This window comes from Brevibacillus borstelensis (assembly GCF_037834415.1).
GTDB lineage: Bacteria > Bacillota > Bacilli > Brevibacillales > Brevibacillaceae > Brevibacillus > Brevibacillus borstelensis_A.
Genome location: NZ_JAUMSJ010000019.1, coordinates 1 through 90,245, shown reverse-complemented (window position 1 = coordinate 90,245; position 90,245 = coordinate 1). Strand labels below are relative to the sequence as shown.

The 90,245-nt window shown below is 54.0% G+C and carries 93 protein-coding genes, 12 tRNA genes and 1 pseudogene; 78 read left to right on the top strand and 28 right to left on the bottom strand.

Annotated features, from left to right (window positions below):
• Nucleotides 1-81: 81 nt before the first annotated feature.
• From Q3F21_RS16280 to Q3F21_RS16225, 12 genes are all read left to right on the top strand, one after another.
• A tRNA-Val gene (locus Q3F21_RS16280) sits at nucleotides 82-157 on the top strand.
• A gap of 166 nt (nucleotides 158-323) precedes the next feature.
• A tRNA-Met gene (locus Q3F21_RS16275) sits at nucleotides 324-400 on the top strand.
• 75 nt (nucleotides 401-475) lie between these two features.
• Nucleotides 476-552 (top strand) — tRNA-Asp (locus tag Q3F21_RS16270).
• Nucleotides 553-728: 176 nt separating this feature from the next.
• Nucleotides 729-804 (top strand) — tRNA-Thr (locus Q3F21_RS16265).
• 6 nt (nucleotides 805-810) lie between these two features.
• A tRNA-Tyr gene (locus Q3F21_RS16260) sits at nucleotides 811-895 on the top strand.
• A 9-nt stretch (nucleotides 896-904) separates the two neighbouring features.
• Nucleotides 905-980: transfer RNA gene (locus Q3F21_RS16255), tRNA-Lys, on the top strand.
• 17 nt (nucleotides 981-997) lie between these two features.
• A tRNA-Leu gene (locus Q3F21_RS16250) sits at nucleotides 998-1,084 on the top strand.
• Nucleotides 1,085-1,094: 10 nt separating this feature from the next.
• Nucleotides 1,095-1,170 (top strand) — tRNA-Gly (locus tag Q3F21_RS16245).
• Nucleotides 1,171-1,327: 157 nt separating this feature from the next.
• A tRNA-Arg gene (locus tag Q3F21_RS16240) sits at nucleotides 1,328-1,401 on the top strand.
• Nucleotides 1,402-1,468: 67 nt separating this feature from the next.
• A tRNA-Pro gene (locus Q3F21_RS16235) sits at nucleotides 1,469-1,545 on the top strand.
• 6 nt (nucleotides 1,546-1,551) lie between these two features.
• A tRNA-Leu gene (locus Q3F21_RS16230) sits at nucleotides 1,552-1,639 on the top strand.
• Nucleotides 1,640-1,649: 10 nt separating this feature from the next.
• Nucleotides 1,650-1,723 (top strand) — tRNA-Gly (locus Q3F21_RS16225).
• A gap of 461 nt (nucleotides 1,724-2,184) precedes the next feature.
• On the opposite strand, the gene Q3F21_RS16220 is transcribed toward Q3F21_RS16225, so the two are convergent.
• The gene (locus Q3F21_RS16220; protein WP_340255024.1) at nucleotides 2,185-3,315 is read right to left on the bottom strand and encodes a sensor histidine kinase; all 1,131 of its coding nucleotides are present in this window, start codon (nucleotides 3,313-3,315) and stop codon (nucleotides 2,185-2,187) included.
• Between the two features lie 248 nt (nucleotides 3,316-3,563).
• Here Q3F21_RS16220 and Q3F21_RS16215 point away from each other — a divergent pair, with 248 nt between their 5' ends.
• The 14 genes from Q3F21_RS16215 to ytfJ all read left to right on the top strand — a co-directional run bounded on the left by Q3F21_RS16215 (nucleotide 3,564) and on the right by ytfJ (nucleotide 13,400).
• Nucleotides 3,564-4,220: a TerC family protein gene (locus Q3F21_RS16215; protein WP_340255021.1), complete on the top strand. Its 657-nt coding sequence runs from the start codon at nucleotides 3,564-3,566 to the stop codon at nucleotides 4,218-4,220.
• Between the two features lie 98 nt (nucleotides 4,221-4,318).
• The gene (locus Q3F21_RS16210) at nucleotides 4,319-4,906 is read left to right on the top strand and encodes a YkoP family protein (protein WP_340255018.1); all 588 of its coding nucleotides are present in this window, start codon (nucleotides 4,319-4,321) and stop codon (nucleotides 4,904-4,906) included.
• Complete coding sequence (locus tag Q3F21_RS16205) at nucleotides 4,903-6,033, top strand: MGDG synthase family glycosyltransferase (protein ID WP_340255015.1); 1,131 nt, start codon at nucleotides 4,903-4,905, stop codon at nucleotides 6,031-6,033. The genes Q3F21_RS16210 and Q3F21_RS16205 overlap by 4 nt, the downstream gene beginning before the upstream one ends.
• A 97-nt stretch (nucleotides 6,034-6,130) precedes the next feature.
• Nucleotides 6,131-6,334: a small, acid-soluble spore protein, alpha/beta type gene (locus Q3F21_RS16200; protein WP_340255012.1), complete on the top strand. Its 204-nt coding sequence runs from the start codon at nucleotides 6,131-6,133 to the stop codon at nucleotides 6,332-6,334.
• Between the two features lie 147 nt (nucleotides 6,335-6,481).
• A complete protein-coding gene (locus Q3F21_RS16195; protein WP_003386720.1) occupies nucleotides 6,482-6,688 on the top strand; it encodes a DUF1657 domain-containing protein in 207 nt (68 codons plus the stop codon).
• A gap of 72 nt (nucleotides 6,689-6,760) precedes the next feature.
• Entirely contained in the window at nucleotides 6,761-7,621 is an 861-nt protein-coding gene (locus Q3F21_RS16190) for a DUF421 domain-containing protein (RefSeq protein ID WP_340255008.1), read from the top strand.
• Between the two features lie 16 nt (nucleotides 7,622-7,637).
• Nucleotides 7,638-8,111: a stage V sporulation protein AC gene (gene spoVAC / locus Q3F21_RS16185; RefSeq protein WP_340255005.1), complete on the top strand. Its 474-nt coding sequence runs from the start codon at nucleotides 7,638-7,640 to the stop codon at nucleotides 8,109-8,111.
• 3 nt (nucleotides 8,112-8,114) lie between these two features.
• Nucleotides 8,115-9,134: a stage V sporulation protein AD gene (gene spoVAD / locus Q3F21_RS16180; protein ID WP_340255002.1), complete on the top strand. Its 1,020-nt coding sequence runs from the start codon at nucleotides 8,115-8,117 to the stop codon at nucleotides 9,132-9,134.
• A gap of 1 nt (nucleotide 9,135) precedes the next feature.
• Nucleotides 9,136-9,486, top strand: a complete 351-nt coding sequence (gene spoVAE, locus Q3F21_RS16175) for a stage V sporulation protein AE (protein ID WP_340254999.1) — start codon at nucleotides 9,136-9,138, stop codon at nucleotides 9,484-9,486.
• A 201-nt stretch (nucleotides 9,487-9,687) separates the two neighbouring features.
• Complete coding sequence (gene sleB / locus Q3F21_RS16170) at nucleotides 9,688-10,245, top strand: spore cortex-lytic enzyme (RefSeq protein ID WP_425341268.1); 558 nt, start codon at nucleotides 9,688-9,690, stop codon at nucleotides 10,243-10,245.
• Between the two features lie 74 nt (nucleotides 10,246-10,319).
• The gene (locus Q3F21_RS16165; RefSeq protein ID WP_340254996.1) at nucleotides 10,320-10,973 is read left to right on the top strand and encodes a L,D-transpeptidase family protein; all 654 of its coding nucleotides are present in this window, start codon (nucleotides 10,320-10,322) and stop codon (nucleotides 10,971-10,973) included.
• A gap of 169 nt (nucleotides 10,974-11,142) precedes the next feature.
• On the top strand, nucleotides 11,143-12,111 hold the full coding sequence (locus Q3F21_RS16160) for an S-layer homology domain-containing protein (protein ID WP_340254993.1): 969 nt from the start codon (nucleotides 11,143-11,145) through the stop codon (nucleotides 12,109-12,111).
• Nucleotides 12,112-12,180: 69 nt separating this feature from the next.
• A complete protein-coding gene (locus Q3F21_RS16155) occupies nucleotides 12,181-12,846 on the top strand; it encodes a DUF2953 domain-containing protein (protein ID WP_340254990.1) in 666 nt (221 codons plus the stop codon).
• Nucleotides 12,847-12,941: 95 nt separating this feature from the next.
• Complete coding sequence (ytfJ, locus tag Q3F21_RS16150; RefSeq protein WP_340254987.1) at nucleotides 12,942-13,400, top strand: GerW family sporulation protein; 459 nt, start codon at nucleotides 12,942-12,944, stop codon at nucleotides 13,398-13,400.
• Between the two features lie 109 nt (nucleotides 13,401-13,509).
• Here the strand turns inward: ytfJ and Q3F21_RS16145 are convergent, their stop codons facing one another.
• A complete protein-coding gene (locus Q3F21_RS16145) occupies nucleotides 13,510-14,751 on the bottom strand; it encodes a flagellar cap protein FliD N-terminal domain-containing protein (protein WP_340254984.1) in 1,242 nt (413 codons plus the stop codon).
• A 54-nt stretch (nucleotides 14,752-14,805) separates the two neighbouring features.
• Nucleotides 14,806-18,252, bottom strand: a complete 3,447-nt coding sequence (pyc, locus tag Q3F21_RS16140; protein ID WP_340254981.1) for a pyruvate carboxylase — start codon at nucleotides 18,250-18,252, stop codon at nucleotides 14,806-14,808.
• A gap of 127 nt (nucleotides 18,253-18,379) precedes the next feature.
• Between pyc and Q3F21_RS16135 the strand changes: the two genes are divergently transcribed.
• The 9 genes and pseudogenes from Q3F21_RS16135 to Q3F21_RS16095 all read left to right on the top strand — a co-directional run bounded on the left by Q3F21_RS16135 (nucleotide 18,380) and on the right by Q3F21_RS16095 (nucleotide 25,733).
• Complete coding sequence (locus Q3F21_RS16135) at nucleotides 18,380-18,808, top strand: gamma-glutamylcyclotransferase family protein (RefSeq protein WP_340254978.1); 429 nt, start codon at nucleotides 18,380-18,382, stop codon at nucleotides 18,806-18,808.
• Between the two features lie 51 nt (nucleotides 18,809-18,859).
• The gene (locus Q3F21_RS16130; protein ID WP_340254975.1) at nucleotides 18,860-19,393 is read left to right on the top strand and encodes a hypothetical protein; all 534 of its coding nucleotides are present in this window, start codon (nucleotides 18,860-18,862) and stop codon (nucleotides 19,391-19,393) included.
• Nucleotides 19,394-19,484: 91 nt separating this feature from the next.
• Nucleotides 19,485-20,006, top strand: coding sequence for a thiol peroxidase (tpx, locus tag Q3F21_RS16125; RefSeq protein ID WP_340254972.1), 522 nt, complete (start codon nucleotides 19,485-19,487; stop codon nucleotides 20,004-20,006).
• Between the two features lie 158 nt (nucleotides 20,007-20,164).
• Nucleotides 20,165-20,987 (top strand): annotated as a pseudogene (locus tag Q3F21_RS16120) (S66 family peptidase).
• 239 nt (nucleotides 20,988-21,226) lie between these two features.
• Nucleotides 21,227-22,135 carry an RluA family pseudouridine synthase gene (locus Q3F21_RS16115; protein WP_340254969.1) on the top strand — a complete coding sequence of 303 codons (909 nt, stop codon included), beginning with the start codon at nucleotides 21,227-21,229 and terminating at the stop codon, nucleotides 22,133-22,135.
• A gap of 299 nt (nucleotides 22,136-22,434) precedes the next feature.
• Entirely contained in the window at nucleotides 22,435-23,370 is a 936-nt protein-coding gene (locus tag Q3F21_RS16110; RefSeq protein ID WP_340254967.1) for a fumarylacetoacetate hydrolase family protein, read from the top strand.
• Between the two features lie 11 nt (nucleotides 23,371-23,381).
• Nucleotides 23,382-24,545, top strand: coding sequence for a homogentisate 1,2-dioxygenase (locus Q3F21_RS16105; protein WP_340254964.1), 1,164 nt, complete (start codon nucleotides 23,382-23,384; stop codon nucleotides 24,543-24,545).
• A 16-nt stretch (nucleotides 24,546-24,561) separates the two neighbouring features.
• Nucleotides 24,562-25,182, top strand: a complete 621-nt coding sequence (locus Q3F21_RS16100; protein WP_340254961.1) for a flavin reductase family protein — start codon at nucleotides 24,562-24,564, stop codon at nucleotides 25,180-25,182.
• A gap of 119 nt (nucleotides 25,183-25,301) precedes the next feature.
• On the top strand, nucleotides 25,302-25,733 hold the full coding sequence (locus Q3F21_RS16095; protein ID WP_340254958.1) for a DUF2935 domain-containing protein: 432 nt from the start codon (nucleotides 25,302-25,304) through the stop codon (nucleotides 25,731-25,733).
• A gap of 12 nt (nucleotides 25,734-25,745) precedes the next feature.
• Here Q3F21_RS16095 and Q3F21_RS16090 read toward each other — a convergent pair whose 3' ends face one another.
• The gene (locus Q3F21_RS16090) at nucleotides 25,746-26,000 is read right to left on the bottom strand and encodes a hypothetical protein (protein WP_340254955.1); all 255 of its coding nucleotides are present in this window, start codon (nucleotides 25,998-26,000) and stop codon (nucleotides 25,746-25,748) included.
• Nucleotides 26,001-26,181: 181 nt separating this feature from the next.
• Between Q3F21_RS16090 and Q3F21_RS16085 the strand changes: the two genes are divergently transcribed.
• Nucleotides 26,182-26,523, top strand: a complete 342-nt coding sequence (locus Q3F21_RS16085) for a PspC domain-containing protein (protein ID WP_340254951.1) — start codon at nucleotides 26,182-26,184, stop codon at nucleotides 26,521-26,523.
• A 71-nt stretch (nucleotides 26,524-26,594) separates the two neighbouring features.
• Complete coding sequence (locus Q3F21_RS16080; RefSeq protein WP_340254948.1) at nucleotides 26,595-26,765, top strand: hypothetical protein; 171 nt, start codon at nucleotides 26,595-26,597, stop codon at nucleotides 26,763-26,765.
• Between the two features lie 54 nt (nucleotides 26,766-26,819).
• Here Q3F21_RS16080 and map read toward each other — a convergent pair whose 3' ends face one another.
• Nucleotides 26,820-27,566, bottom strand: coding sequence for a type I methionyl aminopeptidase (gene map, locus Q3F21_RS16075; protein WP_340254945.1), 747 nt, complete (start codon nucleotides 27,564-27,566; stop codon nucleotides 26,820-26,822).
• Between the two features lie 123 nt (nucleotides 27,567-27,689).
• On the opposite strand from map, the gene nadE reads away from it, so the two are divergent.
• Nucleotides 27,690-28,442 (top strand): NAD(+) synthase, encoded by a 753-nt coding sequence (gene nadE / locus Q3F21_RS16070; protein ID WP_340254942.1) that lies wholly within the window; start codon nucleotides 27,690-27,692, stop codon nucleotides 28,440-28,442.
• 73 nt (nucleotides 28,443-28,515) lie between these two features.
• Entirely contained in the window at nucleotides 28,516-28,740 is a 225-nt protein-coding gene (locus Q3F21_RS16065) for a hypothetical protein (protein ID WP_340254939.1), read from the top strand.
• 104 nt (nucleotides 28,741-28,844) lie between these two features.
• Here the strand turns inward: Q3F21_RS16065 and Q3F21_RS16060 are convergent, their stop codons facing one another.
• Nucleotides 28,845-29,333, bottom strand: a complete 489-nt coding sequence (locus tag Q3F21_RS16060; RefSeq protein ID WP_340254936.1) for a DUF2062 domain-containing protein — start codon at nucleotides 29,331-29,333, stop codon at nucleotides 28,845-28,847.
• 209 nt (nucleotides 29,334-29,542) lie between these two features.
• On the opposite strand from Q3F21_RS16060, the gene Q3F21_RS16055 reads away from it, so the two are divergent.
• From Q3F21_RS16055 to Q3F21_RS16030, 6 genes are all read left to right on the top strand, one after another.
• A complete protein-coding gene (locus Q3F21_RS16055; RefSeq protein WP_340254933.1) occupies nucleotides 29,543-30,169 on the top strand; it encodes a DedA family protein in 627 nt (208 codons plus the stop codon).
• Nucleotides 30,166-30,696, top strand: coding sequence for a YkvA family protein (locus Q3F21_RS16050; RefSeq protein ID WP_340254930.1), 531 nt, complete (start codon nucleotides 30,166-30,168; stop codon nucleotides 30,694-30,696). The genes Q3F21_RS16055 and Q3F21_RS16050 overlap by 4 nt, the downstream gene beginning before the upstream one ends.
• Before the next feature lie 17 nt (nucleotides 30,697-30,713).
• Nucleotides 30,714-31,661, top strand: coding sequence for a 3'-5' exoribonuclease YhaM family protein (locus tag Q3F21_RS16045; RefSeq protein ID WP_340254927.1), 948 nt, complete (start codon nucleotides 30,714-30,716; stop codon nucleotides 31,659-31,661).
• A 369-nt stretch (nucleotides 31,662-32,030) separates the two neighbouring features.
• Nucleotides 32,031-33,143, top strand: a complete 1,113-nt coding sequence (locus Q3F21_RS16040) for a hypothetical protein (RefSeq protein ID WP_340254924.1) — start codon at nucleotides 32,031-32,033, stop codon at nucleotides 33,141-33,143.
• The gene (locus tag Q3F21_RS16035; protein WP_340254921.1) at nucleotides 33,140-33,412 is read left to right on the top strand and encodes a hypothetical protein; all 273 of its coding nucleotides are present in this window, start codon (nucleotides 33,140-33,142) and stop codon (nucleotides 33,410-33,412) included. The genes Q3F21_RS16040 and Q3F21_RS16035 overlap by 4 nt, the downstream gene beginning before the upstream one ends.
• A gap of 79 nt (nucleotides 33,413-33,491) precedes the next feature.
• Nucleotides 33,492-35,552, top strand: coding sequence for a YecA family protein (locus tag Q3F21_RS16030; RefSeq protein ID WP_425341265.1), 2,061 nt, complete (start codon nucleotides 33,492-33,494; stop codon nucleotides 35,550-35,552).
• 84 nt (nucleotides 35,553-35,636) lie between these two features.
• Here Q3F21_RS16030 and Q3F21_RS16025 read toward each other — a convergent pair whose 3' ends face one another.
• On the bottom strand, nucleotides 35,637-36,860 hold the full coding sequence (locus Q3F21_RS16025) for an MFS transporter (RefSeq protein WP_340254918.1): 1,224 nt from the start codon (nucleotides 36,858-36,860) through the stop codon (nucleotides 35,637-35,639).
• 153 nt (nucleotides 36,861-37,013) lie between these two features.
• Here Q3F21_RS16025 and Q3F21_RS16020 point away from each other — a divergent pair, with 153 nt between their 5' ends.
• The 8 genes from Q3F21_RS16020 (at nucleotide 37,014) to Q3F21_RS15985 (ending at nucleotide 44,742) form a co-directional block, all read left to right on the top strand.
• Nucleotides 37,014-37,151: a hypothetical protein gene (locus Q3F21_RS16020; RefSeq protein WP_340254915.1), complete on the top strand. Its 138-nt coding sequence runs from the start codon at nucleotides 37,014-37,016 to the stop codon at nucleotides 37,149-37,151.
• A gap of 209 nt (nucleotides 37,152-37,360) precedes the next feature.
• Entirely contained in the window at nucleotides 37,361-38,782 is a 1,422-nt protein-coding gene (locus Q3F21_RS16015) for an LCP family protein (protein WP_340254912.1), read from the top strand.
• 198 nt (nucleotides 38,783-38,980) lie between these two features.
• Nucleotides 38,981-39,295, top strand: coding sequence for a hypothetical protein (locus Q3F21_RS16010; protein ID WP_340254909.1), 315 nt, complete (start codon nucleotides 38,981-38,983; stop codon nucleotides 39,293-39,295).
• Nucleotides 39,296-39,377: 82 nt separating this feature from the next.
• The gene (locus Q3F21_RS16005) at nucleotides 39,378-39,839 is read left to right on the top strand and encodes a hypothetical protein (RefSeq protein WP_340254906.1); all 462 of its coding nucleotides are present in this window, start codon (nucleotides 39,378-39,380) and stop codon (nucleotides 39,837-39,839) included.
• A gap of 139 nt (nucleotides 39,840-39,978) precedes the next feature.
• Nucleotides 39,979-41,940, top strand: coding sequence for an FAD-dependent oxidoreductase (locus Q3F21_RS16000; RefSeq protein WP_425341267.1), 1,962 nt, complete (start codon nucleotides 39,979-39,981; stop codon nucleotides 41,938-41,940).
• A gap of 129 nt (nucleotides 41,941-42,069) precedes the next feature.
• Nucleotides 42,070-42,366 (top strand): hypothetical protein, encoded by a 297-nt coding sequence (locus Q3F21_RS15995; RefSeq protein ID WP_340255039.1) that lies wholly within the window; start codon nucleotides 42,070-42,072, stop codon nucleotides 42,364-42,366.
• Nucleotides 42,367-42,427: 61 nt separating this feature from the next.
• Nucleotides 42,428-43,276: a YtnP family quorum-quenching lactonase gene (locus Q3F21_RS15990; protein ID WP_340254900.1), complete on the top strand. Its 849-nt coding sequence runs from the start codon at nucleotides 42,428-42,430 to the stop codon at nucleotides 43,274-43,276.
• 233 nt (nucleotides 43,277-43,509) lie between these two features.
• On the top strand, nucleotides 43,510-44,742 hold the full coding sequence (locus Q3F21_RS15985; protein WP_340254897.1) for an MDR family MFS transporter: 1,233 nt from the start codon (nucleotides 43,510-43,512) through the stop codon (nucleotides 44,740-44,742).
• Nucleotides 44,743-44,759: 17 nt separating this feature from the next.
• On the opposite strand, the gene Q3F21_RS15980 is transcribed toward Q3F21_RS15985, so the two are convergent.
• Nucleotides 44,760-45,548, bottom strand: a complete 789-nt coding sequence (locus Q3F21_RS15980) for an SGNH/GDSL hydrolase family protein (RefSeq protein WP_340254894.1) — start codon at nucleotides 45,546-45,548, stop codon at nucleotides 44,760-44,762.
• A 174-nt stretch (nucleotides 45,549-45,722) separates the two neighbouring features.
• Here Q3F21_RS15980 and Q3F21_RS15975 point away from each other — a divergent pair, with 174 nt between their 5' ends.
• Nucleotides 45,723-46,625 carry an ABC transporter ATP-binding protein gene (locus Q3F21_RS15975; RefSeq protein WP_425341266.1) on the top strand — a complete coding sequence of 301 codons (903 nt, stop codon included), beginning with the start codon at nucleotides 45,723-45,725 and terminating at the stop codon, nucleotides 46,623-46,625.
• Nucleotides 46,618-47,601: an ABC transporter permease gene (locus Q3F21_RS15970; protein ID WP_340255036.1), complete on the top strand. Its 984-nt coding sequence runs from the start codon at nucleotides 46,618-46,620 to the stop codon at nucleotides 47,599-47,601. Before Q3F21_RS15975 ends, Q3F21_RS15970 begins: the two co-directional genes overlap by 8 nt.
• A 671-nt stretch (nucleotides 47,602-48,272) precedes the next feature.
• Here the strand turns inward: Q3F21_RS15970 and Q3F21_RS15965 are convergent.
• The 4 genes from Q3F21_RS15965 to Q3F21_RS15950 all read right to left on the bottom strand — a co-directional run bounded on the left by Q3F21_RS15965 (nucleotide 48,273) and on the right by Q3F21_RS15950 (nucleotide 52,247).
• The gene (locus Q3F21_RS15965; protein WP_340254888.1) at nucleotides 48,273-48,404 is read right to left on the bottom strand and encodes a hypothetical protein; all 132 of its coding nucleotides are present in this window, start codon (nucleotides 48,402-48,404) and stop codon (nucleotides 48,273-48,275) included.
• 97 nt (nucleotides 48,405-48,501) lie between these two features.
• On the bottom strand, nucleotides 48,502-49,926 hold the full coding sequence (locus Q3F21_RS15960) for a hypothetical protein (RefSeq protein ID WP_340254886.1): 1,425 nt from the start codon (nucleotides 49,924-49,926) through the stop codon (nucleotides 48,502-48,504).
• Nucleotides 49,907-50,476, bottom strand: a complete 570-nt coding sequence (locus tag Q3F21_RS15955) for an RNA polymerase sigma factor (RefSeq protein ID WP_340254883.1) — start codon at nucleotides 50,474-50,476, stop codon at nucleotides 49,907-49,909. Before Q3F21_RS15955 ends, Q3F21_RS15960 begins: the two co-directional genes overlap by 20 nt.
• A gap of 52 nt (nucleotides 50,477-50,528) precedes the next feature.
• Complete coding sequence (locus tag Q3F21_RS15950; protein ID WP_340254880.1) at nucleotides 50,529-52,247, bottom strand: DNA repair helicase XPB; 1,719 nt, start codon at nucleotides 52,245-52,247, stop codon at nucleotides 50,529-50,531.
• 146 nt (nucleotides 52,248-52,393) lie between these two features.
• Between Q3F21_RS15950 and Q3F21_RS15945 the strand changes: the two genes are divergently transcribed.
• From Q3F21_RS15945 to Q3F21_RS15925, 5 genes are all read left to right on the top strand, one after another.
• Nucleotides 52,394-53,737: a hemolysin family protein gene (locus Q3F21_RS15945; protein WP_340254877.1), complete on the top strand. Its 1,344-nt coding sequence runs from the start codon at nucleotides 52,394-52,396 to the stop codon at nucleotides 53,735-53,737.
• Nucleotides 53,738-53,845: 108 nt separating this feature from the next.
• Nucleotides 53,846-54,856, top strand: coding sequence for an ABC transporter substrate binding protein (locus Q3F21_RS15940; RefSeq protein ID WP_340254874.1), 1,011 nt, complete (start codon nucleotides 53,846-53,848; stop codon nucleotides 54,854-54,856).
• Between the two features lie 144 nt (nucleotides 54,857-55,000).
• A complete protein-coding gene (locus tag Q3F21_RS15935) occupies nucleotides 55,001-56,059 on the top strand; it encodes an ABC transporter substrate-binding protein (RefSeq protein WP_425341264.1) in 1,059 nt (352 codons plus the stop codon).
• 15 nt (nucleotides 56,060-56,074) lie between these two features.
• The gene (locus Q3F21_RS15930) at nucleotides 56,075-57,007 is read left to right on the top strand and encodes an ABC transporter permease (RefSeq protein ID WP_340254871.1); all 933 of its coding nucleotides are present in this window, start codon (nucleotides 56,075-56,077) and stop codon (nucleotides 57,005-57,007) included.
• The gene (locus tag Q3F21_RS15925) at nucleotides 57,000-57,797 is read left to right on the top strand and encodes an ABC transporter ATP-binding protein (RefSeq protein ID WP_340254868.1); all 798 of its coding nucleotides are present in this window, start codon (nucleotides 57,000-57,002) and stop codon (nucleotides 57,795-57,797) included. The genes Q3F21_RS15930 and Q3F21_RS15925 overlap by 8 nt, the downstream gene beginning before the upstream one ends.
• 100 nt (nucleotides 57,798-57,897) lie before the next feature.
• Here Q3F21_RS15925 and Q3F21_RS15920 read toward each other — a convergent pair whose 3' ends face one another.
• Entirely contained in the window at nucleotides 57,898-59,124 is a 1,227-nt protein-coding gene (locus Q3F21_RS15920; RefSeq protein ID WP_340254865.1) for an MDR family MFS transporter, read from the bottom strand.
• A 116-nt stretch (nucleotides 59,125-59,240) separates the two neighbouring features.
• Here Q3F21_RS15920 and Q3F21_RS15915 point away from each other — a divergent pair, with 116 nt between their 5' ends.
• From Q3F21_RS15915 to Q3F21_RS15885, 7 genes are all read left to right on the top strand, one after another.
• Nucleotides 59,241-61,061, top strand: a complete 1,821-nt coding sequence (locus Q3F21_RS15915) for an SgrR family transcriptional regulator (protein WP_340254862.1) — start codon at nucleotides 59,241-59,243, stop codon at nucleotides 61,059-61,061.
• A gap of 101 nt (nucleotides 61,062-61,162) precedes the next feature.
• Complete coding sequence (locus Q3F21_RS15910) at nucleotides 61,163-61,594, top strand: TerB family tellurite resistance protein (protein WP_340255030.1); 432 nt, start codon at nucleotides 61,163-61,165, stop codon at nucleotides 61,592-61,594.
• A 322-nt stretch (nucleotides 61,595-61,916) separates the two neighbouring features.
• Nucleotides 61,917-62,717: a 5'/3'-nucleotidase SurE gene (gene surE, locus Q3F21_RS15905; RefSeq protein ID WP_340254859.1), complete on the top strand. Its 801-nt coding sequence runs from the start codon at nucleotides 61,917-61,919 to the stop codon at nucleotides 62,715-62,717.
• Nucleotides 62,714-63,775: a hypothetical protein gene (locus tag Q3F21_RS15900; RefSeq protein WP_340254856.1), complete on the top strand. Its 1,062-nt coding sequence runs from the start codon at nucleotides 62,714-62,716 to the stop codon at nucleotides 63,773-63,775. The genes surE and Q3F21_RS15900 overlap by 4 nt, the downstream gene beginning before the upstream one ends.
• A gap of 150 nt (nucleotides 63,776-63,925) precedes the next feature.
• Nucleotides 63,926-64,414, top strand: a complete 489-nt coding sequence (locus Q3F21_RS15895) for a hypothetical protein (protein ID WP_340254853.1) — start codon at nucleotides 63,926-63,928, stop codon at nucleotides 64,412-64,414.
• A 66-nt stretch (nucleotides 64,415-64,480) separates the two neighbouring features.
• Nucleotides 64,481-65,059, top strand: coding sequence for an RNA 2',3'-cyclic phosphodiesterase (gene thpR, locus Q3F21_RS15890; protein WP_340254849.1), 579 nt, complete (start codon nucleotides 64,481-64,483; stop codon nucleotides 65,057-65,059).
• A 92-nt stretch (nucleotides 65,060-65,151) separates the two neighbouring features.
• Nucleotides 65,152-65,820 (top strand): hypothetical protein, encoded by a 669-nt coding sequence (locus tag Q3F21_RS15885; protein ID WP_340254846.1) that lies wholly within the window; start codon nucleotides 65,152-65,154, stop codon nucleotides 65,818-65,820.
• Between the two features lie 66 nt (nucleotides 65,821-65,886).
• Here Q3F21_RS15885 and Q3F21_RS15880 read toward each other — a convergent pair whose 3' ends face one another.
• The 6 genes from Q3F21_RS15880 to Q3F21_RS15855 all read right to left on the bottom strand — a co-directional run bounded on the left by Q3F21_RS15880 (nucleotide 65,887) and on the right by Q3F21_RS15855 (nucleotide 70,509).
• A complete protein-coding gene (locus Q3F21_RS15880; RefSeq protein WP_340254843.1) occupies nucleotides 65,887-66,783 on the bottom strand; it encodes a M23 family metallopeptidase in 897 nt (298 codons plus the stop codon).
• A gap of 1 nt (nucleotide 66,784) precedes the next feature.
• The gene (locus Q3F21_RS15875; RefSeq protein WP_340254840.1) at nucleotides 66,785-67,261 is read right to left on the bottom strand and encodes a chemotaxis protein CheW; all 477 of its coding nucleotides are present in this window, start codon (nucleotides 67,259-67,261) and stop codon (nucleotides 66,785-66,787) included.
• A gap of 94 nt (nucleotides 67,262-67,355) precedes the next feature.
• Entirely contained in the window at nucleotides 67,356-67,676 is a 321-nt protein-coding gene (locus Q3F21_RS15870) for an AzlD domain-containing protein (RefSeq protein WP_340254837.1), read from the bottom strand.
• Nucleotides 67,673-68,413, bottom strand: coding sequence for an AzlC family ABC transporter permease (locus Q3F21_RS15865; RefSeq protein WP_340254835.1), 741 nt, complete (start codon nucleotides 68,411-68,413; stop codon nucleotides 67,673-67,675). The genes Q3F21_RS15870 and Q3F21_RS15865 overlap by 4 nt, the downstream gene beginning before the upstream one ends.
• A complete protein-coding gene (locus Q3F21_RS15860; RefSeq protein ID WP_340254833.1) occupies nucleotides 68,410-69,834 on the bottom strand; it encodes a PLP-dependent aminotransferase family protein in 1,425 nt (474 codons plus the stop codon). The genes Q3F21_RS15865 and Q3F21_RS15860 overlap by 4 nt, the downstream gene beginning before the upstream one ends.
• 153 nt (nucleotides 69,835-69,987) lie before the next feature.
• Complete coding sequence (locus Q3F21_RS15855; protein ID WP_340254831.1) at nucleotides 69,988-70,509, bottom strand: ADP-heptose synthase; 522 nt, start codon at nucleotides 70,507-70,509, stop codon at nucleotides 69,988-69,990.
• 131 nt (nucleotides 70,510-70,640) lie between these two features.
• On the opposite strand from Q3F21_RS15855, the gene Q3F21_RS15850 reads away from it, so the two are divergent.
• Nucleotides 70,641-71,324, top strand: coding sequence for a TerC family protein (locus Q3F21_RS15850; RefSeq protein WP_340254828.1), 684 nt, complete (start codon nucleotides 70,641-70,643; stop codon nucleotides 71,322-71,324).
• 121 nt (nucleotides 71,325-71,445) lie between these two features.
• Here the strand turns inward: Q3F21_RS15850 and Q3F21_RS15845 are convergent, their stop codons facing one another.
• Together Q3F21_RS15845 and Q3F21_RS15840 are read right to left on the bottom strand one after the other, a co-directional pair.
• Nucleotides 71,446-72,534: an HD-GYP domain-containing protein gene (locus Q3F21_RS15845; protein ID WP_340254825.1), complete on the bottom strand. Its 1,089-nt coding sequence runs from the start codon at nucleotides 72,532-72,534 to the stop codon at nucleotides 71,446-71,448.
• Between the two features lie 151 nt (nucleotides 72,535-72,685).
• Complete coding sequence (locus Q3F21_RS15840; RefSeq protein ID WP_340254822.1) at nucleotides 72,686-73,309, bottom strand: MerR family transcriptional regulator; 624 nt, start codon at nucleotides 73,307-73,309, stop codon at nucleotides 72,686-72,688.
• A gap of 212 nt (nucleotides 73,310-73,521) precedes the next feature.
• Between Q3F21_RS15840 and Q3F21_RS15835 the strand changes: the two genes are divergently transcribed.
• From Q3F21_RS15835 to fabI, 3 genes are all read left to right on the top strand, one after another.
• On the top strand, nucleotides 73,522-74,256 hold the full coding sequence (locus tag Q3F21_RS15835) for a ZIP family metal transporter (protein WP_340254819.1): 735 nt from the start codon (nucleotides 73,522-73,524) through the stop codon (nucleotides 74,254-74,256).
• 76 nt (nucleotides 74,257-74,332) lie between these two features.
• Complete coding sequence (locus Q3F21_RS15830; RefSeq protein ID WP_340254816.1) at nucleotides 74,333-74,500, top strand: hypothetical protein; 168 nt, start codon at nucleotides 74,333-74,335, stop codon at nucleotides 74,498-74,500.
• Nucleotides 74,501-74,605: 105 nt separating this feature from the next.
• On the top strand, nucleotides 74,606-75,379 hold the full coding sequence (gene fabI / locus Q3F21_RS15825; protein WP_340254813.1) for an enoyl-ACP reductase FabI: 774 nt from the start codon (nucleotides 74,606-74,608) through the stop codon (nucleotides 75,377-75,379).
• A 153-nt stretch (nucleotides 75,380-75,532) separates the two neighbouring features.
• Here the strand turns inward: fabI and Q3F21_RS15820 are convergent, their stop codons facing one another.
• A complete protein-coding gene (locus Q3F21_RS15820; RefSeq protein ID WP_340254810.1) occupies nucleotides 75,533-76,435 on the bottom strand; it encodes a LysR family transcriptional regulator in 903 nt (300 codons plus the stop codon).
• Nucleotides 76,436-76,558: 123 nt separating this feature from the next.
• Here Q3F21_RS15820 and Q3F21_RS15815 point away from each other — a divergent pair, with 123 nt between their 5' ends.
• The 3 genes from Q3F21_RS15815 (at nucleotide 76,559) to Q3F21_RS15805 (ending at nucleotide 79,964) form a co-directional block, all read left to right on the top strand.
• The gene (locus Q3F21_RS15815; protein ID WP_340254807.1) at nucleotides 76,559-77,824 is read left to right on the top strand and encodes an FAD-dependent oxidoreductase; all 1,266 of its coding nucleotides are present in this window, start codon (nucleotides 76,559-76,561) and stop codon (nucleotides 77,822-77,824) included.
• A 90-nt stretch (nucleotides 77,825-77,914) separates the two neighbouring features.
• The gene (locus tag Q3F21_RS15810; RefSeq protein ID WP_340254804.1) at nucleotides 77,915-79,150 is read left to right on the top strand and encodes an MFS transporter; all 1,236 of its coding nucleotides are present in this window, start codon (nucleotides 77,915-77,917) and stop codon (nucleotides 79,148-79,150) included.
• Nucleotides 79,110-79,964 carry a methyl-accepting chemotaxis protein gene (locus Q3F21_RS15805; protein ID WP_340254801.1) on the top strand — a complete coding sequence of 285 codons (855 nt, stop codon included), beginning with the start codon at nucleotides 79,110-79,112 and terminating at the stop codon, nucleotides 79,962-79,964. The genes Q3F21_RS15810 and Q3F21_RS15805 overlap by 41 nt, the downstream gene beginning before the upstream one ends.
• 143 nt (nucleotides 79,965-80,107) lie before the next feature.
• On the opposite strand, the gene Q3F21_RS15800 is transcribed toward Q3F21_RS15805, so the two are convergent.
• Together Q3F21_RS15800 and Q3F21_RS15795 are read right to left on the bottom strand one after the other, a co-directional pair.
• Nucleotides 80,108-82,786, bottom strand: a complete 2,679-nt coding sequence (locus Q3F21_RS15800; RefSeq protein WP_340254798.1) for a UvrD-helicase domain-containing protein — start codon at nucleotides 82,784-82,786, stop codon at nucleotides 80,108-80,110.
• 106 nt (nucleotides 82,787-82,892) lie between these two features.
• A complete protein-coding gene (locus tag Q3F21_RS15795; RefSeq protein ID WP_340254795.1) occupies nucleotides 82,893-84,305 on the bottom strand; it encodes a hemolysin family protein in 1,413 nt (470 codons plus the stop codon).
• 209 nt (nucleotides 84,306-84,514) lie between these two features.
• Here Q3F21_RS15795 and Q3F21_RS15790 point away from each other — a divergent pair, with 209 nt between their 5' ends.
• Both Q3F21_RS15790 and Q3F21_RS15785 read left to right on the top strand, forming a co-directional pair.
• On the top strand, nucleotides 84,515-85,150 hold the full coding sequence (locus Q3F21_RS15790) for a YitT family protein (protein WP_340254792.1): 636 nt from the start codon (nucleotides 84,515-84,517) through the stop codon (nucleotides 85,148-85,150).
• Between the two features lie 30 nt (nucleotides 85,151-85,180).
• A complete protein-coding gene (locus Q3F21_RS15785) occupies nucleotides 85,181-86,098 on the top strand; it encodes an MBL fold metallo-hydrolase (RefSeq protein ID WP_340254789.1) in 918 nt (305 codons plus the stop codon).
• On the opposite strand, the gene Q3F21_RS15780 is transcribed toward Q3F21_RS15785, so the two are convergent.
• Nucleotides 86,059-86,427, bottom strand: a complete 369-nt coding sequence (locus Q3F21_RS15780) for a hypothetical protein (RefSeq protein WP_340254786.1) — start codon at nucleotides 86,425-86,427, stop codon at nucleotides 86,059-86,061. The two genes, Q3F21_RS15785 and Q3F21_RS15780, sit on opposite strands and share 40 nt — an antisense overlap.
• A gap of 105 nt (nucleotides 86,428-86,532) precedes the next feature.
• Here Q3F21_RS15780 and Q3F21_RS15775 point away from each other — a divergent pair, with 105 nt between their 5' ends.
• Entirely contained in the window at nucleotides 86,533-87,384 is an 852-nt protein-coding gene (locus Q3F21_RS15775) for a PHP domain-containing protein (protein WP_340254783.1), read from the top strand.
• Between the two features lie 356 nt (nucleotides 87,385-87,740).
• Here the strand turns inward: Q3F21_RS15775 and Q3F21_RS15770 are convergent, their stop codons facing one another.
• Nucleotides 87,741-88,142 carry a GNAT family N-acetyltransferase gene (locus Q3F21_RS15770; RefSeq protein WP_340255027.1) on the bottom strand — a complete coding sequence of 134 codons (402 nt, stop codon included), beginning with the start codon at nucleotides 88,140-88,142 and terminating at the stop codon, nucleotides 87,741-87,743.
• Between the two features lie 351 nt (nucleotides 88,143-88,493).
• Nucleotides 88,494-89,003 carry a 2'-5' RNA ligase family protein gene (locus tag Q3F21_RS15765; RefSeq protein ID WP_340254780.1) on the bottom strand — a complete coding sequence of 170 codons (510 nt, stop codon included), beginning with the start codon at nucleotides 89,001-89,003 and terminating at the stop codon, nucleotides 88,494-88,496.
• Between the two features lie 159 nt (nucleotides 89,004-89,162).
• Here Q3F21_RS15765 and Q3F21_RS15760 point away from each other — a divergent pair, with 159 nt between their 5' ends.
• Entirely contained in the window at nucleotides 89,163-89,321 is a 159-nt protein-coding gene (locus Q3F21_RS15760; RefSeq protein WP_340254777.1) for a hypothetical protein, read from the top strand.
• Between the two features lie 2 nt (nucleotides 89,322-89,323).
• Here Q3F21_RS15760 and Q3F21_RS15755 read toward each other — a convergent pair whose 3' ends face one another.
• Nucleotides 89,324-90,028, bottom strand: a complete 705-nt coding sequence (locus Q3F21_RS15755) for an alpha/beta hydrolase (RefSeq protein ID WP_340254774.1) — start codon at nucleotides 90,026-90,028, stop codon at nucleotides 89,324-89,326.
• Nucleotides 90,029-90,245: the final 217 nt, after the last annotated feature.

Sequence of the window (90,245 nt, the reverse complement as noted above, 5' to 3'; positions counted from 1 at the left end):
TAAAAACCCAACTAGTTGTTGGGGCCCCGCAAAGTACTCGGAATATGCTGCGAAGCATACCCGTCACTTTGTGGGGATGACGGAGGCTTAGCTCAGCTGGGAGAGCATCTGCCTTACAAGCAGAGGGTCGGCGGTTCGATCCCGTCAGCCTCCACCATATGCTTCTTTCGCAGGTATCGGTTACGGGATCTCACCGTTCCGGTTCACCCTCGAAGAAGTTCAAAGGAGTATTGCTCGGGCACTTCAGATCTTGCTCGCTTGCGGAGAATAATCGACGCAGTGTCGCAAGTGGAAGCGATCCCGTCAGCCTCCACCATAATCGTCGCGGGATGGAGCAGTCTGGCAGCTCGTCGGGCTCATAACCCGAAGGTCGCAGGTTCAAATCCTGCTCCCGCAACCAATTTTTCTACTTGAACTACCTCGATGTACTCTCAGTTTAAGTAGGAGCGGAGTGCCCTTGGGTGCAACCAAATATGGAGCTGTGGTGAAGTTGGAGTTCACGCCGGTCTGTCACACCGGAGGTCGCGGGTTCGAGTCCCGTCAGCTCCGCCAGTTTATTCAAGAAGAAACGGGCCTCTCACCCGTAAACGGGTTCACCCTTGTAGCGTGAACAGGGAGGAGTGCTCGGGTGCTTCAGATCTGGCTCTCAGGAAGCTTTTCGAGGTCGAGTCGCCAGTGGAAGCGAGCCCCGTCAGCTCCGCCATTTTTCAAGAAGTGAATAGTGAAATGCCGGTGTAGCTCAATTGGTAGAGCACCTGACTTGTAATCAGGGGGTTGTGGGTTCAAGTCCTATCGCCGGCACCATTTTTTGGGGAGATAGCGAAGAGGCTAAACGCGGCAGACTGTAAATCTGCTCCCTATGGGTTCGGCGGTTCGAATCCGTCTCTCCCCACCATTTTAGTGGGAGCCATTAGCTCAGTTGGTAGAGCATCTGACTTTTAATCAGAGGGTCGAAGGTTCGAGTCCTTCATGGCTCACCAGTTTTTAAAATGAATATGCGGTCGTGGCGGAATTGGCAGACGCGCTAGATTCAGGTTCTAGTGGTGGCAACACCGTGGAGGTTCAAGTCCTCTCGACCGCACCATTACAAAAATGCGGACGTAGCTCAATTGGTAGAGCGTCGCCTTGCCAAGGCGAAGGTCGCGGGTTCGAGCCCCGTCGTCCGCTCCATGATGCGTTTGCAGGTCTCTCACCCGTGCCGGGTTTACCCTCGTGGTTATTCTCGAAGAATTGCTCGGGCACTTCAGATCTAGCTGCGCAAAGCGGAAATGTTCGACGAGGTATTGCCAGTGGAAGCGAGCCCCGTCGTCCGCTCCATATACATCATGTGCCCTTAGCTCAGCTGGATAGAGCGTTTGACTACGAATCAAAAGGTCGGGAGTTCGAATCTCTCAGGGCACGCTTTATTTTTCTCAAATGTAACCGATGCGTCATCTTTTGCTTTTGAGACGATAACACAATAATCAATCGGGAAGTAGCTCAGCTTGGTAGAGTACTTGGCTTGGGACCAAGGGGTCGCAGGTTCGAATCCTGTCTTCCCGACCATGTTTTGCCGGGGTGGCGGAATTGGCAGACGCAACAGACTTAAAATCTGTCGGGAGTATCTCCCGTACCGGTTCGAGCCCGGTCCTCGGTACCATCGCTGTCATGCGGGTGTAGTTCAATGGTAGAACCCCAGCCTTCCAAGCTGGTCGCGTGGGTTCGATTCCCATCACCCGCTCCATCTAGATGAAAAAGCAGGCACCTGTCAAACGGTGGCCTGCTTTTGTGTTTGTGTCCTCTCGCCTTGTGAACAAATGCCACATTCCTGCGATTCATGTGAATGTTTAAGGCCGCTCACATACCCCGCCCCCATTCTACCGTAAGTAAGCCTTTAGTCCTGCTTTTAGCGTTTCTCGACAAGTTGCGATAAGATCCACAAAGCTAAACAGGGATTGTCGAAAAATGTCATAAAGTTCTGGGTAGTAGAAACATATGTTTTCGTGTAGAGTAAGGTCTAGATCGCTTACTCGAAAGGTAAACGGATCTCTTGCCTCGCCCTCTGATTTCAGAGGGCATTTTTTTGTCCGGGCAGGCAATTGACGGAAGTTGTTCCTAAAGAACTCACAGTTGACCTAAGGGACTGGTCAGCAAGCAGTTTAGTATGAAAAAGGCTTCATTCGAGTTAAACCCGAATGAAGCTTTTTAGGCCAAGGGCAGAGTCACGACAAATCGAGTGAACTCTCGCGTTGATTCACAGGAGATCGTTCCAGTGTGTTTCTCGATGATATTTTTGCAGATGGAAAGGCCAATTCCGGTCCCATTTTGTTTCGTGGTAAAGAAGGGCTGAAACAAGCTTTCCAGAATGTCTGGCGGAATCATTTCCCCGTTGTTTTCGACCGACAGCTGTACCATGCCGTTCTGACAGGTGGATCGCACCCGTATCATCTTTTCCGGTCTTCCTTGCACAGCGTCTATGGCATTGGTCAAAAGATTGACAAGGACCTGCTTTAATCCTTCCTCGTAGCAATTCAGCAAACAAGGCTTGATTTGCTTTTCAAACCCGATATTTTCAGCCAGGAGCCGCGGAGTGATCAGGAGCTCTACCTCGTAAAGCAAATGCTCCATATTAACCGTCTTGAAGATTTCATCCAGGATAGGTTTCTTGGAAAAGCTCAAAAAGCCGGTTATTTGCCGATGGAGGTTTTCAAATTCATGCATAACTACCTGGATATAGGACTGGAGCTTGTCCTGATCGCGAGTCGATTCGGCGATCAGCTTTAGAAACCCTTCGATTGCACACAAGGGGTTTCGTAGCTCGTGCGCCATATTCGCAGCAATCTTACCCAGCATGGTCAATTTGTCGTTATGCAAGAAGGAGATGGTTTCTTCCTTTTTTACGAGTTCTCTATTAATCAGTTGTTCAAAATGGTACACAGCCCAAAAGATGCTTTCATCCATGGCCTTCCCTAGCTGTGTTTCCAGGTAAATCAAATGTTCAGTTTTCAACGACCAATTGAGCAGCTCAGGCTTGATGACACGCCAAAAAACATTTCGGTACAGCTGATAGGTGCGTAAGATGGACGAAAACGGGTACTCCTGAGAGCGCAGCCATTCTCCCATTTCCATACACCATGTTTGCATATCCTCTTCGACATTTTCTACCAGATAGCGGGCTAACAGCACGGTACGCTTCTCGGCAAAATCGCGAGGAATCGTCAGCGGGGTTTCCATGCTCAAAACGATCTCCTGCAACCACAGCGTAGTAATGGTTGGCCCCATATCCAGAATTTTTTGAGAAACATTTTGAAGGTTCAGAGAGACTGTTTCCACCATAGCTTATCCCACCCCTTTCATATCGTACGGAAGGATCTCCCGAAAAACAAGGTATATATCTCCTAGATTGCGTTGAAAATTGTTTTTTTATGGAATTTTCGTTCAACAAAATCCGAGTATTCTCGTCTTTTTTCGAATAACAAAAGAGTTCATGAGGGTAATTCTGTGTGCATAGAGTTAAGAAGGACAACCGTAAAAAGGAGCGCAATCGGAGGAAGGACAAATAGAAGTGAGTAAGGAGAAAAGCGATGGAGGGGCAATTTTGGATTGGCTTGCTGCAAATTTTTCTCATCGATCTGGTTCTCAGTGGTGACAATGCAGTCGTTATCGGTATGGCTTGCCGGGGGTTGCCCGCACTAGAGCGAAAAAGAGCGATTTACATTGGTACAATAGGAGCCATATTGCTTCGTGTTCTGCTAACGGGCTTGACGACCTGGATGCTGGACATCCCCTTGGTAAAAGCGATGGGAGGAATCCTGCTGTTGTGGATCGCCTGGAAGCTAACGTTTGGCGATCAGGAGGAAACGACAGAGGTGTCTTATAGCGGGAGTGTAGGGCAGGCAGTCAAGACGATTATCCTGGCTGACTTTGTCATGAGTCTGGATAATGTGTTGGCGGTGGGAGGCGCTGCTGACGGAGATCTGCTCTTAATCATGATCGGACTGGGTATGAGCATACCCCTGTTGATGTGGGGGAGCTCGCTGGTCGCTCGTTTGATCAACAGGTTTCCCAGTCTGTCGCTTTTAGGCGGCGGATTGCTGGCGTATACGGCGGCAGAGATGTGCCTGGAGGACCCTTACATCTGGAAACTTCTCAATCCGTTGATTTTCAATCATGCGTGGGTTCCGTTTTTTGTTGCAGTCGGAATTGTCGCATTCGGACGCTTCCGGAGAACGGCTGGCTGAACAACTCTGTCTTCAGCAACATCCTCGTGTTTTCTTCAAGCAGGATCGGGCATACTACGAGTAGTGGAATACACAGCAAGAAAGGAACCGATTTGAGGATGAACACGGGTATCTTGATCTTGTGGGGGATTTGGGACGAGCTATACCAACGCTGTACCAGGCTGCAATATATTGAAAAGGGGAACAATATTTTTCGCATTGTCCGTATGCGGTACCATGGCGAGCCGCTCGTGACTTCAGATCATCGAGTGATTTCAAAAGGCGATTTGATTTTAAAGCTGCACATACACAATTACTATTTTGCGACGCTTTGCAGCGGTGTAAAAGACGATCTGCGGGTTTCCTTGCTGCTCAGGCAGCAAATCATGCGCTCCCTGCCGCAATTGGCCAGCTATCTCAACGCAATGGAAGAGCGGGACGAAATCAAGGGAATTGTCGGGACTACCACCCTGAGCAAAGGGGTGACGCCGCTCGGTTTTTCCATTTCCGATGTGCCGATGAGCTGGTTTTTCCGATACAAACGCTGGTACCTGAAACTGATGGTCCGGTTCATTCATCCGGACGGAAAAAGAAGGATGAAAACCTGGAATCAGGATGAGCCGCTTAAGCGGGTGTACATGTCCAAAGAAGAGCTGTTGCGAAGGTATCTCGTGCAGCAACCGGAACCCGCAGGTGATACGGTATGACCGGAAGACGAATTTTGCTCGTTACCGAAGAATGGGCGGGAAGCGGTCACCGTATGGCCGCGGAAGCACTTGCCGAAGCTTTGAACGAGATGCGGCCCACAGCTTATATTAAGGTAGTGTCCGGCCTTAAGACAGCAAGTCCGGCTTTGCGGGAAATCTCCCGTTTTTTTTATCTGCAAATGCTGCGCTACAATCCCGGTTTATGGCAAAAAATGCATGACAACGACAAAAAGTGGGCGGCCTTGCTAAAAAAACCGCTTGCAGTCTGGCTGTCCAAGAGAATCATCCGCGAATTGATTGACAGGGAAAGGCCTGATATTGTCGTCGCCACGCATGCATACTGTTTTTCTGCGCTTGCTGAGGCAAAGCGGAAGGGGCCCAAAAAATTCCGGCTTATTGGCGTTCCTACCGATTTTTGTGTCCATCGTTTTTGGATGCATCCGGAAACGGACGCTTACGTCGTTGCCCATGAACAATTGACCGATGCGATACGAGCGGATCGAAGGCTGGAGCGAGCAGAGGTGCTGGAGTACGGCATTCCGATTCGCCGGACCTTTTATTCGTCCGCCCTCCAGGACAAGGTTTACTGGAAAGAACAGCTGGGCCTGGACCCCCGGCTGTTTACTGTGCTGATAAGCGGCGGTGAGGGAGGATATGGGTCAATGGAAGAGGTCATTCGCGTCTTGCTGCGCGAAGAAGAGCCGCTTCAAGTCATCGCGGTTACAGGAAAAAATCACGAGCTTCAGGAGAAACTGGACAGGCTGACATCTTTATGTTCGCCTGTTCATACTGTCATCGTAAGAGGGTATGAGCATGAGATATGGAAGTGGATGTCGGCTGCCGATGTGTTTATTACCAAGCCGGGCGGAATCAGCATTGCCGAGGCCCTCGCAGTGAAAACCCCGCTGGTCTTGTTTCGCCCTCTTCCAGGACAAGAACAGCGGAATTTGACCTTTTTACTGGGCAACAAAGCAGCATTTCATGCGCGCCATGCCGATGAAATCGGCAAGATAGTACGCCAGCTTCGAGACTCTCCGGAAGACAGAAAAGAAATGCTCCAGCGGATGGCTTCTTTGGGCAAACCTGATTCGACAGAGCAAATTGCGAGATATCTGCTCCAGCTATAACGCTATAAATTGCCAGTGAAAATCAAAGTGACAGAATGAATGAAAGAAGGGGTCAACAGACATATTAAGCTTACAACCAACGAGGAGGTGATTACAGATGGCAAACAACGGTGGTTCCCGTAACAATCTTCTGGTACCGCAAGCCAACCAAGCTCTGGACCAACTGAAATACGAAATTGCTGCTGAGTTCGGTGTTCAACTGGGAGCAGACACCACTTCCCGTCAAAACGGATCGGTTGGAGGAGAGATCACCAAGCGTCTCGTTTCCTTCGCTGAACAACAATTGGCTGGTCGTGCATAACCAAATAGGTTGAATGTGGGAAAGGCACCAGAAAGGTGTCTTTCCTTTTTGTTACCAATTGTAAAAAATTTACATCTGCTATTTTAAAAAGCGTGGGATTAAATGCCTGCTATTGGTTGACTCTATAGGTGCTAGGAGGTGAATCAGATGACAGTTGCATCCCAAGTGAAACAGACGCTGGCAAGCTTGAAGGGCGCGCAAGCGAATCTGGAACAATTTGCTCTCAGCACTCAAAACCAGCAAGCGAAACAGTTGTACACGCAAGCGGCACAGCAGACTGAGTCAATCGTGACCAATCTGCAGCAGCGCGTTACCGAGCTTGAAAACGAGGAGCCGCAATACAAAGGCTTCTAGGCAATTTCCAGAAAACGGGAGAGGGGGCTTCTCTCTCCTCTTCTCTAGTACATGAGCGGGAGGGTTTTTTTCGTGCCCGATTGGTTAAATATCGCACTGCGCTCACTCGGAGCTGTGGTCTATCTGTTTATCCTGACAAAAATAATCGGCAAACGTCAAATCAGGCAATTAACGTACATTGAGTACATTGTCGGCATTACGATCGGCTCTATCGCTGCCTTCATGGCGACAGAGATGGACGGCCCCATTTACCACAGTTTGATCGCTCTGACGGTTGTAGCAATCTTTCCCGTCTTGTTTGAATGGCTGTCCTTAAAGAGCAAGAAGCTTCGAGATTTTTTTGAGGGAAAGGCGACCATCCTGGTCAAGGACGGCAAGGTGTTGGAAGACAACCTGAAAAAAGAGCGGTGGACTGCCGAAGACTTGATGGAGCAGCTGCGAATCAAAAATGTGTTTCGCGTGGCCGACGTCGAGTTTGCGGTGATGGAGACCAGCGGAGAGTTGAGCGTTCTTTTAAAATCCCAGCATCAGCCAGTGACCCCGCAGCACCTTGAGCTTGAGGTGTCGCCGGCAGAGGAGCCGCAAACGGTCATCATGGATGGGATGATCATGGATGAGCCACTGTCGAACATGGGCTTAAACCGCTCCTGGGTACGGTCCGAGCTGCAGAAAGCCGGAGTCGCCCTGGAAAACGTCTTTATCGGGCAGGTTGACAAAGGCGGTCAGCTATACCTTGATTTGTATGACGACAAAATCAAAGTGGCTGAACCGCAGGCGTTGAAATTAACCTATGCGCAGTTGAAAAAGTGTCAGGCGGATCTGGAGGTGTTTGCGCTGTCTACGAAAAATCAGCGGCAAAAACAGGTGTACCAAAAAGACGCCGAGGAATTGCAAAAGATTATGGATGAAGTCAAGCCGCTGCTTACAAGATAGGGAAGAAGGGAAAAACATGGCGGATCAAAAAAAGAAAAAGCTTACTCCCATCCAGCAGGAGTATCAGCAGTTAGCCAAGCGCCACGAACCTCCGCGCCCTTTGGTGCGCAATTTTACGCGCGCCTTTTTGACAGGGGGAGTGATTTGTCTGATCGGACAAGGACTGCAGGAGATGTTTATCCGTTACTTTGACTTTACGGAAAAAACAGCTGGAAATCCGACAGTCGCGGTGCTCATCTTTGCGTCCGCTCTTTTGACCGGCTTGGGCGTATACGACCGGATTGCACAGTGGGCAGGGGCCGGGACGAGTGTTCCGGTGACCGGTTTTGCCAATTCGATTGCATCGGCGGCCATTGAGCATCGGAGTGAAGGCTTCGTGCTGGGAGTTGGCGGAAACATGTTCAAACTGGCGGGGTCAGTGATTGTTTTTGGAGTTTTTTCCGCATTCGTGATCGGGATCGTGAAAACGTTGATCAAAATGGGAGGATAAGCCATGCGACAAGGGCATCAAACATGGGTGTTCCCTTCGAGGCCGGTCATTCTCAGTTCGGCTGCTATCGGCGGTCCTTTCGAAGCAAAAGGACCTTTGGGAGAGGATTTTGATATTACGCACGGGGATCTCATGATGGGACAAGACAGCTGGGAAAAAGCCGAAAAAGTTCTGTTGGAGGAAGCCTGCGACAAAGCAGTGGAAAAGGCGGGACTGCAGAAAGAGCAAATCCACTTTTTGCTTGCCGGCGATCTGATGAACCAGATTATCTCTGCCAGCTTCTCCGCCCGCACATTGGGAATCCCTTATCTCGGCCTTTTTGGAGCATGCTCGACGGCCATGGAAAGCTTGGCGCTGGGAGCCCTATTGGTAGACAGCCAGTCAGCCGATTACGTCCTGGCCGCTACAGGAAGCCACAACGGCGCGGCGGAGAAACAGTACCGCTACCCGACCGAGTACGGCTCGCAAAAGCCGCCCACCGCTCAGTGGACCGTCACTGGTGCGGGCGCTGCAGTTGTGGGGAGCAAGGGGCCCGGGCTGCGGGTTCAAGCCGCTACGATCGGCCGCATTGTCGACATGGGGCTGAGCGACCCGTTTAACATGGGCGCGGCGATGGCACCTGCTGCGCTCTCGACGATTGAGACTCATTTCCGCGATATGCGGCTTCCGCACGATCACTATGATCTCGTCGTAACGGGAGATTTGGGGAAGGTTGGCCACAAGATCCTCTCAGAGCTTTTGCCCAAGCATAATGTCGATATTCCGCTGGATCGATACATCGATTGCGGCATGCTCATATACGGGGATAATCCGACTGTGTGGTCGGGAGGGAGCGGCTGCGGCTGTGTCGCAACAGTTACATACGGACATCTCTTGCGGAGGATGAGAGAAGGCGAATGGAAACGAATACTGGTCGTCGCTACAGGAGCTCTCTTGTCTCCCATCTCCTATCAGCAAGGAGAAAGCATCCCCTGCATCGCTCATGCGGTAGCAATTGAAGCAGAGCATCCGGAGGAGGGATAGCATGACGTTCCTTTGGGCATTTTTAGTGGGAGGAACCATCTGTCTGATTGGACAGTTTCTGCTCGATGTTGTCAAATTGACGCCCGCTCACACAATGTCCGCTCTGGTCGTAGCAGGGGCTTTGCTCGATGGATTTGGCCTGTACGAGCCGCTGATCAAATTCGCCGGAGCCGGGGCGACGGTACCGATCACCAGCTTTGGCAACGCGTTGGTCCACGGAGCCATGCAGGAGGCGGAAAAGCACGGGATCGTGGGTGTAATTACCGGCATATTCGAAGTGACGAGCGCAGGAATATCGGCTGCAATTGTGTTTGGATTTTTTGCGGCGGTACTGTTTAAACCAAAGGGCTAAACGATCGGGAATGTCCTTCGGAAAATGGGCGGCATGTATTGGCAAGCGTGCCAAAAACCTAGAATTGAACCTGATCTTCTCTCCCGATAGAATGGGGGCTTGAGGAGGGGGATATAGGTGTTTCAGAAAAAAAGAGGGATTTCCCTGTTTTTGTCTATCCTGGTCGTTTTCTTGCTAGCCGTTCCGGCATCCGCGGCGCCCATGCTCAAAAAGGGGAGTCGCAGCGGCGACGTCTGGGATTTGCAATATCGCCTTCAGGTAATGGGTCTCTATCAAGGTCCTTTGGATGGCATATACGGACGAAAGACTACCCAGGCAGTTCGTCAGTTTCAAAAGAAGTACGGGATGCCTGCAGATGGGATCACTGGCAGATTCACATGGAAAAAACTGAAAAAAGTTACCGTAAATCGATCCGAGATGCAGATGCTGGCTCAATTGGTATACTCCGAGGCCCGGGGAGAGCCGTACGTCGGTCAGGTGGCTGTTGCGGCAGTCGTGATGAACCGCTTGCAATCGAAAAATTTCCCCAACACGATCAAAGACATTATTTTTCAACCCTATGCCTTTACAGCCATTGATGACGGACAATACTGGCTTACTCCGGGAAAGACAGCCTATCAGGCCGCTTATGAAGCTGTGCGAGGGTGGGACCCTTCGGGGAATGCCCTTTATTACTTCAATCCCGAAACAGCCACGTCCAAATGGATTTGGTCAAGGCCGCAGATTAAAAAAATCGGCAGCCATATCTTTGCCAGATAACCGGCGTTGATTTGTTTCGTGCACCGCCTTTCATCTGGGGTATTCAGATCTAGTAATGGAGCGATCACACCTGTATGAGAGTCTTTCTAACTGTCTTGTCCATGCTCCTCTTGCTCCCGCTTGTTCCGGTTCACGCCGAGCAGGCTGACCCGTCCGTCTACATTTATATCAACTTGTGGCAGAACAAACTGTACCTGCGGTCCGGCTCAGGCGAAGAGCTTGCTTCTTATCGCATAGCACCCGGAGCTGTCGATACACCCTCGCCGGTTGGATTATTCAAGATCACGCAAAAATCGTTGAATTGGGGCGGGGGATTTGGTTCCCGCTGGCTCGGTATCAATGTAGAGTGGGGCACGTACGGAATTCACGGGACAAACCGTCCTGAGCATATAGGAAGGTATGTCAGCCATGGATGCTTTCGGATGAAAAACAAGGACGTCGAGAAGCTCTACCCGCTGGTCAAGGTGGGAACGCCGGTCCTGATTGACGGTCCGATCATGGGACACGAAAGACTGACCTACCGAGTGCTGGTACCGGGTTCGCGAGGGGCGTTGGTCAAGCTTGTACAGAATCGACTAAAGGCGGCAGGCTACTACACGGGTCGCTTGCACGGTCATTTTGATAAAAATTTTGAAAGAGCAGTTTTTCGCTTTCAAAAGAAAGAAGGTCTTGCTGTGACAGGACAGATCGGCCTGGAAGACCTGGTCTATTTGGGGATCGTAGAGTAAGGGAGTTGTCCGGCAGAAGAATCATCTACTGCGGCAGCTCCCTTTTTCATGCATTGGTCACGATTTTGGAAGCAAATGGGGCTGGCAATGATTGAGGGGTTGTTTTCTGAATATTTTCCTTTACAATAGTACAAAGAGATTTCCAGCAATCGACTACAGGAGGTTGATGATGAAAAAGATGCTGATTCTAGCCTCGCTGGCAGCAGTCATCTTCACGGGGACGCCAAAGGCTGAGGCAGAGACAACACGGGAAAACACACCATTTACCGATGTAGCCGGACATTGGGCAGAGAAGGACATTCAACAGTTATACATAACGGACGTAATTGGTGATTCCAAGACTTTCCGCCCTGATGATCCGATCACCCGGGCAGAATTAGTCACAATGTTTTTAAAAGCAAAAGGAGTGCAGCCAGCGACTCAGGAGGCGTCTCCCTTTGCGGATATTCCTTCAGGCGACTGGCTGGCTGCATACGCCGTAACCGCTTATCGACTGGGGATCGTTCACGGAGAATTTTCTGATGAGGGAAAACTCGTCTTCAAGCCGGACGAGCCGGTCAGGCGGGAAGAGATGGTTTCCATGCTGATACGGGCGATGGGCGACAGCGGCAAGGTGTATCAATTGCCTTGGTTGTCAGCGGCCCAAACCTTGCAGCAATTTCCGGATGGTCGGGGTGTAGAAAAGGCTTATCAGAAACCATTTGCTTTTGCACTGCAAAACCGGTTGGTGAATGCGTATCAGGATGGAAATCTGCAGCCGCATCATCAGGTAACAAGGGCGGAAGCAGCGACCTATACGGTTGCCAATCTTCTTGCCAAAGGAGAGGAACAAAAGTCTCCTGCGGGAGCTCCTTTCATAAAGAAGCTGGAGGTTGAGACGACAGCCTACACGTATCCGGTGGACAAAGCGGAGGCGCTCTCCTATTTGGAGTTTCCATTGCGGGTAGGGATTGTAGCCGTTGATCCCGAGGTAATACCGCTTGGCAGTCATTTGTACATTGAAGGCTACGGTTATGCTGTTGCGGCCGATATCGGCAGCGCGGTGAAAAATAACCGTGTGGACCTGTTTTTCTCGTCGCAGGTCGAAGCTGTAAACCATGGGATAAAGGGTGGCGTCACCGTTTATATCCTCGACTGATAGATTTTCCTCTTGCAACATATTTTCCCATCCATTCACTCATACTAACGGTGAAAGGATGGGGTTTTTTTGTTGGGCTGGATACTTATTGGACTCTTTGTTCTTATCGTTTTTCTTGCCGTAACTCCCGTACGTATATCGCTTTACTACGGCAGGGTCGGAGAGAACGATCATCTCGTGGTGGAAATTTCGGCATGGTTTCGCCTGATCCGACGCAAATTCGAGCTGCCGATCGTGATGATAAAACAGACCGAAAACGGCCCGGAATTAAAGGCAAAAATGGAAACGGTTAAACAGGAAGAGAAGACAGCCGAATCCATGCGAGGAGTCGGACGGCGCCAACTGCAGAAGTGGAGGAACAATTACCAAGTCATTCTGGAGCGGTTCCATGATTTTAAACCGATCATTCAGCAGTTTGCCAAGCATATTCGTTGCGAGCGTCTGGAATGGCACACTGTTCTTGGAACCGGTGAAGCAGCGGAGACCGGTGCGATTCTCGGTGCGGTGTGGGGAGTAAAGAGCATGCTGATCGCTCTTTTCTCCCATGCCATTTCATTGCGGAGCATGCCAAAGCTTAGCGTGCAGCCTGCCTGGGATCAAGCAATCATCCGAACCCAGGCGAGGTGCATCCTTCGCTTTTTCCTCGGTCATGTCATGGTGACCGGTATTCGGCTGCTTTTTCGCTTGAGAAAGAGGCGTGTCCATAAATGGGAGACCAATCCGTCCGGGGCGTAGAAAAAGCGTACATGGCCTGTTCGTGTTTGGGGTAAGCTACTACTTGTAAACGGTTGAAGCAAACTGGCTTTTCACCCAGGTAAGGAGGAAATCATATGGCAGACCATCCCATTCAGGGTTTAATGAGAACCGCTATGGAAAATCTCAAGCAAATGGTCGATGTGAATACAATCATTGGCGATCCGGTTGAGACGCCGGACGGAAGTGTGATCCTGCCGATCTCAAAGGTAGGCTTCGGCTTTGCGGCCGGGGGCAGTGAGTTTCAATACGAGCGCGATCATCCGGGCGTGATCGGGCATCCTTTTGGCGGAGGTAGCGGCGGCGGCGTATCGATTACCCCTGTTGCGTTTCTCGTCGTGGGCAAGCAAGGCATCCGTTCCATTCCCCTTGAAAATACCACGCATCTGTATGACCGCATCCTGGACAGCGTGCCTCAGTTTGTGGAAAAAATGCAGGGGATGTTTGGCAAAAAGGAAGAGGCGCCCATCTCTTCGACCACCATCGTAACCAATGTCGACGAGCATGATCTGGAAGAATTGATTGAACGAAGCTGACCGAAGGCATAAATACGAAAAAAGACAGGTAAGCCGCTTGGGGGCAAACCTGTCTTTTCTTGTCAGCACATTGGTATCGAACCGAAAGCCTTTTCGTGGAGGTCAGTGTTCACCACAATTGATTGATAATCAAGCCCGTGCAAACTGCTTGCCGGTAGAAGTGATGGGGCAAGAGAAACGAGGAAAAAGCCCGGACTGACGATCCTTTATCAAGAAAGCCGGTTAACACCGCAGGGGAAGTAGTCCGCCATGCAGCGGTCTCTTTTTCGATCAGCCCGGATACTTTGGATACGTCTTTGACAAACGCGGAAAAATCGCGTTCCAAGGAGCGGAGCAGCGTCTCTTCGTCCAATTCCAGACGGCCATCCGAGGTCAAGTGCAGTCCGTAATCAGCAAGCCCGGCATGAATGGCGAGGGATATCTGCTGCAGCGATTCAGGGAGATTGGCTGTGAAAATGCTCGGCCGTCCCTCCACAAATGTATGCAGGCGATTGTAGCGATTCACCAGTTCACGGGTTTTTTGCAGCAAGAGTTCGCTGTCCGGCTGGATCGAGAGGGACGCCTTGCCTGGCTGCAGCAGGGTCGCGGTCACCTTTTCCGCTATATCCACGTGGTTGGAGGGGGAGCTGCGACGCGTCCCGTCCAGCACGTACTCTGCATCGCCAGCTTTCACATCGACCTTTCCCAGTCCGAGCAAACGGACGAGGCTTCCGTTTATATCGCTTAGCTGAAAAGCGTGCTCCAGGCCGGTTTGGCTGGAGCGGAGAATCAGCCTGCTCAGCTCCCCCGAATATTCGATGGAGGCGGTTACCCCGAGGTCTGATTGATGGATGACACCCGTCAAACGCTTCAGCAATTGTTCGTGGGTTTCACCATCCCTGGCTTCGACGAAAAGCGTTTTTTCCTGTTGTCCGACTGTCACGGAAAACGTATACTGCCCGGGCGGCAGCAGGGAAGGGCCGCTGCTTTCAACCATGTCTCCCCGATTCGTTTGCTGCGCAGCCAAACGGATGACATCCAGCTGATGATTGCCCGGCTTTGCTTTTGGGCCAGCTTTTGCCTGAACGCGTTCGGCATTCGAACTAACGGCAATCCGCGCGTACAGGACACTGTTTTTTCGAGCCGGATCAAATTGTTTGGCCGCCTGGTTCAATTCGGCCGTAAACCGATATAGCTGGGAGAGGGAGTCAGCCATATCCGTCATCCACTGCTGCTGTCGTGTATAAAAAGGCTGCAAGCTGTATCCGACAATCGGCTGAACAGGGCCGCTCAATCTGGCCTGAATCATCTGAAAGTGGTACGGTCCTACCCGCTGGCTGTACGGAACATGGCTGACCTGTGCGAGGCGCACGCCCATCTCCTCCTTTCGCTTGCAATGGCTTCTTCCTACCATTATAAGCCAATCCTACTCCATTTCAACAAGCAAGTCTCCCGTTTCGATCGCATCTCCCGCTTTTACATGAACGGCTTTGATTTTTCCGTCCACCGGCGCTTGAATCGTGGTCTCCATTTTCATTGCTTCGCTAACCAGGATGTGCTCTCCTTTGCGTACTTTGTCGCCCGCAGCCACAAGCACTTTTAAGACTTTGCCGGGCATGGACGCGCCGAGATGGCTTGTATTTTGCGGATCGGCTTTGCGCCGAGCAAGCTCGGAGACCTTGGCGGCGTGATCGCGAATGAAAATTTCCCGCGGTTGGCCATTCAATTCAAAGTACATGATGCGCCGTCCATCCGGATGCAGCTCACCCACGGCGACCAGCTTGATGATCAGCGTTTTTCCGCGCTCGATCGTAATCGCCGTCTCTTCGCCCGGACGAAGGCCGTAGAAGAAGGTAGGGGTATTGAGTACGGACAGGTCGCCGTATTCCTTCAGGCCTTGGTCGTATTGCAGGAAAACCTGCGGGTACATGATGTAGGAGAGCACATCCAGCTCTGTCGCTTCCCGCCCGATCTTCTGCGTCAGTTCCAATGCGGCCTTGTCAAAGTCTACGGGTGCCAGGAGCTCGCCCGGACGAGTCGTAAAAGAGTCGCGGCCCTTCAGGACGAGCGCCTGCAGTTCTTTCGGGAATCCGCCCGGCGGCTGCCCCAGGTATCCCTGGAAAAACTGGATGACGGAGTCAGGGAAATCGAGCCGCTGGCCTTTTTCCCAGATGTTTTCTTCGTTCAGCCCGTTTTGTACCATAAACAGCGCCATATCTCCGACGACCTTGGAGGAGGGGGTCACCTTGACGATGTCGCCGAACATCTGGTTGACGATGGCGTACATCTGTTTGACCTCGTCCCAGCGGCCTTCCAGTCCCACTGCTTTCGCCTGCTGCTCAAGGTTGGTGTACTGGCCCCCCGGCATTTCATGCACGTAGACCTCGGTATTGCTCGCCTTCATTCCGCTCTCGAAGCCTTGGTAATACGGACGGACGTCCTCCCAGTAATCGGAAAGCTTGTTGAATGCGTCGATGGAGAGACCCGTATCCCGTTCGGTGTGCTCAAGGGACGCGATCAAGCCGTTCAGGCTGGGCTGGGAAGTGAGTCCCGACATCGAGCTGACGCACGCATCGACGATATCGACGCCGGCTTCGATCGCTTTTAGGAGCATGGCGCCGCCGTTTCCTGATGTGTCATGCGTATGCAGATGGATCGGAATGCCGATCTCCTGCTTCAGCGCACGAATCAGCTCGAAGGCTGCGTATGGCTTCAACAGTCCGGCCATGTCTTTGATTGCGAGAATATGGGCCCCGGCCTTTTCCAGCTCCTTTGCGAGATCGACGTAATAGCCCAGCGTGTATTTGGTCTTTGCTGGATCGAGAATATCGCCAGTGTAGCAGATCGCCGCTTCCGCCACCTTGCCGGAGTTGCGGACGGCTTCGATCGCTGTCTGCATGCCCGGCAGCCAGTTGAGGCTGTCGAAGATGCGGAAGACGTCAATGCCGTTCTCGGCGGAGGCTTTCACGAAAGCGTGGATCACGTTGTCCGGATAATTGGTGTAGCCGACGGCGTTTGCCCCGCGAAGCAGCATCTGGAACAAAATGTTGGGGATTCGCTGACGCAGTATTTGCAGGCGCTCCCACGGCGATTCCCTGAGGAAACGCATTGAAGTGTCGAACGTGGCGCCGCCCCACATCTCCAGTGAAAAGAGACCCGCTCCCAGCTTCCCGGCCGCCTCCGCCACGGCGGCCAAATCGTACGTGCGGACACGGGTCGCAAACAGCGACTGATGAGCGTCGCGGAAGGTGGTATCGGTCACGAGCACGCGTTTCTGCTCCTGAATCCACTTTACGAGGCCTTCCGCGCCTTCGCGCTCGAGGATTTGCCGGGTTCCGTCCGGATACGGCTGGGCAAAAGGCGTGCGCGGGATGCGCGGCGTGTCAAAGTGCGGCTTTTTGTCCTGTTTGGACAGTCCCGGATAGCCGTTGACAATCGTGTTGCCGATATAGCTCAAAAGCTTGGTGCCCCGGTCTTGACGGCCCGGGAAAATGAACAGCTCCTGTTTGGTGTCGATAAAAGATGTGTCGTATTGCCCGCTGAGGAAATCGGGATGGGTCACCACGTTTTCCAGAAACGGGAGATTTGTTTTGACGCCGCGAATGCGGAACTCGCGCAGCGTTCTGAGCATTTTGCGGGCAGCCTGGTCAAAAGACGTGCCGTACGTGGAGATTTTCACCAGCAGCGAGTCGTAGTACGGCGTAATGATCGCTCCCGGATAGCCGTTTCCGCCGTCGAGACGCACTCCGAAGCCTCCGCCTGAACGCCATGCCAGTAGACGTCCGGCGTCGGGCAGGAAGTTGTTTTCCGGGTCTTCCGTCGTCACCCGGCACTGAATGGCATAGCCGCTCATTTGAACAGCTTCCTGGGAAGGGATGCCGATTTCCGGATCAGACAAGCTGTGCCCTTCGGCAATGCGGATTTGCGCCTGCACAATATCAATGCCTGTGATCAGCTCGGTAATCGTATGTTCCACTTGAATGCGCGGATTTACTTCGATAAAGTAAAATTGACCGTCAGGCGTGAGCAAAAACTCGACGGTACCCGCGTTGGAGTATCCGGCTTCCTTCATCAATTTCAACGCAGACTGGCAGATCGCTTCGCGCAGCTCGTCATTCAGGGAAAGACTTGGCGCGACCTCGACCACCTTTTGATGACGCCGCTGCACAGAGCAGTCCCGTTCGAACAAGTGGACGATATTGCCGTGTGTATCACCGAGTATCTGCACTTCGATGTGCTTGGGATTTTCCAAATACCGCTCCAGATACACCTTGGCGTTGCCAAAGGCAGAGCGAGCTTCGGAACGGGCCCGGTCCAAGGCGTCCTGGAGCTCATCCCGGCTCCGTACGATCCGCATGCCGCGGCCGCCTCCGCCGGATACGCCCTTGATGATGATCGGATAGCCGTGATCCTTGGCGAACAAAAGGGCTTCCTGAAGCGTCTCGATCGGTTCGGGCGTACCCGGTATGACGGGAATGCCCGCCTGGACGGCCATTCGGCGAGCCTCGACCTTGTCTCCGAACTTGTCGATCAGAGTGAACGAAGGTCCGATAAAAATGATGCCTTCCTCCAGACAGCGCTGCGCAAATTCCGCGTTTTCCGCGAGAAATCCATAACCCGGGTGGATCGCATCGATGTCGTTGCGCTTGGCGATCTCAATGATGCTCTCGATGTCCAGATAGGCTTCGATGGGGCCTTTTCCGGCTCCCACCAGATACGACTCGTCCGCCTTGAAGCGATGAATCGACACGTTGTCCTGCTCGGAATAGATGGCTACGGTTCGAATGCCCAGTTCCGTTGCCGCTCGGAAAATCCGAATGGCGATTTCGCCGCGGTTGGCGACCAGCAGCCGGTTGATTTTTCTCTTTGTCATGTTTCTCCCCCTTTGTCCTCTCAATCACTTTTTAAAGTGAAAATTATATATAGAGTAAATATACAAAATTGTTGATACAGAAACACCCCTTTTTTTCTGAAAAATCTTGAGATAGGTGGAAATATTCATGACGAGAATCCTGCCCGTGTTTGTATACGGTTCGCTGCTTCCCGGTTTCGGCAACCATAATATGTATGTTAAGCCTTATTCTCATACGCTTCAGCCTGCAGTGGTAAGGGGACATTTGTACCATTTTTCCGCTGGTTATCCCGGCTTGCTGCGGAGCGAATCCGGGACTGTCAAAGGAGCGCTCCTCACTTTTTCAAGCGACGTCTATGAAGAGGCGTTAGCCGGACTGGACGAGCTTGAAGACTATTTTGGACCGGGCGACCCCCGCAACGAGTATGAACGGATCGTGGCAAGCGCCATGACGATCGCCGAGGGTGAAGAGGTGCAAGCATTTCTGTACAGGTATGCAAAGGAAGACTGGGCCAGACGGGAGGGGATTTACATTCCGTCCGGGGATTGGCGGCGGTATATGCAATACCGGGGGTGAATAGCGGCAACCGGATTTGCCCAAAATGGTAGGGAAAGGAGGGGCCCTGCCATGGACTTTTTGCAAAAGACCCCTGTCGAGATCTGGCGCATGCTGATACCGCCTGCGAACTGGATGTTTTGCGACGAGATGCCGGAGGATGAGCTGATCTTCCACTATCGGGATTCAATTTACTTCATCAATGACGACGGATCGGTGCTTGCTCTGCCGAAGCCAGCCTGTTTCGAGCAGCTGGATCTGGAAACGCTCCTGGAATGGCTGGCGACGTCGGAGGAGACTGTCGATTTCGACGATAACGGGGAGTTTGATTACGGCTTCGTGCTAAAGCGGATGGGGTTCGTCGTTCCGACCCGCAGGCCCCGGGAAACGAGCTCATATCGGATTGAAATCGTCAACACCGTTCTCCCGCAATCCATGTGCACCCGTTATGAGCTGAAAAAAGTGAGCTTTTTATTTGCCTTGTATCACGCTCTCATGCGCTGCCATGAGCTGAACAGAAAAAGCGGCTGGGAGTATGAACACGAAATCAAAAGCATTACCAAGCTTGAACAAAACCAGGTCGGCGGATTGCGTCTGAATCTGTAATTCTCCTGTTTCCATAGTGAAAATCATAGAAAAATAAGGTATGATTGAGAAGGTACATAACCCACTATCATTTTGTGAGGAGGAAGATTAGATGACATCTGCAGTAGAACGTCAAGGCGCTTTTACCTTCAAAGGCAACCCGGTTACATTGCTCGGACCTGAAATAAAGGTAGGGGACACTGCTCCTAGCTTCACCGTATTGGCGAACAACCTCACCCCGGTTACTCTGGAAGACTCCAAAGGCACCGTGCGTGTAATCTCTGTTGTTCCGTCTCTGGACACAGGCGTGTGCGACGCGCAAACCCGTCGTTTTAACGAAGAAGCTGCAAAGCTGGACGGCGTGACCATCCTGACCATTTCTGTCGACCTGCCGTTCGCGCAAGGCCGCTGGTGCGGTGCTGCCGGCATCGACAAGGTGCAAACGCTGTCCGACCACCGCGATCTTTCCTTCGGTCTGGCGTACGGCGTAGCGATTAAAGAACTGCGTCTTCTGTCCCGTGCCGTGTTTGTCGTGGATGCAAACGACAAAGTCGTCTATGCCGAATACGTTCCGGTTGTCGGCGAGCATCCAAACTACGAAGCTGCGATCGAAGCGGCCAAAGCGGCGAAGTAATCCATTCCCGCCATTTTACGCGTCCACTGTCAAAGCGTAAACCTCCTTCCTTGCGAAGGAGGTTTTTTTGCTGGAACATGCTGTTTTTCCCTGTATAATGGATGAAATTACGCAAATAGAAATCTGCAACGAAAAGAAGCAGGCAGGGAGTGAAGTACATGAGACCGCAAAAATTGCAGCCGGGCGATGAAGTCCGAATCATCGCGCCGAGCAAAAGCATGGCCCTGCTGTCCGAGGACGTAAGAGAACGGGCGCAAGCAAGACTGGAAGCGATGGGCCTGCGGGTGACGTTCGGCAGGCATGTGGAGGCTTGCGACGAATTTGTGTCCAGCTCGGTAAAAGAGCAGCTTGAAGACCTTCACGAGGCGTTTGCCGACAAGCAGGTAAAAGGAATTTTGACAGTGATCGGAGTACACGCAGCATTACTTTCAGCGCTGCTTGCTGGAAGGGGATCCGGCAGAGGAACAAGAAGGCAATGCAGGGCCATTCGTCGTCGCACCCGCTGCCGAATGGAGCGACGACGAATGGTATCTCGATCAGGAAAACCGCAGCTTTATCCGCAATGAAGGCTACCTGACGATCCAGGAAGGAGAAGCGGAAGGGACAATCATCGGCGGAAACCTCTGCACACTTAACTTGCTGCAAGGCACAGAGTACATGCCGAGCTTGGAGGGAGCGATCCTGTTTATCGAGGACGACCTGGAGGTGTCGCCTGCGACATTTGACCGGGATCTGCAATCATTGATCCATCAGCCGGCTTTTGCCGGCGTCCGGGGGATCGTCGTCGGACGTTTTCAAAAAGCCTCGCAAATGACAGAAGAGAAGCTCATCCGCATCATTCGCAGCAAACCGGAACTGGCGGGCATGCCAGTCGTCGCCAATGCAGACTTCGGGCACACCAGCCCGATCATCACGTTTCCGATCGGTGGCAAAGCCAGGGTGGCAGTTGGTGGCAAGCGCGTGTCCATTTGCATCGAGTAGGGCGCTCGGCAAAAATGGCATCAGGAGCGGTAAGCGCGTCGTCCCGACAGCTGCCGATGCGCATCCTCCAGCCACGGAAGGACCACTTTCGCCCACAAATAATCGATGTAAACGAAGGCAGCGTCGGCCAGCGATGATCGAAGCGCCCGCATTTCTCTCTAGTGCTTGTTCGGCGACAGGACGCACACAGCTGTTTTTGATATACTGGCAGGAGTTGAAGCGACAGAAGGTGTGACTGCATGTTTGAAGAGCTTTTGCAAATAACTGCCGCCAAACGGCATGAGGGCATGACCATACGGGACGTTCTGCAAAAAGACTTTGGCGTATCCCGGCGCTTGCTGGTCAGAGCGAAGTATCAGGGGGATATTACGCGAAACGGGGTTTCTGTCTATGTGACTGAGCGATTGACGGAGGGAGACGTGGTCCGCGTTCTCGTCCCGGCCGAAGAGGACATGCTCGCCCCCGAGCCGATGGACTTGCATATTCGCTATGAGGACGAGGACATTCTGGTGATCGTCAAACCGGCAGGGCTGGTCGTCCATCCGACCGGAAACCACAGCGGCCATACCCTGGCAAACGGCGTGGCCTATTATTGGCAGGAGCGGGGAGAGAAGCGCAAATTCCGTCCGGTAAACCGGTTGGACAAGGACACGTCCGGCCTGATGATCGTAGCCAAAAACCAGTGGGCGCACGAGCAATTCAGCCGTCTGCAGAAGGAGCGCCAGCTGCACCGCTATTATATCGCCATCGTCGAAGGGGTGTGCGAAGACACAGAGGGGGTCATTGATGAGCCGATCGGTCTTCGGAACGACTCCATCATCACAAGGGAGGTTCGCCCGGATGGACAGCAAGCGGTAACCCGTTTCCGGGTTCGGCGGCGGGGAAACGGCATGAGCCTAGTAGAGCTGAAGTTGGAAACGGGCCGTACGCATCAGATCAGGGTCCATATGAGCTTTTTGGGATATCCGTTGGCGGGTGATGACATGTATGGGGGGAGCAGAGCTTACATTGGTCGGCAAGCGCTGCATGCGGCCAGGCTTTGTTTTGCCCATCCGCGAACAGGGCAGGAGATGGAGTGGAACGAGCCGCTGCCGGAGGATATGGCTTTGCTGTGCAAAAAGTTTTTTGAAGGTGACGGGCTGGAGTGAAGAAGCCGAAACTTATTTGCCTCTGGCAACTTGCAACCGTTTCCGGTATGATAATCATACATATGAAAAAACAGTGAGCAATGGAATTTGCTGGTCGTCTGCGGGGGAATTCCCGCAAGGTCTTCTCCGAGAGCAGACTGAGCCCAGCGTACGTAAATGAGCTTGATCGGGTGCCTTGTGAAAATGGATTTGTTCTGTTTTCCAGCTCCTTTCTTCGGCTTGCGCGTATGCTGGGCTTTTTGGGTTCCATTTGATTGACAGTTTGTGGGTATGAATACTCAGGAAAGGAGTGAGAGCATTTGAAGCTGGTTTCGTATCGAGTGCAGAACAAGGATGCGTGGCGAACCGGAATCTTTCGACAGGGCCGCATTGCGGACATCGCTTCCATCCTGCCCGGCGCGCCCTCCGGGATGCTGGAGCTGCTGGACGAGTGGGAGAGATGGAGAGAGCCCTTGCAGGTTTTGTCTGGGCAGGAAGCTATCGCAAGCGGGGAGCAATCATTCCCCGCAGAAGCGGTCACACTGGGGTCGCCGTTGCCTCGTCCCCGGAGCTTTCGGGATTTTTACTCCTTTGAGGCGCATGTCAAGACGGCGCGAGCCCGCCGCGGATTGGACATGGTGCCGGAATGGTATCGGTTCCCCGTTTTCTATTTTTCCAATGCGGCCGCATTTGTCGGTCCAAACGCCCGGGTGAAAAAGCCGGCGTCGACCAAATGGCTCGATTACGAATTGGAGATCGCGTGTGTAATCGGGAAGGCAGGCGTTGACATACCAGTGGAGCAGGCGGATCGCCACATCGCCGGTTACTGCATTCTGAACGATTGGAGCGCGCGCGACCTTCAGCGGGAGGAAGTAAAGGTAGGGCTTGGCCCGGCAAAAGGCAAAGACTTCGCCACTTCCATGGGACCGTGGCTGGTTACTCCCGATGAGCTGGCCGATGTCTGCATGACCGGCGAAGAAGGGGCACGCTACGCGCTGAAGATGGTGGCGAGGGTCAACGGGATCGAGCTGTCCCGCGGCTGCTTCCAGGACATTCACTACACGTTTGCCCAGATGATTGCCCGCGCGTCCGCGGATTGCCCGCTCTATCCCGGCGATGTCATCGGTTCGGGCACAGTCGGCACAGGGTGCATTCTTGAGCTGGGAGAGGAGCGTCACCGCTGGCTTGAAGCCGGTGACGTGGTGGAGCTTGAAGTCGAGAGACTCGGCGTGTTAACAAATACCATTTCTGAATAGGAGGGTTCGCGATGGCGTTTTACCACCGCATGGGTGAGATACCGAAGAAGCGGCATACGATGTTTCACAAGCCAAACGGGGAGCTGTACAGGGAACAGGTCATGGGAACAAAAGGCTTTTCCGGCATTCAATCGATTTTGTATCACCATCATCCGCCGACCCAGGTCCGATCGACGAGAAGAGTCGCCGACGTAAAGCCGGAATATGTCCAGCAAGCCGATCTCAAGCATCAGCATTTCAAGACATTCGATGCTCCCGCGGGAGGAGACCCGGTTTCAGGCAGAACGTATTTGCTGGGCAATAGCGATGTCGTGCTCGGCATTTGTGTACCCACTGACGAGATGAACTACTTTTACCGGAATGCGGACGGGGATGAATTGCTGTTCGTCCACCAGGGAGAAGGCGAGCTGCAGACGATTTTCGGAACGATTCCGTACTACCCGGGCGATTATCTGGTGATCCCGATCGGCACGACCTACCGGATTGAGACGAAGACGCCGAGCAGATTCCTTGTGATCGAGTCCCAGAACGAAATCGTCCCGCCCAAGCGCTACCGCAACGAGCACGGGCAATTGTTGGAACATTCGCCGTTTTGCGAAAGGGATATTCGCGGGCCGGAGCGGCTGGATACGCATGTCGAAGAGGGCTCCTTCGAGGTTCGGGTCAAGCGTCAGTCTACCCTCTACAGCTACATGTTTGATTTTCACCCTTTTGACGTGGTCGGATGGGACGGCTACCTCTACCCGTACGCGCTCAGCATTCACGATTTTGAGCCGATTACAGGCAGGATTCACCAGCCGCCGCCGGTTCACCAGACCTTTGCCGGGCAAAACTTTGTCGTCTGCTCATTCGTGCCGAGACTGTACGACTATCATCCGCAGGCGATCCCGGCGCCTTACTTCCACAGCAATGTAGAGAGTGACGAGGTGCTGTATTACGTCGACGGCAATTTTATGAGCCGCAAAGGCATTTATGAAGGGTCCGTCACGCTCCACCCGATGGGCATTCCGCACGGTCCCCACCCGGGGAAGGTGGAAGCGAGCATCGGCAAAAAGGAGACCAAGGAGCTGGCGGTCATGCTGGATACCTTTAAACCGCTGTATGTGACCAAGCAGGCTTTGGAAATTGAGGACCCGGATTACATGAGCAGCTGGCTGCCGCCTGCACCAGAGTGAAAAGGGGTGTCTGTTAGTGGAAATCAACATCAGCACGATTGAAAGACAAGACAAATACAAGCTGCTGATCGGCTGCATCGTGCCGCGGCCGATCGCCTGGGTGACCTCGATCGGCCGGGACGGTGTCCTGAATGCAGCTCCGTTTAGCTATTTCAATGTCGCGAGCATAGAGCCGATGATGGTTTCCATTGCGGTCATGCGAAAACCCGGCAGCGTCAGGAAAGATACTGCCCGCAACATAGCGGAGACGAAAGAATTTGTCGTCAATATGGTGGACGTCTACAATGTGGATGTCGCCAATCAAACCTCTGCCGATTTTCCTCCAGAGGTAGGGGAAGTAGATGCCCTGGGGCTGGGCACGACTCCAAGTGCGGCCGTCCGCCCGCCGCGGCTGGCCGATTCGCGCATTCAATTTGAGTGCAGGCTCCATCAAATCGTTACACTGGGCGACCCCGTCACTTCCGATCTGATCATTGGCGAAGTCGTACACGTCCATGTGGATGACCGTCTGTACCAAAACGGGAAAATAGACATTGGGGCTTTTGCGCCGGTCAGCCGTCTGGCAGGCCAATCCTACGCCAAACTCGGCGAGCCCTTCGAGCGCCCGCGGCCTGTGTACCAACTGAATAAACCGTAAAGACCGTCCGAACCGACGGTCTTTTAATTATTTGGGGAAGCAAGCACAACCTTGGGCTGCCGACACATAAACTGTGGTGGACCCAACCAGGGCAAAGAGAAACAGAGGAGGAGTTGTTTGTGCAATTTTACTACGACGACAAGATGCCGCTCAGAATCCTAGACGAAGGCGATTTCTGGAAGCAGCAAGAAAGCGAGCACACCGTAGTCCTTCGCGAGCTTGCGCCTAACCTGGAAACGCCATTTGTCGAGGCGCTGATGGCCTGGGAGCAGGCGTTTGCCCAAACGCAAGGCTTGTTTGTTCGGTACATCGAAGCTGTTGTGAGATCCGGCAATCAGGTAAGTCCCGAGGTGCTGCATCAAATCAGGGAACTGGTTATGTTTGCGATGCAGCAGAGCGAGCAGTTTATCCGGCTGCTCAATCAAATAGGCGAGTCCAGTGCGCCGTTTCGCAACAACCCGGTAGCGACGACTGTGCTGAATCATATTCGGCGGGAATCGGAATACTTTATCGGCATTACGCAGGCCCTGCTCGCCAATCAGGTTATTTGATAAACGGGTCGTCTAGTCCCAGCCTGGGTAATGCGACACAGCGTCCCTGCGGAGGGTTCGGCCGTACTCTCCGGCTGTTCCGGAATTCGCCGGCGTTCCGTACGGTGTGGCGTTCGGCTCCATTCCTGGAGGGAGAATGACGTTTTGCTGGTAATACATGCTTCTGTCGCTTTGCAAGACAGCGTTTGTACGGAGCTGCTCCGGCGAGTTATTCGCTAGCGTGCATCCAGTCAGCATGGCAGACAAAAAAATGATCAGAAATGGCATCGGATTCACCTCAATTGTAGAGTTGGCGTCGCCATGCCATTTCATACGCGAAACAGGGTCCGACCGCGACCTCCGTCCCGGGACGGAGGACAAATCCCCCCAGGGCCAGTTTTGATCGGCGTTCCTTTCAGGTATCTTGGAGGTACAAACGGAAACGGATACAAAGAGAGGAAGGAATGTCATGATGGAACGACGCTTATATCGATCTCGTTACGACAAGCGCCTGTTTGGCGTCTGCGGGGGAGTGGCCCGTTTTCTCGGAGTGGACGCCACCTTGGTGAGGATCGGTGTGGTGATCCTGACGCTGTTCACGGGTTTGCCGCTTCTGATTTATTTTCTGCTGGCTTTGCTGATGCCAAAGGAGCCGGTTTGGTCCTATGGCCATGAAAGCTCGGATCCGTATGATCCGATGTTCGGACGCGGCTGTGATCTGGACAGTGAAATCGAACGGCTGGAAAAACGCGCCCTTGTCCAAGAGGTGCACCGCCTTCGCGCCGAATTGGCCAAATGGCGAGGTGTTTAGGCGGCAACTTTTCTGTCTTCCCGCATATGATGTAAGGTGGAATGAAGCACTTACATAGGGAGGGAAAGGCAGTGTATCTCGGCGTGTTCGACATGAACCAGCGTCTGGAGCAGACCCGCAAAGTACTGCGGGAAAAACAGCACCTGAAGAAGCTGATTGAAGAAGATATCCGCGAACTGGAGAAAGACGTCAAGAAGCTGGAAGAGTTTGCCAGCGCAGCTGCGAACAGCGTTCGCGCATAACGAAAAAGTGGCTCAGCCTGATTGCCAGGGGGCCACTTTTTTCATTCCTTATTGTTATTGTTTGGTCAAAATCAACGGACCGTCAGCCGTGATGGCGATGGTGTGCTCATATTGGGCAGACAGCTTGCCGTCGCGTGTACGCGCTGTCCAGCCGTCCTCGTCGATCTTCACATGATACGTTCCCACATTGAGCATCGGTTCGATCGTAATCACCATGCCTTCTTTCAAGCGCGGCCCGCGCCCTGGCGGCCCGTAGTGGGGAACATACGGCTCCTCGTGCATTTTTTGCCCGATGCCGTGGCCGGTAAAGTCACGGACGACCGAGTATCCTTGCGCTTGGGCATAGGTCTGGATCGCGTGAGAAATGTCGCCGATGCGATTGCCTACAACGGCCTGCTCAATCCCCAGGTAAAGCGATTTTTCCGTTACCTCCAACAGCCTCCTCGCTTCGTCAGAAATGTTTCCGACAGCGTAGGACCAGGCGGAGTCGGCAAGCCATCCGTTCCGGTTTACGACCATGTCGATCGTGACGATATCGCCATCCTTGAGGGGCTCCTTTGTCGGAAAGCCGTGGCAGATGACATCGTTGACTGATGCGCATGTCGCGTATGGATAGCCGGAATATCCCTTTTGTTCGGGGGTTACGTTATGTTTTTTCAGAAATCCCTCGACGAATTGATCGATTTCCCAGGTAGTGACGCCAGGGCGGATCAATTTGGCCAACTCCCGATGGCAGGCAGCCAGAATCTCGCCTGCTGCTCTCATCTGTTCAATTTCTTCTTGGTTTTTGAGAATGATCATCGGTTCGCTCCTTCATTTAGTAAGTCTTTCTCTCTATAGTGTAGACCTGTTTGCCCTCGATTGCCACAGTCAATTCCGCGTGGTAGGATGAGGAGGAAATGTAGGAGACGGGGGGTTCTTGAGATGGACAAGTTTGAAGCGCATTTAGAGAATTACCAGGCTCATGTGAAAGAAGACATCGAGAAGAGAGTGGCCTTCATCCGCCAGCAGGTGGACGGACCGGGACTGGGCGGTGTCGTCGTCGGAATTTCCGGAGGGATCGACAGCGCGGTGACCGCAGCGCTTTGCGTCCGTGCGCTAGGTAGGGATCGGGTCATCGGCGTATGGATGCCTGCTTATTCCCTGCCAGTCCATGAAGAGGATTCCCGCAAGCTTACGGAGGCCATCCAGCTGGATTTGCATACAGTGGATATTGGTCCGGCCTACGATGCGATCCTGCGGGCGATTGAAGGGGTATTGAAGCTGGATGATAAAACCCGAGGTAATACCAAAGCCCGTTTGCGCATGACGACGCTTTATGCGATCGCCAATCAAAAGGGGTACCTGGTGGCGGACACCTGCAACCGGAGCGAGGTACATGTCGGATACATGACCAAAGGCGGCGACGGACTAGCCGACTTTAACCCGGTTGCCAGTCTGACCAAGCACGAAATGCGCATTCTCGCCCGTGAGCTGGGGGTTCCCGAATCCATTATCGTCAAGCCGCCTTCTGCCGACCTGTGGGAAGGACAGACGGACGAACAGGAAATGGGCTTTACCTACGAGGAACTGGATCGGCTTTTGATTACAGGGGAAACGAATCCGGAGGCCAAGAAGCGCATCGATTACTTACACCGGATTTCGGAGCACAAACGCCGCCTGATGCCGGAGATCTAGACATTGATTCTTTTCCGGGTTTGTACGATAATGAAAGGTACGCGCAAATTTTTCTAGTAAAGAGGTGGAACAGATGTCGACAACCGAACTGATGCTGAAAACGTCAATGGAAGGACGCGTTCTTCGGACATTGCAAACGCACTTCCGCCGTCCGAACATCGTCCTTGTCCGAGAAAGCCTTGGTGCTAACGGACTTTCCCCTGAACAGGTAGAGGAAACTCTTCGCTTGATTCAAGAAGGCAACCTGACCGTTGCTGAAATCATGAGCCAATTGCGGGAAAAGGGCTTTTTTGGATAATGCAAGCTTTCACGCGAAAAAGACCGGTCTGACGAGGAGTCAGTACCGGTCTTTTTCGCATAGATGTCCGAACGCATTTTCTGTCTTTGGCCTGCTGGCTATTGCTATGGGGTGGACGGCCCCCGTGCAGGAACCCGGCGCGCACGCTTGCGGCGGTACCATTGCAAGGCCGAGTAAACCAGGAAGTAACTGCCGATGGCGACGATCAGTCCCATGACAGCGCTCCCGGTAAAGTAAGCCAGGCCCTTTTCCTTCATCCAGACCAACCAGCCTCCGATCGACTCATTGTTGTGCTCCAGATGCTCTTGGAGAGGCTTGCCCACAATCGAGTAGCCCAAGCGATAGTTCAATACCATGAAAATAGGCAAGACCATCTTGCCGATAACGAAGCCGATCAATCCGGCAGGAAGACTGCAGCGGAATAGCTTGACCAGCGGGAAAAGCAGGAGAAATGCCAAACCAAAGGTAGGCAAAGTAATAAACTCGACGAAGATGCCAACCGAGAATCCGCGAGCCACAAAGGATGGGGCCCCCTTCATCCGGATGAGCTTGTAATACTCGTACTTCATTTTTCGGAAGATTTTTTTCCACATGCCGGCTTGTCCCTCGTTTACCAGATCAACTCATTCAACTCATTATATCGAAAAGAAAGCAAGAACGCCACGGCTGACGTGCAGTTTTTCGTCATTTTTCTACAATAATTCCCAAAAACAGGAAGTCTGCTTTGGAGAAAATTTGTGCCTGTGCTTTGTTTTTGGCATAATGAGGGAGTAGTGCATCTGGTTGAAATGTGGTGTCGTGTATGGAGGAAATTGTAACTTCGTTTGGCGGATATATTGCACATTATGGTTATGGAGCTCTGTTTGCCCTGTTTTTTCTGGGGATTATCGGAATGCCACTGCCGGAGGAAACGCTGCTCGTCTTCTCTGGATTTTTGGTGTCAACAGGGCAGCTGAGGCTCGTTCCCACCTTCATCGCTTGTTTTTTGGGGTCTGTCTCCGCGATGACGGCGGCGTACTGGATCGGCAGAACCTTTGGCTTTTCCTTTATCGAGCGGTATGGAAAAAGATTGGGACTGGGCTACACGTTGTACAAAAAGACGGAGGCTTGGTTTAACCGGGTAGGAAAATGGGCGCTGCCGCTCGGGTATTTCATCCCCGGCGTCAGGCAGTTCACCGCGTATTTCGCCGGAATTACCCGTCTGCCGTTCCCGACCTTCATGCTGTATACCTATACGGGCGGCCTGTTCTGGAGCGTCTTGTTCGTCACACTCGGGTGGCAGCTCGGCGAACGCTGGGAAGAGCTGTTCAGTCTTATTGCCAAAAACCTGGCGATCTTCTTCGTAATCGTATTTGCTCTGATCGCAGCCTGGTCTTTTTGGCGCATGCGAAAGGCACAGTCGAAACCGAAACGGGGGAATCACTCATGAGCGAAGAGCAACGAGACAACCGCGGTACAGGAGAAAACTTGCCGGCAGTCCAAAGGCCGAGAGAACTGGTGCCCATCGAGCTTCCCGAGCAGCATCAGCGCTTTTACGACAAGCTGAGAGCAAGGATCGAGGCGTTTATCCGGGAACAAAGCGGCAACGAGGCAGTGGCAAAATACATTTTGCTGGCTCCGGACCTGTTTGTTTTGCTCGCGCGCCTGCTCGCAGACAAGCGCGTGGGTCTGCAGTCGAAGGCGTTGGCTGGCGCCGCCGTCGCTTACTTTATTTCGCCCATCGATTTTATCCCGGAGGCGATCGCAGGCCCATTTGGGCTGCTCGACGATGTGGTGCTTGCTGTCTATGCCCTGAGAAAAATCCTCGTGGATGTCGACGAAAGCATCGTGAAGGAGCATTGGAACGGGGAAGAAGACTTGCTTCGCGTCATTACCAGGGTCGTCCGTTCCGCAGATGAGCTGGTGGGCAAAAAACTGGTGAAAAAGATCGAGCAAACGCTGTTTCGAAAAAAATAGAGTGAGAGGTCCGATGTATGAAATATTTGCTTGACTATCAAGAGGGAGAACGGGTTGTCGCTTTTTGTCTGGTAAAAAGCAAAGAAGCGGGGGTCGCCAGCAATCAGAGCGAGTACCTCAATCTGGAGCTGGGGGACCGTTCGGGCTCGATCAGCGCCAAGCTGTGGGATGTCTCGCCGGAGCTCAAAGATGAAATACAGGTAAAGTCGGTCATCAAGATCGATGCAGTCGTGCAAAGCTACAGAGGGAAGAAGCAGCTGGTCATCCAGCGGGTCCGTCTCGCAACCGCTTCGGATGAGGTGCAGATGGAGTCTCTGGTGCCCGTCTCGCCCTTTCCAGTTGACGAGCTGTGGAGCAAGCTGATGAAAGCGGTGGAGAGCCTGAAAAGCGGCACGTTGAAAACCATCGTCACGGAAGCCCTGAGCGATGCGGAAACCGGCGAACGGCTGCGCGCCTTTCCTGCCGGAGTGCGCATGCACCACCAGTATTATCACGGCCTTCTGGAGCATATTGTCTCGCTGCTCACGGCGGCAGAGCGGCTCCTTCCGCTCTATCCGCAGGTGGATCGAGATGTGCTGGTCGCGACCTGCATCCTCCACGACATCGGCAAGCTGTACGAGCTGTCCGACCCGATCGCTCCCGAATACACCACGCCCGGTCAACTGATCGGCCATTTAGTGATGGGAGTCGAAATCGTCAGCGGGATCTGCCGCAAGCACGACATTCCGCTTGGAAACGCAGAGGTTCTTCACTTGAAGCATTGCATTCTCAGCCACCACGGCGACGTCGAGAACGGCTGGGGAAGCGCCGTTTCAGGAAAAACGCCGACCGCCATCCTGTTTCACCACCTCGATATGATCGACAGCAAAATGAACGCGCTGGGTCAAACCTTGAGCGACATGGAAGACGAGGAGTGGGCGTATTCTGCGGTCGTCAAACGGAAAATATGGCGAGGTTATTCCTAAAATTGGTTACCGTCAAAATGGGCCGTCTGCTTATGGGCAGGCGGTTTTTGGTTTGTAAGCAAGTGCTGAAAATCACGCCCACTATGCCCAGCTTCACATGAAGCAGTCAAACGGAACATGGCAGCAAAAAGGAGAAAAGCTTCGAGGGAGCGAGGGGCCTGGCCTGTCACCTGTTAGGAAGAGGAGATCCCGCTCCTTTTCTTGTTTAGACCGGATTCTGTCATTTTTTCGCCCCCAAGCGATTTTATGCAGTCAGATTGGACAATCGAGCCAATCCGTAGTAGGATTTTTTTTATTCGTGTCGAATACCTTTGTGATTCCCATTTGTTTGGCGCTTGTTTTGCCAAGCGAACTAGAAGGAGAAAGCTTATGAAACGGCCAACTTATACCCTGTCGAGTATCATGAAAAAGGTGTTTCGGTCAGGCGAACGCTCGCTTCCTCGCGAAGAAATCTGTGCGCGTTTGAACGAGACCGGACTGATCTCCCTTCTGGACATGGATGCAGAAGCGCTGCTGGCCAAAGTACTGCAGATGGAACCGTCGCCTGTTCGCATCGGGCGGACAGAAGCGATCGTAGAGGTAACGTACCAGCCCCATCAGCTGTTTGATCTGGCCTATCGTTTTTTGCGCGACAGCCAATCGCCCAAGACGTTGGAACAGATTGTAGCTGAGCTTCGACGGCAAACGCAGTTTGGATGGAATCAGATTTTGCGCATGCTGCAATTGGAGCGCGATCTCCGCTTTGTTCAATATCAGGGGGATGTTCGCTGGTTTTTGGCCGACTGGACATTGGCCAACGATCAGGTCTACCAATTTTGCCGCAAAAATGGCATTGCGCAAATATCTGTTAGGTCGCTTACGCATTTCCTGGAGCTGGAAGCAGAAGTGCCGCAGGGCTCCGTTTTTTTGTCTGCTCTCGACGATCGTTTTCGCACAGATAGAGAGACGCTTCACATCATCGTCCGGGAAGATATCGCAAGCCCGGAAGAAGAGGATGCCGATGCCGACCGGGACAGCGAACAAGTAGAGCGGGAAGTGGAGAAAGCAAGCAGCGAGGCTGCTGCCACCACCGCTCCAGTCGAGAAGCAGCCTGTAAACCCAGGATCTTCAGAACGATCGGAAGTGCAAGCGCAGGAGGCTGCTTCCCAATCTGCTGCCAAAGCACCGGAAGGGCAGCAAGGCGCACCGACTGCATCACAAAACGAACAACATGAACAACACGAACAACTACAATTTGAGGAGGAATTGCCGATGAACGCTGTGCAAACTCAATCTCAGTCTGCTTATCAAGAAGCCAAGGAGATGCTTCGCCTGGCGCTTGACCGGCTGCAGGCACGCAATCAGGAAATGGCGCAGGAGGTTGTCGCCCATTTCCAAAAAAGCAATATGCAAGCTATAGAAGTGCTGATGAAAGAGAAACATAACAACGAGCAGCTCGCGCTTGGCATTGAGCAAGTGCTGACAGCCAACGATCAGCAATGAGCGATCTGGAGGCCAAGATCCGGTTGGAGGTTAGGTTTGCCTTGCTGCGCGACATCATCGCGAGTTATCGGATTCGCCTACAGGAGATGGAACGGAAAGTGGTGGAGCTGTTCGCCGCCAATCAGTTGGCGGCCATATCCGAATGCATGGAGGAACAGCAACGCATTGTCAGGCTGATTCGCAAGCTTGAGCAATTTATCAAGGAGTGGGAGTCAGTCCAGGACACCGGCATCTCGCACGAACCAAAACGAGAACATACGAAGACCTGAAATATGCGGTAGTTATAGGGGGATTGCGCTAGATCCCTGCGCATGCCGCGACGGGATAGAAAGGAGATCCAAACCCCTTATGTCTGTAGGAAGAAACGAACTTTGTCCCTGCGGTAGCGGGAAAAAATACAAGAAATGCTGCGGTGTCGTAACGCCGATCACGGAGCTCCGCAGCCGCCACGAACAAAAACTGCAAAAAGAGTACGCGGGCTGGGTAGAGCGGCTGAATCACTTCGTCAGCGGACAGGTGAGCAGCGAAGCCGTTCAAGAGCTTCGGGAGCGATTTGCTGCCGAGGTTGGCCTGTCCGAGGAGAGCATCATGAGTCCGGAGTGGACGGCTCACTTCTTCAACTGGCTCGTACTGGACGTAAAAATGAACGGAGATACGCCGCTGGAGAGCTATCTCAAGCAGCATGGGCGACGGATGGAGCCTGATTTGCGCCGCGCGTTTTCCCGCCTGAACCTCGACGTCTACGAGATCGTGCAGGTAGACCGTGAGGCGTTGACGGTTCGACATCCGGTACGTGGCGATGTGCGCTACATTGTCAGGACGAATGCGCTTCAGGTGGAGCCGGGGCAGCTGATAGCAGGGCGCTTGCTCTCGCTTGGATTGCGCGATGTGCTTTTCACCGGCAGCATTGTCCTGCAGCCGCACCTCAAGCCGGGGCTTCTGGAATGGCTCCATGCCCATCCCGAGATTGCCAAAGCGGCTGACGACAGTGAGAAGCGTACGTACACGACGGCTTTCTACCACTTTATCGTACAGTTTGGCGAAGGCGATGCTCCTCGGACCGTGCAAAGCATGGTTCGCCGCGTGTACCACATCCCGGATATTTCCCGGCTGCGCCGGGTGGTTGAATCGCATCGGATGCTGGAGCTGAAAAAGCGGGAAGGCTCGCGCGAGATTTGGGTATACGCTCCGCGCAAGGAAGAATATCTGTTTACAGCCCTAAAGGATACGCTGCTGGAGCTGTACGAGGTTCAGGCTGAAGTCCTTGTCCAGGATGAAACGGTTTGGCTGGAGGGGTATGCTCCTCAGCTGGATGAGCTGGCAGCGCTGTTGCAGCTTCCGCAAAGCTCGGGGGAAGAAGCGATCGCTGCCCTATCTTCGACAGGAGCGAAGCTGACGAAAGGAACCCTTTTTATTACGAGCCAGCCTACGCTGCCATCCAAAGTGCTGCAATGGGCTGTCCAGACGTACTTCACGGAAAAATGGCTGCTGTCCGCAAACGATGCCCTTGACGGTCTCGCGCCGGTTCTGGTCGCCGCGTCTGACAATGAGACGATGCAAGACAAGCTCCGCAAACTGGTGGACCAGCTGGAAAAGGACAACAAGCTGGGGCAGGGCGTTGCCCGGTTTATCCGGGTGGAGTCGCTCAAATCCCGGTTGGCAATCGAAAGCGACGACCTGTATGTCACAGGGCTCCTCTCCAGACCGTTAATTGAAGGACTGCCGGAGAGTGTCTACACGGTTCAGCCGGAGCTATTGGCTGAGATAAACCGTTTTGTTCAGGAGATGACCGAAGGCAAATCCGAGGCAACGGTGAAAAAGTACGATGAGGTCATGAACAACTTCCGTTCATTCGTTCGAAGCGCCTTTGGGCCCGGTTTTTCCTGGGAGCAATTCCGCCGCGAGGAGCTGGCGTACTTCCTCGTTCACGATATCTTCACGCGCGTGGATGCTTCGACGAAGACGCTGGCAACAAACCTTTTGTCGGTGTTGACAGCGTTCTTCAAATGGCTGGACAAGCAGCATCAAACATCGCTTGCCCCCGTCATGCAGCCGCTGTTGGCCGAGCTGAAGGATACACTCCCTGAAGCATACCGCTACCGCGCTTTGCTGGAAAAGGATGCACATCAACGGCTGTTTGGCGGTGAAGAGACCTTCCGTACAGTAAAAGAAGAAACGATGATTTTGGAAGAGAAAACGGCAGACGGCTGGTACGTCAAAAACAACAAGGGCAATCGAGTGCTGCTCGCTCTTCCGGCGGAGGACGCCGTGCAGCTTGCGCCCGACTGGATGGTTTCAGGATTGGTCGGCCAAACTGGCGACGATACGTGGAGCTTGATCGGAACGCCGGAGCTGTACCCGCCTGTGATCGGTCAGTTAATGGGACTGAAGCAGCGAGTTCTGGTGTAGACAATAAAAAAACAACAACCCCGAGGCTGGATGAGTCCGAGGTTGTTGTTTTTTTAGTTGCGCATGGGCTGTTTTGCTGCCAGCCTATGCTTTTTTATTCCATTTGGCGATTTCCTTGTCACTTGGCAAAAGGAGGCCGATCGCTCCGATCAACGGCATCAGCGAGCAAACCGTAATGACAAAGGATATGCTCGCAAGATCAGCCAGATAGCCGAGGATGAGCGCTCCCATGCCGCCCATTCCGAAAGCAAGGCCGATGATCAGTCCGGAGACGGTGCCGACACGGCCGGGCAGCAGCTCCTGCGCATAGACGACGGCGACGGAAAAGCTGGAGAGCATGATAAGTCCGCTCAGGAACAAGACAGGGTACGTCCAGATACCCGATACATAAGGCGTCAGCAAGGTCAACGGAAGGGAGCCGAGCGTGGATAGCACCAGCAAATTCCTTTTTCCGAACCGGTCGGCGATGGGCCCACCCATAAAGGTGCCGATCGCTCCGGCGAGCAAAAACCCAAATACGCAAAGCTGCGCGCTGGAGTACTCCAGCCCTCTGACATCCATCAAAAAGAACTGGTAAAAGCTTTGGTAGCCAGCGTTCATCCAGGAGCGGACGCTCACGATCAGCACGAGCAGGCCGAGGGCGATCATCCTCTTCTGCTTAAAGCTGTAGGCGACAGCCTCCGGTACGGCTTTTTTGGCTCGCTGCTGGCCCTGGTACCAGATCGCGACGTAGATCAAGACGGCGCTGGCTGCCGCGGCAGGAACGAGGAACCACATCGCGCCTGGTTGGCCGAGCGGTTGAAAGATGAGAATGGTCATCAACGGGGCCAAAGCCTGGCCGGCGTTCCCACCCACCTGAAAAATCGATTGGCCAAGCCCGCGCCTGGGACCGGAAGCGTGATGGGCGACCCGGGACGCTTCCGGGTGAAAGACAGCGGAGCCGATTCCGACGCAGGCCACAGCCAAAAGGACGATGTAATACTGATCGGCCATGGCCAGGGCGAACATGCCCAGCCCCGAGATCAGAAGAGCAAGCGGAGGCATATACGGGCGGGACTTGCGGTCGGACACATAGCCGACTACCGGCTGAAGCACGGATGAAGTAAGATTCACGACGAGCAAAATAATGCCTACTTGTGTGTACGTCAGCGCAAGATTACTCTCCAAAATCGGCAGCAGGGCAGGAATGACGGCTTGAATACTGTCGTTCAGCAGATGAACGAGACTAATGGCAAACAACATGCGATAAACCGTCGGAGCGGCACTTGCCGCTGGACTGGCATTCAAACTGCCGGTTTGGGCGCTCATAGTTTCATCTCCGTATATTTTTTTGCTTTTTACTGTAGCACTGTTTGTTCCAAACGTCATTACTGTAATGTCAGTATATAGCACGCAAAAATAGGAGGATGAGAAGCCCGGGAGCGGCACAAACTATTCCTTAGCCGCAAAGGAGGGGATAGCATGGAAAAAAAGTCGAATGATCTAAACGGCAAGCAGGAGAGCCATACGCGCCACGGCGGAGACGCTCACCGATCCACGCAAAAAGAGCCTAAGGGCCCCGTTCAGGGTTTCAGTCAAGCGCCGCACGGAAAGCAATAAAGAGGACTCCCTCATCGACACAGATGGGGGAGTTTCGCAAGAGCGGAACATTTTTCTACAAAACCGGACATGAATGTGCTACAATACCTTAGTCAGTATTTTACCAATGGAAGAAAAACTTAGTGCTTCCCGTCGAAAAGCACTTTTCTTATTTTTGGGAATATTTCCATACAATACCAAGCGTTTCGCTGACAAGGAGATTGATGCACATGCCGGATACAGTCGGAAAAACGCGTACAGTTGCCCATAAGCAGAAAAAACCAGTCCGACGCCGCAATCTACGCAAATGGATGCTGTTCTTTACCGTCTTTTTCGTGCTTCTCGCAGGAGGAGCCGCCGGAGCGGTCTATTGGAAAGTGGACAATGCCCTTGATACCGTGACATCGCCGCAGGACGGCTATGTATCGCCTGCCTCTGTAAATCTCGATCCTACATACCATAACGACAAGCCGCTTTCGCTCGTTGTTTTGGGCAGCGACAACCGTCCGGAAACAGGCTCGATGAATACGGACGTGATGATTGTAGCGGTTGCCAATCCGGCTACCAAAAAGGTGACGATGGTTTCTCTGCCGCGCGATACACGCGTAAAAATTCCCGGGTACCGCGATTACCACAAGATCAACTCGGTCTTTGCCAACGGCGAGGCTGAGCGGCGCCAAGCCGAGCGCAAGAAACAGACGCCGACAGAAGACGGGATTTCGCTGACGAAAAAGACTTTGACCGAGCTTTTGGGCATCCCGATTGACCACTACGTAGCAGTCGACTTCGACGGCTTTAAAGCGGTTGTCGATGAATTGGGCGGGGTAGAAGTAAACGTCGACCGCAAGCTGGTCTACGACGATCCGACGGACAAGACCCACATCAACCTGAACCCGGGCGTCCAGGTGTTGAATGGCGAACAGGCGCTGGGGTACGTTCGCCACCGCCACGACAACCGGGGAACCAAATACTATTCCAGCGACTTTGACCGCAACCGCCGCCAGCAGGAAGTCATTTCGGCCTTGATCAACAAAGTAGGCTCCCTTGAAGGATTGACCAAAATTTTCAGCATCATGGATGTCGGAGCGAAGCATATACATACCGATTTGTCCAAGGAACAGATCAAGGGCCTTGCTTTTGATTTTAAAGGCCTCAGTTCAGCCTCCGTTACGACTCTGGACAACGGCGCCTACTGGCAAGGAAGCTATACCTACCTGCCAAAGGAAAACCTGAATTCGATACGAGCCGCATTGCAATCGGAAATGGGACTGACGGAAAGCGTTGTCGCGAAGTTGAACGACTCCCCGATTCTCGCCGCCGGGGATGACGGTTTTGCAAGCAGCAAGCCTCGTACGACGAAGAAAACAAATGAGTCGGCAGCGTCGTCGCAACAGGCGAAGCCAAAAAAGGAAACAAGTCCAATCAAGAACGAAGAGCCTCCTGCTGAAACAGAGGAAACAGAGGAAACGGTTGCGCCGCCTCCTGATATTATGGCACCAGACGCCAATCAGCAGAGTGGGGAGCTGAATCCGGTACCGGACAATGCTCCGGGAACGGGAGCAACGCCGCCGCCGGATATCGTTCAGCCTCCTTCCACACCGCTTCAGGAAGCTCCGCCTGCTGCTGCGGAGGGACAGAAAACCACTTCATGATCAACAGCTGAAACAATCGAACACCCGAAATGTCGGGTGTTCTTTTTTATGGAATGATGCTTCTTAGAAATCATTCATAAAAAAGTTTTTGAATAAATCATTGCAAAGTGGTTTAAAAACACCAAAAGCATGGTAAAATAATAATATGCTGAGAAGACAGATAAATCTGATAAATGGAACGGACAGGGAGGGATTTGGATGACAATTTTACTGGTCAACCTGTTTCTGGTGATCGCGTTCGTGTACCTGATCAGCCGCCAACAAAACGAAGAAATCATATATGATGAAGATTTTTTTCTCCAGAACCCCTCGGCCCTTGAAGAATACCAGCAAATGCCAATCGACTTTCAACAGGCGTTTTTTCGCAAACATAAGGATTGGATCAAGGAAAAATACATGCGCGGTGAAAGCTACGTGCTCGCTTTTTGCCCCAACAAGGAAGTAAGGCGTGCCTGGCTCTCCGAATTCGTCAATAACAAAGACTTGAACAATACACCCACCCCTTCGCCATGAAGGGGGTTTTTCGTTTTTCGTTGGTCCCCGGCATGGTATACTGCGGATAGGAACATAGTGTGCAACAGGGGGAATAGACGTAATGCTGCAAAGACTGATCGAGCTATGGGACCAAAACATGCCGGAAAATGCCGTAATCAACGATGTGATATTGCGTTCGGAGCATTCCTTGCTGGAGGACGAGGAAACAAGGGAGGTTACGCTGATCGTCGCTTCAGCTGAAGGTGAACAGCCGGCCGCCTCCGTATTTCTCTGCGAGCTTGCGCCGGGGAAAAGCTGCGAAGTGGAGATTGAGCTGGAGTACCGGAACATCGGCCTTTTGGAAGAGGGAACGCGCTTGTGGGAGCGGGCGAGAGAGGTAGTGGCGGAAGTATCTCTTTCGGAGAAAAAGCGTTTCCTCGCTCCGGACCGATTGGCCGAATCCTCGATCATCCTGGATTATCATTTCGTCCTGGATTTCTCCGATCAGGAGGGAACAGAGAAGATCATCGAGCAGGCTGCTAAAGACTTGGGAAAATTGCTTCAGCTCTCAGGAGTGGCGTAGCCCACATGATGAGCAGGAAAACGAAAGGAGTGTGGAGAATTGTTTAACCAAATGAAATGAGTGAGCATTCAGTCAGATGAAAAGGAGTGAGCTGCAAGTGGCGATCAGACGGGTGTTTGAACCGATTCAAATCGGACAGATGACGCTGGCTAATCGGGTCATGATGGGATCGATGCACGTCGGCCTGGAAAAGCTGGAGGGGGGCGTGCAGCGGCTGGCCGCGTTTTATGCCGAAAGGGCAAGAGGAAAAGTGGGCCTGATCGTAACAGGTGGAGTCGCAGTCCTGCCGGAGGGCGGCATGGGAGAAGCGTACTGCAATGCGTACGCTGACCATCACGTCGAGCAGCTGAGCATTCTTCCGCAAGCAGTGCACGCAGCGGGCGGAAAAATCGCGATGCAGCTTTTTCACGCTGGTCGCTACGCCTACAAAGAGACGACTGGTCTCGATCCGGTTGCTCCCTCTCCTTTGCAGGCTCCCATCAACCGGACAAAGCCCCGCGAGCTTGCGCCGGAAGAGATCGAGCGGACGATACAGGCGTTTGCCGATGCGGCACTGCGGGCCAAGCGGGCAGGGTTCGACGGCGTAGAAATCATGGGATCGGAAGGATACTTGATCAATCAATTTTTGTCCCCTGTCACCAACCATCGCACTGACCTGTGGGGAGGAGACTTCGCGGGCAGGGCGCGGTTTGGCATTGAGGTGATGAAACGGGTCAGAGGTGCGGTCGGGGAAGGATATCCGGTCATTTTCCGCATATCCGGCCTGGACCTTGTACCGGACAGCACGACGATGGAAGAAACGCTCGAGTTTGCCAGACAGATCGAGGCGGCGGGAGCAAATGCGCTCAACGTCGGGATCGGCTGGCATGAATCAAAAGTCCCTACGATCGCAATGATGGTTCCGCGCGGCGCCTATGTTTGGGTAGCCAAACAGATCAAGGATGCCGTAAAGATTCCCGTCATCGCCAGCAATCGCATCAACGATATCCGGCAGGCGGACGCGATCCTGGTGGACCAGCATGCGGATATGGTCTCGATGGCAAGGCCGCTGCTCGCCGACCCGCATATCGTCAGCAAGAGCATGGAAGGCAGGTTTGACGAGGTAAACACGTGCATCGCCTGCAACCAGGCTTGTCTGGACCACATCTTTGAAGGCAAGACGGCATCCTGTCTCGTAAACCCGATGGCCGGCAGGGAAGAGGAGTGGAAGCTGACGGCTGCGACTGTAAGGAAAAAAGTGGCCGTAGTAGGAGCGGGCCCGGCAGGATTGGAAGCGGCACGGGTACTCGCCGAGCGCGGCCATCAGGTTGTGGTGCTGGAAAGGCAGAAGCAGATCGGCGGACAGCTCAACTACGCCGTTCAGGTCCCCGGCAAATCAGAATTTGCCGAAACATTGCGATATTACAGAACGCAGCTGGGCTTGCTCGGCGTAGAGATCAGGCTTGGTGTGGAGACGAGTGCAGATCAGCTGATCGCCGAAGGATTCGATGAAGCGGTGATTGCGACAGGCGTCATCCCCCGCATACCGGAGCTTCCCGGCATCGATCTTCCGCATGTAGTCAGCTATGCGCAAGTGTTTGAAAAAAAGGTGAGCGTAGGGAGACGGGTCGTAGTAGTCGGAGCTGGAGGCATCGCTTGTGACTTGTCCCACCTCCTGGCAGAAACAGCCCAGCTGTCTTCCGAGACGATGAAATATTTGCTGGAGTATCGAATTGTCGAGCCAAAGCAGCTGCATCAAATGCAGACGAGTGCAAGGCGAATCTCGATTGTAAGGCGCGGAAAGCATGTGGGAACGGGACTGGGCAAAACGACCCGCTGGGCTGTGCTCGCCAATTTGAAACGGCAAGGTGTGGAAATGCTGACAGAGGTGGAGTACCGCGAAATTACGCAAGAGGGCGTGCGGATCATCTATCGCGGAGAAGAGAAGCTGCTGCCGGCAGACACGGTCGTAATCGCGGCGGGCAACACGCCAAACAACCGCTTGTACGAAGCATTGCGGGATAAGCTGCCCGTCCATCTGATCGGCGGAGCCAGAGAGGCAGGGGAGCTGGACGCCAAACGGGCCATTTACGAAGGTGCTTCGATCGGCAGGAATATATAATCCATTCGAACTAGATTGGAATATTGTCGGCTTTTAGGATCTTTTGTCGAAAGACTATCATTTGTACATGTTTTTTTGCAAAATAAATATGTGCTGTTCAAATCAATTTGAATGGGGGCTCTCGCCTTGATGAATCACAATGGCATTTTATTGGGAAAACGTCATTTCTTGCACTCTACCGAGCGGGTCGTAAAAGTGGAGGGATGGACGTTTACAATAGCCCCGGGTTTTAAAGTGATTGCCGGCGGCAGTGCCAATCCGCTGCAAACGTTGATCAGCATTTATCACGAAACCGAGAAAATCGCACAACTCGTGCTCAGTCATAAACGCTGCGATTCGGATCTGTCTGTCCAGGCCATTTCCAGTGAAATTTACCTGGAAATGTCGCCTGCGACTCGTACGGTCAACGTAGCAGTCAAACAATAGGGCACCCAAGCAGGGTGCTTTTTCACTATCCCGACTCTATTTAAAGACAGGAGATGAGGCTATGAAGTTGACAGAATGGAAGCTGGGGGAGTTTTCCCTGATGTGGCTGAGAGGCGGCCTGACGCAGTTGGACGGAGGAGCGATGTTTGGGGTCGTGCCAAAGCCCCTGTGGAGCAAGCGTTACCCAAACAACGAGCTGAACCAGATCCCGCTTCGGGCTGACCCCATTCTCCTGCAAGCGGGCGGAAAGCGCATCCTGATCGAGTCGGGGATGGGGAAAGACCGTTTGACCGAGAAGCAGAAGCGCAATTTCGGATTGCAGGAAGAATCAGAGGTGCTTGAGTCTTTAGAAGCGGTGGGGCTTTCTCCTGAGGATATCGATATCGTGCTGATGACCCACATGCACTATGATCACGCGAACGGGCTTGTATCGCTCAAGGACGGCGGCCAGCTGTCCTCCACCTTCCCCCGAGCCGTCATTTATGTACAGGAGCAGGAGTGGGCGGAAATGAGAAACCCCAACATCCGTTCCCGCAATACATACTGGGAGGAGAACTGGCGTCCGATCGAACACCAGGTACAGACGTTTGGCTCCGAGCTTTCGGTTGTTCCGGGCGTCACGATGCACCACACGGGTGGACACAGTCAGGGACATTGCATCGTCCGAATGGAAAGCGGAGAAGAGCTCGCCCTGCACATGGCTGACCTGATGCCGACCCATGCGCATCAAAATTCCCTTTGGGTGCTGGCCTATGATGATTACCCGATGGATTCCATTTTTGCAAAAGAAAAATGGGTCAAGCAAGGGATAAAAGACGGAGCGTGGTTTACCTTCTACCACGATGCCATTTACCATGCCGTAAAGTGGAATGAACAGAATGAATTGATCGGTCAGATCATGGTGGAATAAAACGATTGCGACGACAGCCGGGGAAGTGCCCCGGCTTCTTTGTGCTTTCGCCTCTCTTCGCCCCCTCGTTTTTCCGTCCTTATCAAATTATCGGCGGTGCTCATCGAAATTTTCCATAATTGAAAAGCTTCAAAGTCGATTGACGAATAAAGGGCCGCTCACTACAATAAAAAAAAACTTACGGAACTGTTCGGAATTGGTAGAAGAGCAGAACTCCTAGAGGAGAGAAAAATATGAGTAGGGTCAAGGCCATGTTTCGTGAGTTTCATCCGATTGTCTGGTCATTGGTGGTCGGGACGGTATTCGTGCGGGCTGCCAGCTCGATGAGCATGCCCTTTCTGTTTCTGTTTTTGTCCAACCACACGGACATGGACCTCGGGATGATCGGATTGACGATCGGTGCCGGTGCGCTGGCAGGAACAGTCGGGGGATTTTTTGGGGGAACCCTTTCGGACAAGATCGGGCGCCGCCGCGTCATGATCGGTGCGCTTTATGTATGGATGCTCGTGTTCGTCGGTTTTGCGTTTGGGAAAAGTCCGCTCTTGTTCCTGCTGCTCAATATCGTCGGCGGGCTGTGCCGGTCTTTTTACGAGCCTGTTTCGCAAGCGCTGATGGCGGATATCACTGCGCCGGAAAAACGCTTCCGGGTATTCGGGCTCCGCTATACGGCGATCAACGTCGGGGTAGCGGTAGGGCCGATATTGGGAGCGATGCTGGCCATGACTTCCGCTGCCCTGCCCTTTCTCGTTACGGCGGCCATTTACCTCGTGTACGTGATCAGTTTGCAGATTATGCTGAATGTGTTTGGGATCAAAAAGATCGAGGGGCAGAAAAAGGAAGCGGTCAGCTTTCAGCGGGCTTTTGAAGTCGTCGTCAAGGACAAGGCGTTTCGCCTGTACATGGTGGCTGGCGTATTCGGGGCGATCGGCTATTCGCAAATGTCTTCTACCTTGGCAAAATACGCGGAAATGTCCGTAGCCGACGGGACGAAGCTGTTTGCGATTCTGATGAGCGTAAACGCGGTTGTCGTCGTGCTGATGCAGATGCCGCTCATGCGCTGGGCGGAAAAAAGGACGCCTCTCGCCAGCATCGTGGTGGGAAACGCCGCCTATGCGCTGGGTGATTTGGGCTTTGCCTTCGCCGGTTCGTGGAGCGTGTTCATCATTGCCATGGTCGTCTTTACAATCGGGGAAATCCTCACCTTTACGGCCTCCGACGTCCTGATCGACCGGATGGCTCCGGAGGACATGCGCGGCACGTATTACGGAGCCAAAAGCTTCAGCAATCTCGGGCAATTCATCGGTCCGTGGATGGGCGGCATTTTCCTGGCTACCTACGGGGGCAGCACGCTGTTCTGCGTCGTCGCGGCTTTCTCCATGATCAGCACGGCATTCCAGTGGGCTGGGCAGCGGGCGTATGTGAAGCAGACCGGGCAATCGATCAATGCGGCACGGGTGCAAGGCTAATGAAAGCCCCAGGAGCTCTATTCCAACGCCTGAAGGATGCGGTCGGCGATCCGCTTGTAGCCTGCTGAGTTCGGGTGAAAATGGTCGGTGTACAAGTAAGCTTGCTCCTTGTTGACGAACAGGTCATAGGTAGGCACGACCAGCACGCGGGGATAGCGGGCAGCGATGGCGGAAGCCGCGCTGTTCCAATCCAATACTGGCTGTACCGTATCCGCTGCGGCCTCGGTGTCTCCAAACGGGTTGTACAGCGACGCATACACAATCGTTGCGTCCGGATTTGCTTCGCGCATTTTTTTGATGATCTCTTCAAAGTTGGCCGTTAGCCGTTTTGTGGCTGCGGCCAATTTTTCCGCATTGATTTCTTCCAGTTCCCCGGACTGTTTGAACAGATCATTCCCGCCGATTGTAAAGAGGATGAGATCGGAGGCAGCGAGCTGGCTTTGCACTTGCTTTTGGGATAATTGCTCCACGAGGGAGGGCGATTCTTGCCCGTTGATTGCCAGATTGGACAGCGTGATTTGCTTGCCGCTCTTTTTTTCCAAGGCTTGTCGAACCAGTCCGATGTAGCCGAGTCCGTTGGCGTCGCCGACACCTCGCGTCAACGAATCGCCGAGCGCGACGATTTGCCGGACTCCTTCTGCCGGGGCCAGAGCGGGCGGCTTTGTCTCCTTTACGGGGCCAACTGCTCCCTCAGGCGCCAGTTGACGCGGATCTAACGCAAATACGAAGCCTGCCGCAAACAGCAGCAGCGAGACCAGAGAGAGAAGTCCAAACACGCGCCATAACCATTTTCCGGAGCTTTGCATGGGTACCTCCCGCTTTACGTATTGAATAGTGTTGCGTGGTATAATGTGACAATAGACATGTACTTTGAGTGTACCACAACGTAGTCGTTTTTGCCCAAAGCCGGGCAGGTGGCAGGATAGGAGGGCTGCTTTTTGACTGAAACGGTACTGTCGATAAAGGGACTTCGCAAGCAAATGGGAGGCAAGCAGATTATCCACGACATCTCCTTTGACGTCTTCGCAGGAGAAGTATTTGGTTTCCTCGGGCCGAATGGCGCGGGAAAGACCACGACCATCCGGATGCTCGTCGGCCTGGCCTCCGCAGATGCCGGAGAGATCCGCATCGGCGGCGTATCGCTGCAAAAGCGTTTTCCCGAGGCTATCGCTCAGGTGGGATGCATTGTGGAAAATCCGGAGCTGTACAAGTTTATGACCGGACGGGAAAACCTTGAACACTTCACCAGAATGAGCGGCGGCATCTCCACTGAACGGATCGAGGAGATCGTCCGCTTTGTCGATCTAGAGGGAGCGATTGACGACAAGGTAAAAACGTACTCTCTCGGAATGCGCCAGCGGCTGGGAATTGCCCAGGCGCTGCTCCACAGTCCGAAGCTGCTGATTCTGGATGAGCCGACGAACGGCCTCGACCCTGCGGGAATTCGCGAGCTTCGCCAGTTTATCCGCAGGCTCGCGGAAGAAGAGGGCCTCGCCGTGTTCATTTCCAGCCATTTGCTCAGTGAAATCGAAATGATGTGCGACAGGGTAGCGATCATCAACAAAGGAAGAGTCATTTCTGTCGGGCTCGTCAAAGACTTGATGGAGCAGTTTGGCGATCAGGTGGAATGGAGCGTTTCCGCCGAGACGACAGAGGCCGCCAGCCGTCTTCTAGGGTCTCTTCCTTTCGTCGAAGAGGTAGTGGTGTCCAAAGAAGGACATCTCAGGTGCAAAATGGACACAGAGCGGATCAGCGAGGCGAATCAGGCTCTGGTACAAAAGGGAGTCCCTGTCCTCGGCATCGCTGCCAAAACCGTAACGCTGGAGGATCTGTTCTTCGCGCTTACGGCGGAAGGAGGGGGGACGAAAAGTGGGCATGCTTGACTTGGTACAAAATGAAACCGTCAAACTGCTGCGCCGTCGCCGTTTTTTGGTCGTCCTGCTGATTTTGGCCATCCTCATCCCGATTTTTACCTATGCCCAGTACCGTTCTGTTCTTACCGCCCAGGAGCAGATGGGGACGAGCGACTGGAGGGCGCTGCTTCAGCAAAAAATCGTCGATACGCAAAACCGGCTCGCGTCCAGCCGACTGCCGGAGGAATGGCGGGAGTTTTTAAAGATCAGCGTTCAGCAGCAGCAGTACTATCTGGACCATGACATCAATCCGATGGCTCCGGGCGCTCCTACCTTTGCGCGCGGCTTCATGGATCAGGCGATATCGCTGTTTTTGCCCATGATGATCGTGGTATTAGCCGTCGACCTCGTATCGGCCGAGTTTAGCGAAGGAACGATCAAGCTGCTCCTGACCAGGCCCGTCAGGCGCTGGAAGGTGCTGACGAGCAAATATCTTACCCTCTTATTGTTTACTTCGCTCACGGTGCTGATGACCTTGATCCTGTCCGCGCTGATCTCGGGGGTGGTGTTCGGCTATGCCGGCTGGGACATGCCGGTTCTGACCGGGTTTGATATTGAGGGAGGCGAGCTGCAGACGGCGGATGTCTTCGTGCTGCCGCAATGGAAATACCTGCTGATGCAGTACGGGCTGGGTTGGTTTGTCTCGATCGTGGTGGCGACCATCACCTTTATGGTTTCGGTATTGGTCCGCAGCGCTGCCGCAGGCATGGGAATCATGATGGCCGCGCTGATCAGCGGCGCGATTTTGACCCAGATGGCTTCCTCGTGGGAGAGCGCCAAGTACTTGTTCGTCGTCAACCTCCAGCTGACCGACTACCTGGCCGGAACGCTGCCGCCGATCAAAGGCATGAGTCTGCCTTTCTCGCTGACGGTGCTGGCCGTGTGGGCGGCAGTGTCGCTCGTCGTGGCCTACATTGTGTTTATCAGGCGGGATGTGACGTCGTAGGCAGCTTGCTTGGCTGTGATGCCGCTTCGTCCAACAATGAGAAGGTTCCAAGCAATCAAAAAGAGTCATATGGTAGAGCAGGGATGCGAGAGTGAGGACCATTCCTCGCTGACCGAGGAAGACGTAAAATGAGTATTTCATCTCCTCCACAAAAGCCCGTTCCACCACCGACATAGAAAAGCGGCTGCGGTGGGGAGAAGCCTGTTTCCATTCTCCGCTCCGGTCTTCGTCCTGCACGGAGCGGGGACTGTCCGCTCCGCAGTGATCCCGAGGGAATCGCAAAACGGCGCGCAGCTACGGAGTGAATTCATAGATTGCGATTCTGTTTCCTCGGGATCACCGCTCCGCTGGGTGGGACTTCGCTAGTCGCTCCGACTGGAAACAGGCTTCTCTTTCAAGCAGGACTGCTTCTGCGAGCTTTTAAAAGCATGCGAGATAACTCAGGTTGTCTATGGCTTACGACAAACCATATCGCAGGAAGCTGAGAAGGGATGCTTTCGCTATGAAACGTAAGCCCTCTTCGCAAGCAAGAACTCTCTCAATCGTTCGGGCTATGTCCGAACGGTTTTTATGTTTGATGGAAACCAGCAGCTGTAGAGATGAAAAAGGAGAAAACGGCAAAAGGTCTTTGGGACACTTCCCAGGCGAAATGGAAAAAGCAAAACACGCTTTTAGCGTCCAACTCTGAAACGCTTCTCCGAGCCGGCTGCTTTTGGACGCGGTTTTGCTTTTGGAATGGAGCCGGACAGTCCAACCCCCATGCAGTGTCCCACCGAACCTGTAGCCGTTTTCTCCTTTTTCATCTCCTCCCCCAAAGCCCGTTTCCACCACCAACAAAGAAAGCAGCTTCGGTAACCACGTATTAACGAAAGGACGCGGGAGCAATATCCCGCGTCCTTTTTACTGCCATGTGATTTGCTTTGACGCTTCCACCAGTTGGTCCAGTGTTACCCCTTTTGCCGTGACAACGACGTACAGCGACTGATTGTCGGGTTGGGCGTTAAAGTGTACAGCGTGCTGCGGAGCAGTTTCGCCTGCGTCAGCCTGTTTTTCGAACGAAACCGCGATTGCTTGCTCGGATTGGATCGTAAACAGTTGAGTCGCGGTGAAGGTGCCAGGGATGGACAGACTCCGCTTTCCGTTTTCGTTCCGAACCACTTCCACCTTGATCCAGTCTTTGTTGTGCTTGTATTCAGAGGTCAGACGAACGACCTTTTGGCTGGTTTGCGATTCGTATTGAGCGGAAATCGCATGCAGAGAGAAGCCTTCGGGCAGCTGTCCCGTCTGCGGTACAGGCATATCAGAGGCGTGTGCCGCCGTCTCCACATCGGAGAAGGTGGACATTGTAATCTCAGCTTTGGCCATGGCCGATACCGCAGGTCCAACGAGCGCGGGTGTTTGCTCCATGGCAGGCTGCTCTGCTGCGTCCGCATTGGCGTCCATGGCCAGAGCGTTTACAGGCTGATTGGACAGCGCTTTGTTCTGTTCCTCTTCGGCGGGCACGCTGGCGATAGAGTTGTTCTGGTCAGCCAATGCCAGCGGCGCCTCTACTGGTGCTGGCGCTTTTGGCTGTTCTGCGGCCGGTTTCCCGTTTGCATTGCGGGCGGCGATCATGGGCCGCTTGTGATCCGGAGCTGCCGCGTTTGGCTTTGCGGCCTCCTTGGCAGACTTCAGCTCGCTGTTTTTTTCCGCAGGGACATCCATGGCCAATTGATTGCCAAAGGTCCCGCGGTTCAAGGCATCCGCCTGTTTGGCGCTCTGACCGGTCGTCTCCGGAGCGGAGGATGCTTTGGAAGCAGGCGGCGCTGCCTGGCCAGACTCGGTCGATGCTTTGCCGATAGCTTGATTGTTTGCAGCGTCCATGGCCACTGAAGCCGGGCGGTTTTCGGCGGGAGCGGAAGCAATGGTGCCTTGCGAATTCTCACCGCCAAACACAGATTCCATGCTGATTTCCTGGCCGGCATTTTGCGACTGCAGGTAACCGACAGCCCCGACGACGAGCAGGATGGCAGCGGCACCGGCCCATGTGAGCGAAGAAAGCTTCGGCCTGAATCGGCGGGCCGGTTTGACGGCAGGCGCTGGAACGGCCTGAACGGATGCGGCTTGGGGAGTAAATCCTTGTCCGGTTGTCTCGTATATCGCTTGCATAATTTTGTCTTCCAATTGCGCTGACGGCTGAGGAACCTCTTTCAAGAACTGCACCTCCTCGCCATTTGCAAATTGTGCTTCGATCCAGACCATGCACTCTTCACATGTTTCGATATGGAAAAGCGTGCTCTCGTTCGTGGTGTCTTCCCAAGCTTTTCTAAATTCCTGGCAGTTCATGTACGAGCCCCCCTTCCTTGCGTGAAAGTAGTTTGGCCAGTTCCTGGCGAGCGCGCAAATACCGGACGCGGGCCGTCGACTCGGCGATGCCGAGCAGCGCAGCAATCTTTTCGAAAGGATATTCATGCGTGCATCTCAGCACGATGACTTCCCGATACGAATCAGACAACAAGGCAAAAGCTTCCTCGATTTCCCTGCGGGTTTCCTTGTTCATGAGCGACTCCTGGGGAGATTCGTCGCGCACCTGGGAAGGGACAAAGGCCAGTTGTTCGTCAGAATCATGAAACTTGCGCCGCCTGATGAAATCGATTGTCTTGTTGCGGGCGAGCGTATGGAGCCAGGAGGAAAATTGGCTGTCCCCCCGAAAAGTGGAGAGCTTTTCATACGCTTTGACGAAGACCTCCTGCGTCAGGTCTTCCGCATCGGAACGGTTGTTTACCATTTTGTAGATAAACACGTAAATCATGTGCTGATACCTCTGGATCAATTCCCGGTATCCTTCTATGTCGCCCTGGAGAATCCGCTGAATGATTTCGGCGTCGGATTGCATCGAATCTCCGGCCTCCTTCCCTCTATGTGACGCTGGCATATGCTGAAACGTTTCAGTCCAGCGACTCTATTTCTATCACATCGTATTTATATCCTTGTTCTACCAGAAACAGCTGTCGATTCAAAGCAAATTCTTGTTCCCGTGTATCCCTTGTCACCAAGGTGTAAAAATGGGCCGTGTTTTCTTTTTGTTTCGGACGCAGGATTCTTCCCAGCCGCTGGGCTTCCTCCTGCCTGGAGCCAAACGTGCCGGAAACCTGAATCGCCACATTGGCATCCGGCAAATCAACGGCAAAGTTGGCTACCTTGGAGACGATCAAGCGGGTCAGATCCCCAGCCTTGAAGCGCTGGTACAGCGACGCCCGATCTTTTTCCGGCACCCTTCCGGTAATGACGGGGATGTCCAGCGTCTGCGCCATTTGTTCCAGCTGCTCGACGTATTGTCCGATAATCAGGACGCGATCGTTTTCGTGGCGGGCGAGCAGCTTTTTGACCACATCCAGTTTGCGGGGATTTTCCGCGGCGATCCGGAATTTTTGCCTCGCTCCGGCATGTGCGTAAGCCTCCCGCCACTTCGCCTCAAAGGGCAGGCGGATTTCCCGGCAGGTGGCATCGGCAATCCAGCCTTGCTCCTCTAGCACTTTCCAGTGCATCTCGTATTTTTTTGGGCCAATCAGTGTAAAGACATCCTCTTCTCGTCCGTCTTCGCGGACGAGCGTGGCTGTCAAGCCGAGCCGTCGCGTTGCCTGTATGCCTGATGTGACCCGAAAGACGGGAGCGGGGAGCAAATGGACTTCGTCATAGATGATCAATCCCCAATCCCGTTTGGAAAACAGCTCCATATGGGGAAAATCGCTCTCCGCGTCCGGACGGTACGTCAAAATCTGGTAGGTGGCCACTGTCACCGGCTTCACTTCTTTTCGTTCGCCAGTGTACTCCCCGATCAGGGAAGGGTCAAGATCTGTCTTGTCCCGTAATTCGGAAATCCATTGCCTGACGGAAGTAGTGTTGGTTGTCAGGATCAAGGTCGCTTTCTGAAGCTGGCATAAAGCCCCCAGTCCGATGACCGTTTTTCCTGCTCCACAGGGAAGCACGAGTACGCCGCTGCCGCCCAGCGCCGATCCGGCGGCATAAAAAGCGTCCACCGCTTCCTGCTGGTATCCTCTCAGGGAAAACGTCTTTCCGGAAGCCATGGTTGTCAAAAGGGAGACGGGGCAATCCTCGCCGCTCGTATAGCCGGCCAGATCCTGTACCGGATACCCCAGCCGGATCAATTCCTGCTTGATCAAGCCGCGTGCGTACGACTTGACCGGATAATCATGCTCCTCCCGATGCTCCTCCAGCAGTGAGGATATTGAACGATAGCTTGTCAACTCCTGCAGCAGCAGCGGATCGTCGCCGGTCAAAAGTAGTTGATCCGCCGCTTTTTCCAAACGAAGAAGTCCGTAGCGGTTCATCGTCTCATGAATCTCGCGGACTATCGTGGAGGGAACTCCGTATTTACTATACGTGCCAAGCACCCCGGTTACCTGCTCAGGGGCGAAACCGGCTGCCGCGGCATTCCACAGGGAAAGCGGCGTAATGCGGTAAGTATGCATGTACTCGGGGCTTTTGATCAATTCCGCAAAACCGGATAACGCCTGACGCGCCTCGCTGAACAGCGGGTGCTGGGCTTCCAGGAGGATGGTCCGATCGCTTTGGACAATCATCGGCAAATCGGGACGGTACGACAAGTTCATCACCTCGCCGATTGTATGTTCGTTTAGCACCATGTTATCACATCATGATATAGAAAGAAAAACCGCCTTTACCCGGTGGAAAAATGCTCCATTCGCCACGGGCGCTTAGGTAGGGGAAACTTTTGGGACCGTGTGGGTTACACTAACCCGAAGAAACCCGATGAAGGAGGAGAGGCGGCATGGATGTATGGGGGAGCGTATTCAATCTGTTCCTGATCGTAATCCTCGTCCTTCTCAACGGCTTTTTCGTCGCGACCGAATTTGCCGTGGTCAAGGTGCGGGAATCGCGCATCACCCAGCTGGTGGCAGAGGGCAACAAGCGAGCGGGGAATGTCGAGCAGGTATTGGACAATCTGGATGCGTATCTGTCGGCCTGCCAGCTGGGGATTACACTTGCGTCGCTGGGACTGGGCTGGCTCGGGGAACCGGCTGTCGCCCATCTCCTGCATCCGGTCTTTCATTATTTCGGAATGAACGAAACGCTTGTCGGCAGCATTTCCTTTATTATTGCTTTTTCCATCATCACGTTTTTGCATATCGTCCTCGGCGAGCTCGCTCCCAAATCGCTCGCCATCCAGCGGACCGAATGGGTGGCTCTCCACGTGTCCAGACCGATCCAGCTGTTTCACAAGGTGATGTACCCGTTTATCGCCTTTCTCAACTGGTCGGCTGCAAAAATTCTCAGTCTGGCCGGCATTAAGATGGAGCCGCATCAGGAGGCGCACACCGAGGAAGAGATCAGAATTTTGGTCAGCGAAAGCCACAAAAGCGGGCTGATCGACCAAACGGAGCTGATGCTGGTAGACAACATCTTTGATTTTTCGGAAACGATGGCCCGAGAAATCATGGTGCCTCGAACAGATATGGTGGTGCTCAATCTCGACGACTCCTTTGAGGAAAACATCAAGCTCGTCCAGCACGGGCGGTTCACCCGCTACCCTGTGGTCGACGGGGACAAGGATCATGTCGTCGGCAGTCTGCACATCAAGGATCTTTTGACCAGCTTGATGGAAGGGAAGAACAACAACCTGGAATCGATCATGCGTCCCATATTGACCGTTCCGGAGACGATTTCGATCAGCCGTCTCTTGACCATGCTGCAAAAGCAGCGGGTACAGCTCGCGATCATTATCGACGAGTACGGGGGAACAGCCGGGCTGGTCACGCTGGAGGATATTATGGAAGAGATCGTCGGGGACATTCAGGACGAATTTGACGATGAGCGGCCCGAGGTGGAAAAAAAGGACGGCCTGCTTTCCTTCGACGGCCGGATGCTGCTGGAAGAAGTGAACGACTACCTCGATCTGGATCTCGATGATACGGAAGTGGACACGCTTGCAGGCTGGATTTACATGCAGATCGACCATCCGCCGCGAGTGGGGGATACGGTGCGGCAGGGCAGCTGTGAATTTGTCGTGGGCGAGGTGGATCATTACCGGATTACGAGGGTGCTGGTAAAAAAAGGCTCGAGGGAAGCGCAAAAAGGGCAAAAAGAACTGGAGGAGCCGGTTCCAAACAGGTAAGGAAAAAACGCTTGCGGAGCATTGCGGTAAAAAATCTTTTCATCCAAAAAAAATATGCTATAATGGGACACAAGTTTAGCTTAGCAGAGATTAGAGGAGGAAGTTTAGATGAGAAAAGCTGTATCTTTTTTACTATCCGCATGTTTATTCGCAGGGTTGACGGCCTGTGGCAGCCAGCCGGAAGCCGCCAAGACCGATACGTCTACACCTGCCGCGGCTGGTGAACAAACCGTCAAGCTCGGGCTGACCCAATTTGTGGAGCACCCGGCGCTGGATGCGATCCGTCAGGGAATTGTCGACGGATTGAAGGAATCCGGCTACGAAGACGGCAAAAACATGGAGCTCGATTATCAGAATGCCCATGGTGATATGAATAATACGGTCTCGATTGCACAGAAGTATGCCGGCGACGGAAAAGATCTGGTGGTAGCGATCGCTACGCCGTCCGCGCAGGCAGCCGCCAAGGCGATTACGGACAAGCCGGTCGTCTTCAGCTCTGTGACCGATCCGCTGTCTGCCCAACTGGTCAGCAGTCTGGAAAAGCCTGACAATAACGTGACAGGCACCTCCGACAAGGTTTCCATGGAGCAGCAGCTGAAGCTGGTCAAAACCTTCCTGCCTGAGCTCAAAAAGCTGGGCGTGATCTACACGACGTCGGAGGTAAACTCCGAAGTGCAAGTGAAGGAACTGGAAGAAGCGGCGAAAAAAGAGGGCGTGGAAGTGGTCAAGGCAGGCATTTCCCAGCTGTCTGAAGTACAGCTTGCAGCACAGGGACTTGCTGGCAAAACGGACGCTATGTTCATCCCGATCGACAATACGGTCGTATCCTCGTTTGAAGCGGTGCTGGGAGCAGCGGAACAGAGCAAAATCCCGGTATTTGCCTCCGATACCGACACGGTGAAGCGGGGAGCAGTGGCTACGTACGGCATCGACTACTATCAAATCGGCAAGCAAACCGGCGAGATGGCTTCGCGCATCCTGAAAGGGCAAAAAGTCGCTGACACACCGGTAGAAGTTTCCAAACAAGCTGATTTGTACATCAATGAAAAGGCCGCGGAAACATTTGGCCTGACTGTGCCCGAAGCGCTCAAATCGCAGGCGAAAGAGATCGTGAAGTAAAAAAGAAGAGAGCGCGATGCTCTCTTCTTATCTTTTTTTCAACGATTTGCGTCACTTCCCCCAAAAGCACCAGATTACAGCTTTCCATACTGTTTTAATCATGGTAAGATTAGAAAAATTTCTAAATGGGGGTTTTGATACATTATGAAAAAAAGAAAGTCTATCCAATTGGTGCAGAAAATTCTGTGTCCTTTGCTGCTTTTGTCCGTTGCAGCATGTGGGCAACAAAGTACACCGGCAAACAATTCTGCCCAGCCAACTGCACCGTCGGCAGCTGAAACGCCGGCGCCTTCTCAGGAAACGAAGCAAGTCAAAATCGGCATCGCCCAGTTCGTGGAGCATCCTGCACTCGACGCGGCACGCGAAGGTTTTATCGCGCAAATGACAAAGAACGGGTATGAAAAAGACAAACAGGTTGTGTACGATATCAGTTCGGCGCAAGCGAGCATGGATATTGCGATTCAAATCGCCCAAAAGTTTAACGCTGACAAGGTTGATCTGATTCTGGCGATTGCTACTCCGACCGCGCAAGCCTCGGCACAGACGACGCAGGAGATTCCGATTCTCTTCACGGCGGTTACCGATCCGGTCGAAGCGGGCCTGGTCAAGGCGATGGATAAGCCAGGCGGCAATGTGTCGGGAACATCGGACATGAACCCTGTGGAAGAGCAGCTGAAGCTTGTCAAAGAGCTGAAGCCGGAGGCAAAAACAGTGGGCGTCATCTACAGCTCCGGCGAGGTCAACTCCAAGGTGCAGGTGGACGCGGCCAAAGCCGTTTCCGAAAAGCTCGGCCTGTCGATTCGGGAAGCGGCCGTAACCAGCCCGACAGAAGTCAAGCAGGCGGCTGAATCGATGGTCGGCAAAGTGGATGCTTTCTACGTGCCGACAGACAACCTGGTCGTCTCTTCGATCTCCGCTGTCCTCGGCGTAGCCGAATCGCAAAAGATTCCGGTCATCGCGGGTGAGGAGAACTCTGTCAAGAGCGGCGCCATCGCGACTTACGGCATCGACTACACGAAGCTGGGCGCGCAGACAGCTGATATGGCAGTAAAAATTCTCAAGGGCGAAAGCAAGCCTGCTGACATGACTGTAGAGACGCAAGCCGACATGAAGCTGGTATTGAACAAGAAGGCCGCCGAAAAAATGGGCGTGACCATTCCGCAATCCATGCTCGATCGCGCCGGCGAAGTGATTGAGCAATAATCGTAGGAGGATACTATGAATCTGGCATTACACGGAGCAATCGAACAGGGCTTGCTGTTCGCAATCATGGCCCTGGGTGTATATCTGACCTTTCGCATCCTGAACTTCCCCGATCTGACCGTGGACGGCAGCTTTGCACTGGGCGGGGCGCTGGCAGCCAGACTAATCATCGAAGGAACGAATCCGTTCTTAGCTACCCTGATGGCCTGTGTGGCCGGAGGGGTAGCGGGCATCTTTACCGGATTGTTGCACACAAAGGGTAAAATCAACGGTCTGTTGGCCGGGATTTTGACGATGATCGCACTTTATTCCGTCAATCTTCGGATCATGGGCAAGGCCAATTTGCCGCTGCTGCGCGAGGACACGCTGTATACCTTTGTCAAGGATCTTGGCTTGCCCAATCTGGCGGCGGGACCAGTCGTTTTTTTCACCGGTGTTGCACTCGTTTTCCTCATCGGCATCATTTTGCTCAAGCTCCTTATCGACTGGTTTTTGCAAACAGATCTCGGACTTGATATCCGGGCTACCGGAGACAACTCCAAAATGATCCGCAGCTTTGGCGCCAACACGGATACGACGACCATTATCGGTCTTGCCCTGTCAAACGCCCTGGTCGCATTTTCCGGCGCATGGGTCGCGCAATACCAAGGCTTTGCCGACGTAGGGATGGGGATCGGGATGATTGTCATTGGTCTCGCCTCCGTGATCGTGGGAGAAGTGCTGTTTGGCAGTTCGTCCATTTTCCGCGCTACGCTGGCCGTCATTCTCGGCTCGGTCGTGTACCGTCTGGTCATCGCGCTAGCCCTGGACAAGGGGCTCAATCCGTCCGACATGAAGCTGATCACGGCGCTGATCGTGATCATCGCGCTGACTGTCCCGGCGATTGCCAAAGGCGTCTGGAAAAAGCAACCGTTCCGGGCGGCGAAAGGAGGGAGAGGCGATGCTTAACATCAAGGGCGTACGCAAGGTGTTTAACGAGGGAACGGTCAACGAGAAAATCGCCTTGCGCGAAATCAACCTGAACGTCACTCCCGGCGAGTTCATTACCGTGATCGGCAGCAACGGAGCGGGAAAATCGACGCTGATGAACATCATCTCCGGCGGGCTGATTCCGGATACCGGAAAGGTCATCATCGACGGAAAAGACGTGACCCGGATGGGCGAGCACAAACGCGCATCCTTTGTCGGCCGCGTGTTCCAAGATCCGATGGCAGGGACCGCCCCCAATATGACGATCGAGGAAAACCTGGCGATCGCCTATGCGCGCGGGAAGCGGCGGACCCTGTCATTTGGAGTGAACAGCCGGAAACGGGAATTGTTCCGCGAACAGCTGAAGCAGCTCGATCAGGGGCTGGAGAATCGTCTCAAGACGAAGGTGGGCTTCCTGTCGGGCGGTCAGCGTCAAGCGCTGAGTCTGTTGATGGCTACCTTCACGGAGCCGAAGATTTTGCTGCTTGACGAGCACACGGCTGCGCTCGACCCGAAACGGGCTCAATTGATTGTTGATCTCACCCAGAAGGTCGTCGAGCAGTACAGGCTGACCACCATCATGGTTACCCACAACATGGAGCAGGCGCTCAACATGGGCAACCGCCTGCTGATGCTGCACGACGGCGGAATCATTCTGGACATTCCGCAAGAGAAAAAGCAGACGATGAAGGCGCAGGATCTCCTGCGGGCCTTCGAGCAAGCCCGCGGCGGAGAGTCGTTCAGCGAGGACCGGTACCTTCTGTCCTAACTCTGCTTGCAGTGCTGAAGCCCGTCTGTCAAAAAACGAGCTTTTGATCACTTTGCCCGCAGCTTCCAGAAAAGAGTTTTCAAGCTGAATACGCTGGCTGTTACGGACTGGAGCCTTCCCGACTCATCGGGGAGGCTTTTTCCATGCGGCGAAGGAAACCGTTTTGGATGAAAGCGCCGATCAGGAGCAAGGCGGCTACGATGGAGAACAGGACGGTTCCGTCGAAGCGCAAGAGCAAAAAGCTGCCCGCAAGCGGGCCGAGAGTGCGGGAAATGTCCCAATGAAGGCCGTATACGGCAAAGTACCTGCCCCGCATCGTCGCTGGAGCCATCCTCGACACCATCGTCAGCATATGATTCAGGCCGATGCTCTCTCCCATGACAAACACCAGCTGCATGAACAGGAGAAGAAGGATGCTGTCGGAGCTGCTGTACACCCAGGAGACAGCGGCGAAGCACAGATACGAAAAGACAATCAGATGGCGCGGAGAAAAGCGCTGTGTAGCTTTTACCAGCCAAAACTCCAACAAAATGGCAGAAATGCTTTTCGTCAAAGCGATCCACGCCAACACATCGAGATAATTGGCAAAGCCGCTCTTCAGGTGAAGCTGCAGGTTCGTCTCTGTCTGGGCGTAGAAAAAACTGATCGGCAAAGCGAGGACCATCATGGAAAGGACGGTCCGGTGTGCCCTGACATTCCGAAACGAGACTTGCTCTTCCGCGGGCGCGGTTTCGCTGTGCTTCTGATGCTTCGTCTCCGGCACCTTCCACCAGATGAAACCGGCATACAGGAACAGCGACAGACCGGTACAGAGAAAAGCGAGTGCGGGGGCAGTCTGATAGATCAGGACTCCCAACAGAGGACCGACAGAGGCTCCGATATAGGCTGCCGTACTCAAGAGGGCAAAGGCCTCGGTCAGCTGTTTGGACGTCATGCTGTCCGCCAGCACTGCGCGGCTTGCCGGAATAAACAGCGAACGGCCGATGCCGTTTAGCACGTACAGAAGGGCAAAGGCTGCCAGCGATCCCGCTGCGGCCATGCCGAGCATGCTGAGTCCTTGCAGAAGCAGGGCGAGCAGCATGACTGGCTTTCGTCCGTATCGGTCGGTTACATCACCTGCGATCAGTGTAAAGAGGATGTCGCTCAAAGGCTGCAGCCCGATCACAAGCATGATCAAGGGGATGCTTCCCCCGATTTTTTCATTCAAGTACAAAATGAGAAACGGCGTAATCATGCTGCGGGACAGCTCTGTCAAGAGCTCGCCGAAGAGCCTGACCCAGAGGATCACGGGGTACCTTGAAAAAAGGCGTGTCGCTTTCTCGTTCATATCTGGTATCCTTTCTGTAATGGTTTTTGGGTTGTTCCCGATTGTACGGGGAAAACACCAAGACAAAAAGGGTACAGATTCAGCCCGTTTTTTTTCATGTTTTAGGGGGATCGCGCATGCTTCTTTTTGAACACTACCAACGGCTGTTTTCATTTTATCGGGAGCAAGGCGTATCCCGCCCGATTTCCGTCAGCCTGGAACAGGTGGCGGCCCACTTGTGCTGTACGAAGCGCAACGCCGCGACAACGGTAAAAAAGCTGCAGCAAAGGGGATGGATCGACTGGCGCCCGGGAAAAGGCAGAGGGAATCAGTCAGCGCTGACCTTTCGGCTGCATCTGGGAGATGTCGTGCTTTCCCTGGCCCAGGAAATGATCCTGCGCGGGGATATTCGCGAAGGGCAAGAGTTCGTTGCCCGTCACCGGGATGAATGGGAAGGACTCGGCGAGGCGTTTCAGCGCTGGATGGACAGCCAGTTTGGGCTGCATGTCCAAAAAAGCCACGACAAGCGGCTGGATATGCTGCGGATGTTTTCCACAAGACCGCAGCCGCTGTTGGATCCTGCGAGACTGCTGCTGCGCTCGGAAGCAAATCTCGTTCCTCACGTGTTTGATGGGCTCGTCCACTTTAATCCTGCTTGCAAAACGATTGAACCCGGGATCGCCTTTTACTGGGAAATGGATGAAAGCGGCACTGCTTATACGTTTTATCTGCGAAAAGGCGTATGGTTTCACCATGGCCGTGCCTTGACTGCCGAGGACGTTCGCTATTCCATCCAGCGGCTTTGCAAACCGGCTTTTCCGCATCGGTGGATGGCAAGCTCCATCAGGCAAGTGGAGGTGATCGATCCATACATTGTGAAGGTCTTGCTGCATAGACCCGATTTTTTGCTTTTGCATGCCCTCAGCAAAGAGTACGCTTCGATCGTGCCGGAGGATTACGCGGAGCGGATGGGGGAAGAGTTCGGGCGGATGCCAGCGGGAACCGGGCCGTTCCGGATCGTGCGAAATGACGAATCGATGCTGGTTCTGGAGGCGTTCGAACCGTATTTTGGCGGCCGGCCGTTTCTGGATCGGATCGAGCTGTGGCAAGTGCCTGAGCGTGAGGCCGCACCGGATCTTGGACCATCGGACGTCCCCCGGATCGTGTATTCCCAGAAAGAGGCAGGCATGGACAATGAGAGTGTGCGCTCTTCCTGGCAAACCGTCTACCGAGTGGAGCAGTGCTTTCAATACCTGGCCTGCAATGTGGGCAAGCCGGGACCGCTGCAGGCAGATGCATTCCGGGAGGCGCTCGACCTCATAATCGACCGGCCAGCGATGCTGGCGGAGCTGGGAGGGGACAGACAACCCGCCGTTGGTTGGGGCGGGCTTCTTGTAGAGCGTTCGGAGGGCGGGAGAAGCGATGAGATGATCAGCACAAAGCGGATTCGCGAGCTGCTCGGCAAAAGCGGTTACCGCGGCGAGACGCTCAGCCTCTACACGCTGCCCGAATACGATCATGTGGAAGATGCACAATGGCTGCAAGAACGACTGGGGCGTTACGGAATCGATCTGGCGATTTTTTATGTCCAGCCTGAAGTATTGGCCAGTCGACAGATGCGCGAAGCTGATTTCATCCTGGACAGCGCCAATATGGATGAGCGGCAGCACTTATCGTTGCTGGAATTTTTGTTCGACGATTCGGCGGCGCTATCCCATTTTCTTTCTCCGGCGCTTGCCGCAGAGGTGAAAGAGCGGGTGGCGAGAGGAAGCTCGACCGAAGATGAGCGGAAAAGAGCGCAAGAACTGCAGGAGCTGATGAAATGGATCGTCGGCCTGCGTGTATTTTTGCCGCTGTACAGCAACCGGATCGAGGCGATGGTGGACGCCAGGCTTGGCGGTATAGCGCTCGGCGCTTATGGATGGCCGGACTTTTGTCGAATTGTGGTGAGAACTTAAAAAAATGTCACATTTTTATATGAAACCGCTTTCCTCTTTCATCGTATAATTAGAAAACGATAAAACATTACAGAAATGCTTCTACGTGTTCGAGGGAGGATATAGAGGTGTATACGAAAACCGAAAAGGACAAACATATTTTGTTTGCATCCATTCGTCTGATCATCTGCGTCGGCCATGCCGATGGTTATATAGGAAACAAAGAAGTGAGCCGGATTCACGAGCTGGTGAACTCGGAGCACTTTACGCTGAGAGAAAGACAAATTCTCATGGATGATATGGACTATCCAAAGCGGCCGGAAACCATCGTCAAGGATATGGTGGACCTGTCGCTTTCGGAGAAGCTCGGCTTGCTCCGGCAGCTGTACAAAATCGCGCTGGTCGATCATAAGCTGTCGCTTGCGGAAACGTTGGAAATTCGCCGGATTTCCTGCTTGTTGGGTATTCCCGAGGAAAAGCAGCGACAGGTGGAAGAGTGGATCGTCGAAGGGATCCAGTGGCGCGACCGCTGGAAGGACATTGTCGGCGAATAGTCCGTGAGCGGGCGAACGGCTTGCGGTGACAGACAGGATAATCAAAATACTTGAAGAGGCGTGCAAACCGTCAGCGGTGTTAGCACGTCTTTTTTCATGTCCGAAAAGGGGAACCACTGTTGGCGAACCATTTTCCGAGACCCATAAGCGGCTTTATCCTACGTTGAACAAGCTGCTTCAAATGGGCATCAATGGAAGCTTTTTTGACCGGATAAAACTTCTTTTTGGTACAATAAGGAGAAGACCGCCTGCCAGAATCCGGACGCGGCTCGCCGGAGAAGAATAATTGGGGCAGCAGCGTCGCGAAAGGGAGGATCAAGACATGTTGCGAGTATTGTTGACGAATGATGACGGCATTGATGCGCTAGGCATCCGCAAATTGGCTGAAGCGCTTCTGGCTTTGCCCGATCTGGAAATTTTTGTGGTGGCGCCCGCCGAGGAAAGAAGCGGGGTAGGGCACGGCCTGACCTACCGCAGCGCACTCTCGCCGACGCCGCATTCCTTTTATGGACTGCCGGTAACCGCATGGACGATTGACGGGAATCCGGCCGACTGTATTAAAGGCGCATACCATCTGTTGTTTGAAGAAGGCAAAAAGCCGGATATCGTCTTTTCCGGGATCAATGTAGGAACAAATCTCGGACGCGATATTTATTACTCGGGTACCTGCAGCGGCGCGAGGGAAGCAGTCATTCTCGGCATCCCTGGCGCAGCGCTGTCCTATGACAACTGGTCCGATCAGGAAAATTACGGTCAAGTGGAGGAGATTATCCGCCCGCTGCTGCAGATGTTCTGCGATCAGGCGAGGGAGGATCGGCTTGCTCCCGAGGTGTTCTGGAACGTCAATATTCCGCATCTTGCGCCGCATGAAATCCGCGGAGTCGCCCCCGCCGCACTGGCTTTGAACCACTACGAAGACAAATACAACCTCGAAGCGGAGGGATACTGGCTGACGAGGGAATATCCGGACAGAAGCAATCCTCTTCCCGAACAAGATTACTATCTGGTGAAACGCGGATATATCGCCGTAACTCCGGTGCATATCGACGCGACAGACCGCAGCCTGCTCGATAAAATGCTGGAGTGGCCGCTTGTGAAACAGTGGGGCGACAAAAAGAAATGAGCGTACACGAGTCCTTTCGCCCGACGCTGATTCCCGACCCAGAGCGGGTTTCGCCGACATCCGCAACCCAGGGAGAGGTGCTTGATCCCGCGGTGTATGCAGATTTGTACCATTTGGCGGAGACAGAGGGATTGCCCTACTTTGCCAGATTGGCCGCGGCGGGCGATGTTGAGCTGTTTCTCGTCTTTGAGAGCATTGACGCCTTTAGCGAATCGACACGGGATGCGGTCTCCGTAGAGTTTAAAACGTATCGCAACAAGCTTTTGGCTGTGATCTGGACACTCTCCGACCCGCTTGATCCTTTGGGCTTCCCCCTGTCGTTTGACATCAAGCGGACGGAGGATCGCTGCATGGCGCTGCGGATGCTGGAGCAAGGCGAGGTGCCGCTTCACTATCTGGCTTATGAAGAGGGACGGCTGACGCACATTTACACGGAGCAAATCACGTTTTCGCCGGAGGAAGCGATACAGGCGAATGCGATGATCGAAGCGTTGTTTTTCGACAGAACGGAAGAGCTTCCGGAACGTGCCGAGGTCCAAGAAGAAACGGAGGCGCAAAGCGTACCGCTCTCTTTTCTCCCCGATGCAAGGCTCAAGGAAAAGGGAACGGCCTATTTGATCGATTTTGCGCGATTGCAGGAAAAACACGGCCAGGATGGAGCTCAGCATCTGCTCATGAGCGCCATCCATCAGGCTGTATGGGTGATGCGGCGGCATGCCAGAAGCGAAGTGAGGGAGACCTCCTTTACTGTTTGGGCGGCAGAAAATGAAGGGTTGTTGAGACTCATCGTCACACCCGCGATGTCTGATTTGTTTGAGGTGGTGCATCTGTCCGAGGACGAATCCAATCCTTTTTCACGTTTTCTCTTTGCTTTGCCGGAGTTCCTTTCCACAGAAGATGCCGAGCCGCTCCAATGCGGGGCGTATCCGCTGATTCGAATGGAAAGCGGGCGACTCTGCCATCTGGAGTTGGACGATGCGAGCGCAGTACGGCTCGGAGTCCTTTTTGCCGGGCTCTATCCAGAAGCGATGAATCCATACCGGAACGAGCTGGAGTAGTTTCCGGCAGATCGACCTGCTTGTTGATTTTGCCGTTAAAAAAAGTATTCTTCGTGAAAAAACGAGAAAAGAAGTCACCTTTCAACAAAGGAAAGTCCATACAGCAGTGCGAAAAGATATAGACAGACTTTCCATGGGAGGGTGAGGAGGATGTTCACGATACAACCTGATGGTTTCGAGGCGGTTTCCGACTGTGCCCGTCGGTTTCAGGAAGATGTAGAAAAGCTCGCAGAGCGGTTTTCGCTGGAGGTAGATAATCGGTTTCCCGCCATGGAGCTCCACGTCCATCCGCGCTTGCAGGCGACGCTGGAATACGCGCTCTGGGGGGAGGCTGGCGTAGTCGCTGTAAAAGGAAAGCTGAACACACGGAAAGATGATCTGCCCCACTGCAAAACGGTTTCGGTCACGATGAAGTTTTCGCTGTCATGCGACCCGCAGACCGATATCGAGTGGACGAAGCAGCGAATCGAGGAAATCCTGTACGGAGAAGTAGAGTTGTATTGGAACAGACCGCCGGCAGGGCATGTTGAACATATAGAACTGACCATTTCCTTCCAGGCGGAGCCGGGAGAAAGCAGGATGAACGAATACGTTCGCTGCGTTCTGGGTATCGTAACTGGAAAGATGATGGCCGCATAAAAGGCTCTCCCGTTCGCGCGGGCGAGCTTTTTTTTCGAATTTCCCGACAGGAGGGACATTGGTCCGATGCGTCTATTTGTAGCCTTGGATATTCCTGATGACGCCGCTCGCTACATTGCCAACGTGCAAAAACAGGTGAAGAGCCTGATCCGGGCCGAGCGGTGGCAATCTTTGCACAATCTCCATTTGACGCTTCATTTTCTCGGCGAGGTAGAAGAAAAGCTGGTGCCTGAAATCTGCAAGGACATGGAGATTGTCAGCGAGATTATTTCGCCTTTTTCGCTGCAGGTCGGCAGCTTCGGCGCATTTCCCCATAGCGAGCGCCCCCGCGTACTTTGGCTGGGTCTTCGCGGACAGACAGACCCGCTGAGACAGCTTCACTTGCTCTTGGGCAAGCGTTTTGATCTGCATCCCGGCCTGAAGTACGACAAAAAGCGGTACAGCCCGCACATAACGCTGGCGAGAGGCCCAAAGTTCGGCCAGGAAGGGGTGCCTGTCGCGGAATGGAATGAACGCCTCCTCTCTGCGGAGCCCCCGGCGTGGAGCGTAACCCGTTTTCACCTTTACCAATCGGAGCTGCGGCCGGATGGAGCGGTACATACGATTCTCCACACGAGCACGTTTGATAAAGATCGCGGCAAATAATCGCCACCTGATGAATAAACTGGTAGGGAGAACCATGGCTCAAACCGTTGCGAGACCAGGGAGAGAGCCTGCCAGAAAGCGGTGGGAATCGGATGGGTGAATTCACGACTGGCATGTTGTATCCTCGCAAATACGAACCGAAGGTATTAATTGCCCTGCCCAAATCGAGGCAGCCTTATTTCCACAGGAACATCAACCGGGACTGGAACGCCTTTTTCCTCCGGGACGAATGGCTTGAGACAGCCCATACCCTGCAATTTATCCTCAACCTGTCCCGTCAGTGCGTCCCGCTTCTCTGGTTCCATGATGCGGAAGACAACGGCTGGGGGTATCGGCTCTTTGACGGGGGCTTTGAGGTTTCGTCCGCGACGGTCAGCTATTCGCTGGATGCGGATATGGCTGAAGCGGAATTTGCCCGCCTCTATCCTCATATAGACCTGCATCAGGCGATTACCGAGAGCGAGGACGTACGTCAGATGTACGATGATATTCTAGACAGAATCGCAAAGTCAGACCATTACCGAAGAGAAGTCAGCAAGGGGCTGAAACGGGCGTGCCCGCAATGCTTCAGCCGGATTGTCGCCCCGAAGCAGGTGCAGCAGCTTCGTTCCCTGTTTGATTTGCAGCTTTTGACCGATTTCGATGACGACACCGGAGCGTCGCTTTTGTATGATTCAGTCGACCTGTTCAAGGAGATTTTGGGTATCGAGGAAATGGTTTGGGTCAGCTATTCTTATCTGGCAAGCGGCGGGCAAAAATAACATCGGCAAGAAGAGAAAAAGCGATCACAAACTGAAAACCAGGCGGAGCCCGTTGCTTCGCCTGGTTTATTCGTTGTGCCGATGCGGACCGGAAACCAGCTGTCCCTGCGCGACCCGGCGTCCGTCCCGGAAGCGGACCGGCAGCGAGTGCCCGCGCAGAAGAACGGGAGAATCCGATACCTGGAAATGAAGATGGGCCTCGCTGGAATTTCCCGAGTTGCCGCAGAGTCCAATCAAATCGCCTGGCTGCACATGGTCTCCGATCTTGACGCAGACGGAGTTTTGCTTGAGATGGGCTAGCAGGCTGTATTCGCCAGCTTCATGCTCGAGTATGACATGGTTGCCGGCGGGCTGGGCTTCGTTCATTGTCCCGACAGGAACGTTATCGGGTATATCGCTGACGATGCCTGCGACTGTTCCGCTGGCAGGCGCCAGAATCGGTTGGCCAAAGGCGTAATAGCTCTCGTTGGCCAACGGATCGCCCGCATAGGTGCGGCCTTCTTTCATGATCAGGAAATCGTAAGCATATCGTTGATTCGGGTAGGCGTAGTGATAATTGACGAGCTCATTTTGGCCTCCCCAGTACGTGAGCCAATCACCGGAAAACGGAGGAACGAACGCAGTACGGGTGAGCATGCAGTCGGTCTCCGGATGTCTCTCCAGCTGCAGAACGATCAGGGAAATGACCGTGCCCTCCTCGTCAAAGGCGGCCGCCAATCCCTTTTTGCCAGACCCGTCTACCCAAACGTACCGTTTCGCGTGCTCAAGCAGTACGGTCGACTGCAATTCGTAGCTCTGTACGCCGCGGTGGAAATCTTCCGCCAGCGAACGAAATCCGGCTGCCGGGACTCTTTCGCGAAAAGCAGGGCTTGTCTGTGCGTAAATCTGATCGTACTCTCCCCGCAGGAAGGCGAGAGGCAGCTGGTCCGGAGCATAGCGGAAAGACGATTTTTTTTGTGCCATTTTATTTTTTCCACGTGGAAAAGATCTCGTCCACGTCGAGCAGCATAATCAATTTATCCTGCATACGGGCAATCCCGTTCAAAAATTTCCCATCGACTCCGCTCACGATCGCAGGAGCAGGCTCGATCAGCGAGGCGGGGATGTGCACAACCTCCGAGACCGCCTCCACGACGATGCCGACATTCAACCCATCCAGCTGCAGGTCGACAAACCGGCTCTCTTCGGTGAGCGGCAGCGGCTCCAGGCCAAATATTGTCCTCAGGTTGATGATCGGCAAAATCCGCCCGCGCAGGTCAATGACGCCTTCGACGAAAGGAGGAGACTTGGGAAAACGGGTCACGGGCAAAGGCTTGATGATTTCCTTTACCAGCGAAATCGGCAAGCCGTAGTACTCTTTTCCCATTTGAAAGAGAATGGAATGAACCGTGCTTTCTTCTGTGTTCCATTCCGCATCTCCGTGCAGTTTCACCGTTTCCATTACATGGTCCCTCCCAAAATCCTTTTGCAAAACTATACCCCTATTGTACCACGGTCAAACGGGATGGGGAGGGAATTTTTCTCAAAACCGTCTCCTACCAGGAAAACAGACCCAGCGAGACGGCCACTACGAGCCCGAGGCTTACGCCAAAGCTGAGGAACACGTTTTTGCTGAGGGCCATTGCCCCTAAACAGACAAGGCTGGCAACCAGCAGCATGGGCTGGATCACAAAGCTTCCGGACTGCACGAACAGGGAAGGAAAAATCAAAGAGGCAAAAATGCCCAAAGGAATAAAGCTGAGACCGTTTTTTAAACGGGCGGAAAAATGCTTGCTCGGCAGACGGAGAAACGCCCTGCGCGATATATAGGTGAGCACGCCCATCATCAGGAACAGGAAAAGGGTCTGTGTCGTCATGCCGATTCAACTCCTCTCGTCTCTTCGGCGGCAGTCTGTTCTCCGTCATCCTGCGATGGCCGGAAATACCCGATGGCAAAGGCGAGGCATCCGGCGATCAGCACAGGCAAGCCATTGGGAACCACGAACGACAGGCCCACAGACGCCGCCCCGCACAGCAAAAAGGCAAAGATGCGAATGAGCGAAGACAGCTGGTAATAGGCGAGGGCAAGGAACATGGCCGTAAAGCTGAAGCCGAGTCCGAGCGAAGCCGGATCAGGGATCCAGGCGCCTGCTGCCGTCCCGATCCACGTGCCGCCGCACCAGCCAGCGTATAGCGCAACGCTGACGCTGAGAATGTAGGGAACATCGCTCTCGCGGTGGCGAAACCGGTTCAGCGTGAGCGCGTACTGCTCATCCGTGAGAAAAAAGGCCAGTCCATTTACTTGCGCCGTGGAAAAACGCTGGTAATGAGGCGAAATAGACAAGCCCATCAGAAAGTGGCGCAGGTTTAAAAGACAAGTCGTTAATAGAATGGCCCAGACGCTTGCCTGCTCGGCAATCAGCGAGCTGCCGGCAAACTGCGAGGCTCCGGAGTAGACAAGCACCGACATCGCGATGCTTTCCCAGGAGGTAAGACCGGCCTGCCCGGCCAGCATTCCGAAGATGGCTCCGAATACGATATAGCTGGCTGTGATCGGCAAGGCGTCGATCAGGCCTTCCTTCCAGCTGGCAGATGAGGGGGATGCCGTTTTCATGTTTGCAGCTCCTTTCGTTGTTGCAAGACCTCAGCGATTATTTTCATGCCGCGATCGATTTTCTCCGACCGCTCGTGGGTAAAGCAAAGGCGGATGTAAGGCTGCTCGGCCACCCGGGGCAGGAACATGTCGCCGCAGGTGAAGGAAACGCCTCGCTGCAAGCAGCGGGTCATCAGCTTGCGCGGGTTGATCTCTTCCGGCAGGGAAACCCAGTAATAGAATCCGCCCCTGGGGCGCTCATACCGAATTCCCAGCGGGAGGAAGCGGTCCAGGTGGCTTTCCATGATGGCAGCCTGTTTGCTGTACTGCGAGCGAGCGTTTTCCAGGTGCGGTCTGAGCGCATCGTCTCGCAGGTAAGCGGCCAAAGCGAGCTGGCCAAGCGTATTTGTCGTGGTCGACAGCTCCTTTAAACGCGTCAGCAGCTGGACGAAGGGGCGGTTGGCCGCCACCCATCCGATCCGCAGCCCCGGAAACAGCAGTTTTGAAAACGTGTTCAAATAAATGACATGACCCGACTGATCCAGCGCTTTTAACGCGGGAGGCGGCTTATTGCCGAGATGGAGATGACGATAGGCATCGTCCTCGACGATGGGCAGCCCGTATGTTTCGCTCAGGGCCAGCAGCTGCTTCCGCCGTTTGGCCGACATCGTCCAGCCGGTCGGGTTGTGATAGGTCGGTACGGTGTACAGGAAACGCGGCCGACAGTGGGCCAGAATGCTCTCCAGCACGTCTACCCGGAGGCCGTCTGCATCCATCGGGACCGGGACAACCTGCAAGCCGAGCGATTGAAAAAGCTGCAGCGAACCGAAATAAGTGGGCATTTCCGTCAAAACGAGATCGCCTGAACGAGCCAGAAGCGAAGTGATCAGGTATAGTCCTTCCTGGGAACCGCTGGTGATGACCACCTGTTCCGGCGAGGAAATTTGCTCCATGTCCATCCAGTCGACAAGGCGCTCCCGAAGCTCAGGCAGCCCTTGGACGGAGGTGAAATAGTAGGAGTGAAGCTGCTCTGCCGTACTTTTGACATAATCGGAAAAGCGGGAAGATTCCAGCGTATGCTTGCCGCCGTCGCCGTGGGCAAAATTGATGATATCCGGGTATTTGTCTGCCACGCCGAGAAGTTCGGCCATATGGGAGGGAGCGGCGGCAAGCGTGTCAAAAGCGCGATTGTGCCAGTTGACTCGGTCGCCGGCGGGAGCGGGAGCGAGCGCCACCACAAAACGGCCGCTTCCCATTTTGCTTGCAATAATGCCTTCCGCCTCCAGCTCCGAATAAGCCCTGACGATCGTATTGCGGCTGACCCCCCGCTGCAGGGCCAGTTTTCTTTCGGGTGGCAAAGGGGAGCCAATTGCCAACTCTCCACTTAATATTTGATAGCGCAATTGATTGTAAATTTTTGTATAAATCGCTTTGCGCCCCATACTGTCGCCTCTTTTTCACAGGTCTATTGCTGAATACTATACGCCCTTTCGGAAAGGAATAAAAGAGCCAATTTTCAATCAATAAAAAGCCAAAAAACCGGAAAGGCTGAGTAGCCTTCCGGTTTTGGGCGCTTCGCTGACAGCGGACCGTCCTTACGGTTCCCGCAGTTCTTGTAAAGAGATGCCTTGTTCCAACGCAAACTCAAAGTCGTCAATATCGTAAAATTGCACCGGGACGACGTATTCCAGAATGCGATCCTGAAAATCGGGCTGGTCCGTGATCAATGGAATTTCGAACCGCATCGCGGTAAGCAGCAGCTGGGTTTCCACCGGATCGAACAGTTCGCCCCACATCTCGTTGTCATCCACCTTTACCACGTGCAGCGTGACACCGTTCGGAAATGTGAAGGGAATCGTCGACCAGGGAGCGATCAATCCTTTTTCCAGGCGCTTGCGGTTAAACGGATCGTCAAAAAACTGACTCATCTCTTTCATAACCCTTCGTACATGCATGTCATCTTCCGTGTCCGGCATGATCGGCTCGGGACTGTGAGTGAATTCCTCCAGCTCGTAAATGGTCGACGAAGGGATAAAGTAATCTGCAGGTTGCGAAGGAGCCATCAATTCTCCGTAGATGGCCAACATGATCGCTTCGATAACGAATTGCTTCGACATTTCGACAACCCTCCTCGTTTCCATCATACTGAAATAAGAGGTTGACAACAACCCTGGACAGGCATAGGATAGGGATTGTTTTTTTACCCGGCAAACGTGGCACACTACTCACCAACAAGGAGGCGCAGGCATTGTTGGACACAGGGTTTTTTTCGGCGCTTTTGCTAATCATCACGATTAATATTGTGTTGAGCGGGGACAATGCGGTCGTGATTGCCATCGCTTGTCGAAAGCTGACGCCGGCGCACCGGAAAAAGGCGATCTTTTGGGCGACCGGTCTGGCTATTATTGTGCGTATTTTGGCTACGGCACTGGCCGTCTATTTATTTACGATTCCATATCTGTACTTGATCGGCGGGCTTATTCTCGTCTGGATCAGTTACAAGCTGCTGCTTGAGGATGACGGAGAAGAGCAGATCAACGCGAGTGAAAGCCTCTTTCAGGCAGTCAAGACAATCGTGATTGCAGACGTGATGATGGGGCTGGACAATGTGCTGGCGATTGCGGGGGCGGCTGGCGGAAATATGGTCCTGATTATTTTGGGACTGGTCATCAGCATTCCGATCATGGTATTCGGAAGCCAGCTGATCTTGAAAGCAATGGAACGGCTGCCCTGGCTCGTTTACATCGGATCTGGCATATTAGCTTGGGCGGCAGCCAAGATGATTTTTGAAGAAAAAGTGGTAGAGGGCTGGGTAGAAGGTCTGAGCGGAGCGGAAACGGCGATTAAGATCGCGATCGTTGCGGGCGTGCTGCTTCTCGGGTTTATCCAGCGGAAACGAAGCAGCGGCAATAAACCGGCAGAGCAAGCGTGATTGTTTTCTCTGCCAAAGGAAAAAGCTGGGACATGGAGCCCAGCTTTTTGTGTACAAGCACGAAATGCTTGCATGACGGTATTTGAATCAGCAGGCAGACTTGTTTCGGCAGCCGTCATTTTCACACCGAGCCGATAATCGTTATGCTCACAAACTCCTTGTTGTACAGGTCGATCTCATAAGGTGAGGCCACAGGAGAACCGTCCGGCTCCTGCAGAATCCGGACGGTCGGCCGATTTACAGCCAACGGGTTTACCGCCGACACGACGCCGATCTGCCCTGTATTGAGCGTAACAGTCGAAGCGATCGGATATACGGCGACATGCTGCAAAAACAGCTTGACCAGTTCCACATCAAACAGGCTGTTCCCTGCGGCAAACAGCAGCTCTGTAGCCTCGCTCGGCGAGTAGCTGTCCCGATAGGGCCGCTTCGAAATCAAAGCGTCGAACACATCGGCGATCGCCACGATTTGCGCGTACTCATGGATGTGCTTGTCCGCTAACTGGCGGGGGTAGCCTGTCCCGTCGTAGCGCTCGTGATGCTGCAGCGCGCAGTGGGCGGACAAAAGCGAGATGTTGTACTGGCTGCGCAGCAGGTTGAAACCATCTTCGGTGTGGTAGCGAATCCGCTGCCGCTCCTCGTCGTTCAGCTCTGTCCGCTTGTTCCACAGTTCCTTCGGCAGCTGGGTCATCCCGATATCAAACAGAAGCGCGCCGATTCCAAGCTCCATCAATTGCTGCTGGTTATATCCCTTGGCCAGCCCGATAATCCCGGCAAGCACGGACACATTGACGGCGTGATGAAAAAAATAACCGTCCAGTACGTGCAAATTGCAAAGATTGACCAGAATATCCCGACGGCTGCTCAGATCGGTCAGGATTTCCCCAAACACCTTTTGAAAGGTAAGGCCCAGATCAGGAATAGAGGTGCGCCGCTTCAGGACGGACTTCTCCATCAAGCCGGACATGGTGGCATAGACTGCATCGACTGCGTGTTTCCGTGTTTCATCTCGAATGGCATCTTCCGGGATAATGTCGTCGGTATGCTTGTCTTCAATATAAATCGTGTCAATTCCCAGATTGATCAAGCGCTGAATATACCGCTCCGTCAGCTCGACACCTTGTCCCAACAGAACATTGCCATTTTCCAAAAAAATCGTTTTGGCGATGGTTTCTCCCGGTTTTGCAGAGTGGATGCTCACTTTTCTCACAAACGAGGACTCCTGTCTCTTTGTGTATATACATACAAAATTCTGAAATAAGAACCAGTTCGAATAGTAAAAATATAGCACAAAAGACTTGGTTTTTGTCACTTCTTTATTACAAAAGAAGGACTTTTTGTCTGTGAGAAAAGCCTCATTTCTACTGTCCCGCCGTGATATTGCGGTTCGAACGGGTAAACCAGCGGAAGGGATTGAGGGACCAGCGCGGTTGATGCCGGTCGAACCGTTCCTTCCGGCGAGTCAGCCGCTGCTGCATCAAATCCATCTCAAAGGTAACCCGCCTCATTTCAAGCCGGAGCGATTCCTGCTTTTCCTCGATGTCCGCCATTTTTTGCAGAATGTTTGACTGCAGCTGGTTCATTGTGGAGAGCTGGGCCAGCTCCTGCTGAAAGTGGACGATGGCCTCCGAGACGCTCATTTCCATTTCCTGCATGGATTGAGTCAGAGCGTTTGGCCCGGAAAGGGAGAGGGCCTGTCCGTCGGCGGCGGCCACCTCGCTTTCTGCCGCCATGCACTCCGGAATTTTGCCTTCCTCTATCATTTGCCGCTGTATCTCTCGCAAAGAGTGATTTCCCTCGTCTTTTCTCTGTTTCACCTCGCTCAGCAAGGAAAAGCCCGCCTCGCTGATCAGGTAGTGACCCTGCGGATTCTTCAGCCGCTCCTGGGCCGGAACGAACATCTCCAGCCAATTTCTCAGCGTCCGCACATGAACATCCAGTCGATCTGCGACTTCTTTGGAAGCCATCCATACTTGCACATCCATTCGAATCACTCCTTTTTTCCCCTTCAGGTATTCCCGGTGGCCTCATTATAGCACCATTTTTTCCCGGAAAACGCTTGTCGACAAAGGTTCTAAAAACTAGTGCTATTTCGGCTAATTCGGACAGGCTGCCGCACTCTGTCGAGACACATAATGACCCGGACAGGCGCGTAGAATGGAAGGGATACACCAGGTAGAGAAGGGAAGGCGGTCCCATGCAGCCAGTCATCCTTGCCGTCCTGCTTGGCGCCGCGGCGGCAAGCAGTATTGGCGGGTTTTTGCTCTGTTTGCGGTCGTGGTCGGAGAAGTCGCTTCTGGCGATGATCAGCACAGGAGCGGGCCTGCTTTTGGCGATTACCCTGTTGGATTTGCTTCCCCATACGCTGCTGGCGGGAAGTACGCGGGTGATGCCCTTTGTCCTGATCGGCTTTTCCTTCTTGTTTTTGCTGGACTGGATGGGGCATGCGGGGGAAAACGCCAGGACAGCGGGATCGGCCCGGATCGTTGGCGTGTTGTCCGGCTTTTTGCTTCACTCGTATGTGGAAGGGATCTCTCTTTTAGCCAGCTTCTGGATGGATGAACGACTGGGGTGGTCCGTGTTGTTCGCCATGCTTCTGCATAAAGTGCCGGACGGTGTGACTGTCGCGTCTCTGCTGCTTGCCGTCACGCGCTCGCGGAAAAAGGCGTTCTGGGGAGCGGCGGGACTGGGAGCGGCTACCTTGGCAGGGGCGCTCAGCTTCCAGATCGCGGAGCCATTTTTGCGCGAGGGCTGGGTTCCTGTGATGATGGCGTTGACAACAGGCGTGTTTCTGTACGTCTCGGCCAGCCATCTCATTCCGTTTATCCTCCACCGGCAAAAAGGGGGGCAAGCGCTCTACTTTTTTGCCGGGATGATCGCTTACCTCTTGTTGATGACGCTTTTTCACAGCAGCGCCCATCTGCATGCATAAACACGTTTCCGGCTTGTTAGTCTAAGAACATGCTTTTTTGCAGCAAGAATCGATCTTCGAAAGGAGCTATGGAAACGTGGAACAAGACCAAACGATGTCCCGGACCGAAGAAGCGGCAGAAATGCAGGCGGAATTCCCGGCAACAGGAACACCGCTGAATCCCGTCGAAGAGGCGTGGGCATTTTCCAGTTCTGCTGCCGCCCCTGCCGACGAGCTTGCCCGAGCCATGCAGCAGGGAGAGTAATCTGCATTCGGCCTCTTTTCCGCGGTTTGTCCCCGAATTTGCTCGTAACCGCAGACAAGATCGGTTATAATGGCAGGGAAATACGTAGGAAGGGGCCGATACATAATGAATACCATGCTTGCAGGAAAAAATATCGTGATCATGGGTGTGGCCAACCACCGCAGCATCGCCTGGGGAATCGCCCAATCCCTGAGCAAAGCGGGAGCCAACCTGATTTTTACGTACCAGGGAGAGCGCCTGCGCGATAACGTGGCAAAGCTGACGGAAGAGCTGGAGCGCGAATCGCTGCTGATCAACTGCGATGTGACCAAGGATGACGAGGTAGAGGCTGCTTTTGCCGAAATCAAGGAGAAAGTCGGCGTCATTCACGGCTTGGCGCACTGCATCGCGTTCGCCAAAACCGAGGAGCTTGAAGGCGAATTCGTCAATACCTCCCGTGACGGCTACGCGCTTGCGCAAGACATCAGCGCATACTCGCTGGTCGCTGTCGCACGCGCTGCGCGTCCGCTGATGACCGAAGGCGGTAGCATCGTGACGATGACCTACCTAGGCGGCGAGCGCGTGGTGCCCAATTACAACGTCATGGGTGTGGCGAAAGCGGCGCTGGACGCTTCTGTCCGCTACCTGGCGAGCGATTTGGGCAAGGAAAACATCCGCGTCAATGCGATCTCTGCAGGCCCGATTCGCACACTCGCGGCAAAGGGCATTCGCAACTTCAACAGCGTGCTGAAAGAGATCGAGGAAAAAGCGCCGCTGCGCCGTACCATCGATCAATCAGAGGTAGGCGACACCGCATTGTTCCTGATGAGCCATTTGTCTCGCGGAATTACCGGCGAAATCATTCACGTGGACGCCGGCTACAGCATCATGGGTAAATAAAACACGGTTTCACCCCCCGAAACGGATGTACGCTTTCGTTTTCGGGGGGTTTTTGTCGTTTCATTTTTGTTATGGAAATTTCTGTTGGCTGTCTCTGATGCAGTTCGTGGAGGGAATGCCGCCCGTTTTGCTGACGGGTCGCGGCATGTGCTATCAGTGCCAGTCGTGCTCTTTTTGCCACTCCTGCAAAAAGCGGCAGAACGCGTTGGCGGCCGGAGTGAGGTGATGGCTTTGGGAGAGCGCAATGCCCGTTGTTTTGGTGAAGGGCTTCTTCAGCCTGACGACGGAGACGCGGGAACGGGGAAAGCGCTTGGCGACGCGATAGGTAAACAGGGCCACACCCATGCCCTCTTCAACCAATCCGCAAATCGTTTCAACCTGACTGCTCTCGACGATGACGGTCGGCGTAAAGCCGGCCTCTTCGCATGCCTGCTCACAGATGTTGCGCATGAAGTGGCTCGCCTTGATCGCGAGGAAGGGCTCGCCGGCCGCTTCACTCAAATCGATTTTTCTGCGCTGGGCAAGCGGATGGTAGTGGCTTGTCACCAGCACCAATTGGTCCTCCAGCAAGGGAATGTAGTGAATGTGCTCGTCCGCCTCGTGGTGGTGAGAAAAGGTCGTGAGGGCGAGATCGATTTCTCCTTCACGCAGCCACTGAAGCAAATGATCGCTGGTCGCTTCGAGTATCTCCAGATTGATTCCGGGATAGGACTTGCGAAAACCGGCGATAGCGGGCGTCAGTCCGAGGTAGCCGAGGATCGGTACGGCTCCGATCGTGACCTCCCCGCGATCCAGTGTCCGGTGGGCTTGCATGGCATGCTTGATACGTTCTACCTCGCCGATGATCCGCCTGGCGTATTGGATGAATTCCGAGCCTGCAGGGGTAGGCTGAATGCTGCGCGTCGTTCGTTCGAAAAGGACGATTCCGAGCTCTTCCTCGAGCTTTCTGATCTGCTGGGAGAGGGCAGACTGAGAGATGGAAATCGCCTCGGCGGCTCGTGAAAAATGACGATGCTTCTCCACGGCCAGGACATATTCAAACTGGTGGAGTTCCATATGCAAGTCTCCTTTGATTTATTAGTCCTAGTTATTAATGGTATCGGAAAGATCGATTGAACGAATAAACAAATGTTTTGTAAATTTGGGACAAATCAATTTCATTCAAAAGGAGACAGACAGATGCAAAGAAAGCTTACTTTTGATGTCGCTGTAGTGGGGGGCGGCGCGGCCGGTGTCGGGGCAGCCGTAGGGGCGGCCCAGGCTGGAGCAAGGACGATCCTGATCGACCGCAACCCGTATTTCGGAGGTGCGGCGACTCACAGCTCGGTACTGACCTACTGCGGGTTTTTTACGCAAGGAGAGCCGCCCGAGCAAATTGTCGGCGGCGTCGGACAGACCGTCCTGAATCATCTCGCCCGCTTGGGCATGTACGAAGGCCCGAGAAGAACGGCTCGCACGGGAACCGTAATCGTGCTGCTCGATCCGGAAGTGACCAAGCTGGCGCTGGACCGCTGTGTGACGGAAGCGGGGGTAGAGCCTTTGCTGCACGCCCAAGTGGTTGGAGCCGAGACAAGCGGAGGGAGGATTTCCGCGATACAGTGCGTGGATCATGCCGGCATGTTTGCGATTGAAGCATCCGCTTTTGTCGATGCCAGCGGGGAAGGCGATCTGGCCAGTCTGTCCGGAGGGGAGGTCATCTTCGGAAACACGGAAGGACATCTGCAGTCAGCCACGCTGATGATCCGGATCGGCGGAGTGGCGGCTGACGCCCATGCCCACCCCTTGCAGGTAGAGCAAGCCGTTCTCAAGGGAAAAGCGGACGGAATCGATGGACTGACCAAGGAGCTGGGGACAATCGTCCGCATGCCCGGAGGAAATCAGGATGTGCTCGCGATCCTGTGCGATGAAGAAGTAAATGGACTGGAAGCGGGCAGCATGACCAGGGCCGAGCTGTCCGGAAGACGGCAGGCGTGGGCTTATTTGGAAGCATTCAGACGCTACCTGCCCGGTTTTGAAAGCGCCTACCTGGTGCAGACCGGACCGCAGATCGGCATCCGAGAGACAAGGCATATCGTCGGCGAGTACACATTGACTGGCGACGACGTGCTTCAGGCGAGACGGCAAGCGGATGCGATCGCACGCGGCGGCTGGCCGGTGGAGCTGCACCCGGAACCGGGAAAGCCCAATGTCTGGCATGAGATCAAGGACAAGTCCTTTTACGATATTCCGCTCCGCTCGCTCAAGGCCAAAGGCGTAAGCAACCTGTGGGCCGCAGGCCGGATCATCGATTGCGATCCGCTGGCGTTTGCCTCCGCCCGCGTAATGGGGACGGCGTTTGCAACCGGACAGGCGGCCGGGGTGGCAGCGGCGCTTCACTGCCAGAACAGCGGCGGCGACTATCAGGCAGTCCGCTCTGAATTGCTCCGTCAGGAAGCGATAATATAAAAAAACACGAGAAATGCGTTATAGTTAGGTAGGCAATGAATTTAGTCATATTGAAAAAATATCAAGAAAATGAAAAGGAGTGAATACAGGATGAATGAACGAAGATGGCAGATGGGCGTTTTGCTCATCGTTTGGATGGCTTTTCTCTTCTCTTTTGTGGACAGGCTGTCCTGGCCGCCGATCATGCCGCTGGCTTCCCAGGATTTGGGGCTGTCCAAGGCGGAAGCGGGCAGCTATATGACCGCCTTTTACATCGGTTACGTAATCACTCAGCTGCCGGGCGGCTTGCTCACCGACCGGTTTGGATATCGCAAGGTGCTGCTCGGTTCGTTTTTCATTATGGGGCTGTTCACAGTCTCGATGGGAATGATCAATAGCTATCATACCGGCTTTGCCTTGCGTGTCCTCGCCGGCCTGGGGTCGGGTGCCGTTTTTTCCGCGTGCGTGCGGGCGATCTTTGACTGGTTCCCGGCAAAAGGACGGGGAACCGCGATGGGCTTTTTCATGACCGCCTCCTCACTGGGCGTCTCGGTAGTGAACATGTTTGTACCGACCGTCGCAGGCAGCTACAGCTGGAAAACGGCCTTTTTCGTGGCGGGAGCCTTGCCGCTCCTGGGACTTGTTCTCGGATACTTTTTCCTGCGCGAAAAAACCTCTGCCGCCGAGCAGCGGGCGCAGGGCGAATCTTCTGCTTCCTTCTGGAAAGACGTCGGACAGTTGTTTAAAAACCGCAATCTGATGGTTACCGGATTTTCCGGATTTTGCGCGATGTGGGCCACCTGGGGAACGGCGACCTGGGCCAACACGTACATGAACAAAGGCTTGGGCATCTCCCTTGTAGAAGCCGGCGTGATCATGTCGATCTACGGAGTAACTGCTCTTTTGTGCAAGCCGATCATCGGGATCTTGTCGGATGTGCTGAAGGTAAAGCGGAAAACCTTGCTCTTTATCGTTCTCTTCCTGTTTGGTCCGGTGCTGATGTGGTTCGCGATGACGACCAATGCCAGCATGCTCTATATCGCTGCGGCGATCCTCGGCATTGCTGCCTTTGTCTACAGTCCCATCATGAACAACTACATCGGCGAACTGGTTCCGCGGAGGCTTGTGGGAACCGCTACCGGCTTTGTCAACACGATTTGGCAGCTGGGCTCGCTTATCTCGCCGCTTGCTGTGGGTGCCGTGCTTGATGCGACAAACAGCTATTTCTTTGCATTTTTAACGCTGGCAATCGGTCCCTTGCTCGGGGCGTTCATCATCCTGCTCGTGAAAGAGGAAGCAGCCGTCGATGAGCTGGGGCCGGGACAAGCGAAACAGGCTGGTGCATAAATCCATGATTGAAAACGTTTTGGCAAGCATGCCTACATTGTCCCTGCTGTTTCCAAAGGCTACTGTAGCTCTTGCGGATTTGACCCACATCCGGTACTACCGGGAAGGGGATATCCACCTCGGCTTGACTGTCGGCCATGAAGTGAACCGGCAATCGATCACGTACAAGACGATTGAGACGGGGCAGTCGATCCGGCAGACCGTCCCGCAGGAAGCCTCCCGGTTTGGCATCGCGTTTCACGCCGTGAGCGTACCTGTACGGGACGAGGAGGGGGAGCTGAAAGGAGCCCTGACGCTGATCCTCTCCAGCGACCGGGAAGAAAAGACGGCCATCTTGTCGGAAGAGCTGGCTGCCTCCGTCGGGCAAATGACTTCATGGGCGCAAAACATCGCGGCTACAGCCCAGCAGCTCGCCGGCTCCATTGTGGAAATCAACACGAACTGCGAGACGGTGGTCAACGCCGTCGAAGAAAATGCCAGGGTCGTCGATATTGTCCGCAGCATCGCCAATCAGAGCAATCTTCTCGGACTGAATGCGTCCATCCAGGCAGCCCATGCCGGCCAGCACGGCCGCACCTTTGGCGTCGTGGCGGGAGAAATCCGTGCGCTCGCCGAACAGTCGCGCCATTCAGCCGAAAACATCTTGCTCGGCATGAACGACATGAAGCAAAAGGTGGCAACCGTGCTGAAAAAGGTGGAGGAGGAGGCAGCCGCGACCCAGGAGATGGCGGCGAGCATCGAACAGATCAATGCGGCCTTGCTGTCGCTGGAGGATATGGCCAAGCGCTTGAAAGAGCTGGCGAAATTTCAATAGCCAACAATAGAAGCCAACGATGAATAAAAGGCTCCCGTCATCCGCATGCTAGAAAAAACATGCGGAAGGGAGCCTTTGCCTTGTTTCCGATCATTACCAATATGGAAGAGTGGCTGATTCACATGGGCGGCGGCATCGACCGATTAACGGCCCATTTCGGAGATGAACCGGGAGGGCCTTGTTTTTCGTCCGAAGCGCTCGCGGGGGATACCGACACTCAGGGAGTATCTGGCTCTCGTAATGGCGACGTACAGTAGCCTCCGCTCTTCCTCAAGGGCGGCGTTGTTTCCTTTTCTCACGGCGTCCAGCGCGTACTCGTGAGGAAGGGAGCCTTCTACAAGATCGGGCAGAAACACGTGGTCAAACTCCAGTCCTTTTGCCCGGTGAATACTCAGGACGTGTACCCCTTCTCCAGGGAGTGGCTGAACCTCGCGCCACTCCTTTTCCTGTTGGACCATCCGCTCTATGTACTGGAGGAATCCGCCGATGCTCTCATGCCGTTTGGCCGCCGCCAGCAGCTGCTGCAGCTCCTCGCTCCAGCGTTCCCGTCCGCCATCCCGCTCTTTGGCCCGCTTTTTCAGATAATCGCGCAGCTTGCCGTCTTCGAGAATCAGCTCCAGCGCCTGGGACGGCGGGCATGATGCGGAGGCTGCCAGTATTTCGGCGATTGTTTTCAGATGCTTGCGCTGAAATGGCTTCCATTGGTTCATCCGAGGCAGCACGTGCAGAATCGGGACGTCCTCCAGGATGGCTTGACTGCGAACGGCGTTCCACATCTCCTGGGAAATATAGAGAGTGGGCAAAACTTCTTTCAATGCGGCCGAATCGTCAGGGTCAAGCGACAGGCGCAAGTAAGCCAGCGCCCAGCGAACGGTCTGCCGCTGGTAGAACGACTCCTCTTCCTGCGAATAGTGAAAGGGAATGCCGGCTTCGCTCAATCGCTCCAAAACAGGGCGGGCCGACTCATGGGTCCGGTAAAGCACGGCGCATTCTCCCACTGGCGTGCCTTCACGGATGCGGTGGCTGATCTCGTCAACGATCCGGGCTGCCTGCTCCTCTTCGTCGTCCGGCTCGAACAGATAGGTTTCGCCTTCTTCGGAGTGAAAGGAAAGGCACTCCTTTTGCCAGCGGGCCCGATTGTGGCCGATCAGCGAGAAGCCGAGCCCGACGATGGCAGAGTGGGAGCGGTAGTTCACTTCCAGCGTAATCGTTTTCGCCTGGGGAAAATCGTTTGTAAAGCCGAGTATGTATTGCGGGTCGCTTCCGCGAAAGCCGTAGATCGACTGGTCGTCATCGCCGATCACGCACAGGTTGTTCTGCGGCGCCGCCAGCAGCTTGACCGTCTCGTACTGGATGCGGTTGATGTCCTGGAACTCGTCGATCATCACGTGCGTAATCCGCTCCTGATAGCGCTGCAAAATGTCAGGGTGATCGCGCAGCAGCTCGTAGCAGCCGATCAGCATGTCGTCGAAGTCAAACCAGCCCGTCCGCCTTTTCGCCTCTTCGTAGTGCGGATAAAGCAGCTGCGCCAGCCGTTCGGCATCGTCGCAGGCTTCCCGCAACCCGGCTTGCTCGGGCAAAACGTACTCGTTTTTCCAGCGGCTGATGACCGCGAGCGCGTCCATCGCTTCGTTTTCCTTGCGCGGCCCGATTTCCGAGTGCGTGCCCATCACTGTGCTTTCGCGCAAAAGCCGCCATTTTTGCCAGTCCTTTTTCAGCAGCTTTTGCTGATCCCAGCGCTCCGGCTGATGAAACAAGAGCATCCGGTAGAAGATGCTGTGGAAAGTGCCGGCGACAAGCTCGCGCGCCTGCTGCACGGGAAGCTGGCGGGCCAGCCTGATCTTGATCTCCTCGGCAGCCTTGGTCGTAAACGTCACGACCATGATTTGACGGGGGGACAGACCGAGCTCGCGGATGAGATGGGAAGTCCGGGCGGTCATCACGCGCGTCTTGCCGCTGCCCGCTCCGGCCAGGATCAGCAGCGGTCCGTCCGTCGTGAGCACAGCTTCCCGCTGATGGGGATGAAGCGGCTCGTCGTGGCGCTCCGCCAAATGCTCGATAGCCTTTTTGGGCACCAGCCTTTTGCGAAACAGCGCCGGCTTGGGCGGAGGCGGCGGAGGGACTGTGCCGGAGCCTGTTTCATGGATCGTTCGCTTTTTCGGCAGGCGGAAGGAGCCGATTGTAAGCGTCTCGTTTTCTTCGGTTGTGTTGACTGCAAAAACTGGGGCTGCGGTGGCGAAGGTGGAAGCTTCGCCTGCAGAGGCGGCGGCTCCGTGTGCAGAGGCAGAAGCTTCGTGTACAGAGGCGGCGGCTTCGTGTGCAGTAGCGCCAGCCCCAGTTTCAGTAGCGGAAGTCCCGCTTGCGATAGCAGCAGCCCCGGCTACAGCGGCTGAAACGCCAGGCTCGGAACCAGCGTTCCCACGAGATCTTGCAGTCGATCCTGCTCCTGCTCCGGGAATGGCGGTAATCTCCGCTCCCCCGCCAATGGCTGTTGAGGCTGGGGCAGAAAGAGCCGGCGCTTCTGCAGCCGCTGCCGTTTCCAAAGAAGCCGCCAACGCCGAAAAAGCAGCCCGGATGGCGGGTGACGCTTCTGTCGCAAGCCACTCGGCGGGAGGCTCGTCCAATGATTGCCAGTCGCAGGTACTGCCGTCCGGATGCAAAAAGTGCGGGTCAAAGCTGACACCGGCATATAGCCGAAGAGGAGCGCCGCAGCGCAGGCACCGGACTTTTTCCCGTCGGGCGGCCAGGCGCCAGGCAGCGATCATGGAATATGTATCGGGTTGCAACCGGATCAGCCGGTCGTCTAGCTGTGCAAATTTCATCATGACACCTCGGGTGGAGAGGGTGTTGCGGATCGCTTCCGCACAATGAGGGAAAGAAGAAGTGCCCCCTGCGGGCAGGGGACACTTGCCTTCTGTGTGTGACAGGTCAGGACTGAGCGTGAAGCAGGTAGTTGTCTTCGCTGTCGTCCACCGCCAGTTCTTCTTCGCTCAGATAGGAGATGCCGACTCGCGTGATGCGGTGGTTCTCCAGCTCGGAAATCGTAAAAATGTAGTTTTGGTACCGGACCGATTTGCCTTCGGCTACTTCTTCGTTCAGTTGGCTGTAGAGCCAGCCAGCAATCGTGTCTACCTCATCCGAGTGAATTTCTACAGATATATAGTCGTTCAACTCCGTCAACAGCGTTTTCCCGGACACGGACAGCTCGTTATTGGAGCTTTCGATGTCAGGACGCTCATTCTCGTCGAATTCATCCTGAATGTCCCCGACGATCTCCTCGAGGATATCCTCCATCGTGATCAGTCCGGCTGTTCCGCCGTACTCGTCGATGACGATCGCCATTTGTGAGCGCCGCTTTTGCATGAGCCGCAGCACATGGCTGATTTCCATGGATTCCGGCACCGTCAAGAGCGGGCGGAGGAAATCCTTTAAATCCGCCTTTCCATTGGTCAGGGCAGACAGGTAGAAATCCGAGATGTGGACAAAGCCGATCAACCGGTCTTTGTCCTCATGAGCCACCGGAAAACGCGAGTGACGGGAATCCCGCATAATTGCCAAATTTTCGGCAAAGGTATTGTCGTCGTACAGACAGACCATATCGATGCGTGGGATCATGATTTCCCTGGCGAGACGCTCCGAAAACTCGAAGACGTTGTCCACCAAAGCCATCTCCGTCTGATCGATATGACCGCTTTTGTGGCTTTGATTGACCAAAAGCCGAATCTCTTCTTCGGTATGCGCCAAATCCGTTTCGGTCGCAGGCTCAATCCCCAAGCGGCGGATAAAAAAGTTCGCCGTTCCGTTCAGCACCCAGATCAGCGGATAGCTGAGCTTGTAGAAAAACATCAGCGGTCCAGCCGTCCAGAGGGATGCGGCCTCTGCCTTTTGAATGGCCAGCGACTTGGGAGCGAGTTCTCCGAAGACGATGTGCATGAAGGTGATGATTCCAAAAGCGATCGCCAGCGAAACAGGGCTGACCAAATAATTCGGCAGACCGAGTGAAACCATTACGGGTTCGACGTATTGGGATATAGCCGGTTCGCCAACCCAGCCCAAACCGAGAGATGCCAGGGTAATCCCGAGCTGGCAAGCCGACAGGTAGGCATCCAGCTGCTTCGTTACCTTCTGCGCATAAACAGCGGATTTGTTTCCTTCGCTCACCAGTTGGGCAAGACGGGTTTGGCGCACTTTCACCAGCGAGAATTCTGCTGCTACAAAAAAACCGTTGAGCAGTACCAAAAACACAACGAGCAGCAGATTCAGAAGTATCTCCCCTATCGGACTCTCCAAGAAAGTCTCCACCCCTCCGCCCGATGGCGAAAGGAGGAGATTCACCTCCATATTGTTATTCTCGTTTTGCGCTTTTCATTTCAATGTACGAATGCCAAGATGCAAACATTCGCACTGTTCGTTACAGGATAGTATACCAATAACAAAAGCAAACAGTCAAAACCATCCGAGTTTATCCGGCAGTTTTCAACGATTATACATACAAGGATTCGCGGGGACATAAAGATAATCGAGTAACCCTGTCCCTGGAGGCGAGAAAAATGGAATGGCTGGAGAAGGGAGCGGCGATCCTGGCGGGGAGCATCGGGATAGCAGTCGGCGTAAACCTGTTTCTCGTCCCGCACCATTTGATGGACGGGGGGATGATCGGGATCGGCCTCTTGGCGACATACTTTTTTCAATGGCCGCCCGGCCTGGTCATGATCGCTTGCAGCATACCTGTTTATGCGCTGGTGTTTGTCTATGATCGCCAATTGTTTTTTCATAGCTTTCACGGAATGCTGATCGAAACGCTGATGATCGACGTGTTTGCCCCGCTCAGGGCGTGGAATGACTGGTCGCTCCCGACATCCAGTGTTATCGGGGGAGCCTTGATCGGGGCAGGGACCGGGCTCATGCTGGCCTATCAGACCAACACAGGAGGCACCGACCTGATCGCACAGTTTCTGGCGCGGAGGTCTAAGGTGCCGGTGGCGCTGTATATCCTGCTGATAGACGGAATCATCGTTTCTTTTTCGCTTCCCGCAGTCGGGATCGAACGAGCCGTTTTTTCGATGTGCACCATCCTCGCAGTGGCCGTTTTTACCCACGGGTTTTACAACTTCCGATTCAAAAAGCCTCCGTATGTCGTAATCGGACCGCTTGGCAGGGAAGCGCAGCGAAGATGGAGAAACTAAGAACAAACAGGAAGAAACGAGGGAGATGAAATGGCACAGCATACGTTGGAAATGGTGTCCGAAGCGGTCGGATACTTTCCCGGCAGCGTCAATATCGGGTTTGTTCAGGGCAAAACAGGCGCGATCCTGATCGATTCCGGCCTGGATACCCAGACGGCCAAAAAGATAAAGAAAGGGCTGGACGCGATCGCCCAGCCGCTCAGCGCGATTATTCAGACTCACGCCCATGCCGACCATTTTGGCGGCAATGCCTATCTGTTATCCTGCTGGCCTGATGCGCAGGTGTACGCTCCGCCGCTGGAGGAAGCGATCATCCGCTATCCGCTGCTGGAGCCCATTTACCTGGGCATGGGAGCGCAGCCGCTGGATGAGCTGCGCAACAAATTTTTGCTTGCCGAAGCATCCCGCGTCGACCACCTGCTGCCGACGGAGGGCCGCGTAAATATCGATGAGGTCGAGTTTGAAGTCATCCCCCTTCCCGGACACAGCTGGAATCAGGTCGGATTGGCCGCAGACGGCATTTGCTTCAGCGCCGACTGCTATCTCGGCGAGGAAACATTGAAAAAGCACAAGCTGCCTTTTCTGGTCGATGCGCACGAAACCTTGCTAAGCCTGGTCAAGCTTTTGGAATCGAATTACCGCGGCTATTTGCCGGGTCACGGGCCATATACCACCTCTCCGGAAGCTGTTTTGACGCAGAACATTCATTGTCATCGCAGGCTGTACGGGATTATCGAAGAAATTTTGACGGAAGAGCGGACACTGGAGCAAGTGCTGGCGCTAGTCTGTGAGCATTTACAAATTTCCATTGAGAACGCGACGAGCTACGTGCTCTACCGTACCGCGCTGATGGGCTATTTCATCGGATTGTTAAAGGAAGATCGGATTCGGTACCGCTTTGCGGCAAATCAGTGGTTGTGGGGGAAACAAGACGGCCTCGATAGGTAGTCCCCGATTTCAGCCAGCTTGTGCTCGGCGGCTTGGCGTATTTCCTTGGGAATAAAGGAATACTCGTCTTGTTCGGTATGAATGATCAGTCTTGCCTCAAGATAGGGGTGGCCCAATTTGACGGTCATCTCACCGGTGTCGGACGGCTTGCTCACAGGGTTGGCGGGAATGCGGAGAAAATAAGAACTGCTGGTGGCGGAATCGTAAATAACGACGTCATAGGTGGGGGTGTCCCCGCCAGATGGGGAAAAGCCCTGCTGCCGCAGCATCTTGTCGACAAAGGAAAGCGGCTGGACGACACCGGTCAGGTTTTTGCTTTTTAACCGCATGGACATCCTCCTTGGCAGTTGTAGTAAAAGCGTTTTGCCTAATCATATGTGGGGGAACCCGGATTCAGAATGACGGACAAGGGGAAAGAAGGAGAGAAAACTTCGATGAACAAACGAGCGGATTTGCATACACACACGCGGGCTTCAGACGGCACGTGCGAGCCGCATGAAAACGTGCGACTGGCGGCAGAAGCGGGTTTGGCTGCCGTGGCCATTACGGATCACGACACGGTGGCGGGTATCCCGGCAGCTTTGGAAGCAGCCAGTCAGGGGAGACATGCCGTTGAAGTCATCCCTGGCGTCGAGGTGAGCTCGCTGGCGCGTGGACAAGACATCCATGTGCTGGGGTATTTTATACCGTATGAGGACCAGGCTTTTCTCAAAAGGCTGTCCGGACTGCGCGATACAAGACATGAGCGCAACAAGTTGATGATCGCCCGCCTGCAGGAGCTTGGCATACCAATCACGCTGGAAGGCGTCTACCGGCGCAAGACAGGCGAAGACAAAAACATCGGCCGGCCGCACATCGCGGAGGAGATGATCGAGCTTGGCGTGGTGAAATCGATCGACGAAGCTTTTGCCGTTTATTTGGGGAAAGAGGGGAAGGCGTACGTCAACCCGCCGCGGATTAGTCCTCAGGAGGCGATCACGCTGATCAAGGAAGCGGGCGGCGTCGCTGTGCTGGCCCATCCCGGGTTGTACGACGACGATGAGCTTGTGCAAGAGCTGATTGCCTTCGGTCTGGATGGCATCGAGGTGTGGCACCCGGATAATAGCCCGGAGCAAAGGGAGCAGTATCAGCGCTGGGCCGAGGAGCATGATCTGGTCATGACCGGCGGCTCGGATTTTCACGGCTGGCGCGGCGAGGAGCCGTTTCACGCGATGCTCGGGACATATACCGCGCCGAATGATGCGGTGGAGCGGATGCGGGAGATTGCGAGCAGGCGCAGGAGGTAATATTAGTCGCAAAAGAAACAAAACCCCGCATACCGGATGCAAGTGCTCCAGATGCGGGGCTTGTTTGTTTTGCGACGAAGCTATTGTAAGATGTCGAACCAGATCGGTTAGTTGCGACGTAGTGAAAGTTCTTGTTAAGGCAAGAAGAGGGGCTTGGAGTCTGTAGGACTGCAAGCCCGTAAGCCCGTACTAACGAAAGGCTGCGACACAGCGAGACTGCATTGCTGCAAGAATACATTGCTTGGAAGACTGAAATAACAGCAAGACTGAAATAACAAAAAGACTGTCTTCTTGACACTAACGCGACACCAAAAAGTTTGGCCGAACCAAGTTTTCTTCAATCTGGGTTTCCTTGGCTAGATCGCTTTCTCCATCGCAATATGTTCAATTCCTGCTTCCTCAAACACTTCTCCCACAGGAGAGTAGCCCAGTTTTTCGTAGAAACGCTGCGCGTGGGTTTGCGCGTTCAGCTTGAGGCCCTTGAAGCCTTGGCGGCGGGCTGTCTCTTCCATCGCCAGCATCAGCAGGCGTCCGAGCCCTGTTCCTCTTTCACTGGACAAAATAGCCACTCGTTCCACTTTTCCAATCCCGGGTGTGTAAGGGCGAAGACGGCTTGCTCCAACGGCCTGTTCACCTCTGTAGACGACAAAATGGATGGTTTCGGAGTCGATCCGGTCGTGCGAATCAATCTCGATTTCCTCTGGAACCTGCTGCTCTCTAATGAAAACAGCCCGTCTCACTGAAAGGGCGCTTTGCATTTGCTCGTCGGTCTCGGCCTCTTTGATTTGGTAGAGGTTGCCGGCGTTGTCGCTGTTGGCGTCGTTAGCGTTGCTTGCTGCACGACTGCTGGGCTCGCCGCTGACCTGGGAGGCACTGGAGCGGCTTTGGCTGTCATGGCCCGCTTGACTTGATTGTCCTCTCTTGGTTGAGGTGCCGGGCCCAATCGAGTGGGTTGCCTGTTTTCGGTTGTCTGTTTCGCTTGTTTGGAAGGTCTTTGCTTGTGTCAACGTTTTTCTTCCTTTCCTGGCGCTGGCCGCGATGCAGTATCGAATAAAAAAGGAAAGACCCTCCCGCAGAAGGGAAGGGCGTATGGGGGATAACCCATAGTTTTATTTTTTCAGCAGGAACGTCTGGTATACACTCCAGATGCCGTCTTCCAGCTCGTAAATGAGGTGGAAGCGGTCCACATCGGTGGAGAGGTCAAACTTGACCATGCTCAATTGCCCGGTAATATCGCGCAGCTCATCATTGGAGAGCTCCCGGCCAATCGTCAGATGCGGCACGAATGCGTACGTTTCCTTTTCCTGAACGACTTTCTCCACGATCTTGGCGTGCAGTTTTTCAAAAGGCTCCTTGTTTTGGACCGCTAAATAGATGACGTTGTTGGTCGGATGGAACGAAGAAACCCGGTGAAAATTGGCAGTGAAGGCTTCCGTAGAATTGGCAACCAGCTCCAAATGACTTACCAGATGGGGCAGCTGAGATTCGTCGAGTTCAAACGCTTCCTTCAGGCGAATATACGGCGGGATCAAAGAGTAAGCTGGATCGTAACGTTTGCGGTATGAGTTGGCGACTTCCTGCACCTTGCTGGATGGAAATACAACGATACTGTACTTCATGTGAATCCCTCCTCTATTTTTCATATATGACCCATGGAAAAATCCAATGAACTTATTTTAACAGAAAATTCTCCATTTGTGTAATCTTATGCGTCAGCCTGTATATTCTTCCCCGCTCGGGACAGACTGTTAAGGAGCAGGGAGGTGCTATATTCAATCGTGAAAACAGCTATGATGATCATCTTCATTTTTCTCGTTCTTCTGCTGCTGTCCCTCCTTACCTTTTCCCTCATCGCCGCAATCCGCAAAACCGAATTCGATGAGGCGTTGGTCTCCCCGGGAAAAGAAGAAGGTCCTCAGGAAGAACAGACAAGGTAAGTTTACCCGAAAAGCGCAGGAAGAATGCGCCGCAGGTTGGCTTGCCAATAGCCCCACGTGTGGTCACCCGCAAAGGTCTCATAGGCCAGGGTGACCGTTTTTGTTTGCAAAATGTCGCGCAGATCTTCGTTCGCGCTGAGCAAGTCGAGGGTGCCGCGGGTTGTCTCTACCGCTGTTTCTTCGAGCCCAACCTCGAGATAGATATGCAGCGGTACGGGGATGGCGGTTTCCTGCAACCGGCGGTTGAGGGCTGTGTCCATCGCGGCGGATTGGCAGGCCGCCTGGCCAAAGGTGTGAGGATAGGAGAGCGCTGCAAACAGCGAGACGACGCCTCCCAGAGACTCGCCTAAAAGCGTGCGGGCCGTGCCGAGCGGGTGGGTGGAGTAGCGGCTGTCAACGGCGCCGACGACTTCGTCCGCGAGAAAGCGCAGGTACTTTTGGTGTTCTCCCCCGTCCGGATGGTAGCGGGCATAGCGGCGGTCTTTGTCTACGGGAAGGAAGACGGCGATGAGATCAGGGATTTCCTTTTCCCGGTGCATGTCTTCGAGCAGGGTGGCGAGACGTCCCATCGACAGGTAGTCGTCGCCGTCCTGGACGTACAGGACCGGATAGGAATAGAGCGGGGAATATCGCTCCGGCAGGTAGACGAGGAGACGTTCCGTCGTCCCCAGGTGTTTGCTGGTGAGGATCAGTTCGTCAAGGGCCACTGCGTTGTCCTCCTTTGGGGTGTTGGTTTTACTGTAGCAGAAAGGGAAGGGGGAGGAAAATAGGTTTTTGGGTTGAGGGGAAGGGATGGGCGAATTGCTGGGGTGTGGGTGTTGAAAGGTGAAATTGTTAGGGGTGGTTTTCGTATTATACAGTCGTGTGGGGGGCTGGGGGGAGAGGTGTTTTTTGCGGAGTGGGGGGAGGAGGGGAGCCTTTCGG

Excerpts from the sequence above, each read along its gene's own strand:
- Q3F21_RS16220 (WP_340255024.1), bottom strand. The coding sequence starts at position 3,315 with ATGGTGGAAACAGTCTCTCTGAACCTTCAAAATGTTTCTCAAAAAATT.
- Q3F21_RS16215 (WP_340255021.1), top strand. The coding sequence starts at position 3,564 with ATGGAGGGGCAATTTTGGATTGGCTTGCTGCAAATTTTTCTCATCGAT.
- Q3F21_RS16210 (WP_340255018.1), top strand. The coding sequence starts at position 4,319 with ATGAACACGGGTATCTTGATCTTGTGGGGGATTTGGGACGAGCTATAC.
- Q3F21_RS16205 (WP_340255015.1), top strand. The coding sequence starts at position 4,903 with ATGACCGGAAGACGAATTTTGCTCGTTACCGAAGAATGGGCGGGAAGC.
- Q3F21_RS16200 (WP_340255012.1), top strand. The coding sequence starts at position 6,131 with ATGGCAAACAACGGTGGTTCCCGTAACAATCTTCTGGTACCGCAAGCC.
- Q3F21_RS16195 (WP_003386720.1), top strand. The coding sequence starts at position 6,482 with ATGACAGTTGCATCCCAAGTGAAACAGACGCTGGCAAGCTTGAAGGGC.
- spoVAC (WP_340255005.1), top strand. The coding sequence starts at position 7,638 with ATGGCGGATCAAAAAAAGAAAAAGCTTACTCCCATCCAGCAGGAGTAT.
- spoVAD (WP_340255002.1), top strand. The coding sequence starts at position 8,115 with ATGCGACAAGGGCATCAAACATGGGTGTTCCCTTCGAGGCCGGTCATT.
- spoVAE (WP_340254999.1), top strand. The coding sequence starts at position 9,136 with ATGACGTTCCTTTGGGCATTTTTAGTGGGAGGAACCATCTGTCTGATT.
- sleB (WP_425341268.1), top strand. The coding sequence starts at position 9,688 with ATGCTCAAAAAGGGGAGTCGCAGCGGCGACGTCTGGGATTTGCAATAT.
- Q3F21_RS16165 (WP_340254996.1), top strand. The coding sequence starts at position 10,320 with ATGAGAGTCTTTCTAACTGTCTTGTCCATGCTCCTCTTGCTCCCGCTT.
- Q3F21_RS16160 (WP_340254993.1), top strand. The coding sequence starts at position 11,143 with ATGAAAAAGATGCTGATTCTAGCCTCGCTGGCAGCAGTCATCTTCACG.
- ytfJ (WP_340254987.1), top strand. The coding sequence starts at position 12,942 with ATGGCAGACCATCCCATTCAGGGTTTAATGAGAACCGCTATGGAAAAT.
- pyc (WP_340254981.1), bottom strand. The coding sequence starts at position 18,252 with ATGACAAAGAGAAAAATCAACCGGCTGCTGGTCGCCAACCGCGGCGAA.
- Q3F21_RS16135 (WP_340254978.1), top strand. The coding sequence starts at position 18,380 with ATGACGAGAATCCTGCCCGTGTTTGTATACGGTTCGCTGCTTCCCGGT.
- Q3F21_RS16130 (WP_340254975.1), top strand. The coding sequence starts at position 18,860 with ATGGACTTTTTGCAAAAGACCCCTGTCGAGATCTGGCGCATGCTGATA.
- tpx (WP_340254972.1), top strand. The coding sequence starts at position 19,485 with ATGACATCTGCAGTAGAACGTCAAGGCGCTTTTACCTTCAAAGGCAAC.
- Q3F21_RS16115 (WP_340254969.1), top strand. The coding sequence starts at position 21,227 with ATGTTTGAAGAGCTTTTGCAAATAACTGCCGCCAAACGGCATGAGGGC.
- Q3F21_RS16105 (WP_340254964.1), top strand. The coding sequence starts at position 23,382 with ATGGCGTTTTACCACCGCATGGGTGAGATACCGAAGAAGCGGCATACG.
- Q3F21_RS16090 (WP_340254955.1), bottom strand. The coding sequence starts at position 26,000 with ATGCCATTTCTGATCATTTTTTTGTCTGCCATGCTGACTGGATGCACG.
- Q3F21_RS16085 (WP_340254951.1), top strand. The coding sequence starts at position 26,182 with ATGATGGAACGACGCTTATATCGATCTCGTTACGACAAGCGCCTGTTT.
- map (WP_340254945.1), bottom strand. The coding sequence starts at position 27,566 with ATGATCATTCTCAAAAACCAAGAAGAAATTGAACAGATGAGAGCAGCA.
- nadE (WP_340254942.1), top strand. The coding sequence starts at position 27,690 with ATGGACAAGTTTGAAGCGCATTTAGAGAATTACCAGGCTCATGTGAAA.
- Q3F21_RS16065 (WP_340254939.1), top strand. The coding sequence starts at position 28,516 with ATGTCGACAACCGAACTGATGCTGAAAACGTCAATGGAAGGACGCGTT.
- Q3F21_RS16060 (WP_340254936.1), bottom strand. The coding sequence starts at position 29,333 with ATGTGGAAAAAAATCTTCCGAAAAATGAAGTACGAGTATTACAAGCTC.
- Q3F21_RS16055 (WP_340254933.1), top strand. The coding sequence starts at position 29,543 with ATGGAGGAAATTGTAACTTCGTTTGGCGGATATATTGCACATTATGGT.
- Q3F21_RS16050 (WP_340254930.1), top strand. The coding sequence starts at position 30,166 with ATGAGCGAAGAGCAACGAGACAACCGCGGTACAGGAGAAAACTTGCCG.
- Q3F21_RS16045 (WP_340254927.1), top strand. The coding sequence starts at position 30,714 with ATGAAATATTTGCTTGACTATCAAGAGGGAGAACGGGTTGTCGCTTTT.
- Q3F21_RS16040 (WP_340254924.1), top strand. The coding sequence starts at position 32,031 with ATGAAACGGCCAACTTATACCCTGTCGAGTATCATGAAAAAGGTGTTT.
- Q3F21_RS16035 (WP_340254921.1), top strand. The coding sequence starts at position 33,140 with ATGAGCGATCTGGAGGCCAAGATCCGGTTGGAGGTTAGGTTTGCCTTG.
- Q3F21_RS16030 (WP_425341265.1), top strand. The coding sequence starts at position 33,492 with ATGTCTGTAGGAAGAAACGAACTTTGTCCCTGCGGTAGCGGGAAAAAA.
- Q3F21_RS16025 (WP_340254918.1), bottom strand. The coding sequence starts at position 36,860 with ATGAGCGCCCAAACCGGCAGTTTGAATGCCAGTCCAGCGGCAAGTGCC.
- Q3F21_RS16020 (WP_340254915.1), top strand. The coding sequence starts at position 37,014 with ATGGAAAAAAAGTCGAATGATCTAAACGGCAAGCAGGAGAGCCATACG.
- Q3F21_RS16015 (WP_340254912.1), top strand. The coding sequence starts at position 37,361 with ATGCCGGATACAGTCGGAAAAACGCGTACAGTTGCCCATAAGCAGAAA.
- Q3F21_RS16010 (WP_340254909.1), top strand. The coding sequence starts at position 38,981 with ATGACAATTTTACTGGTCAACCTGTTTCTGGTGATCGCGTTCGTGTAC.
- Q3F21_RS16005 (WP_340254906.1), top strand. The coding sequence starts at position 39,378 with ATGCTGCAAAGACTGATCGAGCTATGGGACCAAAACATGCCGGAAAAT.
- Q3F21_RS16000 (WP_425341267.1), top strand. The coding sequence starts at position 39,979 with ATGACGCTGGCTAATCGGGTCATGATGGGATCGATGCACGTCGGCCTG.
- Q3F21_RS15995 (WP_340255039.1), top strand. The coding sequence starts at position 42,070 with ATGAATCACAATGGCATTTTATTGGGAAAACGTCATTTCTTGCACTCT.
- Q3F21_RS15990 (WP_340254900.1), top strand. The coding sequence starts at position 42,428 with ATGAAGTTGACAGAATGGAAGCTGGGGGAGTTTTCCCTGATGTGGCTG.
- Q3F21_RS15985 (WP_340254897.1), top strand. The coding sequence starts at position 43,510 with ATGAGTAGGGTCAAGGCCATGTTTCGTGAGTTTCATCCGATTGTCTGG.
- Q3F21_RS15980 (WP_340254894.1), bottom strand. The coding sequence starts at position 45,548 with ATGCAAAGCTCCGGAAAATGGTTATGGCGCGTGTTTGGACTTCTCTCT.
- Q3F21_RS15975 (WP_425341266.1), top strand. The coding sequence starts at position 45,723 with ATGGGAGGCAAGCAGATTATCCACGACATCTCCTTTGACGTCTTCGCA.
- Q3F21_RS15970 (WP_340255036.1), top strand. The coding sequence starts at position 46,618 with ATGCTTGACTTGGTACAAAATGAAACCGTCAAACTGCTGCGCCGTCGC.
- Q3F21_RS15965 (WP_340254888.1), bottom strand. The coding sequence starts at position 48,404 with ATGAAAAAGGAGAAAACGGCTACAGGTTCGGTGGGACACTGCATGGGG.
- Q3F21_RS15960 (WP_340254886.1), bottom strand. The coding sequence starts at position 49,926 with ATGAACTGCCAGGAATTTAGAAAAGCTTGGGAAGACACCACGAACGAG.
- Q3F21_RS15955 (WP_340254883.1), bottom strand. The coding sequence starts at position 50,476 with ATGCAATCCGACGCCGAAATCATTCAGCGGATTCTCCAGGGCGACATA.
- Q3F21_RS15950 (WP_340254880.1), bottom strand. The coding sequence starts at position 52,247 with ATGGTGCTAAACGAACATACAATCGGCGAGGTGATGAACTTGTCGTAC.
- Q3F21_RS15945 (WP_340254877.1), top strand. The coding sequence starts at position 52,394 with ATGGATGTATGGGGGAGCGTATTCAATCTGTTCCTGATCGTAATCCTC.
- Q3F21_RS15940 (WP_340254874.1), top strand. The coding sequence starts at position 53,846 with ATGAGAAAAGCTGTATCTTTTTTACTATCCGCATGTTTATTCGCAGGG.
- Q3F21_RS15935 (WP_425341264.1), top strand. The coding sequence starts at position 55,001 with ATGAAAAAAAGAAAGTCTATCCAATTGGTGCAGAAAATTCTGTGTCCT.
- Q3F21_RS15930 (WP_340254871.1), top strand. The coding sequence starts at position 56,075 with ATGAATCTGGCATTACACGGAGCAATCGAACAGGGCTTGCTGTTCGCA.
- Q3F21_RS15925 (WP_340254868.1), top strand. The coding sequence starts at position 57,000 with ATGCTTAACATCAAGGGCGTACGCAAGGTGTTTAACGAGGGAACGGTC.
- Q3F21_RS15920 (WP_340254865.1), bottom strand. The coding sequence starts at position 59,124 with ATGAACGAGAAAGCGACACGCCTTTTTTCAAGGTACCCCGTGATCCTC.
- Q3F21_RS15915 (WP_340254862.1), top strand. The coding sequence starts at position 59,241 with ATGCTTCTTTTTGAACACTACCAACGGCTGTTTTCATTTTATCGGGAG.
- surE (WP_340254859.1), top strand. The coding sequence starts at position 61,917 with ATGTTGCGAGTATTGTTGACGAATGATGACGGCATTGATGCGCTAGGC.
- Q3F21_RS15900 (WP_340254856.1), top strand. The coding sequence starts at position 62,714 with ATGAGCGTACACGAGTCCTTTCGCCCGACGCTGATTCCCGACCCAGAG.
- Q3F21_RS15895 (WP_340254853.1), top strand. The coding sequence starts at position 63,926 with ATGTTCACGATACAACCTGATGGTTTCGAGGCGGTTTCCGACTGTGCC.
- thpR (WP_340254849.1), top strand. The coding sequence starts at position 64,481 with ATGCGTCTATTTGTAGCCTTGGATATTCCTGATGACGCCGCTCGCTAC.
- Q3F21_RS15885 (WP_340254846.1), top strand. The coding sequence starts at position 65,152 with ATGGGTGAATTCACGACTGGCATGTTGTATCCTCGCAAATACGAACCG.
- Q3F21_RS15880 (WP_340254843.1), bottom strand. The coding sequence starts at position 66,783 with ATGGCACAAAAAAAATCGTCTTTCCGCTATGCTCCGGACCAGCTGCCT.
- Q3F21_RS15875 (WP_340254840.1), bottom strand. The coding sequence starts at position 67,261 with ATGGAAACGGTGAAACTGCACGGAGATGCGGAATGGAACACAGAAGAA.
- Q3F21_RS15870 (WP_340254837.1), bottom strand. The coding sequence starts at position 67,676 with ATGACGACACAGACCCTTTTCCTGTTCCTGATGATGGGCGTGCTCACC.
- Q3F21_RS15865 (WP_340254835.1), bottom strand. The coding sequence starts at position 68,413 with ATGAAAACGGCATCCCCCTCATCTGCCAGCTGGAAGGAAGGCCTGATC.
- Q3F21_RS15860 (WP_340254833.1), bottom strand. The coding sequence starts at position 69,834 with ATGGGGCGCAAAGCGATTTATACAAAAATTTACAATCAATTGCGCTAT.
- Q3F21_RS15855 (WP_340254831.1), bottom strand. The coding sequence starts at position 70,509 with ATGTCGAAGCAATTCGTTATCGAAGCGATCATGTTGGCCATCTACGGA.
- Q3F21_RS15840 (WP_340254822.1), bottom strand. The coding sequence starts at position 73,309 with ATGGATGTGCAAGTATGGATGGCTTCCAAAGAAGTCGCAGATCGACTG.
- Q3F21_RS15835 (WP_340254819.1), top strand. The coding sequence starts at position 73,522 with ATGCAGCCAGTCATCCTTGCCGTCCTGCTTGGCGCCGCGGCGGCAAGC.
- fabI (WP_340254813.1), top strand. The coding sequence starts at position 74,606 with ATGAATACCATGCTTGCAGGAAAAAATATCGTGATCATGGGTGTGGCC.
- Q3F21_RS15820 (WP_340254810.1), bottom strand. The coding sequence starts at position 76,435 with ATGGAACTCCACCAGTTTGAATATGTCCTGGCCGTGGAGAAGCATCGT.
- Q3F21_RS15815 (WP_340254807.1), top strand. The coding sequence starts at position 76,559 with ATGCAAAGAAAGCTTACTTTTGATGTCGCTGTAGTGGGGGGCGGCGCG.
- Q3F21_RS15810 (WP_340254804.1), top strand. The coding sequence starts at position 77,915 with ATGAATGAACGAAGATGGCAGATGGGCGTTTTGCTCATCGTTTGGATG.
- Q3F21_RS15805 (WP_340254801.1), top strand. The coding sequence starts at position 79,110 with ATGAGCTGGGGCCGGGACAAGCGAAACAGGCTGGTGCATAAATCCATG.
- Q3F21_RS15800 (WP_340254798.1), bottom strand. The coding sequence starts at position 82,786 with ATGAAATTTGCACAGCTAGACGACCGGCTGATCCGGTTGCAACCCGAT.
- Q3F21_RS15795 (WP_340254795.1), bottom strand. The coding sequence starts at position 84,305 with ATGGAGGTGAATCTCCTCCTTTCGCCATCGGGCGGAGGGGTGGAGACT.
- Q3F21_RS15790 (WP_340254792.1), top strand. The coding sequence starts at position 84,515 with ATGGAATGGCTGGAGAAGGGAGCGGCGATCCTGGCGGGGAGCATCGGG.
- Q3F21_RS15785 (WP_340254789.1), top strand. The coding sequence starts at position 85,181 with ATGGCACAGCATACGTTGGAAATGGTGTCCGAAGCGGTCGGATACTTT.
- Q3F21_RS15780 (WP_340254786.1), bottom strand. The coding sequence starts at position 86,427 with ATGCGGTTAAAAAGCAAAAACCTGACCGGTGTCGTCCAGCCGCTTTCC.
- Q3F21_RS15775 (WP_340254783.1), top strand. The coding sequence starts at position 86,533 with ATGAACAAACGAGCGGATTTGCATACACACACGCGGGCTTCAGACGGC.
- Q3F21_RS15770 (WP_340255027.1), bottom strand. The coding sequence starts at position 88,142 with ATGCAAAGCGCCCTTTCAGTGAGACGGGCTGTTTTCATTAGAGAGCAG.
- Q3F21_RS15765 (WP_340254780.1), bottom strand. The coding sequence starts at position 89,003 with ATGAAGTACAGTATCGTTGTATTTCCATCCAGCAAGGTGCAGGAAGTC.